We start from the raw sequence: 112814 nt of genomic DNA on the forward strand, positions 1-112814 counted from the left end.
CCCAATAACTGGACCAGAAGGCGCTACGCGAACCCGTGGCTTCCGGCAGGTAACGGGAGTAGTCGGACACGTAGGGCGCATAGGCCAGTTGCCAGAGCGCAGCCACCGACAGGGTGCCGAGGAATCCGGCCAGGGAGGTCTCATTGCGCTCAAGGAAGTCCGCCGGTAGGCCGTGGCCGAACACCAGCCAGGCGAAGGCAAGCAACAATACCGCGCCGGAAAGATAGGTCATGACGCGCGTGTAGGCGTGGATCAGGCGATAGCCCACCGACGCCGCCACCAGGCTGATGAAGCCCACCAGGAGGATGCCGACGTTGGTGTCGACGGCCGGGAAACGGCCGTGCAGCGACTGGCCGCCCAGCACCAGGTTCGAGGCGAAGAAGCCGAGGTACATCACGACGACGAGGGCCACCACCAGCAGGGAGCCGAAGGAGCCGAACTGGCCGCGGGTCTGCACCATCTGGGGCACGCCGAGTTGTGGCCCCTGGGCCGAGTGCAGGGCCATGAACACGCCCCCCACCAGGTTGCCCAGTACCAGCGCCGCCAGTGCGGAAAAGAAAGGCAGTTTGAACACGGTCACCGCGAGGGCGCCGGTGATTACGGTCAACAGGATCAGGTTGCAACCGAACCAGATGGTGAACAGGTCCCGTGGGCGCCCATGGCGCTCTTCGGCGGAGATCGGCTGGATCGTACTCAGTTCCAGCGCCGGAGCCTGCGGATTGTCATTGTTGTGCATGCCAGGTCTCGCACTCGTTTCTTGGGGATGAGCGCCGCCCCGGCAGTCCGGAGCAAACCGAAGCACCGCCGTCGTCAGCGCAGATCCGGGAATGGCTGCCCCGGTCCAGAACCGGACCGGGGCAGTCGACAGGGACTTAGAGGCGTCCCAGCTCTTGCGCGGTGCGATCCACCGCGATCTTGGTCTTGCTCACCAGCTCGTCGATCTCGGCACGGGTGGCCACCAGGGCCGGCGCCATGATCATGCGGCCCAGGGTGGAACGGATGATCAGCCCTTCCTCGAAGCCGATGGTGCGGCAGCGCCAGGCGATGTCGTTCTCGTTGGCGAAGCGCTTGCGGGTGGCCTTGTCTTCAGCGAACTGCAAGGCGGCGACCAGGCCGGCGCCCTGGATATCACCCACCAGCGGGTGGTTGCCGAAGACTTCGCGCAGGCACTGTTGCAGGTACGGGCCGGTATCGGTCTTCACCTGGGTGACCACGCCCTCATCGCGCAGCGCCTTGAGGTTGGCGATGGCCACGGCTGCCGCCACCGGGTGGCCGGAATAGGTCAGGCCGTGGGCGAACACACCGCCCTGCTCCACCAGGGCCTCGGCCATGCGCTTGCTGAGGATCAGGCCACCCATGGGGATGTAGCCGGAGGTCAGGCCCTTGGCGATGGACAGGGTGTCCGGCTCGAAGCCGAAGTGCTGGTGGGCGAACCATTCGCCGGTACGGCCGAAGCCGCCGATCACTTCGTCAGCGCACAGCAGCACGTCGTACTTGCGGCAGATGCGCTGGATTTCCGGCCAGTAGGTTTCCGGCGGGAAGATCATGCCGCCCGCACCCTGGAAGGGCTCGGCGACGAACGCGGCCACCTTGTCGGCGCCCAGTTCGAGGATCTTCTCCTCCAGCTGGCGGGCGGCGCGCAGGCCGAACTCTTCCGGCGTCAGGTCGCCGCCTTCGGCGAAGTAGTACGGCTCGTCGATGTGGGCGATATCCGGCAGCATGCCGCCCATTTCGTGCATGAACTTCATGCCGCCGAGGGCAGTGGCGCCCAGGGTGGAGCCGTGGTAGCCGTTCCAGCGGCCGATCATGATCTTCTTCTCAGGCTTGCCGAGGATCTGCCAGTAGCGGCGCACGGTGCGGATCAGCACCTCGTTCGCCTCGGAGCCGGAGTTGGTGTAGATGGCGTGGCTGTAGTGGCCCGGCAGCAGGCTGAACAGCAGTTCCGACAGCTCCACCACGGCCGGGTGGGTGGTGTGGAAGAACATGTTGTAGTACGGCAGCTGCTCCAGCTGGCGGGTAGCGGCAGCGGTGAGGTCCTTGCGGCCGTAGCCGAGGTTGGTGCACCACAGGCCGGACATGCCATCGAGGTAGCGCTTGCCGTCGTTGTCCCAGAGGTGGAGGCGCTCGCCGCCAACGATCACCCGCGGCCCTTCGGCGTTCAGCGCCTTCTGGTCGAGGAAGGCATGGATGTGGTGGGCCGCATCGGATGCCTGGTAGTCACGGGTTTCGCGTTGGGCTTGGAATTGAGCGTTCATTGTTAGGGGTCTCCTCGTCCCGGTATTCAGTGGTACCGATGCTGGCTGAAGCTGCCGGGCAGCGAAATTACTAAATTTGTCTTCGGGCTATACGAAAAAGCTGCCCTGCCCGCCAGACGCCCTGGCGCCCGGCACCTGGCGGGGTGCAAGGCCGGCGGGCAGAGGCACGGGCGACGAACTGCACGTCGCCCGGCCAGGGGCCTCAGTGAGGCTCTTCCAGTTCGTTGTGCAGCAGCCCGAGGATCTCCCGCTTCATCTCGATGAACTGGCGCTCCATCACCATGTCCATGTCCCGCGGGCGCGGCATGGGCACATCCATCTCGCGCTTGATCCGCCCCGGTCGCGCACCCATCACGTAGACGCGGTCGCCCAGGAGGATGGCTTCGTCGATGTCATGGGTGACGAACACCACGGTCTTTTTGCTGTGCTCCCACACCCGCAGCAGCAGTTGCTGCATCTGCATGCGGGTCTGGCTGTCGAGCGCGCCGAAAGGCTCGTCCATCAGCAGGATCTGCGGGTCGTTGGCCAGGGCGCGGGCGATGGCCACGCGCTGCATCATGCCGCCGGAGAGCTGCTTGGGATAACGGTCGGCGAACTGCGTCAGCCCCACCTCGTTGAGGTAGAAATTGACGATTTCCTCGCGCTCGGCGCTGGGCATGCCCTTGCGTTTGAGGCCGAACTCGATGTTCTGCCGCACGCTGAGCCAGGGGAACAGGGTGTAGCTCTGGAACACCATGCCGCGATCGGGACCCGGCCCTTCCACTCGCTTGCCACCGACGTAAATCTCGCCCGAGGTGGGTTCAGCCAGGCCGGCGGTGAGGTAGAGCAGGCTCGACTTGCCACAGCCGGAAGGCCCCACCAGCACGGCGAATTGCTGGTCCGGCACGCTGAGCGAAACGTTCTCCAGGGCGGTGAAGGTCTGCCCGTCCGGGGTGTTGTAGCGCAGGCAGACCTGCTCCACCCGCAGCCGGGCCTGCTGGTTGCCGGCTGCCGCCTGGTTGACGGCCGCGTCTCTGTGCATTGCGGTTACTGCGCCCATGAAGCCACCTTCAGTCGAAGCAGACGGAACAGTTGATCGGTCACCAGGCCGAGCAGGCCGATGATGGCGATGGCGAGGAAGATCACATCCACCTGGAAGCCGCGCATGGCCTTCAGGCTGATGTAGCCCAGGCCGCTGCTGGCGGCGACCAGTTCGGCCACCACCAGGTAGGTCCAGGCCCAGCCCATGGTCACCCGCAGGGTATCCAGCACGCCGGGCAGGGACGCCGGGCCGAGCACGTGGAAGATCACGTCGCGGCGGTTCGAGCCCAGGGTGTAGGAGGCGTTGATCAGGTCCTTCGATACGCCCTTGGAGACGTCGGCGATCATCACCAACTGCTGGAAGAACACGCCGAAGATGATCACCGTCACCCGCTGCTCCAGGCCGATGCCGATCCACAGGATGAACAGCGGCACGAAGGAGGTCACCGGCAGGTAGCGGATGAAGTTCACCAGGGGTTCGAGGAAGGCCTGGACGATGCGGAAGCTGCCCATCAAGAGCCCCAGCGGCACCGCCACCAGGGACGACAGGATGAAGCCGATCAGCACCACTTCGACGCTGGCCAGCACGTGCTTGCCGAGGGTGCCGTCGGCGGCCAGTCGCCCGGCCGCCTCCAGCACCGCGCCCGGTGTGGGCAGGAACATCGACGGCACCAGCCCGCCGTAGGACAGCCCGGCCCAGAGGCCGAGCACCAGTAGCCAGCCGAGGGTGCTGGCGCTGAGGATCAGCCGCGCCGGCAGGTCGACTTTCGGGGTCAGGCAGCGGCTGAGCCAATTCTGCTTGGAAGTCATGACGGTCTCCGCTTAGGGGGTGACGAACCGGGTATCGACCAGGTCGTCGTAGCTGACGGCAAAAGGCTTGCCTTGCAGGCTGCTCCAGGTTTCGTTGGCCAGGCGGATCACCTCCTGGATCTGCCCCGGCTTGCCGGGCGTGCCCAGCAGCGTCTCGCTCATGGCCTGGTCGTAGAAGCGCACGCCCTTGGCGGCGTTGGCCAGTTCGGCCGGGTCGGAGAGATAGCCGCCGACGCCCTTGGCCATGATCTCGTGGGCCTTCTCGGGGTTGTCGCGGGTGAACTGCACGGCCTTGTACAGGCCCTTGACCAGCGCCTTCACATCTTCCGGCTGCTTCTCGATCACATCGCAGGACAGGGCCACCACGTCGACGATCACGCCGGGTGTTTCGGTGCTGTCGATCAGCACCTTGCCCTGCCCTTTCTGGCGCACCATCGACAGGTGCGGCTCCCAGGTCACGGCGGCGGGCACGCGGCCGGCGATGAAGGCGGTCGCGGCGTCGTCGGCGGTCATGTTCTGCACGTCCAGGTCGGCCATGCTCATGCCGTTGTGCTTGAGCAGGTAGGACAGCCAGAACTGCGAGACGGAACCTTCGTTGACCGCCACCGACTGGCCCTTCAACTCCTTGAGGCTGGTGACCTTGTCGCCCACCAGCACGCCGTCGCCGCCGTAGCTGTCGTCGAGTGCGGCCACAGCCTTGAAGCAGAATTCGCCGGAGCGGTACTTGAGCACTTCGTCGATGGTCGAGGCCGAGCCGGAAAGCTGGCCGGAGGCCTGGGCGGCCATGTACATCGAGGCTTCTTCCATGGTGGTCAGCTCGACATCCAGGCCCTGCTCCTTGAAGAAGCCGAGATCGCGGGCCAGGTACAGGGTGCCGTAGCCGACCCAGGTGGTATGGCCGATGGACAGGGTGCCAGCCTGCGCGCCAGTGGCGACGCCTGCGGCCAGGGCGGTATAGCAAAGGGGTTTGGTGATGCGACGCAGCAAGGGTTTGAACATGGAACAGTCTCCCGCAGCCTGATGGCTTTGCTTGTTGTTGGATTGCAGGGCAGTTGCTGGCCAGAGGGCCAAGGTCGTTCCACTGCGCCGGCCTCTGGTGGGCCGGCGGCAGGCAGGGGCCCGGCATGCTGCCGGGCGGGATCGGGGCCGGACCGGCCCCGGGTGAATCGGTCACTGGGTCAGTGGGTGCCCTCCAGGGCTTCGGGGCGGAACAGGTCCTTGCGCATCACGACCTTGATCCACACCACCGCGATCACCGACACCAGCCCCAGCACCACGCCGGCGATGCCGAAGATCTTCCCGGTCATGTCCGGGCTCGGCGATGCGTACCAGATGGCGTAGAGCATCCCGGCGATGCCGAAGAGCTGCGGCAGCGGATAGAACGGCGTCTTGAACGGACGGGCGATGGCCGGGTAGCGGCGGCGCAGGGCGATCACATCCAGGTGGACGATGATGTAGGCCAGCAGCCAGGCCAGCGCGGCGGCCAACAGCAGCAGGTTGACCGAGGCGGCGTCCTGGCCAAGTACCAGGATCGGCAGGCCGGTGATGGCCGACACGAACAGCACCGATACCCAGGGGGTACGGGCACGCGGGCTGAGGCGCTTGAAGATCGGGAAGGCCTGGCCGTTCTGCGCCATGCCGTAGAGCATGCGCGGAATGGACGCGAGCGAGGAGTTCAGGGTGCTGAAGGTGGCAGTCACCGAGGCGATCACCAGGAACAGCTCACCGGCCTTGCCGAACACCTTGGTGGCGAACAGGTAGTGCGGCAGCGCGTCGGTGGTCAGCGCTTCCTGCGGCACCATGAACAGCGCACCCAGGCAATACAGGCCGATGGTGAGGAAGATCACCGTCAGGCCGATGATCATCGAGCGCGGGATGTTGCGTTCCGGCCGCTTGGTTTCCTCGACCAGAGGGCAGACGAACTCGGCGCCGACGAAGCCCCACACGGCCAGCGCGGTGAGGGTCAGTACACCGGCGCCCATGGGGTTCCAGTCGCCCTGGATCACGGTGCTGGCGGTTTCGCTCGGCGCACCTTCGACGATGGCGGCAATGCCCAGCAACAGCAGCACGAACACCATCACCGTCGCCAGTGCGGTCTGCAGCTTGGCGAAGATGTCGATACCCATCAGGTTGAGGACGGTGAACAGGCCGAGCACGCCGAAGGCGATGGTGAACGGCGGGAACACGCCCGGGTAGATCTTGCCGACGATCAGGTCGAGCAGCAGCAGCTCGGCCGACAGCGCGAACATGGCCACGACCACGTAGCCGGAGAAGGTGGAGAGGATGGCCGGGAAATGCCCCAGCGCCACTTCGGTGTAGCTGGAAAGGCCGCCAGCGCGGGGAATCATCAGCGACAGTTCGGAGAAGGAACACGCGTAACTCAGGGCCAGCAGGTAGGCCAACCCCAGCGGCACGATGAAGCCCAGGCCGGAGAATCCGGCGCCCTGCAACATCAGCACCATTACCCCCTGTGACACCACCAGGCCGATGGCGACGGACAGCAGCGCCCCCAGACCCAGCACCCGGCGGAAACCACCCGCCTCCGCCTGCCCATGGGCAGGAACGGACACACTTGCACTCATGACACTCTCCAATCTTGTATTTGTTATCCGCCCGCCTGGCCGTGGATGCCGGCGGGCTTGGTAGTACCAGGTACGGCTGCGCCGTCCCCGTCAGTCACGCCGCTCTCGGCCACCGTACTTGGCGGCCAAGGGGCGAGAATTTCAGCGTGCCGCCCAGGCGTTGAAGCGCTCTTCCAGCTCCTCGCCGTGGTTGACCCAGAACTCGGCGCTGACCAGCTGCGCCTCGGCCAGGTTGGCCGGTGCGGTGGGCAGTTGTGCCTGGGTTGCGGCGGGCAAGGCGGCCAGGGCGTCCTTGTGGACCGGGCCGTAGGGGATCTGGCTGGAGAAGGTCTTCTGGGTTTCCGCCTGGCTGGCGAAGGCGATGAAGCGCTCGGCCAATGCCTTGTTCGGGCTGTCGCGGACGATGGCCCAGTGGTCCGGGTCGTAGAGGTTGCCGTTCCAGACGATGGCGAGCTTCGAACCTTCCTTCTGCGCGGCGGCGATGCGGCCGTTGTAGGCAGCGGACATCACCACGTCGCCGGCCACCAGCCATTGCGGCGGCTGGGCGCCGGCTTCCCACCACTGGATGTGCGGCTTGATCTCATCCAGCTTGCGGAAGGCACGGGATACGCCTTCCGGGGTTTCCAGCACCTTGTAGAGGTCTTCGCGTTTCACCCCGTCGGCCAGCAGTGCCGCTTCCAGGGTGTACTTGGCGCCCTTGCGCAGGCCGCGCTTGCCGGGGAAGCGCTGGGTGTCCCAGAAGTCCGCCCAGGAGCTGGGCGCGCTGGCCAGTTTGTCGGCGTTGTAGGCCAGCACCATGGACCAGACGTAGCTGGCCACGCCGCACTCGCTGACGGTGCCGGGCATGTAGCTGGCGGACTGGCCGAGCACGGCCGGGTCCATGCGCTCGAACAGGCCCTCTTCGCAACCGCGCAGCAGTTCGGGACTCTCCACTTCCACCACGTCCCAGGTGACCTGGCCGATGTCGACCATGGCTTTGACCTTGGACAACTCGCCGTTGTACTCGCCGGCCACCACCTTGCCGGCGCCGCTCTGTTCGAAGGGTTTGAAATAGGCCGCTTCCTGCGCGGCCTTGGTGGCACCGCCGAAGGAGATCACGGTGAGGTTGGAGGACTCGGCCATGGCCGGCGCGCTGGCGGCGGCCAGCAGGGCGATACCGAGGGTGGCACGGATGCACGGGAAGGACTTGAGCATGGAAACTCCCTCACTACTTGTAAGTTGTGATCAGTTGCTGAGGCAGTCGTGGCCAGGAGGCCAGAGCCCATGCGTGCACCACGCACGGGATTGGATTTCTTGTTGTGGACGGCCGCGCACCGTAGGAGCACGCGGCCGGGTCGTCAGAGCGACCTCAGCGAAGCTGGAACCAGGTGGTTTTCAGTTGGCTGTACTTGTCGAAGGAATGCAGCGAGAGGTCGCGACCGAAGCCGGACTGCTTGCCGCCGCCGAAGGGCACGGTGACGTCCAGAGCGTCCACCGTGTTCACCGACACTGTTCCCGCCTTGAGCGCGCGGGCGACCCTGTGGGCGCGATGCAGGTCATCGCTCCACACCGAAGCGGCCAGGCCGTAGATGCTGTCGTTGGCCAGGCGCAGGGCCTCTTCTTCTGTATCGAAGGCGCTGATGGCCAGCACCGGGCCGAACACCTCTTCCCGCGCCAGCTGCATGTCGCTGCTCACATCGGCGAAGACGGTGGGTTCGACGAAATTGCTGGAGCCGTTGAAGGTCAGGCGGCGACCGCCGGCGAGCAGCCGTGCGCCCTCCCCTTGCGCGCCCTCGATGAAGGACATGACGCGGGCGGTCTGCCCGGCGTCGACGATAGCGCCAGCGCGGCTGGCCGGGTCCAGCGGATCGCCCGGCATCCAGTTGCGGGCCTTGGCCAGCAGGCGTTCGATGAATTCGTCCTGGATGGAGCGCTGCACATACAAGCGCGAGTTGGCCGAGCAGACTTCGCCCTGGTTGAAGAAGATCCCGAAGGCGGCCTTCTCGGCAGCCAGATCCAGGTCGCGGCAATCCTCGAAGATCAGGTTCGGGCTCTTGCCGCCGCATTCCAGCCAGACCTGCTTGAGGTTCGACTGCGCCGAGTACTGCATGAAGTATTTGCCCACCTGGGTGGAACCGGTGAACACCAGGCAATCCACATCCGGGTGCAGGCCGAGGGCCTTGCCGGCGCTTTCGCCCAGGCCCGGTACCACGTTGAGCACGCCTTCCGGCAGCCCGGCTTCCAGTGCCAGCTCGGCCAGGCGCAGGGCGGAGAACGGCGACTGCTCGGCGGGTTTCAGCACCACGCTGTTGCCGGCGGCCAGGGCCGGCGCCAGCTTCCAGGCAGCCATGTCGAGGGGAAAGTTCCAGGGCACCACGGCAGCGACCACGCCCAGCGCTTCGCGGGTGATGGTGGCCAGGGCGTTTGGCGCGGTGGGGGCGACCTGGTCGTAGAGTTTGTCCAGGGCCTCGCCGTACCAGGCGAACACGTGGGCAGCGCCGGGAACGTCAATGTTGTAGGCGTCCATCACCGGCTTGCCCATGTTCAGGGAATCCAGCAGGGCCAGTTCTTCACGGTGGGCCATCATCAGTTCGGAGAGACGCAGCAGCACCCTCTTGCGCTCCACCGGCGCCATGCGTGCCCAGGGGCCTTCGTTGAAGGCACGGCGCGCCGTGCGCACGGCCAGGTCAACTTCCGCCTCGCCGCAGGCGGCGACGCGGGCCAGCAATTGGTTGGTGGCCGGGTTGATCGAGTCGAAGGTTGCGCCAGAGGCGGCGGACACCTGGCGACCGCCGATCAGCGCCTTGTCAGTGAATGCTTGCCGGGCAGCTCGCTGCTGCCAATAGCCGAGATCTAACACGCTGCACTCCCAGAGCGACCGTCTGTGCGGTCACGTTGTTATTCGGGTTGAGGCAGATGGTGCGCCAGCTTCCGGCAGAGGAAAATTATTAAAAATATGCTCGAGTCATATGAAAAAACTCGGCAGCTCATGCGGCCTCGCAGGTGCCGCCTGGGGTAAGGTTCACCCCATAACGACAAGCACAGAGAGCCGCCTCGCGCGTGCGCAGGCGGCCAACAACAGAGGTGCCCGTGGCTACCTATACCTTGCGACAACTCAAGTATTTCGTGACGACCGTGGAGGCCGGCAGCGTGGCCGAAGCCTCACGCAAGCTGTACATCGCCCAGCCGTCCATCTCCACCGCCATCAAGGGCCTGGAAGAGAGCTTCGGCGTGCAGCTGTTCATCCGCCACCACGCCCAGGGCGTGTCGCTGACGCCCAGCGGCACACGCTTCTACGAGAAGGCCCAGGAGCTGCTGCGGGTAGCCCGCGAGTTCGAACAGAACGCGCTGGCCGACAACGACATCGTCGCCGGACAGATCGACATCGGTTGCTTCGAGACCGTTGCCCCGCTCTACCTGCCCCAGCTCATCGCCGGCTTCCGCGAGCAGTACCCCGGCGTGGACATCCGCATCCGCGATGGCGAGCAGCAGGAGCTGGTCCAGGGCCTGACTGCCGGCACGTTCGACCTCGCTTTCCTCTACGAACACGACCTGGACAGCACCATCGCCACCGAACCGCTGATGCCGCCGCAGCGACCCTACGCCCTGCTGCCGGAGAACCACCGCTTCGCCAGCCAGGCCCAGGTGTCCCTGCGCGACCTCTGCCTGGAGCCGATGATCCTGCTGGACGTGCAGCCAAGCCGGACCTACTTCGTCAGCCTGTTCCACGAACTGGGCCTGACGCCCAACATCGTGTTCAGCTCGCCGTCGATCGAGATGGTGCGCGGCATGGTCGGCCAGGGGTTCGGCTTCTCCCTGCTGGTCACCCGCCCCCATTCGGAGTGCACCTACGACGGCAAGAAAGTGGTCACCGTCGATATCGCCGAACCCGTCGCCACCTCCGGCCTGGTAGCCGCCCGCCTCAAGCGCGGCCAGCTCACCAAGCCCGCGCAGTTGTTCGTCGACTTCTGCCGCGAACGCCTGGCCCAGAAGACGCACGACGCCCCGTAGGTTGGTCTGAGCGCAGCGAAGCCCAACGAGCGGCGCTGCCCCCTCACTCTTGCAGGATGTGGTTGAGCAATGTGATCCCGATCAGCCTTGATCGATGGGTATCGCAAGCTCCACCCATCCTACGAGTGACCGCAAACGTCCGGCACAGAAGACGAACGATGCCCCGTAGGTTGGTCTGAGCGCAGCGAAGCCCAACGAGCGGCGCTGCCACCTCACTCTTGCAGGATGTGGTTGAGCAATGTGATCCCGGTCAGCCTTGATCGATGGGTATCGCAAGCTCCACCCGTCCTACGAGCTGCCCCACCCAATCCACCCACAGTTCAAGCCCGAGTGGGCATGAGGATGACTTGTGCCTCGCAGGCGCGAGTCACCCCTCTCCTCTTCAGGGAGAGGGGCCGGGGGTGAGGGGGGACGGCAGCACAGAATTCCAGGAAGCCTGCTGCCAGCGAGCACCATTCCTCTCAGCAGCAGCTAATACCGACATAGCCCCACGAGAAACACACAGGCTCAGCCATTGCGCAGCGGAATCCGCTGTGTACGCCTTTGCCGGGCGAGCTTGCGGGCGGTGTCCACGAAGGGCGTGACGATCAGGCCGTAGATCGTCAGGTAGCGCTCGAGGTCCTTTTCGCCGGTGCCGAAGCGGATCGCCTCGGGCTCCGGGGTGGTGACGTAGAGGGTGCCGAACATCCAGTCCCAGAGCGACAGGTTGGTGCCGAAGTTCTTGTTGAAGTGCCGGGGCGCGTCGCTGTGGTGAATCTGATGCTGGGCCGGACTGTTCAGCACATGCTCGACCACCGGCCCGAACGACAGCCAGACATGGCTATGACGCAGGTTCGCCGCCAGGCCATTGAAGATGAAGACCAGATAGGTCACGCCAAACAGGGTGTAGCGGCTGACTTCCCCGCCGCAGGCGTACCAGAAGCCCCCGGCATAGAGGCCGAGAAGAACGCCAACGGAAAGCTTCTCGACGACTTTTTCCAGGAAGTGCACGCGGCTTGCGGTCGCCGGCACCAGCACGGGCGCCGAATGATGGACCTTGTGAAACGCCCAGAGCCAGCGGGAATGAAAGGCCCGGTGAGCCCAGTAGTGCATGAAGTCCTTCAGCAGAAACACCCCCAGCCCGTAAAGCAGGGAAAGCGAAAGGTTCTCGCCGAGCTGTGGGCGCGCGCCCCACAGGTTGGTGAAGAAGGCGATGTAATCCCCGGACTTCAGGATGTAGGGGTCCACCAGGCCGACGATGGGCAGGACCAGCGCGACCTTCAGGATGGCGCGCACGAAGTAGTAGCGGTAATCCAGCCATGCCGAGCGGTGGAAATAGACCCGGCTCCCGCCGATGAACTGCCAGAACGAGCGAGCGTCTGTCAGCCCCCGATACTTCCGGTAGCGGTACAGTCCGTAGCCGATGCTGTAGGACAGGAGAAGAAACAGAACACCGAGACGGCCGTTCAGGTCGAAGATCCCGAGAAACTGCTTGGCGACCGGCTCGATGACCAGCTCGGTCAGGCGCTCATAGGCAAGCGAGAGAACATCCATGAACGGCTGACCTTCGGCAATGGGACTGGGTAATTGGAATCGTGTGCTAATTGCGAAGCATTTATACGCGATGCCGCCCACTGAGGTGGAGCTTTCGCAGACGAAATGGAGATAGGGCGAGTCAGGAGGTCGGATTGATCCCGCCGTCGGTGCGCACGGCGCACCCTACAGGGAATCCCAGCGATAGAGCTCTTCGCGGTGGAAATCCCACGCGGGGATTCCACCCTACCGCCAGTCGCTCACTCCTCCCGCACCACCGCCGCATCGCCGATGGCATAGAAATGCCCGCCGGCGATGTAGTGCAGACTGCGCCAGCGCTCGTCGGCCTGTTCGAAGTGCCAGTGGCCGTCCTTGAACACGCGGGTATCGGCCCAGGCGCCGACCACTTCACCGATGAACAGGTCGTAGGTCTGCTGGTTGTGCGGTTCGGGGATCAGTTTGCAGATCAGCCAGGCGGAGCTGCCGGCCACCAGGGGCACGTCGAAGCCGTCCATGCGGAACAACTCGACGCCGCTCTGCGCCAGCTTGTCCGGCGCCTCGTCCAGGCTGCGGGTGCCGACCTTGTAGGTGAGTTCCAGCTGGCCGAGGTTGGGCACCTGCAAGGCGAAGTAGCCGCTCTTTTCCACCAGCGCGCGGGTGCGGGTGGCCTTGTCCAGCACCACGGTCACCTTCGGTGGCGAGAAGTCCAGGGCGCAGGACCAGGCGGCGGCCATGACGTTATCGACGCCGTCGTGGCTGGCGGAGACCAGCACGGTGGGGCCGTGATTCAGCACGCGATAGGCACGGTCCAGCGCCACCGGCGCGATGTGTTCGTTCATGGGGAACCTCGTTCGGGAAGGAGCTGACTGCATGCTGCAGCCAGCTCGGGCAATGCGCGGATTATGCGGATTGCAGGGCGCGCTCACCACACGCGGCATCCATTCGAGTCCGACGCCCTGCCCCGCCTATCAGCCAGCGATACCACTGTCCCGCCAGTACGCCTTCAAGTGCTCGATGAACACCTTCACCTTGCGCGTGTTGCGCCGATGGGTGAGGTAGAGCACGTAGACCTGCGGGCCGAAGCCACTGGGCTCGCGCCAGTACTCGGGCATCACTTCCACCAGTTCGCCGCTCGCCAGGTAAGGGGCCGCGCTCCATTGCGGAATGAACTGCAGGCCCAGGCCATCCAGCAGGCAGGCCAGGAGGAAGTCGTAGTTGTCACTGGCCAGGCGCGGTACCGGCTGGCTGAGGCGGATGCGCTGGTCGCCCTTGGTCACCCACCAGAAATGCCGGTTGAGCAGTGGGTGGCGGAAGATCAGCCAGTCGTGCTGCAGGTAGTTTTCCAGGGTCACGTCCCCGCCTCGCTCCGCCAGATAGCGGGGGCTGGCGCAGAGGGTGATGCGGTTTTCCACCAGGGGTTGGGCGATCACGCTGGGCAGGTCGGTGGGCCCGTCACGCAGAGCAAGGTCGTAGCCGCCGTCAACCAGGTCCACATAGGTGTCGGAGAGGTCCACCTCCAGGTGCACATGCGGGTATTCGCGCAGGAAGCGGCAACACACGGCATTGAGGAAGGCCGGGCCGAAGGATGGCGGCGCGGTGATGCGCAGACTGCCGCGCAACTCGTGCTGCAACTGCTCGACGCCCTCGCCGGCCAGTTGCAATTGCATCAGGGCCTGGCGGGCTCCCTCCAGGTAGATGTGCCCGGCTTCGGTGAGGGACATCCGACGAGTGGTGCGCTCGAACAGCTTGGTGCCCAGCCCCTCTTCCAGTTGCGCCACGGCCTTGGTCAGGGATGACGGCGTGGTGCCGAGTTGCTCGGCGGCACGGCTGAAATTGCCCTGTTCGGCAGCGGCGACGAACATGGCCAGCGCGGTCAATCGGTCCATTTTTATTTCCACTTCAGAAAAGAAGTTATGCCGGCCTTGGCGTTATTCCCGGCACGGCGACTGGGTAGTCTTCGCCTCAGACCAACAAGAATCAAGGCCAACACCCCATGAAGCCGATTGTCTCCCTGACGCTCTCCGTCGCCCTCGCCTTTTCTTCCATGGAAACTATGGCAGCCGCCGATCTCATCCTGCACAACGCCAAGGTCTACACCGCCGAACCCGGCCAGCCCCTGCAACAGGCGGTCGCCATCGAGAACGGCAAGATCGTCGCCGTGGGTTCCGATGCCGAGGTGCTGCGACTCAAGCAGGCGGATACCCAATTGCTCGACCTGGGTGGCAAGGTGCTGATGCCCGGCTTCATCGACTCCCACGCCCACGTGGTCAAGGGCGGCCTGCAGATGCACCAGGCCAACCTCAATGGCGAGGAGGTTCCGCTGGACGAGCTGGAGAAGCGCCTGCGCCAGTGGCGTGAGGACGGCAAGGCCAAACGCGGCGACTTCCTGGTGGTCGGCGGCGTGCCCACCAGCTACTGGGACCAGCTCGACGCCTTCGAGCAGCGCTTCAATGCCGGCGAGTGGGCCGACACGCCCATCCTCTTCGCCGGCTGGGACTACCACACCGGCTGGGTCAACCGCGCCATGCTGAAACGCGCCGGTATCAACGCCGCCAAGGTGAAGTCGCTCAAGGGCGAAGAGCTGGCCACCATCGGCCACCATGAGAACGGCCAGCCCAACGGATTCCTGGTGGACGCTGGCCTCTACGCTGCCCAGGAGCTGATTCCCCTGCCCTCCCAGGCAGAGCTGCTGACCGGCGCCCGCGATGCCCTGCACTACTACAACAGCCTGGGGATCACCGCCTGGATGGACCCGCTGGCCAACGAGATTCCCGGCGGCCCCATCGACAACAGCTCTGTCGGCGTGCTGCCCACCTACAAGGCGATGGCCGACTCCGGCGAGCTCAGCGCCCATGTCGCCGCCCTGCTGATGGCCGACTCGAAGGCCACACCCAAGGACCTGGACGAACTGGACAAGGTGCGTCAGCAGTTCCAGGGCGTACCCAACCTCACCCTGCCGGGCATCAAGGTGTTCGCCGACGGCGTGGCGGAGCACCCGGCACAGAGCGCGGCGATGCTGGAGCCGTACAAGAACTCCAGCAAGCGCGGCGAGCTGCTGTTCGACCCGGCCCAGTTCGGCGAACTGGTGAACGCGGCGGACGCCCGCGGCTGGCTGGTGCATGTGCATGCCATTGGCGACCGCGCGGTGCGCGAATCCCTCAACGGCATCGAGCAGGCGCGCAAGGCCCGCAACAGCGGTATCCCCCACTCCATCACCCATCTGCAGATGGTCAACCCGAAGGAGTTCGCCCGCTTCAAGCCGCTGGATGTGATCGCCTCCATGCAGCTCTACTGGGCCACCGCCGACGAACTCAGCGTCGATCTGGTGCAGCCCTATGTCAGCGCCATGGCCTTCCAGTACCAGTACCCGGCGCGCTCGCTGTTGAAGAACGGCGCCACCATCGCGGGCGCCAGCGACTGGCCCATCACCACCCCGGAACCCTGGAAGGCGATCTACCAGGCGGTGAGCCGCAAAGGGCCGAAAGGTGTGCTGAACGCCGCCGAGGAGATCGACCGCGAGACGATGTTCCAGGCCTACACCCTGAACGCCGCTCGCGCCATTCGCCTGGACGACCGCATCGGTTCGCTCAAGCCCGGCAAGCAGGCTGACCTGATCCTGCTCGATCGCGATGTGTTCCAGGTCGAGCCCGAGGCTCTGCGCGACACCCAGGTATTGAAGACCTGGTTCGCTGGCCGCGACGTTTATACCCGCAACCGCTGACTGATTTCTCCAGGCCATGGGGCACCGCTTCGGTGTCCCGCGGCCGCTTCACGCCCGTAACAATCCAATGCTGAACAGGTAATTCGCAGTGAAAGTCCATACCTTCGTCACCGACACCCAGAACCCGCAGATTCGTGGCCGGCAGATCGGTGAACGGTGGTCGGAGCAGATCCGGCAGACCGTATCGCTCTACCTCGATTTCTTCTCCCAGGTGGATGTCGACCCGGCCACGGTGCGCAACATCGGCGAAGCCAGCCTCGCCGCCCTCGAAGCCTGGAGCCCGTCCCTGGCCCAGGAGGTGGTCGCCACCGCCGAAGCGGCCGGCCTGCCGCTGTGGCAACTGGCGGCGTTGAATGCCCGTACCGAAATCCTCGCGGTGATGCCCACGCCGCCCGAAGGCGAGTGCTCCACCGCCGTGTTCGCCCCGCACGGCGCAAACGCACCGCGCACGATCCAGACCTGGGACTGGCACGACGCCCTCGTTCCCCACGGGATGATGCTGCAGCTCACCGGCAGCGCCGGCCTGGGCGTCAAGCTGTTCACCGAGTTCGGCATGCTCGGCAAGATCGGCGTGAACAGCGCTGGCCTGGGCTTGCACTTCAACATCCTCCACCACGCGAGCGACAACGACAGCGCCGGCGTGCCGGTCCATGCCATCGCCCGCCGCCTGCTGGAAGAAGCCCGCAGCGTGGACGAAGCCATCGCCCTTGCCCGCTCTGCACGGGTCAGCGCCTCCACCGTACTGACCGTGTTCTCCCGTCACGACGCATCGCCCCGCGCCGCGAGCATCGAGCTGTCCCGCCACGCGACTGCCGTGGTGCTGCCGCGCGAAGACGGCTGGATCACCCACACCAACCACTTCCTCGCGCCTGAGCTGGTGCCCGGCGAACGCACGCTGGATGTCTCCACCACTTACGCCCGCCTGGACCATGTGAACGGCAACCTCGACGCCATGACCGGCAAGACCCTGGCCTCGCGCGCCAGCGCCATGTGCGGCGAGCCGGGCGAGCAGGCCCCCATCTGCTTCCACCCGGACCTGAGCCTGCCGCCGAAGGAGCGCTGGGAAACCCTGCTCACCATCGGCATCGACACCGAAGCGTTCGAGCTGGAGTACGCCGAGGGCAACCCGGTGGTGCTGGCCCGCTCGGGCAGCGTGCGCTTCTGACCGCAATGGCGGCAGGCAGCCACCTGCCGCCAGCAGCTCCCTCCAACAACGACAAGACGAGCAAAGGCAAATGGCAAATCAACCTTCCCCGGCAACGGGATCGCAATCGGCGCTCCGGACATTCTTCGTCTCGGGCATGGGCACCGCACTGGAGTTCTACGACTTCGTCATCTACGGCGTCGCCGCCGCCCTGGTCTTCCCCCAGGTGTTCTTCCCCGACCTTGACCCGCTCACCGCCACATTGGTGGCCTTCGGCGCCTTCGGCGTGGGTTTCTTCGCCCGTCCGCTGGGCGGCATGGTGTTCGGCCACTTCGGCGACAAGGCCGGCCGTCAGAAAGCACTGGTCGTCACCCTGCTGCTGATGGGTTTCAGCACCCTGGCCATCGGCTGCCTGCCTTCCCACGAGAGCATCGGAGCAGCAGCGCCTGTCCTGTTGGTACTGCTGCGCCTGGTACAAGGCTTCGCCGCAGGTGGCGAATGGGGTGGCGCTGCCCTCTTCGGCATCGAATCGGCCCCGGCCGGTAAACGCGGCCTATGGGGCAGCTTCACCAGCATGGGCATCGGCATCGGCGGCATTCTCGGTTCCGCCGTGTTCGCCATCGTCAGCGCCGCCTACGATGACAACCTGGCCGACTTCGCCTGGCGCATCCCCTTCTGGCTCGGCGGCGTCCTGGTGCTGATCGGCCTCTACGCACGCCTGTCGAATACGGCCGGCAAGCCGCTGCAACCGCGAGAGAACACCCGCCTGCCCCTGGTCGCCGCACTGCGCTCGCGCCCTCGCGAGATGCTGCTGTGCACCGGCATCGCCTTCGGCTACGTGACCATCGCCTATATCGGCAGCACCTTCTTCCTCGCCTACGCCACCCAACTGGGCTACGGCAGCACTGAAGCGTTGCTGTTCGACGTGTCCCTTTCCGTTGCCATCGTCATCAGCGCCCCGCTGTTCGCCAGCCTCTCCGACCGCCTGGGCCGGCGCGCCGTGATGATCCTCGGCGCCTTGCTAATGGCCGCCGGCTTCTTCGTCTTCTTCGCCCTGGTGGGCCGCCACAGCCTGCCCATCGCCTGCATGGCGTACATCATGGTCGGCGCCCTGATGGGTGCGACCCAGGGCCCGATTCCCGCCTTCCTCGCCGAACAGTTCCCGCGCCACATGCGCTACTCCGGCATGTCCGCCGCCTACCAGATGGGCGCGGCCTTCGGTGGCGGCACGGCGTCCAGCCTGGCGACAGCGATTCTCATCGCCACCGGCAGCCCGTTCGGCGTGGCCGCCTATGGCGCGGCTGCACTGGCGCTGGTAGCGGTGTGCTCGTTCCTGCTGAAGGAGACGGCGCATCTGGGGATGAAGGAGATCGATGCGGACACGGGAACCGAGACGGGTGCGGAAATTCTGCGCTCGGCGTGAGTGATCTGAAGGAAGCGATTCTTGTCCAAACGAAAACGGGCCCTCGGGGCCCGTTTTGCTTTTGAGGCCTGAACCGACCGTCTGTCGTTGGCTGCTACGCCAACGCGACCGCCCGGTCGAAGTCTGTCGCAATTGGATCGGCGGGCATCGTCCACGCACAAGAAGCGCTTCATCGGCCACGCGACCATTACGGGGCTCTGACTGTCGCCAGCCCGGCAGGTTTCGCACTTACAAGAAAAAGCACGCAATGCTTGAGGAGGCCTATGCACAAGACACCCAACTCACCCGTCGACAAGGTCGTTTTCTGGGGGGCTGTCGTGATATCGGCCTCACTGGTCGCTGGAGGAGCACTCTGGCCCAAGGCCCTGTCGACTGCGGCGCAGGCGGTGCTGGACAAGATCATCGACTGGTTCGGCTGGAGCTTCGTCCTCTCCACCGCATTCTTTCTGGGCTTCGCCCTGTTCCTGGCATTCAGCCGCTTCGGCCGGATCAAACTGGGCAAGGACGATGAAAAACCCGAGTTCAGCACGTCATCGTGGATCGCGATGATGTTCAGCGTCGGCATGGGCATCGGGCTCATGTTCTGGGGCGTGGCCGAGCCGATCACGCACTTTTCGACAATACCGCCCGACCTGGCGCCGCCGCACTCCAGGGAAGCGGCCAAGATCGCAATGGGCTACGCCTACTTCCATTGGGCATTCCACCCCTGGGCGATCTACGCCATCGTCGGCCTGGTCATCGCCTACTTCTCATTCCGCAAGGGACTGCCGAACCTGATCTCCAGCGCCTTTACACCGCTGATTGGCGAGAAGGGCGTGCGCGGGCCATTGGGCAAATCGATCGACATTCTGGCGGTCCTGGCCACCCTCTTCGGCACCGCCACCTCGCTCGGCCTGGGCGCTCAGCAGATCAACAGCGGCCTGAACTACCTCTGGAACACCGGCGAATCGAACAACATTGCGTTGGCGATCATCGTCGTGATGACGGTGTTCTTCATCCTTTCCGCCATCTCCGGTGTGGGTAAGGGGGTGCAGTTCCTGAGCAACCTGAACATGTGGGTCGCGGTGGTACTGCTGCTCTTCCTGGCCGCAGTGGGCCCCAGCGTGTTCATCGTCAACACTCTGGTGGCTTCGATAGGCGAATACCTTCAGGAACTGGTGCCGATGTCGTTCCGCACCGCTGCGTTCAGTGATGGGAAGTGGCTCGCGGGCTGGACCATCTTCTACTGGGCGTGGTGGATTTCCTGGGCGCCGTTCGTGGGCACCTTCATCGCGCGCATCTCGCGCGGCCGCACCATTCGCGAATTCGTGATCGGCGTGATCGTCATTCCCAGCGGAGTAACGATGGTGTGGTTCGCGATCATGGGCGGCTCGGCCCTGTACTCGGAACTGGCCGGCGCGGGCGGCATCGCCGCCGCCGTGAAGGACCAGGGACCTGCGGTGGCGCTGTTCATGCTGCTGGCCCAATACCCCGCCGCGGCGCTGACCTCATTTGCGGCCATTCTGCTGGTGGGCGTGTTCTTCATCTCCGGGGCCGATGCGGGCTCCATCGTCATGGGCATGCTCTGCGCCCGCGGCAACCTGAAGCCGCCGTGCTGGCTGGTGGCGCTGTGGGGCGTGCTGACCAGCGCGGCGGCCTCTGTGTTGCTGGTGATGGGTGGCCTGAACGCGCTGCAGACCGCCGCCATTATCTTCGCCGCGCCGTTCCTGCTGGTGATGGTGGGACTGTGCGTATCGCTGTGCAAAGCGCTGCTGGATGACCAGCCAGTGGATGCAACACACGACTCGCTTGCGGCCCTCCGTAATCCGGTGCGTGCCGCTGCGGATTGAGGTTCCAACATAGGATCAGGTGCCGCTTCAGGGCGGCGCCTGTTTCCTCGCTTTTGCTGAACAGCCGGTGCGCACGGCGCACCCTACCGGAAGCTCCGTCGCGCCGTTCGACCGACGTCCTTCGTAGGATGTGGCGGGCGGCGCTCCGCTGGAGCGAAGCGATACCCATCGATCAATCGCTACCTGTAGGAAATCCCAGCCCCACAAACAAAAACGCCGCAGTCAGTGACTGCGGCGTTTTCGTCGAGCCGGGACTTCAGTCGTCCAGGCCGAGGGCGGCGAAGGCTTCGAGGATCTTGTCCTGAACTTCGTCGATGCTGAGGCTGGTGGAGTCGAGGATGATCGCATCCTCGGCCGGCTTCAGCGGGGCTACGGAGCGCTGGCTGTCACGCTCGTCGCGTTCCTGGATTTCCGTCAGCAGGGCAGCCTGATCAGCTTCCATTCCCTTACCCTTGAGCTGCAGGTAGCGGCGACGGGCACGCTCTTCAGCGCTGGCGGTGAGGAAGATCTTCAGCTGCGCCTGCGGGAACACCACAGTGCCCATGTCGCGACCATCGGCCACCAGACCGGGGGCTTCGAGGAAGGCACGCTGGCGTTGCAGCAGGGCTTCACGCACGGCGGGCAGCGCGGCGACCTGGGAGGCGCCGGCACCGACCTGCTCGGAGCGGATCACGTCGGTAACGTCTTCACCTTCCAGCACGATGCTCTGGCCGCCACCGGCCTTGGCATTGAACTGCACGTCCAGGTGCGCCGCCAGGACCTTGAGGGATTCCTCGTTGGTCAGGTCGACGCCATGGTTGCGCGCAGCGAAGGCCAGCAGCCGGTACAGCGCGCCGGAGTCGAGCAGACGCCAGCCCAGGCGCTTGGCCAGCAGGCCGGCGACGGTGCCCTTGCCGGAACCGCTGGGTCCGTCGATGGCAATCACGGGCACGTTGGCGTTCATGCCTTGCCCTCTTCCGCTACACGAATGCCGGACTGGGCCGCGAGGCCGAGGAAGTTCGGGAACGAAGTGGCGACGTTGGCGCAGTCATGGATGCGGATCGGCGCGCTGGCGCGCAGCGAGGCCACGCTGAAGGACATGGCGATACGGTGGTCGCCGTGGCTCCAGACTTCGCCGCCGCCGATGGGGCCGCCTTCAATGACAATGCCGTCCGGAGTCGGCTCGGCCTTCACACCCAGGGCCAGCAGGCCGTCGGCCATGACCTGGATGCGGTCGGATTCCTTCACGCGCAGTTCTTCTGCGCCACGCAGCACGGTGCGGCCTTCGGCGCAGGCAGCGGCGACGAAGAGCACGGGGAACTCGTCGATGGCCAGCGGAACCAGGTCTTCGGGGATATCGATGCCCTTCAGCTTGGCCGCGCGCACGCGGATGTCTGCAACGGGTTCGCCACCCACTTCACGCTGGTTTTCCAGGGTGATGTCGCCGCCCATCAACTTGAGGATGTCGATGACGCCAGTACGGGTCGGGTTGATGCCGACGTGTTCCAGCACCAGTTCGGAGCCTTCGGCGATGCTCGCGGCCACCAGGAAGAAGGCAGCCGAGGAAATGTCGGCAGGCACTTCGATGCGAGAGGCGCTGAGCTTGTGGCCGCTTTCGACGGTGGCGGTGTTGCCGTCCACCTTCACCGGGTAACCGAAGCCTTGCAGCATGCGCTCGGTGTGGTCACGGGTAGGGGCCGGCTCGGTGACAGAGGTTTCACCGGCAGCGTAGAGGCCGGCGAGCAGCAGGCAGGATTTCACCTGCGCGCTGGCCATGGGCATGTCGTAGTTCATGCCGGACAGGCGCTGGCCACCGCGGATGGTCAGCGGCGGACGGCCTTCAGCGCCGGTCTCGATCACGGCGCCCATTTCGCGCAGGGGCTTGGCCACGCGGTTCATCGGGCGCTTGGACAGGGAGGCATCGCCGGTCAGGGTGGTGTCGAACGGCTGGGCCGCCAGCAGGCCACTGAGCAGGCGCATGGAGGTGCCGGAGTTGCCCAGGTACAGCGGGCCGGGCGGCGGCTTCAGGCCGTGCAGGCCAACGCCGTGAATGGTCACGCGGCCGTGGTGCGGCCCTTCGATGACCACGCCCATGTCGCGGAAGGCCTGCAGGGTCGCCAGGGCGTCTTCGCCCTCGAGGAAGCCTTCCACCTCGGTGGTGCCTTCGGCCAGGGAGCCGAGCATGATGGAACGGTGGGAAATGGACTTGTCGCCCGGAACGCGAACACGGCCGGCGAGTTTGCCACCCGGCTGTGCCAGGTAAATCAGATCGTTATTGTGCATGGCGTCCACATAGGCCCTGCGGGCCAGGATTTTGCTGAAATGCTCGCGGGCGAAGCGGGCGCGAGTGAACACGCCCAGCAATTCATGCCCGTCCCCTGCGTCGACCGCGCCGCGCAGGGCGTCGAGGTCATCGCGAAATGCGTCCAGGATGCGCAGCACGGCATCGCGGTTGGCGAGGAAGATGTCGTGCCACATCACCGGGTCGCTGCCGGCGATCCGCGTGAAGTCGCGGAATCCGCCAGCGGCATAGCGGAAGATTTCCAGATTCTCGCTGCGCTTGGCCAGCGAGTCGACCAGTCCGAATGCCAGCAGGTGCGGCAGGTGACTGGTTGCGGCGAGCACCTCATCGTGATGCTCGACCTCCATGTGTTCAACGTCCGCCCCCAGGGCACGCCAGAGTTGGTCGATGCGCTGCAGAGCCGACGGATCGGTGTTTTCCACCGGGGTGAGGATGACCTTATGGCGGCGGAACAGGCTGGCGTTGGCAGCCTCCACCCCGCTCTTTTCCGAGCCGGCGATGGGGTGGCCGGGCACGAAACGCGCCGGCACGCCGTCGAAAACCTTGCGCGCCGCGCGCACCACATTGCCCTTGGCGCTGCCGACATCGGTGAGGATGGCATTGCCGAGGTCCAGTCGGGCCAGTTCGGCGAGGAGCTTTTCCATGGCGAGAATGGGTACGGCCAGCTGGATCACATCGGCACCGCGGCAGGCCGCAGCGAGGTCACTCTCGCAACGGTCGACCACGCCGGTCTCGACGGCGATACGGCAGGACTCGTGATCCTTGTCCACGCCCACCACTTCGGCGAACAGGCCCTTCTCGCGCAGCCCCTTGGCAAAGGAGCCGCCGATCAGGCCGAGGCCGATCACCACCAGGCGCCCGAAGATAGGGGCGCCCTGTTGCACGGTCATGACATCAGCCACGGCCGAGCACCTTGGCCAGCGCTTCCAGGCAACGGGCATTCTCGGCCGGCAGGCCGATGGAGACGCGCAGGAAGGTCGGCATGCCGTAGCCGGCCACCGGGCGCAGGATCACGCCTTCGGCGAGCAGGCCCTGGTTGATCGGGGCGGCGTCGCGGCCGAAATCGACGGCGATGAAGTTGCCCTTGGAGGGAATCCAGCTCAGGCCCAGGGCGCGGAAACCCTCTTCCAGCTGGAGCATGCCGGCATCGTTGACACGACGGCTTTCAGCCAGGTACTCGGCGTCATCAAGGGCGGCGCAGGCGGCGGCCAGGGCCAGGCTGTTGACGTTGAAGGGCTGGCGCACGCGGTTCAGCACGTCGGCCACCTGGGCGCTGGACAGGCCGTAGCCCACACGCAGCGAAGCCAGGCCGTAGGCCTTGGAGAAGGTGCGCGACACCAGCAGGTTCGGATAACGGGCCAGATAGTTAAGGCCGTCGGGCAGTTCTTCGCCTTCGGCGTACTCGATGTAGGCCTCGTCCAGCACCACCAGGACGTTTTCCGGGACCTTGGCGAGGAAGTCTTCCAGCGCGGCCGGGCCGAACCAGGTGCCGGTGGGGTTGTTCGGGTTGGCGATGAACACGACGCGGGTATTGGCGTCGATGGCTGCCAGCATGGCCGGCAGGTCATGGCCGAAGTCCTTGGCCGGAACCACCTTGCCGGCGGCGCCCACGGCCTGGGTGGCGATGGGGTACACGGCGAAGGCGTGCTCGCTGAACACGGCATTCAGGCCCGGCGCAAGATAGGCACGGGCCACCAGATCGAGGATGTCGTTGGAACCGTTGCCCAGGGTGACCTGCGCCGGGGTCACGCCACAGCGCTCGGCCAGGCGGCGTTTGAGCTCGAAGCCATTGCCGTCGGGGTAGCGGGTCAGTTCGGCGAGCTCGTTGCGGATCGCTTCGAGGGCCTTGGGGCTCGGGCCGAGGGGATTCTCGTTGCTGGCCAGTTTGACGATGCCGGCCGGGTCGAGATCCAGCTCACGGGCCAGCTCATCCACCGGTTTGCCGGGTACGTAGGGCGAAAGTTTCTGCACGCCCGGTTGGGCAAGGGCGAGGAAGTCACAGCTCATGGGTTCAGCCTCAACTACGGGCTAGGGGCCGCCGTGGCGCGCCCCAACCCAGGCTGGAGCGCGACGGCCCGTCGCAAATTCAAAGCACCGCTTTGGGGTAGGAACCCAGCACCTTCAGGGCAACGGCTTCCTGGTTGATCTTCTCCAGCACGTCCTTGATCAGCGGGTCGCGGTGGTGACCTACGAAGTCGATGAAGAACACGTAGGTCCACTTGCCGCTGCGGGACGGGCGAGTCTCGATGCGAGTCAGGTCGATGCCATTGTTGTGGAACGGCACCAGGAGTTCGTGCAGGGCGCCCGGCTTGTTGCGCATGGAGACGATGATCGAAGTCTTGTCGTCGCCGGTGGGCGGCACTTCCTGGCTGCCGATGATGAGGAAGCGCGTGGAGTTGTCCGGACGGTCCTCGATCTTCTCGCAGAGCTTGGTCAGGCCGTAGAGGCTGGCCGCCATGTCACCGGCGATGGCCGCGGAGTTCCACTCGCTCTTCACCCGCTTGGCGGCGTCGGCGTTGCTGGACACCGCCACGCGCTCGACATTCGGGTAGTGGGCGTCCAGCCACTTGCGGCACTGTGCCAGGGACTGCGCATGGGAATAGATGCGGGTGATGTTGTCGGTCTTGGTGCTCTCGCCCACCAGCAGGTGATGGTGGATGCGCAGCTCGACCTCACCGCAGATCACCATGTCGTGCTCGAGGAAGCTGTCCAGGGTGTGGTTCACCGCGCCTTCGGTGGAATTCTCCACCGGCACCACGCCGAAGTTGACCGCACCGGCGGCGACTTCGCGGAAGACTTCGTCAATGGCGGCCATCGGCGAGCTGATCACCGCATGGCCGAAGTGCTTGAGCGCCGCAGCCTGGGTGAAGGTGCCCTCCGGGCCGAGGTAGGCAACCTTGAGCGGCTGCTCGAGGGCCAGGCAGGAGGACATGATTTCGCGGAACAACCGCGCCATCTCTTCGTTGTCCAGCGGGCCCTGGTTGCGGTCCATGATGTGTTTGAGGACCCAGGCCTCGCGCTCGGGACGGTAGAAGACCGGCTTCTCGCCTTCTGGCAGGGCAGCCATCTTCACGCGCGCCACGTCCTGGGCGCAGCGAGCGCGCTCGCTGATCAGATCGAGAATCTTCTCGTCGAGGCTATCGATGCGCAGGCGCAGCGCCTTGAGTTCTTGCTCGGACATCAGCCGTGCTCCTTCTCGAACTCCGCCATGTAGGCCACCAGGGCTTCGACGGCATCGAGGCCGACAGCGTTGTAGATGGAAGCGCGCATGCCGCCCACGGAGCGATGGCCCTTGAGGTTCAGCAGGCCACGAGCATCTGCGCCAGCCAGGAACGGCTTGTCCAGGCGCTCATCGGCGAGGCGGAACGGCACGTTCATCCAGGAGCGGGCATTGTGGGCGATGGGGTTGGTGTAGAGCTCGCTCTTGTCGATGTAGCCGTAGAGCAGTTCTTTCTTCGCCTTGTTGCGTTGCTCCATGGCCTCGACACCGCCCTGCTCTTTCAGCCACTCGAAGACGAGGCCGGAGAGGTACCAGGAGAAGGTTGCCGGGGTGTTGTACATGGAGCCGTTATCAGCGGCGATCTTGTAGTTCAGCATGGTCGGGCAGTTGGCGCGGGCGCGGCCGAGCAGGTCCTCGCGGACGATGACCACCACCAGGCCGCTCGGGCCGATGTTCTTCTGCGCGCCGGCGTAGATCATGCCGAAGCGGGAAACATCCAGCGAACGGGAGAGGATGTCCGAAGACATGTCCACCACCAGCGGTACGTCACCCACTTCCGGAATCCAGTCGAACTGCAGGCCGCCGATGGTTTCGTTGGAGGCGTAGTGCAGGTAGGCGGCGTCTTTCGACAGCTGCCACTCGTTCTGGCCGGGGATGGCGAAGTAGTCGTAGCCCTTGGCGCTGGCGGCGACATTGACGCGACCAAAGCGGCTGGCTTCGTCGATGCTCTTCTTCGACCAGATGCCGGTGTCGACGTAGTCGGCAACGCCGTTCTCGGGCAGCAGGTTCAGCGGAATCTCGGCGAACTGCTGGCTGGCACCGCCCTGGAGGAACAGCACCTTGTAGTTCGAGGGAATGGACATGAGGTCGCGCAGGTCCTGCTCGGCCTTTTCGGCGATGGCGACGTACTCATCGCTGCGATGGCTCATTTCCATGACGGACAGGCCTTTACCCTGCCAGTCAAGGAGTTCCGCCTGGGCACGTTGCAGAACAGCTTCCGGAAGCGCGGCCGGGCCGGCGCAGAAGTTAAAGGCTCGCTTGCTCACATCCATTCTCACTGGGTAGCGCGGGGACACCAGTGCCCCCGCCGATTGTCATCTACCGAATGGACAGGCCGGCGACGGCCTGCCCGTTTCTACAACTATTACTCTTCAGTCACCGGCTGGGCGTCGTCCTGCGCAACGTCGCTGGCATCGGCATCGGCATCAGCCACGGCGTCAACGCCTTGCTCTTCCCCTTCCAGCTCTTCGTCCTCGTCAACGCCGGACGGCTCCTGGACGCGTTCCAGGCCAACCAGGGTTTCATCCTTGGCCAGCTTGATCAGGGTAACGCCCTGGGTGTTACGGCTGGAGCTGGAGACTTCGTCCACGCGAGTACGCACCAGGGTGCCCTGGTCGGAAATCAGCATGATTTCCTCGCCGTCCTGCACCTGTACGGCGCCGACCAGCTTGCCGTTGCGCTCGTTGGTAACCATGGCGATCACGCCCTGGCCGCCACGACCGCGACGCGGATAGTCTTCCAGCGGGGTGCGCTTGCCATAGCCACGCTCGGAAGCGGAGAGGATCTGCGCGCCCGCTTCCGGGATCAGCATGGAGATCAGGCTCTGGCCTTCCGGCAGGCGCATACCGCGCACGCCACGGGCGGTACGGCCCATGGTGCGAACGTGTTTTTCCTTGAAGCGGATGACCTTGCCGCCGTCGGAGAAGAGCATGACTTCCTTCGCACCGTCGGTGATGGACGCGGCGATCAGGGTGTCACCCTCTTCCAGCTTCAGAGCGATCAGGCCGTTCGAACGCGGCTTGCTGAACTGCACCAGCGGGGTCTTCTTCACGGTACCGAAGGCGGTAGCCATGAAGATGTACGCGCCGGTCGGCTCGTCCTGCTCGTCGTCGAGGTCGGCGCCTTCATCGTCGCCGGCTTCAGCTTCGACGATTTCGCCTTCGATCACCACGCCTTCGTTCTCTTCCAGGTCCTCGTCGGCACCTGCGCTCTGCTGCAGGGCTTCCAGGTCGATCTGGAGCATGGCGGTGATGCGCTCGCCCTCATCCAGCGGCAGCAGGTTGACCAGCGGACGGCCACGTGCAGTGCGCGAGGCTTCCGGGATTTCGAAGGTGCGCAGCCAGTAGACCTTGCCCTTGCTGGAGAACAGCAGGAGCGTGGCGTGGCTGTTGGCAACCAGCAGGTGCTCGATGTAGTCCTCGTCCTTCACGCCGGTGGCCGACTTGCCCTTGCCGCCACGACGCTGTGCCTGGTAGGCAGCCAGCGGCTGGGACTTGGCGTAACCGCCGTGGGAGATGGTGACGACGCGCTCTTCTTCGGTGATCAGGTCGGCGATGGTCAGGTCCACCTGGGACGCGACGATCTCGGTGCGGCGGGCATCGCCGAACTCGGCCTTCACCTTTTCCAGCTCCTCGCGAATGACTTCCATCAGGCGCTCGGGGCTGGTGAGGATGCGGATCAGCTCACCGATCAGGGTGAGGATTTCCTGGTACTCGGCCAGCAGCTTCTCGTGCTCCAGGCCGGTCAGGCGGTGCAGGCGCAGCTCCAGGATGGCCTGGGCCTGTTCCGGGGACAGGTAGTACTTGCCTTCGCGCAGGCCGTACTGCGGGTCCAGGTCTTCCGGACGGCAGGAATCGGCGCCAGCGCGCTCGACCATGGCTTCCACAGCGCTGGATTCCCAGGCGGTGGCGATCAGGCGTTCCTTGGCCTCGGCCGGAGTCGGCGAAGACTTGATCAGCTCGATCACCGGGTCGATGTTCGACAGGGCGACGGCCTGGCCTTCGAGGATGTGGCCACGTTCACGGGCTTTGCGCAGCTCGTAGACGGTACGGCGGGTCACCACTTCGCGGCGGTGACGGATGAACACTTCGAGCATGTCCTTCAGGTTCAGCGTGCGCGGCTGGCCATCGACCAGGGCCACGACGTTGATACCGAAGACGCTCTGCATCTGGGTCTGGGAATAGAGGTTGTTCAGCACCACCTCGCCCACTTCGCCACGACGCAGCTCGATCACGACGCGCATGCCGTCCTTGTCGGACTCGTCGCGCAGTTCGGTGATGCCTTCGATCTTCTTCTCTTTCACCAGCTCGGCGATCTTCTCGATCAGACGCGCCTTGTTCAGCTGGTAGGGCAGCTCAGTGACGATGATCTGCTGGCGACCACCGCCCTTCTCCATGTCTTCGATTTCGGCGCGGGCGCGTATATAGATGCGACCACGACCGGTACGGTACGCCTCGATGATGCCGGCGCGACCGTTGATGATGCCCGCAGTCGGGAAGTCCGGACCGGGGATGTACTGCATCAGTTCGTCGACCGTGAGGTCGCCGTTGTCCATCAGCGCCAGGCAACCGTCGATGACTTCACTGAGGTTGTGCGGCGGGATGTTGGTGGCCATGCCCACGGCAATACCGCTGGAACCGTTGACCAGCAGGTTGGGGATCTTGGTCGGCATGACCGCGGGAATCTGTTCGGTGCCGTCGTAGTTGGGCACCCAGTCCACGGTTTCCTTGTCCAGGTCGGCCAGCAGCTCGTGGGCCAGCTTGGACATGCGCACTTCGGTGTATCGCATGGCCGCGGCGTTGTCGCCGTCCACCGAACCGAAGTTACCCTGGCCGTCCACCAGCATGTAGCGCAGCGAGAAAGGCTGGGCCATACGGACGATGGTGTCGTAGACCGCGGTATCACCGTGCGGGTGGTACTTACCGATCACGTCACCCACCACACGGGCGGACTTCTTGTAGGGTTTGTTCCAGTCGTTGCCCAGCTCGCTCATCGCGTAGAGAACGCGACGGTGCACCGGCTTCAGGCCGTCGCGCGCATCCGGCAAGGCGCGCCCGACGATCACGCTCATCGCGTAGTCGAGGTAGGACTGTTTCAGCTCGTCTTCGATATTGACCGGGAGGATTTCTTTGGCCAGTTCGCCCATGAGAAGCCTGGTTCCTTTTTCTGATGAAACTCCGCCCCTCTCATCCTGAGCGGCGCGAAGCTCGTCACTGCGGCCAGATGCTGCAGCGACTCACGACAAATCAACGAGTTAAGCCAAGGATCTGTGCAATTGGGCCGCTTCAACAGAGGGGCGGCAATAACTGCCGGAGCTTACCACAGTCACCGCCTTGCACCTACCCCGCCGGGCGCTCCACCGGCAGGGTGAAAATGCCGCACCAGCGCTATTAATGGAGGCGCTTGCGGCACATCAATTGCGCCATCTTGGCAGCATCAGGACGCTCGACTACACCTTTCTCGGTCACGATGGCATCGATGAGGTCTGCTGGAGTCACATCGAACACCGGATTGACCGCATGGACCTCGGCTGCAACACGACGACCACCCAGGTCCAGCAATTCGGAACCATCACGCTCTTCGATCGGAATGTCGTCACCGCTTTCCAGGGACATGTCGATGGTGGAACTGGGCGCTACCACCATGAAGCGCACGCCATGGTGCATGGCGTTGACCGCCAGCTGGTAGGTGCCGATCTTGTTGGCCACATCGCCATTGGCAGTGATGCGGTCGGCCCCAACGATCACCCAGGTGATACCGGCGGTTTTCATCAGGTGAGCCGCGGCAGCGTCGGCGTTGAGGCTCACCGGCACGCCTTCGTTGGCCAGTTCCCAGGCGGTCAGGCGGGCACCCTGCAGCCAGGGACGGGTTTCGTCGGCATAGACCCGCTCCACCAGGCCATCCAGATGGGCCGCTCGGATCACGCCGAGGGCGGTCCCGAAGCCGCCGGTGGCCAGGGCGCCGGTATTGCAGTGGGTCAGCAGGGCTTGCGGGCTGCCCTGATGCTTGCGGATCAGCTCCATGCCGAGCTGAGCCATGGTCAGGTTGGCTTCGCGGTCGCTCTCATGGATGGAAATGGCTTCTGCCTCCAGGGCCTGCAGCGGCGTCTCGCCATCACGCACCCGTTCCAGCCGCTCGCGCATGCGGTTCAGCGCCCAGAACAGGTTGACTGCCGTCGGCCGGGATTCGGACAGCACCTTGAAATCAGCCTCCAGCGCCGCGCGCCAGTCGCCACCGGCGGCGATACGCGCCCGAGCACCCAGCACCACGCCGTAGGCGGCACTGATGCCGATAGCTGGCGCACCGCGCACCACCATCTGGCGAATGGCCTGGGCCACACCTTCGGCGGAATCGTAGGACAGCCAGACTTCCTCGGCAGGCAGCACGCGCTGGTCGAGCAAATGAAGTACGCCGTCACGCCAGTCGATCGCCTTGACCTTCTCGGCTGCTAACAGTTGTTCACGCATCGACCACCTCGCCACCCGTAACTCGCGGAAAAACCGCAGATTATAGCGAGCCGGAGGTCTTCTGGCTCGGGTATACTGCCGCCACTTCGATTTGCGCCCAGGATGCGCCTCCATGCCCAGTGCCAATGCCCCGCTCGACCTGCTCCTGCTCCCATCCTGGATCGTCCCGGTAGAACCCGCCGGCGTGGTGCTGCGGGATCACGCGCTAGGCATCCGCGACGGTCGCATCGCCCTGCTCGCCCCTCGGGACGTGGCACTGCGCGCCGAGGCTCGCGAGCGCCGTGAACTGCCGGGCATGCTGTTGGCTCCCGGCCTGATCAATGCTCACGGCCACGCAGCAATGACCCTGTTCCGCGGACTGGCCGACGATCTGCCGCTGATGACCTGGCTACAGGAACACATCTGGCCTGCCGAGGCCAAGTGGGTCGATGAGACTTTCGTCCGCGACGGCACCGAATTGGCGGTAGCCGAGCAGATCAAGGGCGGCATCAGCTGCTTCTCCGACATGTATTTCTTCCCGGCCCAGTCCAGCGCTGTCATCCACACCGCTGGCATCAAGGCACAGCTGGCGATTCCGGTGCTGGATTTCCCGATTCCCGGCGCCGCCGACTCTGCCGAAGCCATTCGCCGTGGCGTCGAGCTGTTCAGCGACCTCAAGCACCATCCGCGCATCAAGGTCGCCTTCGGCCCCCACGCCCCGTACAGCGTCAGCGATGACAAGCTGGAAAACATCCGCGTGCTGGCCGAGGAGCTGGATGCCGGCATTCATATGCACGTCCAGGAAACCGCCTTCGAAGTCCAGCAGAGCCTGGAGCTGCGCGGCGAGCGCCCGATGGCGCGCCTCTCCCGCCTCGGCCTGCTGGGCCCGCGTTTCCAGGCCGTGCACATGACCCAGGTAGACGACGCCGACCTGGCCCTGCTGGTGGAAAGCAACAGCAACGTAATCCACTGCCCCGAGTCCAATCTCAAGCTGGCCAGCGGTTTCTGCCCGGTCGAGCGCCTGTGGCAGGCCGGCGTGAACGTCGCCGTCGGCACCGATGGCGCAGCCAGCAACAATGACCTGGACCTGCTCGGCGAAACCCGTACCGCCGCCCTCCTGGCCAAGGCCGTTTCCGGCTCGGCCAGCGCCCTGGATGCCCATCGCGCCCTGCGCATGGCCACCCTCAATGGCGCGCGAGCCCTCGGTATCGACCAGGACACCGGCTCCCTGGAACTGGGCAAGGCCGCCGACCTGGTAGCCTTCGACCTCTCCGGGCTGGCCCAGCAACCGGTCTACGACCCGGTTTCCCAACTTATCTATGCCACCGGGCGCGACGCGGTGCGGCACCTCTGGGTCGACGGCAGGCAACTGCTGGACGACGGCCGCCTGACGCGTCTGGACGAAGAGCGCCTGGGTGCCACTGCCCGCGCCTGGGGCGATCGCATCGCCGGCCGCTGAATTCTGTTTCGAGGACATTCCATGACCAACGTCGATCACGTCGAAATCGCCAAGTTCGAGGCCCTTGCCCACCGCTGGTGGGATCGCGAGAGCGAGTTCAAGCCCCTCCACGACATCAACCCCCTGCGGGTCAACTGGATTGACGAGCGAGTCAAGCTGGCCGGCAAGAAGGTGCTGGACGTCGGCTGCGGCGGCGGCATCCTCAGCGAGTCCATGGCTCAGCGTGGCGCCACCGTCACCGGCATCGACATGGGCGAGGCCCCGCTGGCGGTTGCCCAGCTGCACCAGCTGGAATCCGGCGTACCGGTGGAGTATCGCCGCATCACTGCCGAAGCCCTGGCCGCTGAAATGCCCGGTCAGTTCGACGTGGTGACCTGCATGGAGATGCTCGAACACGTGCCGGACCCAGCCTCGGTGATCCGCGCCTGCTACACCCTGGTCAAACCGGGCGGCCAGGTGTTCTTCTCCACCATCAACCGCAATCCCAAGGCTTACCTCTTCGCCATCGTCGGTGCCGAGTACGTCATGCGCCTGCTCCCGCGCGGCACCCACGACTTCAAGAAGTTCATCCGCCCCTCCGAGATGGGTGCCTGGAGCCGCGCTGCCGGCCTGCAGGTAAAGGACATCATCGGCCTGACCTACAACCCGCTGACCAAGCACTACAAGCTGGAAGCCGACGTAGACGTCAACTACATGATCCAGACCTTGCGCGAGGAGTGACCGACATGCGACTTCAAGCGGTACTTTTCGACATGGACGGCACCCTGCTCGACTCGGCGCCGGACTTCATCGCCATCTGCCAGGCCATGCGCGCCGACCGCGGCCTACCGCCGCAGGACGAGAAGGCGATCCGCGACGTGGTTTCCGGCGGCGCCCGCGCCATGGTCGCCACTGCCTTCGAGATGGACCCGGAAGCACCTGAATTCGAGCCGCTGCGCCTGGAGTTCCTGGAGCGCTACCAAAGCCATTGCGCCGTGCTCACTCGCCCCTTCGACGGCATCGACGAGCTGCTGGCGGACATCGAGCAGGCCAAGCTGATCTGGGGCGTGGTGACCAACAAGCCCGTCCGCTACGCCGAACCCATCATGGAGCAGCTCGGCCTTGCCGGCCGCTCCGCCGTACTGATCTGCCCCGACCATGTGAAGAACAGCAAGCCGGACCCGGAAATGCTCCTGCTGGCCTGCAGCAAGCTGAACCTGGACCCGGCCAGCGTGCTCTTCGTCGGTGACGACCTGCGTGACATCGAGTCCGGCCGCGCCGCCGGCACCCGTACCGCGGCAGTCAGCTACGGCTACATCCACCCCAGCGACAACCCCGCGCACTGGGGTGCCGACGTGGTGGTCCACCATCCGCTCGAACTGCGCGCCGTGCTCGACCGCGCGCTGTGCAGCTGCTGATACCGGCAGCGCCCCGTAGGAGACTCACATGTTCCAGTATTCCGCCCGCCCCGACCTGCTCAAGGACCGGGTGATCCTGATCACCGGCGCCGGCCGTGGCATCGGCGCCGCCGCCGCCAAGACCTTCGCCGCCCACGGTGCCACCGTGCTGCTGCTGGGCAAGACCGAAGCCAGCCTGAACGCCGTTTACGACGAGATCGAAGCCGCTGGCCATCCGCAGGCCGCAGTCATCCCCTTCAACCTGGAAACCGCCCAGCCTCACCAGTACGACGAACTGGCAGCAACTCTGGAAGCGGAATTCGGGCGCATTGACGGCGTACTGCACAACGCCTCCATTCTCGGACCGCGCACGCCCCTCGAGCAGCTTTCCGGCGAAAACTTCATGCGCGTCATGCAGGTCAACGTCAACGCCATGTTCATGCTGACCAGCACCCTGCTCCCGCTGCTGAAGTTGTCCAAGGACGCCTCGGTGGTGTTCACCTCCAGCAGCGTTGGTCGCAAGGGCCGCGCCTACTGGGGCGCCTATGCGGTGTCCAAGTTCGCCACCGAGGGCCTGATGCAGGTTCTGGCCGACGAAGTGGACGGCATCGCCAGCGTGCGCGCCAACAGCGTAAACCCCGGCGCGACTCGCACCAGCATGCGCGCGCAGGCCTATCCAGGTGAAAACCCCGAAAACAATCCGGAACCAGCGGCAATCATGCCTGTCTACCTCTATCTCATGGGGCCGGACAGCGCTGGTGTGAACGGCCAGGCTTTCGACGCGCAATGACCTCCCTCCGCGGCGGTCATCTGACCGCCGCAGCCTCCGCCAGATTTCCGGCGGCTTCTCCCTGTGACCGGCATCACATTGCCATTACTTCGCCATCAAACCGGCAAAGGCTTGCCACGGGAGCTGGCAACAGCGACCTAACTTATTGAAATTAAAGCGATTGCAAGGGATCGCGAACTCCTGGCACGAAAATAGCTCTATGCCTGGTGTCGTCGCATTTTGCGTCAGAGGTTCAACTCAATGGTTCCTCCCATCCAGACCAACACTATCGATTTCGACGCAGCCAAGCTGCAGCGCCTCGGCTTCTCCGGCAAGCGCCAGCCCAAGCTGCGTCCTATCAGCCTGGCGGAGCTGCGTCGTCAGCTGACCCTGCAACTGCAGACCAGTCTGGAGGTGGAGCGCATCGTCAACCTGTTCTTCAGCGAGGTTCAGCGCCTGGTACCCCTCGACGCCCTGGGCTACCAGCACCAGAGCAGCGACCTGCGCCTGGAGTACGGCAGCCGTTCGAGCCATTCGGCCGGCTATCGCCTGACCCACGAAGGCGAGTACCTGGGTGAACTGATTTTCCGCCGCAACCAGCGCTTCGACGAACACGAGCTGAACCAACTGGAATCCCTGCTCGCTACCCTGCTCTTCCCGCTGCGCAATGCCCTGCTTTACCGCGCTGCCGTCCAGAGCGCCCTGCGCGATCCGCTGACCGACACCGGCAACCGCATCGCCATGGAGCAGACCCTGCAGCGCGAAGTCGATCTCGCTCGACGCAACCTGCAACCACTGTCAGTACTGATGCTGGACATCGACCACTTCAAGCGCATCAACGACGAGTTCGGCCACAGCACCGGCGACGAAGTACTGAAGGCGGTGGCCAATACCCTCAAGACCCGTCTGCGCAACGTCGACATGGTGTTCCGCTTCGGCGGCGAGGAATTCCTCGTGCTGCTCTCCGGCACCTGCCGTGAAGCCGCCGCCCTGGTGGGCGAACGCCTGCGCATGGGCATCCTCGAGCTGCAGCACCTGGTGCAGGGCCGCCCGCTGGATCTGTCCATCAGCCTCGGTTGCGCCACCCTGCTGCCGGCAGAATCGGTGGAAAGCCTGCTGCGCCGGGCGGACAACGCCCTCTACGTGGCCAAGCGCGAAGGCCGCAACCGGCTGTCCATGGCGGGCTGATTTACGCTGGGGGCGATTTCGATCGCGAATGATTTCGCTCCCACAGCGCAAAAAAGAAGGGGCTCATCTGAGCCCCTTCTTCATTTCACCTGCTATCAGCGCTTGCGACCGAACCCCGGACGCTGGCCGTCGCCGCCGGGCGGGCCGCTGCGCTTGTGCTGCGGACGCTGGGGCTTGCGCGCCGGACGATCGGCCAGCTCAACAGCCGGACGCTCGCCCTGGGGCTTGGCCGGGCGCTTCTTGTTCACGTCGCGCGGACGATCGGCAACCGGCGTGCCACGCGGAGCACGGGCAGGACGCTCATCACCGTCACGGCGCTGACCGCGAGCCGGACGTTCATCGCCTTCGCGACGCGGGCCACGAGCCGGGCGTTCATCACCCTCACGACGCGGACCACGCGCCGGACGCTCATCACCATCACGGCGCTGGCCGCGAGCTGGACGCTCGTCACCTTCACGGCGCGGGCCGCGAGCCGGACGCTCGTCACCTTCACGGCGCGGGCCACGAGCCGGACGCTCATCGCCCTCACGACGCTGGCCACGAGCAGGACGCTCATCGCCCTCACGACGCTGGCCACGTGCGGGACGCTCATCACCCTCGTGACGCGGACCACGGGCGGGGCGCTCGTCACCTTCACGACGCGGAGCACGGGCGCCCGCCGGCTTCGGCGACTTGCGCTGCAGGCGGTCGAGCTTCTCGCGGAACTTGCCCTTCATGGCCGGCAGGGCCACAGGCTTGAGACCGACTTCGGCGCTGAGGATGTCCACCTCGGTCTGGCTCATTTCACGCCAGCGACCCATGGTCAGGTCGGAGGTGATGAACACCGGACCGAAGCGCACACGCTTCAGGCGGCTGACCACCAGTCCCTGAGACTCCCACAGACGGCGCACTTCACGGTTACGGCCTTCCATCACCACGCAGTGGTACCAATGGTTGAGGCCGTCGCCGCCGGGCGCTTCCTGGATGTCGGTGAACTTCGCCGGACCATCCTCCAGCATCACGCCGTGCTTGAGGTTCTCGAGCATTTCCTCGGTGACCTCGCCACGCACGCGCACCGCGTACTCGCGGTCCATCTCGAAAGACGGGTGCATCAGGCGGTTGGCCAGCTCACCGTCGGTGGTGAACAGCAGCAGGCCGGTGGTGTTGATGTCCAGTCGGCCAACGTTGATCCAGCGACCAACCTTCGCACGCGGCAGGCGCTCGAAGACGGTAGGACGGCCTTCCGGATCATCGCGGGTGCAGACTTCGCCTTCCGGCTTGTTGTAGATCAGCACGCGACGGACGCTTTCGGCTTCCTCTTCGCGCTTGAGCAGACGACCGTCGACGCTGATGGCGTCATGGCTGTCCACGCGTTGGCCGAGAGTGGCGGGTTCGCCATTGACCTTCACTCGGCCTTCAGTAATCCAGGCCTCGATATCGCGGCGAGAAGCCAGCCCCATGCGGGCCAGGACCTTCTGCAGCTTCTCCCCTGCGGGGCTGTATTCGACTTCACTCATCTGGGCACCTCCCGGTGTATCAGTAAAAAGGCCGCGCATCATACGCGGCCACTGGCACTCAGGCTAGTTGAGCAATGCCCCGACGTCAGCCTGACCGCTGACCGGCGGCGATCAATGCAGGGTTTCGTCCGACAGCGACTCGTCGTTTTCTTCAGCAGCGGCCTCGACTGCATCGTCATCCTCGGCGAGCAGCAGGTCGTCAAAGTCGGTCTTCAGGCCTTCTTCCATGACGTCCAGTTCGGCCAGCAGGCTGCGGAAGCTGGTTTCTTCACGTGGTTCGGCCGGCAGCTCGGCATCGGCTCGGGCCTGGAGCCCTTCGGGCACCGGCTCTTCGCCGTCTTCCAGGGCCAGCACCGGTTCCGGTTCAAGCTCGCGCAGAGCGGCCAGCGGCGGAAGTTCTTCCAGGCTCTTCAGGTTGAAGTGATCGAGGAAGGCGCGAGTGGTGGCGAACATAGCCGGCTTGCCGGGCACGTCACGGTAGCCAACGACGCGAATCCACTCGCGCTCCAGCAGCGTCTTGACGATCTGACTGTTGACCGCCACGCCACGGATGTCTTCGATCTCGCCACGGGTGATGGGCTGGCGGTAAGCCACCAGCGCCAGGGTTTCCAGCATGGCGCGGGAATAACGCTGCGGGCGCTCCTCCCAGAGCCGACCGACCCAGGGCGAAAACCGCTCGCGCACTTGCAGTCGATAGCCGGAAGCCACCTCTCGCAGCTCGAATGCGCGCTTTTCGCAACTTTTGCCCAGGATGGCCAAAGCGGAACGGATCACCGACAACTCGGGACGCTCGGCCTCTTCGAAGAGTTCGGCCAGACGCTCCAGCGACAGGGGTTTTCCGGATGCCAGGAGAAAGGCTTCCAGCAGCGAGGCGAGTTCCTTGGGATCGTTGAGGTTCATCTACTCGGCTCTGGCGCGCACGTGGATGGGGGCGAAGGGTTCATTCTGCACCAGTTCCACCAACTGTTCCTTGATCAGCTCAAGCACCGCCATGAAGGTGACGACCACGCCAAGGCGCCCCTCCTCCACCGTGAACAGCGCGACGAAGGGCACGAAAGCGCCACCCTTCAGCCTTTCCAGTACCTCACTCATGCGCTCGCGGGTGGACAGCGCCTCGCGGGTCACCTGGTGGCTCTCGAACATGTCGGCACGGCGCAGCACTTCGGCCATGGACAGCAGCACTTCTTCCAGTGCCACGTCCGGCAGCAACTTGCGCGCCCGCGCGTCCGGGGCATCCAGACGCGGCACGATCAGGTCGCGCCCAACCCGCGGCAGTTCGTCAATGCCTTCGGCGGCTGCCTTGAAGCGCTCGTACTCCTGCAGACGGCGGATCAGCTCGGCGCGCGGGTCCTCTTCCTCTTCTTCCGCCTCGTTCGAACGCGGCAGCAGCATGCGCGACTTGATCTCGGCCAGCATGGCGGCCATCACCAGGTATTCGGCGGCCAGCTCCAGGCGCACCGACTTCATCAGCTCGACATAGGCCATGTACTGGTGGGTGATGGCGGCCACGGGGATGTCGAGGATGTCGATGTTCTGCTTGCGGATCAGGTAGAGCAGCAGGTCGAGCGGGCCTTCGAAGGCTTCGAGAAAGACTTCCAGCGCATCCGGCGGGATATAGAGGTCCTGCGGCAACTCGGTCACCGCCTGGCCGTAGACCAGGGCGAAAGGCAGCTCCTGCTGGGCGCCCGCCTGGGGATCCGGCGACTCGGTTGGCGGTGTTTCGTGCATCAGGGTCTCTCGATCAGGCCTGCCGGCAAGGACCGGCCGGCGGGAAAGCGGGCAAATTAGCACCATGTGCCAGACTAAAAAAGTACGACGCAGCACCCCTGGTCAGGTTTGGAGCAAAGCGCTCATGGAGGTTCAAATGAAACTCTTCACCCTGATGTTCAGTGCCGTCCTCATGTTCCTCTGCCTCACCCTGGTGCCGATAACAACGGCGCAGGCAGGCATGATTGGCACCGACGAAGTGGTCTCCACCCAGCAGCAACCCGGCGATCGGGCCCGAATCGACGCCTTTCTGAGCAAATCCGAGGTTCAGGACCAGATGCGCGCGATGGGCGTGGATGTCGCCACGGCCCGCGCCAGGGTACAGGCACTGACCAATGAGGAAGCCGCCCAGCTGGCGCAGAAGATGAATGTCGTGCCCGCGGGCGGGAACATCAGCAGTACCGACTTCATCATCATCCTGCTGGTGATCATCCTGGTGGCGATCCTGCTTTAGGCGGCGCCGTCAGTCCTCGTCCAGGAAGGGCTGCGGGTCTCCGCAGCCCACCCGCACCACCTCGGGCTTGCCTTCGGAGAGATTGATCACGGTGGAAGCCGCCATTCCCCCGTGGCCGCCATCGATGATCAGGTCCACCTGGTGCTCGAGGATTTGCCGCATCTCGTACGGGTCGCTCATGGGCAGGTCTTCGCCCGGCAGGATCAGGCTGGTGCTCATCAGGGGCGCGCCCAGCTGCTCCAGTAGCGCCAGGGCGATGGGGTGATCCGGCACCCGCATGCCAATAGTGCGCCGCTTCGGGTGCATCAGCATGCGCGGGACTTCACGCGTGGCGCTGAGAATGAAGGTGTAAGGGCCGGGAGTGTGCGCCCTGATCAGGCGAAACGCGGCGGTATCCACCTTGGCGAACACACCGATCTCGGACAGATCCCGGCACACCAGGGTGAAATTGTGCTTCTCATCCAGCCGGCGCAGTCGGCGAATGCGTTCGACCGCGCCCTTGTCGCCGATCAGGCAACCCAGGGCGTAGGACGAATCGGTGGGATAGACGATCACCCCACCCGCCTTGACGATTTCCACGGCCTGTTTGATCAGGCGCGACTGTGGATTCTCCGGATGAATCTGGAAAAATTGACTCACGACATCTCCCTGTTCAGAGGGCAGCAGTAGGGCTGTGTGCATGGCGGAAGCGCCCCCAGATCGGCGGCAGGTCATCCGGCAAGGGTCGGTACATACCCAGATCCGACCAATCGCAGGGTGCATGGAAGTCACTACCGGCACTGACCAGCATGCCGAATTCTCGCGCCAGCACAGCCAGGCTTCCCACCTGGTCCGCAGGCTGCAGGCCGTTCACCACTTCCAGTGCGTGACCGCCAGCCTGAATGAAATCTGCTACCAGCCGGCGCCGCTTGGCCCCGGTGAAGTTGTACTGCCAGGGGTGCGCCAGGCTGATCCAGGCGCCCGCGGCGCGCAGGGTGCCCACGGCTTCGGCCAAGGTCGGCCAATGCTGCTTCACGTCCCCCAGCTTTCCAGCGCCCAGCCATTTGCGGAAGGCGTCGGCGCGATCGCTGACATAACCCGCGCGAACGAGGAACTCGGCGAAATGCGGGCGCGCCGGCGCGTTGCCGCTGTCCCCCAGCTCCTGCTGGACCGCCCGTGCGCCTTCCAGCGTACCCGGCATGCCCTTGGCGGCCAGGCGCCGATCGATCTCCTCGGCACGCGACCAGCGTCCGCGATGCAGGCTGGCGATGGCCTCGACCAGGGCCGGCGCGTCGGTGGCGAAGGCGTACCCCAGTACATGGATGGTGGCGCCGCCCCAGGTGCAGGACAGCTCGATGCCGTTGATCAGTTGCATGTCCAGCGCTTCGGCCGCTGCACGGGCCTCGTCGAGGCCTTCCAGGGTGTCGTGGTCGGTCAGCGCGAGCACGCGCACGCCGCGCTCATGGGCGCGGGCAACCAGCACCGCGGGGGCCAGGGCACCGTCTGAGGCCGTACTGTGGCAATGCAGGTCGATCTGCATGGGGTCTGCTTTCGCTAGGGGATTGGTTTGTTATTATGCCGCCACATCCCGCTTCTGGCTGCCGCCGTGAAACAATTCATCGACTTCATCCCGCTTATCCTTTTCTTCATCGTCTACAAACTGGAACCACGCGCCGTCGAGCTGGCCGGGCATACCTATATGCTAGGCGGTATTTTCAGCGCCACCGCAGTTCTGATCATCAGCTCGGTGATCGTCTACGGCGCCATCTTCCTGCTCCAGCGCCGTCTGGAAAAAGGCCAGTGGCTGACCCTCGTGGCCTGCCTGGTGTTCGGCGGCATGACCCTGGCCTTCCACAGCGAGACCTTCCTCAAATGGAAAGCGCCGGTGGTGAACTGGCTCTTCGCCCTGGCCTTCGCCGGCAGCCACTTCATCGGCGACAAGCCCCTGATCCAGCGCATGATGGGCCATGCCCTGAGCCTGCCGCAGGCCATCTGGGTACGCCTGAACCTGGCCTGGATCGTGTTCTTCCTGGTCTGCGGCTGCGCCAACCTCTTCGTGGCCTTCACCTTCCACGAGTTCTGGGTGGACTTCAAAGTCTTCGGCAGCCTCGGCATGACCGTGCTCTTCCTGGTCGGCCAGGGCGTCTACCTGGCTCGCCATATCCACGACGGCGAAACCGAAAAGCCCCAACAGTAAGGATTGCCATGCTCTACGCCATCATCGCCACCGACGTTGCCGGTTCCCTGGAAAACCGCCTCGCAGCCCGCCCCGCGCACCTAGCGCGCCTGGAGCAACTGAAAGCCGAAGGCCGTATCGTGCTGGCTGGTCCGCACCCTGCGGTGGACAGCAATGATCCGGGCAGCGCCGGCTTCACCGGCAGCCTGATCGTCGCCGAGTTTGAATCCCTGGAAGCCGCCAAGGCCTGGGCCGACGCCGACCCCTACCGCGCCGCCGGCGTCTACGCCGACGTAGTGGTCAAACCGTTCAAGCAGGTCCTCCCCTAAGGCACTACTCTCCAGCCGTCCCACGCCAGGAACAAGGAGTTCCCATGCACGTCGGTCGATTGCCCCTGCTGTTTACCGCCGCGCTGTTCTGCAGCCTGGCCCAGGCTGAAGAACCCCAACCCACTGCGCCGGAGTCGGAAATCGCTCCGGCGCTTGCGAATGCCTCCGTCGCGCTGGCGCCTGTGAACGATACCCTGGTCGCCCAGCTCGACCAGCTCAAGCGCCAACTCGAAGACAGCGAACGCCAGCGCAACGAGCTGAACACCCAGCTGGAAGCCGCCAGCGGCGAGCGGGAGAATGCCCAGCTCGCTCGCCTTCGCCAGGAAAACCAGCGCCTCAAGTTGCAGCTCAAGGAAGCCCAGGCGTCCCAGGCCCCGCGCCTGTTGAGCGAACAGCAGACCTGGTTCGCGGTGGGCGGTGGCGTCGCCCTGCTCTCCCTGTTTACCGGCCTGATCGCCCGTGGTGGGCGCCGTCAGCGCCGTCAATGGATCAACTGACCCGCACCATGAGTGAACTGCTGCTTATCGACGACGATCAGGAACTCTGCGAACTCCTGATCAGCTGGCTCAGCCAGGAAGGCTTCCACGTTCGCGCCTGCCATGACGGCCAGTCGGCGCGCGTCGCCCTGGCCGAGCACGCTCCGTCCGCAGTGGTGCTCGACGTGATGCTGCCCGACGGCAGCGGCCTGGAGCTACTCAAGCAACTGCGCGGCGACCATCCCGAGCTGCCGGTGCTCATGCTTTCTGCCCGTGGCGAGCCCCTGGACCGTATCCTCGGCCTGGAACTGGGTGCCGACGACTACCTGGCCAAGCCCTGCGATCCCCGTGAGCTCACCGCCCGGCTGCGCGCCGTGCTGCGCCGCAGCCAGCCGCCGCAGCCTTCCAGCCAGCTGGAGTTGGGCGACCTCTGCTATAGCCCGGTGCGTGGCATCGTCACAGTCGGCAGCCACGAAATCAGCCTGACCCTGTCTGAAGGCCGCCTGCTTGAAGCCCTGCTCCGCCAGCCCGGCGAACCGCTGGACAAGCAGCAGCTGGCGCAACTGGCGCTCGGTCGCAAGCTGACCCTTTACGATCGCAGCCTGGACATGCACGTCAGCAACCTGCGCAAGAAGCTCGGCCCACACGCCGACGGCCGCCCACGCATCCTGGCGCTGCGCAGCCGTGGCTATTACTACAGCGCCTAGGCTGACAGGTCTTTACCTAGCCTTTACCTACCTCTGACCGCCCTTGACCTTGCCATCCCTAGACTGGGCACATCCGGCAACCGGCCGGAATCGAGACTAGGAGAACCGCCATGCGCAAGACCCTCACCGCCCTGCTGCTCGCCGCTACCCTGCCGACCATGGCCATGGCCATGCCGGAAGGCGGCCCGCGCCACGAGCGCGGTTTCGGTGGCCACATGTTCAAGGAGCTGAACCTGACCGAGGAACAGCGCCACGAGATCGGCAAACTGATGCGCGACCAGATGAAGACCCGTCACGACATCACCGAGCGTTACCTGGACAAACTGCCGGCCGCCGAGAAGAAAGCCATGCAGGACGAACTCAAGGCCGCCGAAACCAAGAACCGCGACGCCATCCGCGCCAAGCTGAAACCCGAACAGCAGAAGACCTTCGACGACATCCAGAAGAAGATGGAAGAACGCCGCGCCGAACGCGCCGAGTTCGAAGCCTGGAAAGCCGAGAAGGACAAGAAGGCCCAGTAATCGCCGGGCGGCCGTGGCCGCTGGCATCGACCCCGACACCCACCAGGTCATCCCCTCCCGGCCTGGTGGGTTTTGCCGTTCAGGAGCTACCCCGTGCGTTCACTTTTCTGGCGAATCCTGGCCACCCTGTGGCTGGCCCTGGCCCTGGTGGCCGGCCTGTCCATCCTGCTGGGTCGCGCCCTGAACCAGGATGCCTGGATCCTCAGCCACCACCCTTCCCTCCAGGGCCTGGCCGAACGCCTGGTGCAACGCTTCGAGGAGCAGGGGCCGCGAGACACCCAGCGCTATCTGGAGCACTTCCGCCACCGCGCACGGATCGATGTGCAGATTCTCAACGACACCGGCCAACCCGTGGTCGAAGGTACTTTCCCGCCTCGCGCTGCGGCTTTCGAAGCACGCCAGCAGAACCCGCGCCGCCTGCCCTGGCGACGCCTGACCGAGGAATACACCAGCCCGGCCAGCGGTGAGTCCTACCTGCTCATCTACCGCATCCCCTACCCCGAACTGGACGCCTGGCATCGCGGCAGCCTGCTCTGGCCCATCAGCGCACTGGGTATCGCCCTGGTGGTGCTGACCCTGTTCAGTCTGGCCCTGACCCTGTCCATCACCCGCCCGCTGGACCGTCTACGGCGGGCCGTGCACGACCTCGGCCAGACCGCCTACCAGCAAGACAGCCTCGCGCGCCTGGCTCGGCGCCGGGATGAGCTGGGCGTCCTGGCCGGCGATTTCAACCGCATGGGCCAACGCCTGCAGGGCCTGATCGGTAGCCAACGCCAGCTGCTGCGCGACGTGTCCCACGAGCTGCGCTCGCCCCTGGCACGCCTGCGCATCGCCCTGGCCCTGGCGGAGCGGGCCGAACCGCAGCAGCGGGAAGCCCTCTGGCCGCGCCTGGGTCAGGAATGCGACCGCCTGGAAGCACTGATTGCCGAGATCCTCGCCCTGGCCCGGCTGGACGCGGAACCGGGCGCACGCCAGGCCATCGCCGTGCGGCCGCTGTTGGCAAAACTGAAGGAAGACGCCCGGCTGTTGGCGCCGGAACAGGAAGTGCGCATCGACTGCAGCGGCGAGCCGCAGCTTGAAGGCTGGCCCGACATGCTGGAACGGGCGCTGGACAACCTGCTGCGCAACGCCCTGCGCTTCAACCCGCAGGGGCAGCCGGTGGAGTTGACGGTGACGGAGCAGGACGCCGGCCTGACGATCAGGGTCCGCGACCACGGCCCTGGGGTTCTAGCAGAACACCTGGCACAGCTGGGAGAACCCTTCTTCCGCGCGCCCAACCAATCCGGTGCCGGCCACGGGCTGGGGCTGGCCATCGCCCGTCGTGCGGTAGAACGCCTCGGAGGCAACCTGCAGTTGGACAATCATCCCGAGGGCGGCTTCATCGCCACCCTGGAATTGCCTGCTGCACTTAAGGCCTGATCAGCCCCAGGTCTGGACGAAGTCCGCCGGAACCAGCTCCGGCGCGGCGCGGCGCTCACCTTCGACGCTGCCCAGATAGAGGAAGCCGACCACCCGCTCGTTCTCCGCAAGCCCGAGTCCCGCGGCGACGGTAAGGTCGTAAGCCATGTCGCCAGTGCGCCAGATGGCGCCCAGGCCCTGGGCATGGGCGGCCAGCAGGATGCTGTGGGCGGCACAGCCGGCCGAGAGCAGTTGCTCCACCTCCGGCACCTTGTGGCCGGCCTGCAATTTAGCGATCACCACCACCATCAGCGGCGCCCGCATCGGCATGTTGCGGGCTTTGGTCGTGGCGGCTTCCGGGGCTTGCGGGTCCTTGGCCAGCACGGCGGAAACGAACAGCTCGCCAAGCTTCTCGCGCGCCGCGCCCTCTATGCTGAGGAAACGCCAGGGGCGCAGGTAGCCGTGGTCCGGCGCACGCAGGGCGGCACGGAACAACACTTCGCGCTGGGCGGCGTCCGGCGCCGGCTCCTGCAAGCGAGCCAGGGATACGCGATTGAGCAGAGCGTCGAGAGCCTCCATCGGCCACCTCCAGAATTCAGGGAGCCGGCATTCTAGCCGATAACGCGACTCAGTCTTGAAACCCGATCAGGACGGGTCGAAGCGAGCCGAATGTCCCGCAAGGCGCGTGCGAAGTCAGATCCCCACTCAGGCGCCGGGTTTACAGGGCGCGGGGCGCGGTTAGAATTGCGCCTTTCGCCCATCATCCAGAAAAAGAACCCATGGCCCTGCCGACTCTCCGCATCATCGGCTTTCTCATCGGCATTTTCCTGATCACCCTCGCGGTCAGCATGGCCATTCCCGTGCTGACCCTGGTGTTCTACGACCGCACCGGCGACATCAATTCGTTCGTCTGGTCCAGCCTGATCACCTTTGTCGCGGGCCTGGCGCTGATCATCCCCGGACGTCCGGAACACGTGCACCTGCGTCCGCGCGACATGTACCTGCTGACGGTGTCGAGCTGGATCATCGTGGGTATCTTCGCGGCCCTGCCCTTCCTGTTCACCCAGCACATCAGCTACACGGACGCCTACTTCGAGAGCATGTCCGGCATTACCGCCACCGGCGCCACCGTGCTGAGCGGCCTGGACACCATGTCGCCGGGCATCCTCATCTGGCGCTCGCTGCTGCACTGGCTGGGGGGCATCGGCTTCATCGGCATGGCGGTGGCGATCCTGCCGCTGCTGCGCATCGGTGGTATGCGCCTGTTCCAGACCGAATCCTCCGACCGCTCGGAAAAGGTCATGCCGCGCTCGCACATGGTGGCCAAGTACATCGTCGCCATCTATGTGGGTTTCACCGTGCTTGGCAGCCTGGCCTTCTGGGGGGCGGGCATGGGGCTGTTCGATGCGGTCAACCACGCCATGTCAGCCATCTCCACAGGCGGTTTCTCCACCTCCGACCAATCCCTGGCCAAGTGGGACCTGCCGGCGGTGCACTGGGTGGCCGTGGTGGTGATGATCCTCGGCAGCCTGCCGTTCATGCTCTATGTGTCGGTGCTGCGTGGCCATCGCATGGCACTGTTCAAGGATGAGCAGGTTCAAGGTTTCCTCGTGCTGCTAGTGGTCATCTGGCTGGTGCTCGGCACCTGGTACTGGATGACGACCAAACTGCACTGGCTGGACGCGCTTCGCCACGTGGCGGTGAACACCACCTCGGTGCTTACCACCACCGGTTTCGCCCTGGGCGATTACAGCCTCTGGGGCAACTTCTCGCTGATGCTGTTCTTCTACCTGGGCTTCGTAGGCGGCTGCTCCGGCTCCACTGCCGGAGGCATCAAGATCTTCCGTTTCCAGGTGGCCTACATCCTGCTCAAGGCTAACCTCCAGCAGCTGGTGCACCCGCGTGCGGTGATCAAGCAGGTCTACAACGGCCATCGTCTGGACGACGATATCGTCCGCTCGATCCTGACCTTCTCGTTCTTCTTCACCATCATCATCTGCGCCATCGCCCTGGGCCTGTCGCTGCTGGGGCTGGACTGGATAACCGCTCTGACTGGCGCGGCCGCGACCGTTTCGGGTGTCGGCCCGGGCCTGGGCGAGATCATCGGCCCGGCCGGCAACTTCTCCAGCCTGCCAGACGCCGCCAAATGGCTGCTGACCCTGGGCATGCTGCTGGGCCGCCTGGAGATTCTCACCGTGCTGGTGCTGATGACGCCCTATTTCTGGCGGCATTGAGGCCCGCTGCGCGGGACGCTCAACTGTGGGAGCGATTCCATTCGCTCCCACCGGCTTTTGTAGGTTGGTGCGGGCGGCGTTCCGCCAGAGCGCAGCGAAACCCAACGATTCAGCGCCTGTAACTGGCCACGTTGGGCCTCGTAGACTCGGACCAACCTACGGGGCCGCTACTCGCCCACAGCGGGAGCGAATCAGACCTCTTCCAGCCGCGCGCGGTACTCGCCCGGGGTGCTGTCGAACCAGCGACGGAAGGCACGGAAGAAGTTGCTCGGATCGGCGAACCCCAACAGATAGGCAGTTTCCAGCAGGGTCAGGTTGGGTTGCGCCAGATACTGCTCGGCCAGCTCGCGGCGGGTGTCGTCCAGCAACTGCTGGAAGCTGACTCCCTCCTCCTGCAAGCGGCGCTGCAAGGTGCGCTGCGACAGATGCATCAGGCTCGCCACCACTTCGCGCTTGGGCTCGCCCTGGGGCAGCAGGCGGCAGAGCACCTGCCGCACCTGGTGGGTGACGCGGGTGCCGGAGAAGCGCGCCAGGTAGTCACCGGCGAAACGGTCATGCAACTGGGCCAGGGATTCATTGGCGGTGGGCAGCGGCGTATCCATGTCGGCACGGCTGAACAGCAGGGCGCAGTGCTCGGCGTTGAAGCGCAGCGGTGCCTGGAACACCTGGCGATAAGGCTCCAGATCTGCCGGCGCCGGCCCCTGGAAGCGTATCTCCAGCGGGTTGATCGGCCGCCCGGTCATCCAGCGGCAGAATGCCAGGCAATAAGCCATGGATGCCTCCACGCTCTGCCGCGCCGGTGGCAGGCGGTCGCCGTGGATGGACAGGCGCAGTTCATAACCTTCGGCGGTGCCGCAGAAACTGAGGTCAGCCCCTTCGGCGATGATCCGCTGGTAGCGCACCAACCGGGCGAAGCCCTCCTTGAGGGTCCGGCTGGACATCAGCGCGTAACCCACCACATGGAAGGATGCCGGGCGCACCACCTTGGCCATGTTGAGGCCGATGGCGGGATTACCGGACAGCTCGACCGCGCGGACCCAGAGACGGGTCATGCCGTCCTGGGGGAAACGGGCATCGGGATCGTTCAGTGCCTGGTAGTCGAGGCCGAGTTCGGGAAACAGGTTGCGGCAGTCCACTCCACCCATTTCCAGTGCCTGGACGATTCCCAGGGCCCAGCTCGAAGAAGTCGTGCGTTCGCTCATGGCGCCTTCTTGTTCTGAAGTTCAAGGCCGCCGCCGGCAGGGCGACGTGCCGGCAAGGATACTAAAGTGGCGCCCATTGTCACTGGCCCCCGGAGACACCCGTCCTAAACTGCTCCAGACAACAAGAACCTGGAGCCACCACCATGCCCGCCGAGTCCGTCCAACGCTTCCAAAGCTTCGCCGAGTTCTACCCCTACTATCTGCAGGAGCACAGCAACGACACCTGCCGCCGCCTCCACTACGTGGGCAGCCTGCTGGTGCTCTGCATCCTCGGCTACACCCTGGCGACCCAGCAGTGGCTGTGGCTGCTGGCCATCCCCTTCGCCGGCTACGGCTTCGCCTGGGTCGGGCACTTCGTCTTTGAGAAGAACAAGCCGGCCACCTTCAAGTATCCGCTCTACAGCTTCATGGGCGACTGGGTGATGCTGAAGGACGCCTTCACCGGTCGCATCCGCTTCTGACAACCTGCTCACGATCAGCTGCGCGCCGGCCCTGCTGCGTTAAAAGCCGGCTCGCAAGGCCGTGAACAGGTTCTGAGAACGAAGGGACTGGCGCCAGTCTGGCCGCCCGTCCCTCGCTTGGTTATGATCCCGCACCAGCCGAAGTCATGGCCCAGGACTTGCAGCGTTTCCCCAACGCTGCAACCCGGCGTCAAGAAAGCACCAGGGACAGATCCAAGCCATGAAGCCCACCTTGCTCGACCCTTCCACCGCGACGCCCGTGCTGCGTGAGTACTACTCCCGCGTGCTGGCCTATATGGCCGTCGCCGCCAGCATCGCCGCCGGCACCTACGTCCAGCATTTTGGCTTCGACATCCTCTGGATGGTCCCCTACGCCCTGCTCTATCCACATCTGGCCCACCACCTGAGCCTGCGCTTCCCCGGACAGCGCACCGACCGCATCCTCCTCGGCGTGGACACCTTCCATGCCGGCGCCTCCGTCGTCCTCCTGGGATTCTCGGTGGTCCCCACGCTGATGGTGGTGCTAACCATGTGCTTCAGCGCCATGATCCTCGGCGGCCTGCGCCAGATGACGCTGGTACTGGGCGGTGCGCTGATCAGCATGGCCGCCGTCGGCCTCGCCCTGCAGCCCGCATTCAAGGCGGGCACGCCGGCGCTGGTGGCCATCGTCAGCGTGCTCTTCACTACCTTCTACATCTGCATTACCGCCTTCTTCGTGCATCAGCAGGGCCTGCGTCTGGCCCAGGCCCGCAGCGAGATCAAGCGCGAGCAGGAAAAGGCCGCCCGGCTGGCCCGCAACCTCGCCAAATATCTGTCGCCCCAGGTCTGGGAAATGATCTTCAGCGGCAAGAAGAGCGTGCGCCTGGAAACCCAGCGCAAGAAGCTCAGCGTGTTCTTCTCCGACATCAAGGGCTTTACCGAGCTGTCCGAGGAACTGGAAGCCGAAGCCCTGACGGACCTGCTCAACAACTACCTCAACGACATGTCGAAGATCGCCCTGAAATACGGCGGCACCATCGACAAATTCGTTGGCGACAGCGTGATGGTGTTCTTCGGCGATCCCGCCACCCAGGGCGCCAAGAAGGACGCAGTGGCTGCCGTGTCCATGGCGGTGGCCATGCGTAAGCACATGAAGGTGCTGCGCCAGCAATGGCGCGCCCAAGGCATCACCAAGCCCCTGGAAATCCGCATGGGCATCAACACCGGCTACTGCACCGTGGGCAACTTCGGCGCGGACACGCGCATGGACTACACCATCATCGGCCGCGAAGTGAACCTGGCCAGCCGCCTGGAAAGCGCTTCGGACGCCGGCGAAATCCTCATCTCCCACGAGACCTATTCGCTGGTGAAGGACGTGATCATGTGCCGCGACAAGGGCCAGATAAACGTCAAGGGTTTCAGCCGGCCGGTACAGATTTACCAGGTGGTGGACTTCCGCCGCGACCTGGGCGCCGCCTCCAGCTACGTCGAGCACGAACTGCCCGGTTTCTCCATGTACCTGGATACCAACAGCATCCAGAACTACGACAAGACCAAGGTCATCCAGGCGCTGCAACAGGCCGCCGAGAAGCTGCGGGACAAGATCATTCCCTGATCCTGGCAAAGCACCAGATTTCTGTGGGGGCGAATTCATTCGCTAAACGGGTCGAAGACCCGCCCCAAAGGGGTTAGGACCGCTGCGCAGTCCTCAGCGAATGAATTCGCCCCCACAAGATTGTTCCCACCCCGGAGCAAGTGCTATGCAGGGCTCCCCATCCAGCAACGGCTGGCACGCCAGGAATTCCAGCGCCGAAGCCCGCCAGGACAACCGCCCTGCCCGCTCCGCACAACGCTCACGGTCCAGTTCCAGCGCTGCCAGGCAGGCACGCTGCAGGTCCTCGTCCAGGCAACCGGTGACGCCCAGCTCCAGCACATCCAGCGGTCCGGCCACGGGGAAGGCCGCCACCGGCGTACCGCAGGCCAGGGCCTCTAGCATCACCAGGCCGTAGGTATCGGTCAGCGAGGGGAACACCAGCACGCTGGCCTGGGCGTAGAAGCGCGCCAGTTCCTCGCCCTGGCGATAGCCGAAGAACTGCGCAGCGGGATAGCGTGCCTCCAGCTCGGCACGAAGCGGACCATCGCCCACCACCCACTTATCCCCCGGCAAGTCCAGGCCGAGGAAGGCTTCCAGGTTCTTCTCGGTGGCCAGGCGGCCGACACAGAGGAACACCGGCCGCTCCGGCCTTGGCAGCGCCAGCGGGCGGAACAGCGCCGTGTCCACCCCCTTGCGCCACAGGTTGAGCCAGACCAGTCCGTGGCTGGCGAAGGTCTCGCGCATGCGCTCGGTGGTCACCAGCACCGCCTGGCTGGGGCGGTGGAACAGGCGCAGGAAGGCATAGCCCCAGGACAGGGGCACCCAGGGCCAGCGGCCATGGATGTATTCGGGGAAACGGGTGTGAATGGCGCTGGAGAAGGCCAGCCCGCGCTTCACCAGCCAGCGCCGCGCGGCCCAACCGAGCGGACCTTCGGTCGCCAGGTGGACGCAGTCCGGCTGGAACGACTCGATCATCGGACCGACCCGCCACAGGTTCCAGGCCAGCGGTATTTCCGGGTAGCTTGGGCAAGGCCGGCAGCGGAAGCCCTGGGGCGACAGCAGCATGACCTGGTGACCCAGGGCCTCGAGTTCGGTCATCAGTGCCTGCAGGCTGGTGACCACGCCGTTTACCTGGGGCGACCAGGCATCGCTGACGATCAGTATCCTCATGCCGCCGGCTCGACCAGCTCCACGGCCCGGGCTTCCAGCTCGCGCGCCTGGGCATCGGCCAGGCGATAGAGCTCGATGCTGCCATCCCAGTGCTCGATCAGGGCCGTGCAGGATTCCACCCAGTCGCCGCAATTGAGGTATTCCACGCCGCCCACCTTGCGGATTTCCGCGTGGTGGATGTGGCCGCAGACCACGCCATCGAGGCCGCGCTTGACGCATTCGTGGGCGATGGCCTCCTCGAAGTCGCTGATGAAGTTCACCGCGCTCTTCACCTTGTGCTTGAGATAAGCCGACAGCGACCAGTAGCCGTAGCCCCAACGCTCACGCCAGTGGTTGAGCCAGCGATTGAGGGTCAGGGTGAATTCGTAGGCGGAGTCGCCGAGGAAGGCCAGCCACTTGTGGTAGCGGGTGATCACGTCGAACTGGTCGCCGTGGATGACCAGCATGCGGCGGCCATCCGCCGTCTCGTGGACCGCCTCGTCCACCAGTTGGATGTTGCCCAGCATCAGCGCCGAGTAGCGGCGCAGGAACTCGTCGTGGTTGCCGGTGACGTAGATCACCTCGGTGCCGCGCTTGCTCATGGTCAGCAGGCGACGGATCACATTGGTGTGCGCCTGCGGCCAGTAAATGCCGCCGCGAAGCTTCCAGCCATCGATGATGTCGCCCACCAGGTAGATGCGGTCGGCATGGTACTGCTTGAGGAAACGCGCCAGGTGCTCAGCCTGGCAGTCGCGGGTGCCCAGGTGGACGTCGGAAATCCACAGGGTACGCACGCGCTGCTTGCGGGGCTTGGTCTTGGTGACGGGTTCCAGGCGTTCGACGCTGCTCATGGGCGACCTCCGGCGGGGTTTATCCGATGGTGAGCCCTTGGGGTGAATCGAGAATGAACGCGAGGTTGCAGGCCTGTGACAGCCCACGGCGTGTCGCTGGGAGTAGAATGGCCCCCTGCCCCGAGGTGAGCGCCATGCATTCGATCCTGTCCCTGCGCCAGTACAACCACGACCTGCTGGTCCACAGCCACAGCCACGCCCAGTTGGTGTTCGGCCTGAGCGGCAGCCTGGACTTCGAGGTGGATGGCCGTGGCGCGCTGGTACAGCGTCAGACCCTGGCAGTGGTGCCGCCTGAAGCGCAGCACGCCTGCGGCAGTCCCGGCGGAAGCCTCTGCCTGGTGGTGGACGTACCTGACGACGACTGGTTGCGACTCACCCTTGGCCGACATTTCGACGCCGGCCGGCGCCTGCTGGAACGCCCCGGCGCGCTGAACCTGAACCCGGCGCAAAGCCAGTTGGTGAGCTGGATCGCCGCCAGTCCCCTGGCCGATGAGGTGATTGCCGGGCAATCCGCCGGACTGTTGCTGGCCAGCCTGGCCGCCCCCGGCTCCCAGGTAGAAGACAACGGCGCCCTGCCCCTCGCGGCGCTCGACGCCCATATCGACCAGCACGCCGCCCGCCCCCTGCAGGTGGCTGACCTGGCGCGCCTCAGCGGCCTCTCGGTGGCGCGTTTCCACGCCCGCTTCCTGGCCGAAACCGGGCAGACGCCCATGGACTACGTGCGCGCCCGGCGTTTGCACCTCGGCCGTCAGCTTCTCCTGGAAAGCCGCCTGGCCGTGGGCGAGATCGCCGCAAAGGTCGGCTACAGCTCCCAGAGCGCCTTCACCGCCGCGCTTTCCCGCGAGTTCGGGATCACCCCGCGCGCCCTGCGCAAGGGCCGCGAGTAACGCGACAAAGCCCGCGAGCCTGGCGACAGACAAGGCGGTTTGTCCTCACTAGACTGGTGGCGGTCGTTATCAGGGAGAACCTTATGTCCACCATCGAATGGGGCGACTTCGAGCGCGTCGAACTGCGCGTCGGCACCATCCTTTCCGCCGCCCCCAATGCCAAGGCAATCAAGCCGGCCTACGTGCTGGAAGTGGACCTGGGTGAACTCGGGGTGAAAACCTCCAGCGCACAGATCACCGCCCATTACCAGGCCGACGACCTGGTGGGCCGACAAGTGCTGTGCGTGTGCAACTTCGCCCCCAAGCGCATCGCCGGCATCCGCTCCGAAGTGCTGGTCACCGGCGTCCATGACGACGAGAACAAGGTAGTGCTGGCCAGCTTCGACAAGCCTCTGCCCAATGGGGCACGCCTGGCATGAAGGAACGCAACGCGCTGCTGGCGATCCACCTGGGCGCCCTGCTGTTCGGGCTTTCGGGCATCTTCGGCAAGCTCGCCAATACCGCGCCGATGATCATCACCTTCGGTCGTGGGCTGTTCGCGGTCATCGCCCTGGCACTCTTCGCCCAGCTCATCGCCCGTGGCCGCAGCGCCAACCCCAACCTGCGCCAGTTGGCCATGCTCGGCCTCGGCGGCCTGCTGTTGGGGGCTCACTGGATCACCTTCTTCCACGCGGTGCAGGTGGCTGGCGTGGCCATCGCCACCCTCGGTTTCGCCAGCTTCCCGGCCTTCACCCTGCTACTGGAGGGCCTGCTGTTCCGCGAGCGCATCCGCGCCCAGGAAATCCTGATCGTCGGGCTGGTCAGCTTCGGCCTGGTGCTGGTGACGCCCAGTTTCGACTGGGGCAGCGAGGCCACCCAGGGGCTGCTGTCGGCCATCCTGTCGGGCCTTCTGTTTTCCCTCCTGTCGCTGCTCAACCGCGTCAGCGTGAAGGGCCTGGACCCGGTGAAGGCGGCGCTATGCCAGAACCTCACCATCGTGCTCTGCCTGGCGCCGTTCAGTTGGCCGCTGCTGCACGAAGTGAAACCCATGGACTGGTTCTGGATCGCCCTGCTCGGGGTGTTCTGCACGGGCCTTGCCCACAGCCTGTTCGTCGCCAGTTTGAAGGTGCTGAAGGCCCGCACCACGGCGGTGATCTTCGCCCTGGAGCCGGTCTACGGCATCGCCTTCGCCTGGTGGCTGTTCGACGAGCAACCCGGTCTGCGCATGCTGGCGGGCGGCGCACTGATCATCTTCGCCATCGCCCTGTCGGCGCGCAAAGGCGCGGCTGTCGAGGCGAAGCCCGCAACAGCCTGAGGATCGCGAAACGGGGCAAGCGAGCGGCGCCCTCTGCCTGCCTTCATCGGAATCGCACTCCCTGCCCCGTTTCGCGAAACACGCTCAGGCAGCCTGGCCCATTTCCGGCAGTCGCCCGCCCGACTCCTGTTCCAGCAGCCAGTGGCAATAACGTTCCACGCCCTGCTGTACATCCAGCATCGGCTGACGGAAGCCGGCTTCGCGCAAACGGCTGATATCAGCCTGGGTGAAGCACTGGTACTTGCCGCGCAGGGCATCGGGGAACTCGCTGTAGGACAGCAGCCCTTGCTCGCGCATCGCCAGCAGGCTGAGCGGCGGCAGGCCTTCGTGGGCGCGCAGGGCATTGACCATGCTCCACGCCACATCGTTGAACGGCTGGGCGCGCCCCGTGCCGAGGTTGAAGATGCCAGAGCGCTGCGGCTGGTCGAAAAAATGCAGGTTGACCCGCGCCACGTCCTCCACCGAGACGAAATCCCGAAGGTGTTCACCGCCTGCGTAGCCGTCATAGCCCCCGAACAGGCTGACCTTGCCGTCGGCGCGGTACTGCCGGAAGCAATGGAACGCCACCGAGGCCATGCGCGCCTTGTGGCTCTCGCGCGGGCCGTAGACGTTGAAGTAGCGCAGCCCAACCACCTGGCTGCGCGCGCTGGGCAAGAGGCGACGCACGCGCTGGTCGAAGAGAAATTTGGAGTAGCCGTAGACGTTCAGCGGGCGTTCCGCCTCGCGCTCCTCGCGAAACACCCGGTTGCCGCCATAGACCGCCGCCGATGACGCATAGATGAAGGGCACGCCCTGGGCCAGGCAGGCGTCCAGCAACTCACAGCTGTAGCGGTAGTTGTTGTCCATCATGAAGCGCCCGTCGCCCTCCATGGTGCTGGAGCAGGCGCCCTGGTGAAACACCGCGCGCGGCCGTCCGAAGCGGCCTTCGCGCAGCAGCGGGAGCAGGTCGCGCTTGTCCAGGTAATCGGCGATTTCGCCGTCGGCGAGGTTGCGGAACTTGTCGCCTTCGGTCAGATCGTCCACGGCGATGATGTCGGTCTCGCCGCGGCGGTTGAGGGCCTGGACCAGGTTGCTACCGATGAAGCCGGCGGCACCGGTGACGATGATGCTCATGACGGACTTCCTCTGGGGAATGGAAATGCCGTCAGGCTATGCCTCGATCCCTGCTCGCCTGTTGATCTGTAGCAAAAGACGACGGATCAGGAGCGATCGTTGTGGCCCAGGTCCCGCGCCGGATCGATCTGGTCGCGGACGCGCTGCTTGAGCACCTTGGCCTCGGGGAAACCGCCATCGGCCTTGCGCTCCCAGATCTGCACGCCATTGCAGGTGATGCGGAACACCCCGCCGGTACCTGGCTCCAGGCTCACCTTGCCGAGGTCGTCGCTAAAGGTGCTGAGCAGCTCCTGGGCCAGCCAGGCGGCACGCAATAGCCACTGGCACTGGGTGCAATAGGTGATGACGATTTCGGGCTTGCTGGCTGACATGTTGGGCTCGGCGACAGGTTGGGCGCCCTATAATAGCCGGCTTCGGATCTTCGCCTGACCAGGGATGCGTTATGCGCCGCCTTCTGCTTTGCCTGCTGTTCCTCCCCCTCCTCTGTTTCGCGCAACCCGAACCCCGCATCGGCCTGGTGCTGTCCGGCGGTGCCGCGCGCGGCCTGGCCCATATCGGGGTGCTCAAGGCGCTGGAGGAACAGGGCATCAAGGTCGACGCCATTGCCGGCACCAGCATGGGCGCGGTGATCGGCGGGCTCTACGCGGCGGGCTACAAGGTGGATGAACTGGAGAAGATCGCCATCCACATGGACTGGCAGCAGGCGCTCTCCGACAACCCGCCACGGCAGGAAGTCCCCTTCCGCCGCAAACAGGACGACCGTGATTTCCTGGTCAAGCAGCGCCTGAGTTTTCGCGACGACGGCAGCCTCGGCCTGCCGCTGGGCGTGATCCAGGGGCAGAACCTCGCCCTGCTGCTGGAAAGCCTGTTGGTGCACACCAGCGACACCCGCGACTTCGACAAGCTGGCCATTCCCTTCCGCGCAGTGGCCACCGACGTCGCCACTGGCGAAAAGGTGGTGTTCCGCAAAGGCCACCTGCCCCAGGCGATCCGCGCCAGCATGTCGATTCCCGCCGTGTTCGCGCCGGTGGAAGTGAATGGCCGCCTGCTGGTGGACGGCGGCATGGTGGACAACATCCCGGTGGATGTGGCCCGCGAGATGGGTGTCGATCGGGTGATCGTGGTCGACATCGGCACGCCCCTGCGCTCGCGCAAGGAACTGGCAACAGTGGTCGATGTGCTCAACCAGTCGGTCACCCTGATGACCCGCACCAATTCCGAGGCCCAACTGGCCACCCTCAACCCCACCGACGTGCTGATCCAGCCGCCCCTGGCCGGCTACGGCGCCACCGACTTCGGCCACTCCCGCGAGATGATCGATGCCGGTTATCGCGCCGCGCAGATTCTCGCCCCTCGCCTGGCCGAACTGCGCCCGCTGTCCAGCAGCCGCGACCTGGCCCTGGACAGCGCGCGTCTGCCCAGTGAGCGCACGCCGGTGATCCGCAGCATCCTCATCGAGAACGACTCGAAGGTCAGCGACGCGGTCATCCGCCGCTACATCCGCCAACCCCTGGGCGCACCGCTGGACCTGGACCGCCTGCAGAGCGACATGAGCACCCTCTATGGCCTGGACTACTTCGAGCAGGTGCATTACCGCGTGGTCCGCCGTATGGATGGCAACGCCCTGGTGATCAACGCCCGAGGCAAGCGCGCCGGCACCGACTACCTGCGCCTGGGCCTGAACCTGTCCGACGACATGCGCGGCGACAGCGCCTTCAACCTGGGCGCGAGCTACCGCAAGAACGGCATCAACGAACTGGGCGCCGAATGGCTGACCCGCCTGCAACTGGGCGACCACCAGGAGCTCTACAGCGAGTTCTACCAGCCGCTGGACGCCGGCTCACGTTACTTCGTCGCCCCCTACCTGTTCGGCGAAGCGCAGAACATCGAGGCCATCCTCGACAACGACCCAATCGCCGAATACCGCCTGGAACGCTACGGCTATGGCCTCAATCTCGGCCGGCAGATCGCCAACAACGGCGAAATCCGCTTCGGCGTCGGCCAGGCCTGGGGCTCGGCCGACGTGCGGGTGGGCGAACGCGACCTGCCCAGCTTCGACTTCTCCGAGGGCTACTACGAGCTGAAGTACTCCTTCGACACGCTGGACAACGTCGACTTCCCCCATGAGGGCGAGGACATCGGCCTCACACTGCGCCAGTACGATCCGGGGCTCGGCTCGGACGAACGCTACCGGCAGTGGCAGCTGAGCCTGGACAAGGCCCTGAGTTCGGGGCCGGACACCTTTGTCCTCGGCGGTCGCTATGGGCGCACCATCGATGATGCCGAGGTGGTCACCTCGAGCTTCCTGCTGGGCGGAGCGCGCCAACTCTCGGGCTTCCGCCAGGATTCCATCAGCGGCCAGAACATCAGCCTGGCGCGGGCAATCTACTACCGCCGCCTGACCCAGCGCTCGTTCCTGCCGCTGGACTTCCCGGTGTACCTCGGCGGCAGCCTGGAACGTGGCCGCGCCTGGAACAACGACGACAGCTTCGACAGCGGCTACATCAATGCCGCCAGCGTCTTCATCAGCTTCGATACGCCCCTGGGGCCGCTGGACTTCAGCTACGGCCTGAACGACGAAGCGGAGCGCGCGCTCTACCTCAACCTGGGCCGCGTGTTCTGAACCTGTCTGCTTTTGTAGGTTCGGCCGGGCGGCGTTCCGCGAGCGCAGCGAAGCCCAACATTTGCGTGTTGGGCTTCGCATAGCTCAGCCACAACCTACAAGAGCTGGGTTAGCGAAATGGGAATAATCAAATGAATTTTCAGTATTAAAAGGACATATGCCATTCCGTTATAGTCGGCAACTCACACTGCCCAGAAGGAACGCCCTGTGAAACGACTGTTCTCCGCCTCCCTCCTCGCCGCCGGCCTCGCCCTGGCCAGCGCCGCCCAAGCCGCGCCCACGCTGCTGAACGTCTCCTACGACGTGATGCGCGACTTCTACAAGGACTACAACGCTGCCTTCCAGAAACACTGGAAAGCGGAAAAAGGCGAGAACATCACCCTGCAGATGTCCCACGGCGGCTCCAGCAAACAGGCCCGCGCGGTGATCGACGGCCTGCCCGCCGATGTCATCACCATGAACCAGGCCACCGACATCAACGCCCTGGCCGACAACGGCGGCCTGGTGCCGCAGGACTGGGCAACCCGCCTGCCGAACAACAGCGCCCCCTTCACCTCCGCCACCGTGTTCATCGTGCGCAAGGGCAACCCCAAGGGCCTGAAGGACTGGCCGGACCTGCTCAAGGACGGCGTGCAGGTGGTGGTGCCGAACCCCAAGACTTCCGGTAACGGCCGCTACACCTATCTCTCCGCCTGGGGCTACGTGCTGAAGAACGGCGGAGACGAGAACAAGGCCAAGGAATTCGTCGGCAAGCTGTTCAAGCAAGCGCCGGTGCTGGATACCGGTGGCCGCGCCGCGACCACCACCTTCATCCAGAACCAGATCGGTGATGTGCTGGTGACCTTCGAGAACGAAGCCGAAATGATCGCCCGCGAATTCGGCCGTGGCGGCTTCGAAGTGGTCTACCCCAGCGTTTCCGCCGAGGCCGAGCCGCCGGTGACTGTGGTCGACAAGGTGGTGAACAAGAAAGGCACCCGCGCCGCCGCCGAGGCTTACCTCAAGTACCTGTGGAGCGACGAGGGCCAGACCATCGCCGCCAACAACTACCTGCGCCCGCGTAACCCGGAAATCCTCGCCAAATACGCCGACCGCTTCCCCAAGGTTGAATTCCTCTCCGTGGAGAAGACCTTCGGCAACTGGCGCGACGTACAGAAGACCCACTTCAACGACGGTGGCATCTTCGATCAGGTCTACACCACGCAGTAATCGCCCCCCTGACCTGCCCGCATCAGCGGGCAGGTTTCCATCCCAGGCTTTTCAACGCCTCCAGCAGCACATCCCCGGTCATCGCCGGCACCTTTCTGCCATCGGCACAGGTCATCTCATACCCGGCCAGCAGCGCATTGATGATGGCTTCCTCCACCGCTTCCGCCGCTGCCGCGAACAACGGCGAGATGTGATCGTTGTTGACCATGGTGAGCGGCGTGCTGAAGGGCAGATCCTTGCGAGCGTAGTCCGCCGGCGGCAGATCCCGGTTGCCGGTGGCGAAGGCCAGGAAGATGTCGCCGCTGGCGTCTTCCGTACCGCCGCCAGTGCGGGCGATGCCGATGGAGGCTCGCTGGGCCAGGCGCTGGCACTGGTGTGGCAACAGGGGCGCATCGGTGGCGAGGATCACCACGATGGAGCCCATGCCGGGCGTGTCGCGTTCAGCGAAGGGCGATTCGATCCCCTGCAACAGCCGCCCCACCGGGTAGCCATCCACACGCAGCTCACGACGCACGCCGTGGTTGGCCTGGACCAGGGCCCCCACCGTCCAGCCACCCTGCTCCGCCGCCAGACGCCGCGATGCGGTGCCGATGCCGCCCTTGAATTCGTGGCAGATCATGCCGGTACCGCCTCCGACCGGTCCTTCGGCCACCTGGCCTGCACGAGCTTCCGCCAGCGCCTCCTGCACCTGGGCCGCACCGACATGCTGACCCCAGATGTCATTCAACAGGCCATCAAAGGTTTCCATCACTACCGGCATGCACCAGTAGACGGAATCCCCGACGGCGTCCCGTTCGGCGGCCACCAGTGCATCGCGCACCACGCCGACGCTGTGGGTATTGGTGATGGCGACGGGCGTGGTCAACAGGCCCGCCTCGCGAATCCATTCCAGTCCGGTGGCATCACCATTTCCATTGAGTACGTGACAGCCGGCGAAGCAGGGCTGCTCGGACGCAGAACCGTCCCGGGGCTGAACCACGGTCACGCCGGTGCGGACCTGCTTTCCCTCGCGCTCCTCGCAGATCGTGCTGTGCCCGACCCGTACGCCCGGAACATCCGTGATGGAGTTGAACTCTCCCGGCGTACCGAGACCGATGCTGATACCAAGTTGACGCGCGCGCATGGCGACTCCTGTGACTTAGAGTTTCTGGAAGGCCGGGCTGAGCTTGCCGTAGGTCCCGTAAAGAAGGATCGATACGGCCAGCAGCCCGAAGATGATCGAAAGGTCCTGCATGGAGGCTTCCAGCACGAGGTTGAGCAGCAGATAGCCCGCTCCGATGACCGCGAGCAGCGCCGGTACCGGCCACAGCGGCATGCGGTAGCTGTGCTCCACATCGCGCCGCAGTGCGCGGCTGAACAGCGCGCAGAGGGCGATGATCAGATACACCATGAGAATCAGCAGCACGGTGAAGGACGTCATTTCCGCCAGGTTGGAACTGAAGCTGAGAAGCGCCGAAGGGACCGCCAGGAACAGTGTGGCCAGCCACGGCGACTCCCAGCGAGGGTGGATACGGGTGAAGGCCCGGTTCAGGGCCGGCATCCACAGCTCGTCGCGGCCGCTGCTGAAGATCACACGGCCGATCTGGATGACGATGGCGATGATGGCGTTGAACACCGAGAGGAAAATGCCGGCGCTGACCAGTCGGGACAGCGTCTCGTTACCGTGGCTCGACAGCAGGTAACCGATGGGGTCGGGGCTGGCGATCATCTCCTGGAGCGAAGGTGCGCCGATGAGGAGGGCGGTCAGCGGAATCAGCTCGATGGCCACCACCAGCAGCAATGACCAGAACACTGCCCGGGGTACGCCACGACCGCCGCACTTCATGTCCTCGGCCATGAGCACCGCACCACCGAAACCGTTGTAGGAAAACAGCGCCATGCCGACGGCCCCCAGCACCAGCGCCATCGGGGCGGCCCCCATCACGCCGTTCTCCACGACCTGCGGATGCAGCAGCACGCTGGCGGGCTGCGTGGCATTGCCGAAGCCCAGCGCGACGATGACCAGCAAAGCCGCTACTTCCAGCAGCAAACAGGCACCGGTGACCCAGGCATTGAGCTTGATATTGAGGATGCCCAGCAGGTAGCTGGCCGCCACGACCACCAGGGCCACGAGTTGGGAGTCGAGCTCGGTTCCGAGGGCGACGTTCAGGTAGGTCGCCGCCCCGGTAGCCAGCACGGGCGGAATGAACAGCAGCATCGCCAGCACCATGAGGAAGGTCGCATAGCCCGCCATACCGCCGAATACCCGCTTGGCATAGACGTACTCGCCACCGGCGGACTTGTGGGCACGCCCCAGCTCCGCATAGCACCAGGCGAACATCAGGGCCAACACGGCAGCCAGTACGAACGACAGGAACGCACCACTGCCGGCCTGCTGAATGGCGAAGGGGGCGATGACGAAAACCGAACTGGCGGGGGTAACGCTGGAAACCGTGATGGCGACGACATCGGTGGTGCTCAGCCTGGGCTGGAGCACCCCGTTCTCCGGGGTGGACGCGGTCATATCCTGATCCTCTGATTGTTATTGGCAGTTGAGGCAGTAGGAAACGGCGACGTGTGTCGCCGAATTGGGACGCTGTGGTTGTGGGGCGATTCTCGACAGCGCGCCGCGCAGCGCCAATCACCCTATTGGAGTACGCCACTTGACGATGGCCGCCCCGGATCAGCCAAGCTTGTGTCCCCCTGCCCCACCACGAAATCGGAGAACCGGATGGACAGTCTGTTCAGGGAAGCGGCCCTGCACGCCAGCCTGGGTCGCACCATCGAGCAGATCGGCGGCGACCGCTTCTGGAAGCAACTGATCCTGCTGCTTCACCATTGCCTGCCGTTCGACAATGCCCTGGCCACCTTCTACCCCACCGGCGGCGCGCCACAGCCGCTGGAGGAGTACGACACCGAGCCCCAGGCCGGCCCGGCGTCCATGCCCATCTACCTGGATGGCCTCTACCTGCTCGATCCCTTCTACCAGGCCTGCCGCGAAGGCCTGCCCAGCGGCTTCTACCGCCTGGAAGAGATCGCCCCGGATCACTTCCGCCAGAGCGAGTACTACCTGAACTACTTCCACGACAATGTGCTGGGGGACGAAGTGCAGTTCATCCTCCAGTTACCGGGCCTGGGCAACCTGTCGCTGTCGTTGGGCATGCGCCGGCCCTTCGGCACCGAGGAATGCGGGATGCTGGGACTGCTGTCGAGCTGGGTACTGGCGCTGATGGGGCAGCACTGGCAGCAGTGCATGCAGGTGACGCAATCACCACGCCAGAACGACATGGCCTCGCAGGTGCGCGACGCCCTGAGTCATTTCGGCGCGGGGGTACTGTCGGAGCGGGAACTGGAGATCGCCCGGCTGATCCTGCGGGGTTATTCCTCCAAGGCGATGGCCGAGCGGCTGGCCATATCACCTGAAACGGTGAAGGTCCATCGCCGCCATCTCTACGCCAAGCTGGACATCTCGTCCCAACCGGAGCTGTTCTCGCTGTTCATCCAGGCCCTTGGCCACGATCCGCAGAATCCCTGATCCACTGGAGTTTTTCCGACGCTTCCCCAGGCCAACGCTCGCTCATCCCCGCAAGCACAAGTTGGAACGATCGTCATCCTATATTCATTTGACTCTAATAATTATTTACAAATAACATCGCCGCCCCTGCGGTAATGATTCTCGATTATGAACCGCAGCAACCCGCGTTTCTCCAGACGCGGGACGGGGATGGCGATTTCATAGAACAAGAGACAAAGCATGGAATTCTTTCACCTGGTCACTGCTCTGCTGAAGCAGGAGGCCAACCTCGAACTGGTTCGCCTGGCGGTCGTCTACATGCACCTGATCGCCTGCTGCGTGGCCGTTGGCCTGGTGGTCACCAGCGACCTCGCCATGGCAAGGCAACTGCTGCGAGGTGACGACTCCGCACATTGCCAGCCGTCCCACCTGGAATCCCTGCAACGCACCATTTCCCTGGCCCTGCTGGTGCTCTGGGTGACGGGCGCCGCCATCATCCTGCTGGACATGTCCGTGAAGGACTGGACCTACCTGCTCAATCCCAAGCTGCAGGCCAAGGTCCTGATCGTTGCACTGCTGACCGTCAATGGCATGTTGCTGCATCGCGCCGTACTGCCCGCCCTGGCACGCGCCGGCTCACTGCTGGCTCTGCAGCCCGCTGTACGCAGCCTGACGCTGTTCGCGGGCACGGTTTCGGCAGTGTCCTGGTTCTACGCGGCGTTGCTCGGTGTGGGGCGGCCACTGGCGTGGAAGTACAGTCTGGCCGAGCTGATGGCGGCCTATCCGCTGCTGATCATCGCCGGCTATGGAGTCATGCGTTTGCTGGTCGCCCTGGCCCGCAAGCGCAGCCGGACAGACGCCGTCAGCACCTCCCTCCCCGACCACCAGTGAGTCTCGCGTCGGGGCGCTCATGCGCCCCGGCAACTTATCGGAACGTCTCCGTCCACTCCGCAAACTGCATGCACTGACCGAAAGCGAGCACATCGGGCGTGTCGGCCAGGCAGTCGATGGACGTCCGGCTCTTCTCGCTGGCCACGTAGTCGTTCACGCACTCGCGCTCGTTACGCTTCAGGCCCTTGTAGAAGTCGTCCATCTTGTACATCGCGTTGTCGAGCTGGTTCTGGCTGATCTTCTGCTTGCGTACCGCATCGCGACCGAGCTTCTGCGTGTCGTTGATCAGCGTAGGCATGCGTGCGATGGCGGCGGAGCACTGCTGCGTGCCCTTGTCGTGGAGCTGGTTGGTATTGAACTCGGGCACTTGTGCGATGGCCTCGGGCTGCGCAAGCGGTGCGGCGTTCAGGCTCTCGACCCGCTGATGATCGCTCTCCACCGCGTGGCTCTGCGGCGGTGGCGTGTCGGTGAAATGCACCTTCCCATCGGCATCGCGCCATTGGTAGACCTGGGCGGCAAGGGACTGGGACAACAGCAACGCAAGAGCGGCAAACGCGAAACGGGGCAGCATCCGTGACCTCCGAGATAGCGGAATGCCAGCACGTTACAGAAGGTGAATTCGTGGAGCAACAGCAGTAGTCAGGTGATGTGGAGGGCGTCCCGCAAGCAACGACCTGCAGGAGCGCACAAAACCTGTGGGGGCGAATTCATTCGCGAAGCGGGCCGCAGGCCCGCCCCGTCATGGAAGGATCAGCGGAAATGCCGTCCCAGGCCGGCTGGAACGCCGCTGGAATCGGTAGGCTGCCAGGGCCCCTGGGGACTGTTGGAATAGCTCCAGCCGTTGTCCCAGCGGTAGTAGACGCGCTCGCGGTAGAAGACATTGCGCTGGCCCTCGAGCACATAGACACCGAGGCCCGTGTCCCAGTAGCAATTGCCACCCGGCGGCGGCGCGAATCGCGGGTGGGCCTTCATGCGCGGAGCCTGCTTCGGCGGTTGCGGCTCGGCCGGCGGCATCGGGCGATTCTGCGGCGGAGGGGTCTGGACCGCAGGCGGCTTCCGGGAAGGTTCCCAGTCGGGCTCGCCGGGTTCCTGGTACGGCCCCTGACCGGCGCAGCCGGCCAGGGTGAGAAGGAGGCAGATCAGGGGCAGGCCGAAGCGGGTGCTCGGCGCTGCCGGGAGTGCAGTGTGGGTGGTCATTTCTTGTCCGGGCTGTCGATGGTCAGTCGTTGGGTATCCGACGAACCAGTAGACAGCGGCGAACTGCTTCCTATCCATTCACCTGCGGTCGCATTGCCACTACGGGAGATCCGGGCGACCAGTTGCACCTGCGGGAAGTTGGAGAGCTTGAGCTGCGGCATCATGGCATCCGCATCGCTCAGGCTGACTTCCACCGGCAGGTCGGCGACGGTCATGCGCTTGACCGCCAGCGGCATGGGCGGGCCAGAGGTGGCGCGGGCGAAGATGAACACGCTGTCGCCGGGCTGCACCTTGTCCTTTAGGGAGGCCGCCAGATCGACATGGACCTTGAGCTGGGCACCGGTCGGCGCCGGGGCTGTGGCCGGTTCTTCAACCGCCACGCCGCTCTCCTTGAGTTTTTCGCGCGCTTTGTCGATCCCGCCCTGCAGGGCGCCACGGGACGGATCGTCGGCCGGCAGCTGGGTGATCAAGCGTCCCCAGTAGGTGATCGCATCCTGGTAGCGGCCTTCCTCGAAGCCGGCGATGCCCAGCAGACCAAGGCTGGTGATCTCGTTGGGATCGGCCTTCAGCGCTTCCTCGGTCAGCGCCTTGACCTCTGGGGTCAGCTTCTTCTGGCTGGCGAAGTACAGCGCCTGTGCCCACTGGCCCAGCAGCTCGGGTTCGCGGCCGCCACGCTTGACCGCCTGCTCGTAGGCGCGGGCGGCATCAGCAGCGCGATCCTGCGCCATGTAAGTACGCCCAAGGAAGTACCAGCCTTCGGCGGACTCTGGCTGCGCCTCGACCACACGCTCGAGGCGCGAGGTCATTTCTTCGATGCTGCGCGGTTGCTCGCGCAGCTCGCGGGCCAGCTCCACCTTGTCGCTGGCGCCCCAGTGCAGGTACAGGCCGAAACCCAGCGCCGGCACGATGGTGGCGGCCAGCAGCGGCAGGGCCTTGCCCAGTCGCGAGGTACGGCCATTGTCGGCGCCCTCGGTATCGGCCAGCAGTTCACGGGCAGCCTCGGCGCGGCCGGCATCGAACTGCTCGGCGGTGAGAGTGCCGGCGGCGCGCTGGGACTCCAGTTCGTCCAGGCGCTCCTGGTAGAGGGCGACGTTGAGGGAGGTGCGGTCTTCCTCGGTCTGGGCCTTGCGGCCGCGCAGCACGGGAATCAGCAGGAAGGCCAGGGCGACCAGCAGGAGCAGGCCGGCGGCGAGCCAGAAATCGATCATGAGTCTTTCTTGTCCTGGTTCTCGGAATTCAGCAGGGCGTCGAGGCGCGCCTGCTCATCGGCGGAAAGCAGTACCTGGGCCGGGCTGTTCTCTACCCGGCGACGGCGCACGACGATAATGCCCAGCACCACCAGGCCGCCTACCAGCAGGCCAGCGGGGCCGTACCAGAGCAGCAGCGTGTGGGTGTTGACCGGCGGCTTGTAGCGCACGAAATCGCCATAGCGGGCCACCAGGAAGTCGACGATCTCGTCGTTGCTCTTGCCCTCTTTCAGCATGCGGAAGATTTCCCGGCGCAGGTCAGTGGCAATGGGCGCGTTCGAGTCGGCGATGTTCTGGTTCTGGCACTTCGGGCAGCGCAGTTCCTCGGTCAGGACACGGAAGCGCTCGCGCTCGGCCTCATCCTTGAACTCGTAGGTATCGATGGCAGCCCGGGCAATGCCGGACAGGGTCAGGCCCAGCAGCGCGGCGGCGATCAGGCGCTTCATTTGCCGACCTCATCCACCAGGGATTGGTAGAGCGGCGCCAGCTGCTCGCGCCAGACGGTGTCGTCGATCACGCCGACGAACTTGTGGCGAATGATGCCGTCCTTGTCGATCAGGAAGGTCTCCGGTGCGCCGTAGACCCCCAGGTTCAAGCCGAGGCTGCCCTGCTCGTCGCGGATATCCAGCTGATAGGGGTTGTGGAACTCCTTCAGCCATTTCAGCGCGGCGGCGTTGTCGTCCTTGTAGTTGACGCCATAGATGGTCACGCCCATCTGCGACAGCTTGTTCAGCACCGGGTGCTCCACGCGGCAGGACACGCACCAGGTGCCCCAGACGTTGACCAGCGCCGGCTTGCCCTTGAGGTCAGCCTCGGTGAGGGTGCGCTCGCCGGTGACGCTGGGCAGCGAGAAGGCCGGGAACGGCTTGTCGATCAGCGCCGAGGGCAGCTCGGCCGGATCGAGGAACAGCCCGCGGTATAGGAACACCGCGATGGCGAGGAAGCCCACCAGGGGCAGGACGAGGATCAGACGCTTCATGCTTGGGCTCCAGCCATGCCCAGCGCCTCGCGGACGCGGGTCTTCACCTTCACCCGGTAGCGCCGGTCGAAGGCCGCCAGCAGGCCGCCAAGGCCCATCAGCAGGCCGCCCAGCCAGATCCAGCGGACGAAAGGTTTCACATGCACTCGCACCGCCCAGGCGCCATCGCCCAAGGGTTCGCCGAGGGCGACGTAGAGGTCGCGGGTGAAGCCGGCTTCGATGCCAGCCTCGGTCATGACCGATTGCTGCACGGTGTAGAGGCGCTTTTCCGGATGCAGCACGGTAATCTGCTTGTCACCGTCGAAGACGATCACCGTGCCCTTGTCGGAGGTGAAGTTCGGGCCTTCGTGGTGCTCCGCGCCTTCGAAGAGGAAGCGGTAGCCCCCCAGTTCCACCGCCTCGCCCGGCGCCAGGCGCAGGTCACGTTCGGCGCTGTACTGGCTGGAAAGCACGACGCCCAGGGCGCAGACGGCGATACCGGCGTGGGCCAGCTGCATGCCCCAGTAGCTGCGGGTCATGCCAGCGGCACCTTTGAGCATGCCCTTGTGGCGGGTCTTGTCGATGAAGTCGCGAACACCGGCCAGCACCACCCAGGCAGACAGCGCGCCCACGGCCAGCACCGCCCAGTGGAAGTCGCCGAAGAGGAAGGTGGCCAGCCCGCCGAGCAGCAGGCTGCCGATCAGGACCGGGCCGAGCATGCCCAGCAGCCACTTCAGCGGGGTGTCTTTCCAGCGCACCAGCACGCCAACGGCCAGGGCCAGCATGAGCACGGCCATCAGCGGCAGGAACAGGGCGTTGAAATACGGCGGGCCGACCGACAGCTTGGCGCCGGACAGGGCATCCAGCACCAGCGGGTAGAGGGTGCCCAGCAGGATCATCGAGGCCGCCACCACCAGCACCAGGTTATTCACCAGCAGCAGGGTCTCGCGAGACCAGAGGGCGAAGCCCACCTGGCTCTTGACCACCGGCGCACGCACGGCGAACAGCGCCAGGGAACCGCCCACCACCAGCAGCAGGAAGGCCAGGATGAACACGCCGCGCTCCGGATCGGATGCGAACGCGTGCACCGACGTCAGCACGCCGGAACGGACCAGGAAGGTACCCAGCAGGCTCAGGGAGAAGGCCGCGATGGCCAGCAGCACGGTCCAGCTCTTGAACACGCCGCGCTTCTCGGTCACCGCCAGGGAGTGGATCAGCGCGGTGCCGACCAGCCAGGGCATGAAGGACGCGTTTTCCACCGGGTCCCAGAACCACCAGCCGCCCCAGCCCAGTTCGTAGTAGGCCCACCACGAGCCAAGCACGATGCCGACGCTGAGGAAGGCCCAGGCGATGATGGTCCACGGCCGCGACCAGCGCGCCCAGGCAGCGTCAAGGCGGCCGCCGAGCAGTGCAGCGATGGCAAAGGCGAAGGCTACCGAGAAGCCCACGTAACCCATGTAGAGCATCGGCGGGTGAACGATCAGGCCGAAGTCCTGCAGCAGCGGGTTGAGGTCGTTGCCGTCGGCCGGCATGTTCGGCAGCAGGCGGTTGAACGGGTTGGAGGTGATGATCAGGAACAGCAGGAAGCCGATGCTGATCATGCCCATCACGGCCAGCACGCGGGCCAGCATCACTTCCGGCAACTGCCGGGAGAAGATCGACACAGCGAAGGTCCAGCCGCCGAGGATCAGCGCCCAGAGCAGCAGCGAACCCTCGTGGGCACCCCATACGGCGCTGAACTTGTAGTACCAGGGCAGCGCACTGTTGGAGTTGCTGGCCACGTAGGCGACGGAGAAGTCGTCCGCCATGAAGGCGTAGGTCAGGCAGCCGAAGGCGAAGGCCAGGAAGGCGAACTGCCCCCAGGCGGCCGGCTGGGCCAGGCTCATCCACTGGCGATCACCGCGCCAGGCGCCAATCAGCGGCAAGGTCGCCTGCACGACAGCCATGCACAAGGCAAGAATCAGGGCCAGGTGGCCGAGTTCGGGAATCATCGAATCAACCCTCTTTCTTGGGGAGCTGGCCGCTTTCCTTGAGGGCCTTGGTCACTTCCGGCGGCATGTAGTTCTCGTCGTGCTTGGCCAGCACTTCGTCAGCCACCAGTACGCCGTCGCCATTCAGCTTGCCGAGGGCGACGATACCCTGCCCTTCACGGAACAGGTCAGGAAGGATGCCGTGATAGCGGATGGTCACGCTCTTGGCGAAGTCGGTCACCACGAATTGCACGTCCAGGGAGTCACCACTGCGCTGCACCGAGCCCTTTTCCACCATGCCACCGGCGCGGATGCGGGTGTCCTGGGGGGCTTCGCCGTTGGCGATTTGGGTGGGGGTGTAGAACAGGTTGATGTTCTGCTGCAGCGCGGACAGCGCCAGCGCCACGGCGACTCCCACACCGGCCAGGATGGCCAGGATGATGTACAGGCGCTTCTTGCGAACCGGATTCACTTCGACTCCTCCCGGCGCAGACGGCGCGCCTCGTCTTGCAGGTAACGGCGCCGCGCGATCAGCGGCATGGCGACGTTGATGGCCAGAACCACCAGGCTGATGCCATAGGCGGTCCAGACATACAGGCCATGGTTGCCCATGGCGAGAAAATCGGTGAAGGAAGAAAAACTCATCAGACCTTACCCACTTGTGCCTGAATCTCAGCCTTGGCCCAGCTGGCGCGGGACTCGCGCTTGAGTACTTCCAGGCGCATGCGCATCAGCGTCACGGCGCCGAAGAAGCAGTAGAAGCCGAGCACCATGATCAGCAGCGGCACCCACATTTCCGCGGGCATGGCCGGTTTCTCGGTGATCTTGAAGGTGGCCGGCTGGTGCAGGGTGTTCCACCACTCCACCGAGTACTTGATGATCGGGATGTTGATCACGCCGACGATGGCCAGCACCGCACAGGCCTTGGCGGCACTGTCACGATTGCTGATCGCCTGGCCGAGGGCAATCACACCGAAGTACAGGAAAAGGAGGATGAGCATCGACGTCAGTCGGGCATCCCACACCCACCAGGCGCCCCAGGTCGGCTTGCCCCAGATGGCGCCGGTAACCAGCGCCACGAAGGTCATCCAGGCACCGATGGGTGCGGCGGCCTGCAGGGCGACGTCGGCGATTTTCATCTTCCAGACCAGGCCAACCACCCCGCACACGGCGAGCATGATGTAGCAGGACTGGGCGAGGAAGGCTGCAGGCACGTGGATATAGATGATGCGGAAGCTGTTGCCCTGCTGGTAGTCCGGCGGCGCGAAGGCCAGGCCCCAGACCAGGCCGACAGCGATCAGGATCACAGCCCCCCAGGCGAGCCAGGGCAGCCAGCGGCCGCTGATCTCGTAGAACCATTTCGGTGAGCCAAGCTTATGGAACCAGGTCCAGTTCATCGGGACCACCCGCTTGGCGCTTGAGCCTGTTCGGACATCGACAGCTTTCTCATGGTCAGGCAACTCTATTTCTTATTCACCGACGCTGATGGTCAGGCCGGCGGCAATGGCAAAGGGTGTCAGGGTCACCGCCAGGGCGGTGAGACTCGCCAGCCACAACAGGTGGCCGACGGTCGGCAGTCCTTGCAAGGCCGCCTGCAACGCCCCGCTGCCGAGAATCAGCACCGGGATGTACAGCGGCAGGATCAGCAGCGCCAGCAGCAGGCCACCACGCTTGAGCCCTACGGTCAGTGCGGCGCCGACGGCGCCCAGCAGGCTCAGCACCGGGGTACCGAGCAGCAGCGAGAGCAGCAGCACCGGCAGGCAACGCGCAGGCAAACCGAGCATCAGCGCCAGCAGCGGCGCCAGCAGTACGAGGGCCAATCCGGAAAAAAGCCAGTGTGCCAGCACCTTGGCCAGGACCAGAAGCGGCAGGGGGTGCGGCGAAACGACCCACTGTTCGAGGGAACCGTCCTCGAAATCACTGCGGAAAAGGCCGTCCAGCGAGAGCAGCACGGCCAACAGGGCAGCCACCCAGACCAGACCGGGAGAAAGGCTTTGCAACAATTGGGTCTCGGGACCAACGGCCAGCGGGAACAATGCGACCACTATGGCGAAGAACACCAGCGGGTTGGCCAATTCCGCCGGACGGCGTACCAGCAGGCGTGCTTCGCGGGCGACCAGCAGGGTGAAGACGTTACTCATGCGCGGCGCTGCCCCAGGTCAAGTTCACGATAACCGGCGGGCACCTGACCCATGGTGTGGTGGGTGGTGAAGACCACCAGACCGCCCTGCTCGCAGTGCGCCGCAAGATGCGCTTCGAGCTGGGCGACGCCCTGCTTGTCGAGGGCAGTGAAGGGTTCGTCGAGAATCCACAGGGGCGGCGCGTCCAGGTACAGGCGTGCCAGGGCAACACGACGCTGCTGGCCGGCGGACAGGGTGTGACAGGGCACATCTTCGAAACCGCGCAGCCCCACGGCCTCCAACGCCCGCCAGATGGCGTCGCGCTCGGCGGGCTGGTGCAGGGCACAGAGCCAGCGGAGGTTTTCCTCCGGGGTCAGCAATCCCTTGATGCCGGCGGCATGGCCAATCCACAGGAGATTGCGCGCCAGTTCGCTGCGCTGGCTGGCCAGCGGCTTGCCGTTCAGGCGGACTTCCCCGGCGGTAGGCTGCATCAGGCCGCAGAGCAGGCGCAGCAGACTGGTCTTGCCGCTGCCATTGGGGCCGGCGACCTGGAGCATCTCGCCCCGGGCCAATTGCAGGTCCAGCCGCTCGAACAGCAGACGCCAGTCCCGCTCGCAGGCGAGGGCCACGGTCTCGAGATAGGGACTGGTCACGGCATGGGTACCCGGGATGTATTCAAGTCAGGGAGGTGCCGGCCGCTATACTGGGGAACTCCAAGGCTCGCAGCCGGCCCGGACGGGGCGGCATTATACATGCCAACCCCCACCCCCGAAGCGAGCTTTTTCGACAGGTTGTAACCCCTTCTATGACCGAAATCAGCGGTACGCGTCCTCTCCCGCCGACCCAACCCGCCGTCCGCCCCGCGCAGAACCCCGTGGACATGGCGCTCAAGCTGCTGCAACCGCTCGACGGCCTGCTCTCTACCGGGGAAAGCGCCGACGCCGAAGTCATTGCGCTGAAGGAAACGGCGCAGAGCTTCCAGGTCCTGCTCAAGCTGACCCTGGGCAACGGTAGCCAGGCCACCCTGGAAGCCAGCAGCCCGCGCCCGCTGGTCCAGGGCAGCCTGCTCAACATCACCGCCCTGTCCGATACCCGCCTGGTCATGGCCCTCAAGGGCGGCGAGCGCGCCCTTGGCAGTCTCGACCTCGACCTGTTGCCGGTGGGAACCCTGGTTCAGGGCAAGGTGGTGTCCAGCGAGTTGGCCACCCAGGGCAAGGCCCAGGCGGCGGTCTACAAGGTGCTGGTCAATGTGCTCAACACCCCGCTGGCCGGGAGCCTGCTCAACATCGAAAGCCCTCGCCCGCTGGCCATCGGCAGCCTGCTCAGCGCCCAGGTGCAGGGCAGCCAGATGCTGCAATTCCTGCCCCTGGCGACGCAGCTCGACCAGCTCGAACTCACCCAGCAACTGGCCGGACAACAGAACCGCCAGGGCTCCCTCGAAGCCCTGATGGGTGCATTGCAGTCCACCGGCCGCGAGAACCTGCCGGACAGCCTGCGCGCCGCCATGGACAAGCTGCTCGGCGCCCTGCCCGACATCCGCCAGCTCGGCGATCCCAAGGCCCTGGCCGCCGCCCTGGAAAACAGCGGCGCGCTGCTGGAATCACGTCTGCTGGCGGGCCAGGCCAGCGCCCTGCCCCAGGACTTCAAGGCCAACCTGCTGCGCCTGATCGCCCAGCTGCTACCCGCCCTGCCTACGCCCACCAGTCTGCCCACCACCGGCACCAGCAACGCCATGGCCCAGGCCCTGCCGGCCTTCATCCGTAGCGCCCTGGGCGCCCTCGGCCAGGCCAATGCACGCCAGCAGGCACTCAGCTTCCCACTGCCCTCGCGCCTGGCGCAGACGGCCGAAGAAGAAGGCGACCTGGAAACCCTGCTCAAGCTGGCCGCAGCCGCCGTCTCCCGGCTGCAGACCCATCAGCTCTCCAGCCTCGCCCAGACCCAGGTGACGCCCGAAGGCAACCTGCTGACCACCTGGCAGCTCGAAGTGCCGATGCGCAATCAACAGGAGATCGTGCCGCTACAGATCAAGCTGCAGCAGGAGCAGGAGGGAAAGCAGGAAAAGAGCGAGCGCAAGGAAAGCCTCTGGCGCATCGAACTGGCCTTCGACCTGGAGCCACTGGGGCCGCTGCAGGTCCAGGCGCAACTGGTCCAGGGCAGCCTGTCCAGCCAGCTTTGGGCGGAGCGCGCCGTCACCGCCGGACTGATCGATCGCGAACTGCCGAACCTGCGCGATCGCCTGCTGGCGGCCGGCCTGACCGTCGGCGAGCTGGCCTGCAACCAGGGCAAGCCGCCACGAGGACAAAGAACTCAACTAGAGCAGCGCTGGGTAGACGAAACCGCATGAGCAAGAAACCCCGCCAGGCCATCGCCCTCTCCTACGACGGTGCCAGTGCCCCCAACCTGACCGCCAAGGGTGACGACGAACTGGCCGAAGCCATCCTCGCCATCGCCCGCGAGTACGAAGTGCCCATCTACGAAAACGCCGAGCTGGTGCGCCTGCTGGCGCGCCTGGAACTGGGCGATGCCATTCCCGAGGCGCTTTACCGCACCATCGCGGAGATCATCGCCTTCGCCTGGTACCTCAAGGGCAAATGCCCCGCGGACTTCGACCCGGACGCCGAGCGCGACATCTCCCCCGCCCCGCCGCTACTCACTGGACCGGCCGGCTGAACACCAGCCGCTCGCCCTCCAGGCCCTTGCCTTGCGGGAAATCCAGCAACTGCCAGGCGAAATAGCCTTCGCGGAAGTAGAAGACCTGCCGGTAACCCCAACTCACGGCCATCTTCACCGCGTGGGCGCCGTGGGGGCAGACCTCGCTGTCGCAATAGATCACCAATGGCATCTGCCTCGGCCATTGCGGCTGGGCCAGGTCGTTGAAACGATCGAGCAGGTCGAGGTGCAGGGCACCGTGGATGTGGCCCCAGGTCCATTCGCGCGTGGGTCGCACATCGATAAAAATCGCCCCGCGTTCATACAGGTAACGTGCCTGCAGCACATTCACCGTCATTGCGCCCTCTACTTCCATGGGGGCCTCCTGGGCTTGCAGATACGACACCAGGCAGAAAAACAGAATCGGAAGTAGACGCATCGCCGGACCTCCCCGGAGAGAAGCCCCGGAATTTCAGCTTAGGTCAGTCCGCATGCCCCGACCCGATGCATCCAATGTGGCCCGACGACAGGCTAAGAACACTCCGCGCTAACCCGCTTCCTGCCAACTCCGAAATAGCTGGAACCCGCGTCCCAAGCGGCTTCCAGCCGATGAGCGGTGTTTTACAGGAGCCACTGCGGACCCATAATTTTTGACGTCATGCGATTGTCGCCGTGCATGACCCAACCTCATCGAAGGAGACAAATTCAAGGGCACCGTACCGGATGTGCAGTCGCTCGCGTGCAAGCTGGATTCCACGGGCAGGGTGCGCCCCTTGTTGAATAGGAGTGTTCGACGTGTCCAACCTGCCAGAACAAAACAGCGTCCCCCCCATGCCCGACCTGATCCTGCCGACCCAGGAAGACGGTCCCGCCCCCGTCACCACCGCGCTCAATCCCAATCTGCCGCTACCGGTGCCGGGACGCATCACCCTTCCGCCTATCCGCAGCGTGCGCGCCGGCTGCTGGCTGCTGAACTACAAGCCGAGCGGCGCCCCGCTGGTGTCCTACGACGGGACCCTGCGCGTGGAAAGCCACAGCGACGGGCGCACCGCCAGCGGCGACCTCTACCAGCGACCGGTGATCTTCCTGCCGATCCCCATCCCTATGCCCTTCCCGGTGCTCCAGGGGCAGCCGGTGGCCACCCACGACCTGCCGCTCAAGCCGATCCTCCTCGCCGGGCCCAATCCGGCATCGGGCATCCCGATCCTGGCGCGCTCGCGCTACCGCTATTACATCCGGGTGACCGCATTGCCGGAGTACTTCTACCTCGGCAACAGCTTCGGCCTCAGCTTCCAGCTCTACCGCTTCACCGCGCCGAACAGCTGGGTGCTGGAGTCCACCCTCACCGCGCAGATGACACGAATGACCGCGCCGGCCGGCTATCCCTCGCCATCCGACTACGCCGAGGGCGACGTGAAGAACGCCGCCAACACGGTGGTCGGACGCCTGACCATGGGCTGGCTGTCGAGCTACTTCCGCCGCTGCAGCATCGAGATCGACACGGTGTCCGGTTCCGAACGGCCCACCAATAGCGGCATCGGCCACACCTGGGCGACGGTGATGGACGCAATCGGCTGGCAGACCGCAGTGAACCTCAGCGACACCAACGTCGCCGAACCCTCCGGCAACTCCTGGTCCGACGCCGAGATGCACGCTGCGATGCTGGCGCGCCGCGCGGTGGTGAACCTCGACAGCGAATGGCGCTACCACATCCTCGCGGTGAAGAACATCGACTCCACGCCGCGCGGGATCATGTACGACGCCAGCGGCACCGACTCCAACAATGTGCCCCGTGAAGGGCTCGGCATCGCCTCGCACTGGATCATCGACCCCGGCTGGGGCACGGTCAGCGGCCAGCGTTTCGGTACAGCGGCGGCGCCATACTTCCGCACCGCGGTGCATGAACTGGGGCATGCCATGGGGCTCTATCACAACTTCGCCGACCACGGCTTCATGTGCACCAGCGACGTGATCGCCAGCGCCGGCACACCGGCCACCCCCTTCCCCAGCAACATCCAGTGGTCCTTCCACCCGGACAACCTCAAGCAGCTGCGCCACTACCCCGACCCATTCGTGCGTCCCGGTTCAGTGGCCTTCGGCAGTGCGTCCACCAGCACCCCGAGCATCACCCCGACCGACCTCGAAGCCGAAGTCTTCGGCCTGGCGGTGGAGGTCACTCCGCTGCTCGGCGAAGTGCCATTGGGTGCCCCCGTACGTGTCGGCGTGGCCCTGGTCAATCGAGGGGACCAACCCGTCCGGGTACCCGCGACCCTGAGCCTGAAGAGCGACTTCGTCAGCGGCAGCGTCGCAGACCCGGCAGGCAGCGTGCGCAGCTTCCGCACCATGGTGCACTGCATCGAAGACCGTCCGTTCCGCGTACTGCAATCCGGCGAGCGCCTGGAAGGCTCCATGACGCTCCTGCGCGGAGCCGAAGGCGCACTCTTCGGCGTGCCGGGCATCCATGACGTCCGGGTCGAAGTGCACTGGGAGATCGACGGCATGGTCGCCCATGCGGCCGGCAGCACGACCGTGATGGTCACCGCTGCTGTGGACGCCCGCCACGCAGAAGCCGCGCACAAGGTGCTCGCCACGCCTGACCTGCACCTGGTGCTCGCACTGGGTGGGGATCACCTCGACGAAGGCCTGGCGGCACTGGACGCGGCACTCGACTCGGCAGTGCTGAGACCCCACTTTGCCGCCGTCGCCGCCAAACGACTGGCGCGCCGCTTCCTCAAGCGCAAGCCCGACGCCAAGGCTGCCGCGGCACTGCTTGAGCACGACGTTGTGATGAGCGATGCCGAGCGCGACAAGCTGGTCTCACTGATCGATGACGCGGGCGGCGCCGCCACCAAGGACCTGGCAAAAGCGCTCAAGGGCAAAGCCAAGCCAGCCGCACTGGCACGCGCCAAGTAACGCGTAGCGAAAACCTGGCGCGCCGGCCTGGGCCGGCGCGCCAGCCTTTACGGAGACACACGAATGACAGAGCTGGATACGCGACTGGTAGGCCAATGGCGAAGGAGCACGGAGGCCGCCGCTGCGAAAGGCTATGCGGGCCACCTTCACTTCCAGGCCAACGGACTCTATTTCGGGCAGGCCTCCCCTCCCGACACCTTCACCTGGTGGGACGGCGGCACCTGGGCCATCCACGCACCGGGCAGGCTCGCGCTCTCCACCGCCAATGACGCCGTGGTCGCCTACAGCTACCAGGTGGACCACGACACCCTCACCATCACCGATGCCTCGGGTTGCCGCATCACCTATCGCCGCGATGCCTGAGACGCCGGCCTGAATCATTGCCAGGAGGGCGATATGCCAGGCCCCTACCCCACCACGATCTTCTTCGATCTGGGCGACACGCTGGTCACCACCGTGGGCGGCGTGCGCCAGCGCTACGCCGACACCCTCGACTGCCTGCAGATCCTCAAGGCGCGCGGCTACCGCCTGGGCCTTTTGAGCAACCAGACGGCCGGCACCACAGTCGCGGCCGTCCAGGCACAACTCGACCAATTGCACCTGGGCCGATACATCGAACCCGGCCTCATCACCCTGTCCACCGAAATCCCCGGTAATGTCGGCAAACCGGCACAACCCGTCTTCGACCTGGCCCGGCAAAAGGCGAAGCATGACGCTGCCAGTGAGCGCGCGATCTTCATCAGTGAATCTGCGCCAGACGTGCTCGCCGCACGTGGCTATGGATGGCGCGCGATACTCAAGCGCAATGGCAGCGCCTGTGTGCCTGGCGACGGCGAATGTGCCACCGGCCTCGCCGGACTGCTGCACCTGCTGCCGTCCCTGGCTGATACCTCAGGCACCAACCTCGACCTGGCGCCACCGCCCCGCCTCGTGGATGGGCTCTGGGCCGTGCCGGTGGACATCGCCCGAATCGAGGCTGCGCTCACTTTTGTCGCGGCGACTCAACAGGCCAGTGGCGACGCCACCTTCGAATTCCGCTTGGGCGTCAATGCCGGCTGCCCCATCTTCGACCTGCGCCAGACGCCCACAGGCGCTTGGCTGGACGGCGCCCCCATTCCACTCGCCGACGTGGCCGCACACGATTTCGGCGGCGGCGCCAACGCCAGCCTGCGCGTGCTCGCCCGCGTGCTGGAGGCCGGCAGCACCCACAGCCTGCGCCTGACCTACACGGTCGGCATGCCGCAAGCATCGACTGCGGGTTCCTACGCGCCGCAGATCACCTGGAGCGCAGGTCCCCGGCTGGTGTTCAACTTCGGCTTCACCGACCTCGGCGCAGGACGCTACCTCGAAGCATTCGTCCCGGCGAACCTGATCTACGACCAATTCGAACTGCTGCTCGACCTGCAGCTCCTGAACACGCCAGTCGCCCACACGCCCATCAGCAACGGTACGGTCAGCGCCCTCGGCAGCAATCACTGGAGCATCGCCTTTCCGGCACGCAGCACGGCCTTCTCGCCATTGCTGGAACTGCGCCCGAGCGACAGCCTGCAGAGCGCCACGGTCAATACCGTGCTGCCAGTCTCGGGCGGCGCCGTGGCGGTGACGGCCTGGAAGCTCGCCAGCAGCGCGGTGAACGTCGCCACCCAGGCCAGTTCCATTGCCGGATTCCTCGCGGACAACGAGAACAGCTCCGGGCGCTACGTCCATGGCGGGCGCTTCACCGCCTTCATCCACCAGGGCGGCATGGAGTACGACGGCGGCACCACCAGCGGTACCGGTCCGCTGCGCCACGAGGCGTACCACAGCTGGTGGGCACGCGGCCTGAAGCCGGCAAGCCAGCCCGACGCCTGGTTCGACGAAGCCTGGACGGTCTACAACGACAACGGCGCCGGGGGCGTGCAGCCTCTCGACTTCACAGCCCCTGCCCTGGCTCTTTGCCCTCGCAACCCTTGGGTCAGGGTTACCCACCTCGACGCTTATGGCGCCGGTGAACGCCTCTGGAAAGGCATCGCCGCATTGACCGGGGCAGCCGCCTTGCGCGACCAGATGCGCGCCTTCTACCAGGCTCGCCACGCGCGCCCGGTCCGCAGCGAAGACATCGAATGCCACCTCCTGGCGCGCACCGGACAGCCGGACTGCGTGGACGCCTTTCACCGTTTCGTCTACGGTTTTGCCGATCCAGCGCCGCTGCCCGATCTCTGGCTGCGCGATGACGCAGCCGATCCTGGCGCCAATGATTGGCCCGGCCGTTTCTGGGACTCGCCCGACCTCTGGGTGCGCAACCAGGACGACGACGGACTGGAGCACCAGAACCCGGAATACGGCCAGGACAACTGGATCCACGCACGCGTGCGCAATCGCAGTGCCACCGCCACTGCGCGCCACCTGGTGGTCAGCTTCAACATCAAGCAATACGCCGGCAGCCAGTTCACTTATCCGTCCGACTTCCTGCCCGCCGTGACGGCAGCCGCCGCCTTCGACCTCGGTCCCGGCGAAAGCCGCATCCTCAAGGCGCGCCTGCCGCGCTCGGCAATCCCCCCCACCGGCAGCCATCCCTGCCTGCTGGCCAGTGTCTTCACCCGTTTCGACCGCCCGCAGGCGGGGCGCCATGTCTGGGAACAGAACAACCTGGCGCAGAAGAACCTGACGGTGGTCGACCTGGCACCGAACGCCTGGATCGTACTGCCCCTGTTGGCGATCAACCTGCGACCGCGACTCTCGCGCACCGTCCAGCTTGAGCTGGTGCGGCCGAAGGGACTCGAAGCACTGGCGGCGGGACTGTTGCTGGAGAAACGCGCGCTGCCAGCCTCAGTCCGGGGCAGTGCCCGTGTGCTGCCGGTAGCACCGCCGCACCAGGACGCCTCACGGCTGGATTGCTCCTGCAGCCATCAGGACAACGGGACGGCCTTCGCCGCGACGATGCTCACCAGCCACGCGCCGGAACGTCTCGCCGAACAATTTCCGGGGGCACTGGAGCTCGCCTTCGCCCACGGAGAGCACACGCGACTGCCGGTACTCCTGCGACCATCGGAAGCGCTTCGGGTCGGATTGCGGGTCCAGGTTCCGGGCAATGCCAAGCGCGGCTCACGTTTCACCGTCGATCTGGTGCAGCGGGAAAACGGCAGGATCGTCGGCGGCGTGGCGATGGAGGTGCGGGTGATCCAGGGATAGATTGGCGCCCCGCGAATGGAGCGCCCGGACGAGACGAACGCAACGCGTCCGGGGATGGCTCAGTCGTAATCTTTCCGGGCCTGGTGCAGCTTGCTCACCAGTTCGGCTTCGGCCTTGGTCAGGCCGCAAGATTGGGTGAGGTCGTCGACGCTGGCGCCGAGCCCCACCAGACGCGCGGCCTGGGAGAAGGAAAGGTTGCTGGGGTCGCGTTGTTCGAGCTGGCTCAGCTTGTCCGGCAGGGGCGCAACCACGCGGCGCAGTTCGTGGAGCTCTTCGCCCATGCGCACGGTGCCTTCCAGGTAGGCCTCCAGGCGACGCGTCAGCTCCTTGAACTTCTGGTCACGCACCGCATCGCGCGCGGCCTGCGCCTCGACCTCCTGGCGCAGGCGCTGGGCCAGCCGGTGGCAGGTCCAGCCCAGAACCACACAGGCCAGGGCGAGGGCAAACGCGAGCAGTGCAATCCAGATCAACTCAGATGCTCTCCAGCTCGGACCACTCTTCCTCGCTCATCATCTTGTCCAGTTCGACGAGGATCAGCAGTTCGCCGTTCTTGTTGCAGACGCCCTGGATGAACTTGGCGGACTCGTCGTTGCCGACGTTGGGCGCGGTCTCGATCTCGGACTGACGCAGGTAAACCACCTCGGCCACGCTGTCGACCAGGATGCCTACCACCTGCTTGTCCGCCTCGATGATGACGATGCGGGTGTTATCGGTCACCGGAGCCGGGCCGAGGCCGAAGCGCTGGCGGGTGTCGATCACGGTCACCACGTTGCCGCGCAGGTTGATGATGCCGAGCACGTAGCTCGGCGCCCCCGGCACCGGCGCGATTTCGGTGTAGCGCAGGACTTCCTGCACCTGCATCACGTTGATGCCGTAGGTTTCGTTGTCCAGGCGGAAAGTCACCCATTGCAGGATGGGATCTTCGGCACCTTGAGCGGACGATTTCTTCATGTTCCCTAGCCTCTCTTGAGCCACCCAGGGCGGCGTTCGCGGGTTGACCCGCTGTCTTATTCACAGGGCCCCGCAGCCTGCAGGACCTCTCCCCTCAATTCAGCGACATGCGCTTGATGGCGCCGCTGGCGATCAGCTCGGCAAGGGCCGAGACATCCAGCAGCGCGCACATATGTTCGATCACGGTACCGGCCAGCCAGGGTCTCTGGCTACGCTGGCTGCGCCATTTGATTTCATTCGGGTCCAGGCGGATGGAGCGACTGACCTGATGCACCGCCAGGCCCCACTCGTAGCCCTGTACCGAAATGACGTACTGCAGGCCCTCGCGGAAGTCGTCGCGATAGCGCTCGGGCATCACCCAACGCGCGGTATCCAGCACCTTCAGGTTGCCCGCCTGGCACGGCAGTATGCCGAGGAACCAGTCCGGCTGGCCGAATAGCGGCGTCAGTTCCTGGCCAGCCAGGGCGTAGATGGACCCGAGGGACACCAGGGGCACGGCCAGGGTCAGGCCGGCGACGTCGAACAGCAGGCACTCGAAGGGCTCCTCGCCCCAGGCCGGCCGGCCCTCGGCAATGAGCAGCGGCACATCGGCCTGGGATGCATTGGAAACAGCAAGTTCCACCAGCGGTTCGACGCGCGCCTGCACCGGTAGCGCTTCGGGCTCGGCCACGACAGGCGCCGGCGCCAGGAGTTCGGGCTCCAGCACCAGCAGCGGTTCCACTTCCGGCTCGATGGCCAGCGCCACCGGCGCGGGCGCCAGCAGAGGCGCCTCGGCCAGTACGCGGGTCAGGCGAGCATCACGAACCTGCTCTTCCAGCACCGCGGCTTCGAATTCGTCCCGGCTGATGCTTTCGGCCAACTCGACCGAGGCCTCGTGCAACAGCGCATCCAGGTAAGACTGCAGGGCCAGTTGCGGGCGGGTGGCGGTGGCGACGGGACGACTCATGTTGGGAACCCACGGGATTGATCTGTAGAGCCTATCGGCAGGCGGCGCCCTTCACTTGAGCCCCGGCGATCGATGACACACGGCATCTCAGGCCACCTGGGCAGCCAGTTGTTGGCTGAGCAGGTGCTTGAGCAAGGCGCGGTAGGCAATCACGCCACGGCTGTTGGCATCGTACTGGGACGGCGTGACGCCGGCGCGACTGGCATCCCGCAGGCGGGTGTCCACCGGGATATAGGCCTGCCAGAGGTTCTCCGGGTAGTTGTTGCGCAGCACCTTGAGGGTGTTGAGCGACGCCTGGGTCCGGCGGTCGAACAGGGTCGGCACGATGGTGTAGGGCAGTGCCTGCTTGCGCGAGCGGTTGACCATGGCGAGGGTGCTGACCATGCGCTCCAGGCCCTTCACCGCGAGGAATTCGGTCTGTACCGGGATCACCAACTGCTGGCTGGCCGCCAGGGCGTTGACCATCAGCACACCGAGCAGCGGCGGGCTGTCGATGATGGCGTGGTCGAACTGCTGCCAGAGCTGCGCCAGGCTCTTGGCGATCACCAGGCCGAGGCCATTCTGCCCCGGCGACTGACGTTCCAGGGTGGCCAGTGCAGTGCTGGAAGGCAGCAGGGAAATGCGTTCGTGGCTGGTCTGCAGCAGCAGTTCGCGCGACAGGCCATCGGGCACGCCGCCCTGGTGCAGGAACAGGTCGAAGCAGCTGTGTTCCAGCGTGTCCGGGTCATGCCCGAAATAGCTGGTCATCGACCCGTGGGGGTCGAGGTCCACCACCACGACACGCTTGCCGGCATCGGCCAGCAGGCCCGCGAGGGCGATGGATGTGGTGGTCTTGCCGACTCCACCTTTTTGGTTGGCTACTGCCCAGACTCTCATCTTCTTCATCCTCCCGGCTGCGCTGGCACCGAGACTCTTCACCGGCCCTACGGGGCAGGCGACGGGGAATTGACGGCACCCGTTTCAGGGGCCTGTGCTGGCGCTGCTGGTGCAGGTTGCGTGCCAGCCCGCTTCAACGCGGCATCCGGTTTCGCATTGGCACTGCCGACACCGCTCACGGCGCGGCGCACATCGAGGTTGCGGGAAATCACCAGCACCACACGGCGGTTGCGCGAACGTCCTTCGGCGGTGGCATTGTCCGCCACCGGCTGGAATTCACCGTAGCCCACTGCCGCCAGGCGTCCTGGTGCCACACCATCCATCGCTAGCATCCGCACGATGCTGGCGGCCCGGGCCGTGGACAGCTCCCAGTTGGATGGGAACTGCGAAGTGGCGATCGGCATGTTGTCGGTGAAGCCTTCCACATGCACCGGGTTGTCGTAGGGCGACAGAATCCTGGCGACCTTCTCGATCAGGCTGAACGCGGTGTCATTGGGGATGGCATCGCCGCTGGGGAACAGCAGGCTGGAGTTCATTTCGATCTCCACCCAGAGCTCATTGCCGCGCACGTTCACCTGGTCGGAATTGATCAGCTCGCCAAAGGCGTCACGCATGCTCTGGGCGATCTCCTGCAACGGATCGGCGCCCGGATCGTCGATCGACGTCTGGGTGCGCTCGCTCTCCTCCACCATGGAACGGTCCGGCTCGGTGGTGCGCGGTTTCTCCTCGCCCACGGGGATCGGCTTGATCGAACGGTCCGGCTGGTTGAACACGCCCACCAGGGTTTCGGAAAGGATCTTGTACTTGCCTTCGTTGATCGAGGAGATGGAGTACATCACCACGAAGAAGGCGAACAGCAGGGTGATGAAGTCCGCGTAGGACACCAGCCAGCGTTCGTGATTCTCGTGTTCTTCCTGATGCCGCCTGCGCGCCATGCTCCGTTCCTCAATCCATGAAGCCTTGCAGCTTGAGTTCGATGGAGCGCGGGTTCTCGCCTTCGGCGATGGACAGGATGCCCTCCAGCAGCATCTCGCGATAACGCGACTGGCGTATGGCGATGGATTTGAGCTTGTTACCGATGGGCAGCAGCAGCAGGTTGGCGAAGCCGACGCCGTAGATGGTGGCGACGAAGGCCACGGCGATGCCGCCGCCGAGCTGACTGGGATCGGCCAGATTGCCCATGACGTGGATCAGCCCCATGACGGCGCCGATGATGCCGATGGTAGGCGCGTAGCCGCCCATGCTCTCGAATACCTTGGCGGCCTGCAGGTCGCGGCCTTCCTGGGTGAAGAGGTCGACTTCGAGGATGCTGCGGATGGACTCCGGCTCGGCGCCATCCACCAGCAGTTGCAGGCCTTTGCGAGCGAAGGGATCGGGCTCGCCGTCAGCCACGGGCTCCAGGCCCAGCAGGCCTTCCTTGCGCGCGGTCATGCTCCAGTTCACCACGCGGGTGATGCCACCGGCGAGGTCCACCTGGGGCGGGAAGAGAATCCAGCGAATGATGGCCAGGGCGCGCTTGAAGATGCTCATGGGCGTCTGCAGGAATGCCGCGCCCAGGGTGCCGCCCAGAACGATGAGCGCCGCGGGTCCATTGAGCAGGGCCGCGGCGTGGCCGCCTTCGAGGTAATTGCCGCCGATGATGGCGACGAAGGCCAGGATTACCCCGATGAGGCTCAGTACATCCATTACCTGGGTTTCTCCATCACATGCACGCCTCGACCAGGTGGCGACCGATATCGTCCAGGCCATACACGGCGTCGGCCAGGTTGGCCTTCACCACCGCCATGGGCATGCCGTAGATCACGCAGCTGGCTTCGTCCTGGGCCCAGACCTGGCTGCCGCCCTGCTTCAGCAGGCGCGCGCCTTCACGTCCATCGGCGCCCATGCCGGTCAGCACCACGGCCAGGACCTTGTCATTGTAGGACTTGGCCGCCGAGCCGAAGGTGATGTCCACGCAGGGCTTGTAGTTGAGGCGCTCGTCACCGGGCAGGATGCGGACCACACCACGGGCGTCGACCATCATCTGCTTGCCACCGGGCGCCAACAGGGCCAGGCCCGGGCGCAGCACGTCGCCATCCTCGGCTTCCTTGACGGAAATCCGGCAGAGCTTGTCCAGGCGCTCGGCGAAGGCCTTGGTGAAGGCCGCCGGCATGTGCTGGATCAGCACCAGGGGCGCCGGGAAATTGGCCGGCAGTTGGGTAAGCACGCGTTGCAGGGCAACCGGCCCGCCGGTAGAGGTGCCGATGGCGACCAGCCGGTAGGCCTTACGCTTTGGGGCGGCGGAGCTGGCCGGGGCAGCTGGCGCGGCGTGGCTCGGCTGTGCCGGGACATGGGCCGGACGCGCCGGGGCGCTGCTGGCCGGAGCCGGACTCGGATGGGCCGAGTGCGCCGGCGCGCTGAAACTGCTGTAGCGGCGGTTGCTGCGGGCGATGCTGTGCACCTTCTCGCAGAGCAGCTGCTTGACCTTCTCGGGGGTGCGCGAGATGTCCTCGAAGTTCTTCGGCAGGAAGTCCACCGCACCGGCATCCAGGGCGTCGAGGGTGACGCGGGCGCCTTCGTGGGTCAGCGAGGAGAACATCAGGACCGGCGTCGGGCAGCGCTGCATGATGTGCCGCACTGCGGTGATGCCGTCCATCATCGGCATCTCGTAGTCCATGGTGATGACGTCGGGCTTGAGCGCCAGCGCCTGGTCAATGGCTTCGCGCCCGTTGGTAGCGGTACCCACCACCTGGATATTGGGGTCGGAAGAAAGGATTTCCGAAACACGGCGGCGGAAGAACCCGGAGTCATCCACCACCAGAACCTTGACTGCCATAAGAAAAAAGCTCCTAGCGGGCGGCCAGTCCTGGCCGCCCCAGATCAACCACGGCGTGCGTAATGCTTGAGCATGCTCGGCACGTCGAGGATCAGCGCGATTCGGCCATCGCCGGTGATGGTGGCGCCGGACATGCCCGGCGTGCCCTGGAGCATCTTGCCCAGCGGCTTGATCACCACCTCCTCCTGGCCCACCAGTTGATCGACCACGAAGCCGATGCGCTGGGTGCCCACGGAGAGGATCACCACATGGCCCTCGCCCTGCTCTTCCACCGCTGCGTCACGTACCAGCCAGCGCTTGAGGTAGAACAGCGGCAGTGCCTTGTCGCGGACGATCACCACTTCCTGGCCGTCCACCACGTTGGTGCGGGACAGGTCGAGGTGGAAGATCTCGTTGACGTTGACCAGCGGGAAGGCGAAGGCCTGGTTGCCCAGCATCACCATCAGGGTCGGCATGATCGCCAGGGTCAGCGGGACCTTGATGACGATCTTCGAACCCGAGCCCTTCTGCGAGTACACGTTCACCGTGCCGTTGAGCTGGGAGATCTTGGTCTTCACCACGTCCATGCCGACGCCACGGCCGGACACGTCGGAAATCTCGGTCTTGGTCGAGAATCCCGGGGCGAAGATCAGGTTGTAGCACTCCAGCTCGGTCAGGCGCTCGGCGGCGTCCTTGTCCAGCAGGCCCTTCTCCACCGCCTTGGCACGCAGCACGGCTGCATCCATGCCCTTGCCGTCGTCGGTGATCATCAGGAGGATGTGGTCGCCTTCCTGCTCGGCGGACAGCACCACGCGGCCAGTACGCGGCTTGCCGGCGGCCTCGCGTTCATCCGGGGATTCGATGCCGTGGTCGACGGCGTTACGCACCAGGTGCACCAGCGGATCGGCCAGGGCCTCGACCAGGTTCTTGTCGAGGTCCGTGTCCTCGCCCACCAGTTCGAGGTTGATTTCCTTCTTCAGGTTGCGCGCCAGGTCGCGGACCAGGCGCGGGAAACGACCGAAGACTTTCTTGATCGGCTGCATCCGCGTCTTCATCACCGCGGTCTGCAGGTCGGCGGTGACCACGTCCAGGTTGGACACGGCCTTGGCCATGGATTCATCGCCGCTGTTGGCACCCAGGCGCACCAGGCGGTTACGCACCAGCACCAGCTCGCCGACCATGTTCATGATCTCGTCCAGGCGCGCGGTATCCACCCGTACGGTGGTTTCCGCCTCGCTGGCCACGGCCGGACCGGCCGCGCCGTTACCGGCAGCGGGCGCTGCAGCCTGGCGCGGCGCGGGGGCGGGTTCCGCCTTGGGCGCCGGCTTGGGTGCAGGTGCGGGTGCCGGACGGCTCACAGCAGGCGCAGGGACAGGCTCCTCGCTGGCACCGTTGAACTTGCCCTTGCCATGCAGCTGGTCGAGCAGTGCTTCAAATTCGTCGTCGGTGATGTTTTCGCCACCGGCAGCGGGAACGGCCGGGGCGGCGGGAGCTGCGGGCGCAGTTGGAGCACTGGCGGTCGCTTCCACGGCACCGTTGAACTTGCCCTTGCCGTGCAACTGGTCGAGCAGGTCTTCGAACTCGTCATCGGAGATATCGTCACCCGCACCGGCAGTGGCCAGCGCCGGCGCCGAGGCGGACGCGTGGGCGGCGACAACGGCTTCCGGCTCAGCGGCACCGACGAACTTGCCTTTGCCGTGCAGCTGGTCGAGCAGCGCTTCGAATTCGTCGTCGGTGATTTCATCGGTGGCAGCGGCGACCGGTTCGGCGGCCTTGCCAGCACTGTCACCCAGCGCATCGAGCAACTGCTCGAACTCGCTGTCGGTGATATCGGCGGTAGCTTCGACGGGAGCCGGTGCTTCGACGGGCGCAGCGGTCACCGGAGCGGCAGCTACGGGGGCAGGCTCGGCGCCGGCCGGCTCGGCCAGGCGCGACAGGGCTGCCAGCAGCTCCGGAGTGGCGGGCGTCGGTTCACTGCGCTCGCGCACTTCGCTGAACATCTCATTGACCGTGTCCAGGGCCTGCAGCACCACGTCCATCAGCTCGGCATCCACGCGGCGTTCGCCCTTGCGCAGGATGTCGAAGACGTTCTCGGCGATGTGACAGCACTCCACCAGGGCATTGAGCTGGAGGAAGCCGGCACCACCTTTCACGGTGTGGAAACCACGGAAAATCGCGTTGAGCAGGTCCATGTCGTCCGGGCGGCTTTCCAGCTCGACCAGCTGCTCGGACAGTTGCTCCAAAATCTCGCCGGCCTCTACCAGGAAGTCCTGGAGGATTTCTTCATCGGCGTCGAAGCTCATATGAGCGCTCCCTAAAAGCCAAGGCTGGATAGCAGATCGTCGACGTCGTCCTGTCCGGACACCACGTCTTCACGTATATCGGCATGGATCTGCGGACCTTCACCCCTGGAAGGACTTTTTTGTTGTTCCAGCTCGGCGCGCAGTGCGGCATGGTCGTGCTCGATGCCGGCGTAGCGATCGACCTGGCTGGCCATCATCACCAGCTTGACCAGGTTGCTTTCCACCTCGGTGACCAGTTGGGTCACGCGCTTGATGACCTGACCGGTGAGGTCCTGGTAGTCCTGGGCCAGCAGGATGTCATTCAGCTTGCTCGACAGGGCGTCGGTATCGCGCTGGCTGCGGGCGAGGAACTGCTCGATGCGGCGAGCCAGGTCGCGGAACCCGTCCGCGCCGATTTCCCGGCGCATGAAGCGGCCCCACTCCTCGCCCAGCTGCTGGGCTTCGTCGCTCAGGCCGTTGAGCAGCGGCGCGCTTTCCTCAACCAAGTCCATGGTGCGGTTGGCGGCCTTCTCGGTCATGTGCACCACGTAGGAAAGGCGGTCGGTCGCGTCGGCGATCTGCGACATTTCCTGGGCGTGGGGCAGATGCGGGTCGATCTGGAAGTTGACGATGGCGTTGTGCAGCTCACGGGTGAGCTTGCCGACTTCCTGGTAGAGGCCGCGATCACGGACGTGATTGAGTTCGTGGATGAGTTGCACGGCGTCTGTGAAGTTGCCTTTCTCGAGGCTTTCCACCAGTTCCCGCGCACGGTCTTTCAGGGTCGACTCGAAGTCTCCCAGCAGGTGTTCATTCTGGTCCATGGTGCCCTCGCGGCTGACATCAGCCGTTGACCCGCTCGAAGATCTTCTCGATTTTTTCTTTCAGCACCTGAGCGGTGAAAGGCTTGACCACATAGCCGTTCACACCGGCCTGGGCCGCTTCGATGATCTGGTCACGCTTGGCTTCGGCGGTCACCATCAGGACCGGCAGGTGCTTCAGACGCTCGTCGGCACGCACGGCGCGCAGCAGATCGATGCCGGTCATGCCGGGCATGTTCCAGTCGGTCACGAGGAAATCGAAGTTACCGCTGTGCAGCATCGGCAGGGCCGTGGTGCCGTCGTCGGCTTCAGCGGTATTGGTGAAACCCAAGTCGCGCAAGAGGTTCTTGATGATGCGTCTCATCGTCGAGAAATCGTCAACGATGAGGATTTTCATGTTCTTGTCCAAGTCGACCTCCGTACAGTCTCAAACGCCCCTCTTGCCGGGTGCGCCATTCAAATCTGAAAGCGGTATGCCGTTCAGCGCGCGCGCCATTCGCCGAGCCGTGCGCGCAAACGTGCCGCGCACTGGCTATGCAACTGGCTGACCCGCGATTCGCTGACCCCCAGCACTTCACCGATTTCCTTCAAGTTCAGTTCTTCGTCGTAATACAGCGCCAGCACCAGGCGCTCACGCTCCGGCAGGTTCGCGATGGCATCGGCCAGCGCAGCCTGGAAGCGTTCGTCTTCCAAATCATGGGAAGGTGAAAATTGGGTGACACCGGCGTCCTCGCGCAGACCGCCGTGCTCGCCTTCCTGCAACAGGTCGTCGAAGCTGAACAGGCGGCTGCCCAAGGTGTCGCTCAGGATGCCGTAGTAGTCTTCGAGACTCAATCCAAGTTCGGCAGCAACTTCCTGATCTTTAGCGTCGCGTCCTGTTCTTGCCTCGATGGTGCGAATGGCGTCGCTCACCATCCGGGTATTGCGGTGCACCGAACGCGGTGCCCAATCGCCCTTGCGGACCTCGTCGAGCATGGCTCCGCGAATGCGGATACCGGCGTAGGTTTCGAAGCTGGCGCCCTTGGTGCCGTCGTATTTCTTCGAGGCTTCGAGCAAGCCGATCATCCCGGACTGCATCAGGTCTTCCACCTGTACGCTGGCTGGCAGGCGCGCGAGCAGGTGATAGGCGATGCGCTTGACCAGGGGGGCATAGCGCTCGATCAACTGATGCTGCGAATCCCTTGCCTGAGCCTTGCCGTACATACGCAGTCCAGTGGCGGGTGTCATACAGGGCTTTCCGTGGAGGGCTGCTTGACCAGCCGCTCGACGAAGAACTCCAGGTGGCCTCGCGGATTGGCCGGCAGCGGCCAGCTGTCGACCTTCTGCGCGATGGCCTTGAAGGCCAGCGAGCACTTCGAGCGCGGGAAGGCTTCATAGACCGCGCGTTGCTTCTGCACGGCCTTGCGCACCGACTCGTCGTACGGAACGGCGCCCACGTACTGCAGCGCGACGTCGAGGAAACGGTCGGTGACCTTGGTCAATTTGGCGAACAGGTTGCGCCCTTCCTGCGGGCTATGGGCCATGTTGGCCAGCACGCGGAAGCGGCTCATGCCGTAGTCGCGGTTGAGCAGCTTGATCAGCGCGTAGGCGTCGGTGATGGAGGTCGGTTCGTCGCAGACCACCACAATCACTTCCTGCGCCGCACGGACGAAGCTGACCACCGAATCGCCGATACCGGCGGCGGTGTCGATCACCAGTACGTCGAGGTTGTCGCTGATTTCGCTGAATGCCTGGATCAGGCCGGCGTGCTGCATGGGCGAAAGCTGCACCATGCTCTGGGTGCCGGAGGCGGCCGGGACGATACGGATGCCCCCCGGTCCCTGCAACAGCACGTCGCGCAGGTCGCATTCGCCATTGATCACATCAGCCAGTGTGCGCTTGGCGGTGAGGCCGAGCAGAACGTCGACGTTGGCCAGACCGAGGTCGGCGTCCAACAACATGACGCGGCGGCCGAGATCGGCCAGTGCCAGCGAGAGGTTCACCGACACGTTGGTCTTGCCGACGCCACCCTTGCCGCCGGTCACCGCGATCACCTGTACGGGATGCATACTACCCATTTCAAATACCTTGCCTTAGGTCGACTGGGCCATTTGGCTGTCCAGCACCGCCACACTGGGCGGCTTACACATTCTTCAACCGGCGCGCCGCGCCGGATTCTGATAAAGCCCGGCGAACAGGTCGGCCATGGCTTCTTCACTCGGGTCTTCCGGAGCCTGAAGGCTGACCGCGCGGCTCACCAGCTGGTGGCTGCGGGGAACCTGCAGATCATCCGGAATTCGCGGGCCGTCGGCCAGATAGGCTACCGGGAGATGCTGGCCGATAGCCAGCCCCAAAACCTCGCCCAGGCTGGCCGCTTCGTCCGCCTTGGTAATGATGCAACCGACCAGGCCGCAACGCTTGTAGCTGTGATAGGCCGCCTTGAGCACCTGGCTCTGGCTGGTAGCCGCCATCACCAGGTAATTCTTCGCGTTTATCGCCCGGCTGGCCAGCGCTTCGAGCTGCATGGTCAGGGCCGGATCGTTGGTTGGCAGACCAGCGGTATCGATCAGCACCACGCGCTTGCGCGTCAAGGGAGCCACGGCCTGGGTCAGGGACTGGCCCGGATCGACCAGGGTCACCGGCACATTGAGAATGCGGCCAAGGGTCTTGATCTGCTCCTGGGCGCCGATGCGGAAACTGTCCATGCTCACCAGGGCGACGTTCTGCGCGCCGTACTTGAGCACGTAGCGGGCAGCCAGCTTGGCCAGGGTGGTGGTCTTGCCCATGCCGGCCGGGCCGACCAGGGCGATCACACCGCCCTCTTCCATCGGCTCGATCTGCGGGGTGCGGATGGCGTGTGCGAGGTGCGCCAGCAACATGCGCCAGGCCTGGCGCGGATCGCTGACCTTGGCCACCTTGTCCAGCAGGGCGCGCGCCAGTTCGGCCGGCAGACCCATGCGCTGCAGGCGGCGCCAGAGGCTGGCCTGCTGCGGACGGCGGCTCTGCATCTGGCCCCAGGCGATGGAGCCCAGCTGCACTTCGATCAGTTCGCGCAGGCCGCTCAGCTCGAAACGCATCGCGTCCAGGGCAGCCTGGTCCACGCCGGCAGATTTCGGCGCGCTGACCGGCTCCACCGGACGCGGCACGGCGCGCGGGCGCTCGATGGCGGCGGCCAGGGCGGATTCCGGCAGTTCCGGCTCGATGGCGGTCAGCGGCTGGCCGGCGAACAATTGACGGTCCTTGCCGGCATCGGCAATCGCACGGGTCGTCAGTTCGGCCTGGGCCTGGGCGATGCGCGCCTGGGTCTTGCGCAGTTCGGCTTCGAGGGCCGGGTTCGGCTTGCTCGGGGCCGGCGCGGGCAGCGGGTAGTCCAGCGCCGCGGTCAGCTCGACACCGCCGGCAACCCGACGATTACCGATGATGGCGGCATCCGCGCCCAGTTCATCACGCACCAACTTCATGGCTTGACGCATATCGGCGGCGAAGAAACGTTTGACCTGCATGGTCCTTGACCTCGGTTAGTTCTGCCCCACAGTCGCGACTATGGTGACCTGCTTGTTGTCCGGTATTTCCTGGTAGGCCAGTACGTGCATGGTTGGCACGGCGAGCCTTGCGAAGCGCGACATCATCGCCCGGATCGGCCCGGCCACCAGCAGGATCGCCTGCTTGCCGAGCATTTCCTGGCGCTGCGCCGCTTCCACCAGGGAACGTTGCAGCTTCTCGGCCATTCCGGGTTCGAGGAGAACGCCATCTTCCGAACCTTGTCCGGCCTTCTGCAGGCTATTCAGCAATATCTGTTCCAACCTGGGTTCCAGAGTGATCACAGGCAGCTCCGGCTCTAGTCCCACAATGCTTTGCACGATTGCACGGGACAGCGAGACACGAGCCGCCGCCACCAGCGCGGCGGGATCTTGACTCTTGGGTGCCACGTTGGCGATGGCTTCGGCGATGGTGCGGATGTCGCGTACCGGCACCTGCTCCTGCAGCAGCGCCTGGAGCACCTTGAGCAGCGTGGACAGCGACACCATGCCGGGCACCAGCTCTTCGGCCAGGCGCGGCGAACTCTTGGCGAGGTTCTGCATCAGTTGCTGGACTTCTTCGTGGCCCAGCAGCTCATGGGCGTGCTTGTGCAGTACCTGGTTGAGGTGGGTAGCGACCACGGTGCTGGCATCCACCACTGTGTAACCGAGGGACTGCGCCTGGTCGCGCTGGCTGGCGTCGATCCACACCGCTTCCAGGCCGAACGCCGGATCCTTGGCGGCGACGCCGTTGAGGGTGCCAAAGACCTGGCCGGGGTTGATCGCCAGTTCGCGGTCCGGGTAGACCTCCGCCTCGGCCACGCTGACGCCCATCAGCGTCAGGCGATAGGCGTTGGGCAGCAGGTCGAGGTTGTCGCGGATATGCACCGAGGGCATCAGGAAGCCCATCTCCTGGGACAGCTTCTTGCGCACGCCCTTGATTCGCGCCAGCAACTGGCCGCCCTGGTTGCGATCCACCAGCGGAATCAGCCGGTATCCCACTTCCAGGCCGACGAGGTCTACCGGAGTCACATCGTCCCAGCCAAGCTCCTTGGTTTCCTGCGCACGCTGGGCCGGTAGCAATTCCTGCTGACGCTGCTCCTCCTGCACCGCCTGCTCCTTGACCTGCTTCTGCCGGTGCCAGATCCAGTAGGCACCACCGGCGGCCACGAGGCCCAGGCCGATAAAGGAAACATGCGGCATGCCCGGCACCAGGCCCATGGCGATTAGGATGGTCGCGGATACCGCCAGCGCCTTGGGCGAGGCGAACATCTGGCGGTTGACCTGCTGACCCATGTCTTCGGAGGAAGACACGCGGGTCACCATGATCGCGGCCGCGGTGGACAGCAGCAGCGAGGGAATCTGCGCTACCAGGCCGTCACCGATGGTCAGCAGCGAGTAGATGCGACCGGCGTCGCCGAAGCTCAGGCCGTGCTGCAGCATGCCGATGGCCATGCCACCGAGCAGGTTGATGAAGAGGATCAGCAGGCCGGCGATGGCGTCGCCACGAACGAATTTGCTGGCACCGTCCATGGAGCCGTAGAAGTCGGCCTCCTGGGAGACCTCGGAGCGGCGCTTCTTGGCTTCGGCCTGATCGATCAGACCGGCATTGAGGTCGGCGTCGATCGCCATCTGCTTGCCGGGCATGGCGTCCAGGGTGAAACGCGCGCTCACCTCGGAGATACGGCCCGCACCCTTGGTGACCACCACGAAGTTGATGATCATCAAAATCGCGAAGACCACGGCACCGACCACGTAGTTGCCACCGACCACCACGTCGCCGAAGGCCTGGATCACTTTGCCCGCGGCGTCATGGCCGTCCTGGCCGTGGAGCAGCACCACACGGGTTGAGGCGACGTTCAGCGCCAGGCGCAGCAGGGTGGCGACCAGCAGGATGGTCGGGAAGACGGCGAAGTCCAGTGGACGCATGGCGTACACGCACACCAGCAGGACGACGATGGACAGGGCGATGTTGAAGGTGAAGAAGACGTCCAGCAGGAAGGGCGGCACGGGCAGGGTCATCATGCCCAGCATCACCAGCACCAGCAGCGGCACCCCGAGGTTGCCGCGACCGATGCCCAGCAGGTTGTTGCGGACATTGCCGATCAGTTGCGTACGATCCACTGCTACTCCCCTACCCCTTTCACGGAGCCCCGCTCCGCTCATCCAATCTTTTGACGCGTCGATGCGTCCTGATCCCCCTTGTGCAAGAAGCTTTCCAACTTCGTTAAGGGGTTGATCGAAAAGGATTAATTCGGGAAGGCCATGTAGGGGCGAATTCATTCGCCAAGGGCGGCGAAGCTGCCCCTGTTGGGGCTATAGGGCAGACCTGCGGCCTGCCTGGCGAATGAATTCGCCCCTACAGAAAAGCATCGCCCCTGCGGTGAATCACTCGTCGCGCCGCAAATCCGGCGGAATCGGCAGGTCGTTCAGCGGTGCCGGGCGTTTGCCACGGCCGGCGCGGAACTGTTTGAGCTGGTAGACGTAGGCCAGCACCTGGGCCACGGCCAGGTAGAGGCCGGCGGGGATTTCCTGGTCCAGTTCGGTGGAGTAGTACACCGCCCGCGCCAGTGCCGGAGACTCCATGACCGTCACCTTGTTGTCCTGGGCGATCTCGCGGATCTTCAACGCGGTGAAGTCGTTACCCTTGGCCAGCAGCACCGGCGCGCCGCCCTTTTCGGCGTCGTACTTCAGCGCCACGGCGAAGTGGGTCGGGTTGGTGATGACCACGTCGGCCTGGGGCACGGCGGCCATCATGCGGCGCTCGGCCATTTCCCGCTGCAGGCGGCGGATGCGCGACTTGACCTCGGGCTTGCCCTCGGAGTCCTTGTACTCGTCGCGCACTTCCTGCTTGGTCATCATCAGCTTCTGCTTGTTGTCCCAGAGCTGGAAAGGCACGTCCACGGCGGCGATCAGGATCAAGCCACAGGCCAGCCAGACCGCACTCCAACCCACCACCTGGACGCTATGCAGGATGGCCATGTCCAGTGGCTCATGGGCAATCGCCAACAGGTCGTCACGGTCGGAGTTGAGCACCGCCAGCGCCACCAGCAGGATCAATGCGAACTTCGCCAAGGCCTTGAGCAGCTCCGCCAGAGCGTGCAGCGAGAACATCCGCTTGAGCCCGGACAAGGGGTTCATCCGGCTGAACTTGGGCATCAGGGCTTCGGTGGAGAACAGCCAGCCGCCGAGGGAAATCGGGCCGACAATCGACACCACCAGCAGGGTAATCAGCAGCGGCAGCAGCGCATCGAGCGCCATCTTGCCCGAGGCCAGCAGGAACAGTCCCATGCTGCGCTCGTCCATCAGCACCGCCCGTGGCAGGTCGAAGTTGGACTGCATCAGCTTCATCAGCATGTCCGCCATGCCGCCGCCGGTGGCCAGCACGCCGCCAGCTCCTGCCAGGGTCACGGCAAGGGTGTTGAGCTCCCGCGAACGGGCGATCTGGCCCTTCTCGCGGGCCTCCTGCAACCGTTTACCTGTGGGCTCTTCGCTCTTGTCCGCCCCACTCTCACTCTCTGCCATGGCTCACCTCAGCAGTAGGCCCGGGTAACCGCCGGGACGGGTAAGAGGTTATTCATCGCGCCCTCGCCAGCTCACGCATGAGCTGCAGGGCATCGCTGGCCAGCACCTGGTACTGGGCGAGGGCGTCGGCCATGCCGATCCAGACGATCACCAGGCCAAGGGCCAGGGTCAGCGGGAAACCGATGGAGAAGATGTTCAGTTGCGGCGCGGCGCGGGTCATGACGCCGAAGGCCAGGTTGACCACCAGCAGCGCGGTGATCGCCGGCAGCGACAGCAGCAACCCCGCCCCCATCACCCAGCCGAGCTTGCCGGCCACTTCCCAGTAATGGTTGGTCAACAGCCCGCCACCTACCGGCAGGGTGACGAAGCTTTCAGCGAGGATCTCGAACACCACCAGATGCCCGTTCATGGCCAGGAACAGCAGGGTCACCAGCATCAGGTAGAACTGGCCGAGCACCGGCACCGAAACGCCGTTGGTGGGATCGACCATGGACGCGAAGCCCAGGCCCATCTGCATCGAGATGATCTGCCCCGCCACCACGAAGGCATGGAAGAACAGCTGCAGCACGAAACCGAACAAGGCGCCGACCAGAATCTGCTCACCGATCAGCAGGATGTTGCCGAGGTTGATCGCATCCACCTGCGGCATGGGCGGAAGGGTCGGCACCAGCACCACGGAGATCGCCAACGCGAGATACAGGCGGACCCGCGTCGGCACAAGCTGGGTGCCGATGATCGGCATGGTCATCAGCAGCGCGGCAATGCGGAACAGTGGCAGCACGAAGCTGCCGACCCAGCCACCGATCTGCGCGTCGCTGAGTTCGAGCATGGTCAGCCGATCAGCATCGGGATGTTCTGATAGAGCGTCTGGATGTACTCCATCAGTTGGCGGGTGAGCCAGGGGCCGGCCCAGATCAGGGTGAGCAGCATCACCAGCAGGCGCGGCAGGAAACTCAGGGTCTGTTCGTTGATCTGGGTGGCCGCCTGGAACATGGCGACGATCAGGCCCACCACCAGGCTCGGCACCACCAGGATGCCGACGATCAGGCAGGTCAGCCAGAGCGCGTCACGGAACAGGTCGACAGCAACTTCCGGGGTCATCGCAAGCCTCCTAGACGCCGCCGAAGCTGCCGGCGAGCGTACCGATGATCAGGGCCCAGCCATCCACCAGGACGAAGAGCATGATCTTGAACGGCAGGGAGATGATCAGCGGCGAGAGCATCATCATGCCCATCGCCATCAGCACGCTGGCCACCACCAGGTCGATGATCAGGAAGGGGATGAAGATCATGAAGCCGATCTGGAACGCCGTCTTCAGCTCGGAGGTGACAAAGGCCGGGACCAGGATGGTCAGCGGCGCCGCATCCGGGCTGGGAATGTCGGTGCGCTTGGACAGGCGCATGAACAGGTCCAGGTCGCTGGAACGGGTCTGCGCCAGCATGAAGTTCTTGATCGGCACTTCAGCCTTGGTTATCGCATCCTGGGCCGTCATCTGCTCGTTGAGATAAGGCTGCAGGGCCTCGCGATTCACCTGGTCGAACACCGGCGCCATGATGAACATCGTCAGGAACAGCGCCAGGCCGATGAGGATCTGGTTCGACGGCGTCTGCTGCAGGCCCAGCGCCTGACGCAGGATGGAGAAGACGATGATGATTCGGGTGAAGCTGGTCATCAGCATGACGAACGCTGGAATGAAGCTCAGCGCCGTCATGATCAGCAGGATCTGCAGGCTTACCGAGTATTCCTGCTGGCCTTCCGGATTGGTGGACAGGGTAATGGCAGGCACCGACAGCGGATTGTCGGCGCCAAGTGCCAGGGGCGCGGCCAGCACCAGCAGCAGCGCGATGAGGAGGCGGTGCAGGGGCATCAGTGCTTGTCCTTGCCGAGCAGTTCCATCAGGCGTTGGGCGAATTCCGGGGGCGCAGCCTCGGTGCCGGCCTGATGCACGGGTTCCTTCAGTACATGCAGCGGCGTGATGCGCCCGGCACTGATGCCGAGCAGGATCTGTTCCCCACCCACTTGCACCAGCACCAGTCGATCACGCGGGCCGAGGGCCTGGCTGGCCACCAGCCTGATCACCTGGCCACCGCGCGGACCGAGCTGTTGTACCCGGCGCAGCAGCCAGGCCAGCAGGAAGATCAGCCCCACCACCAGCAGCAGACCGATGGCCAGTTGACCGAGTTGCGCGGCCATGCCGCTACCGGCCTGCGTCACGGTGGCGGCCGCAGCAGGCGCCGGAACGGTCGCAGCGGGCTCGGCGGCGAAGCCGCTCAGGGGCAGCAGCATCAGCCCCGCGGAGAAGAGTCGACGCATGGTTTCAGCGCAGCTTCTTGATGCGTTCGCTCGGGCTGATCACATCGGTCAGCCGGATACCGAACTTCTCGTTGACCACCACCACCTCGCCGTGGGCGATGAGGGTGCCGTTGACCAGCACGTCCAGCGGCTCGCCGGCCAGGCGATCGAGTTCGATCACCGAACCCTGGTTGAGCTGCAGCAGGTTGCGGATGGTGATATCGGTGTTGCCCACTTCCATGGAAATGGACACCGGGATGTCCAGGATCACGTCCAGGTTCGGGCCGTCCAGACTGACCGGACCGCTGGCCTTCGGCACGCTGCCGAACTCTTCCATGGGCGCGCGTGGAGAACTGGGCGCGGAGGAGCCCTGGTTCATCAGTGCGTCGATATCGTCCTGGGACGCATCGCCGGCCTCGGCCAGCGCCGCAGCCCACTCATCGGCCAGGGCCTGTTCTTCTGGGGTAGTGTCCATGTCGTTTGCCATCGCTTGACCTCGGCTGGCTCTGAATTCGTGGGAAACGCGCAATCAGCGCTGGCGTTCGATCGGTTCGAGGATCTGCAGGGACAGGTTGCCCTTGTGCGACCCCAGCTTGGCCTTGAAGGCCGGCACGCCATTGGCGCGCATGATCATGTGTTCGGGCATTTCCACCGGGATCACGTCGCCCGGCTGCATGTGCAGGATGTCCCGCAGCTTGAGCTGGCGGCGCACCACGGTGGCGCCCACAGGAACGCTGACGTCGAGGATGTCCTCGCGCAGCGCCTTGATCCAGCGCTCGTCCTGGTCGTCGACGTCGGACTGGAAGCCGGCGTCGAGCATCTCGCGGATCGGCTCGATCATCGAATAGGGCATGGTGATGTGCAGGTCACCGCCACCGCCGTCCAGCTCGATGTGGAAGGTAGACACCACCACCACTTCGCTGGGGCTGACGATGTTGGCCAGCGCCGGGTTCACTTCCGAGTTGATGTACTCGAAGTTCACATCCATCACCGCATGCCAGGCCTCGGCCAGGTCGACGAAGGCCTGGTCCAGCACCATACGCACCACGCGCAATTCGGTGGGGGTGAACTCGCGGCCTTCGATCTTGGCGTGACGACCGTCGCCACCGAAGAAGTTGTCCACCAGCTTGAACACCAGCTTGGCGTCGAGGATGAAGAGCGAGGTACCGCGCAGCGGTTTCATCTTCACCAGGTTGAGGCTGGTGGGCACGTAGAGCGAATGCACGTACTCGCCGAACTTCATCACCTGCACGCCGCCCACGGCTACGTCGGCGGAGCGACGCAGCAGGTTGAACATGCTGATGCGGGTGTAGCGGGCGAAGCGCTCGTTGATCATTTCCAGGGTCGGCATGCGTCCCCGGACGATGCGGTCCTGGCTGGTCAGGTCGTAGCTCTTGACACTCGTCGGGTCCGCATCGGTTTCGGTTTCAACCAGGCCGTCATCGACGCCGTGCAGCAGCGCGTCGATCTCGTCCTGGGACAGCAGGTCTTGAACAGCCATGGTCGTACCTTGCCTACTGCAATACGAAGTTGGTGAAGAGCACTTGTTCGACGGTCGTCGCGCCAGTTTCCTGCTTGGCCAGTTCCTGCACGGTGGCGGTGGCCTGCTGACGCAGCATTTCCTTGCCGACGGGAGTGACCAGCGTGTCGAAATTCTGCCCGGAGAAGAGCATGACCAGCTTGTTGCGCAACACCGGCATGTGCACCTTGAGTGCGTCCATCTGGGCCTGGTCACGGGCCATCAGCGAAACGCTTACCTGCATGTAGCGCTGGCGACCGTTCTGGCTGAAGTTGACGACGAAGGCGGGTGCCAGGTCCTGGTAGATGGCCGGCTGCTTGGTAGGGGCGGCAGCGGCAGCGTCCTCCTTGGCGGGCTCGGCGGCCTTGTCGCCGCGGCTGAGGAAGTACCAGGTGGCCCCCACCGAAAGGCCGATCGCCAGCAACAGCGCGACAACGCCCAGAATGATGAGCTTCAGCTTGCTCTTGCCGCCTGCCACAGCAGCGCCCTCTGCCGGGGCCTTCGCTTCTTTCTTCGCCATGCCAATAATCCGTCGCTGAGCGGGACAAACCCGCCTTTTCCTGGGGAATGAGCAAGTGTTATGCCAGCTCGCCGGCCAGCCGGCGGTTCAGGCAATTGCTTCAGGGCTGCGGATATACCAGTGTCGGGGGGCGGCTGTCACGAGGGGTTGCGGGAAATCTTGGCGCGGGGGGAATGCCCTCTCCCCCGCCCCTCTCACTTGAGCGCAGAGGGGTTGGGGGAGAGGGAAAGCGCAGTCAGGCGTAGAAATCCACCAACCCGCGCCCACCCGCCGTCGAGGCCGGGCGGATTTCGCTGTGGCTCACGCTGATCTCTTCGTCGCCACCACTGCCGAAATCAGCGCGACCGCCAGCGGAACGACGCTCGCCGTCACTGCCCTGCCCTTGCCAGCCACGGCTGAGGGACTGGTCGGAGACGTTCACGTCGAGCTGGTTCATGCCCTGCTGGGCGAACATGTCGCGCAGGCGGTGCATTTGCCCTTCCAGGGCGTCACGTACGTTGGCGTTGGGGCTGGCGAAGGTCACCTGGGTCTGGTCCTGGGTCATGTGCACCCGGACTTCGAGCCGGCCAAGCTCCTGCGGATCGAGCTGGATCTCGGCGGACTTGAGGTTCTGGCTGGACAGCCACATCACCCTATCCACCACGGCTTCACTCCAACCGCCCTGCTGCATGTTCACCGGCTGCCCCGGTACCAGGGCTGGGGCCCGCTGGGTTTGCGCAGTCTGCTGGCTGATGGCCTGGCTCAGGGCGTTCAAACGGTTCGCCAGCAGTTCGTTGCGCACCTCACCCTTGTTCTCGCCCACACCCTCGGTCAGTTCCACCGAGAGTTCGGCCGACGACAGCGCCTTGTCCAGCTTGCCCTCGCCCGCCTCCAGTGGCTTGTCGGACAACGCGGCCATGGCATCGGCGAAGTCCTGGTCTGCCGTGGGCGCGGTTTGCGCCGCCTGGGTAGCGTTTTGCACCTGCTGGGCGGCCTGAGCCCCCTGATCCAGCGCCATCTTCACCGCTGGCATACCGTTGAGCTGATCCAGATCCGGATCGAGGCTGGCTTCAGTCAGGGTCGCTGGTGCACCGCTGTTCACCGGCGGTGTGACGGGCAAGGCAGCGGCCGCGGCGTCCGCCTCGACAGGCGCATCGGCCGGCAGTTGCCCGGTCATGGCCATGAGCAACAGCGGGTCCATCACCGGCTCGCCTGAGGACTCCTTGGTATCGCCTTCTTCAGCCGGCAAGGGCTTGCCGCTTTCGGCAACGGCCGACTGGCCAGCGGCAGGATCGGCCGCCGGCTTGTCCTGGCTTGCTGCCTCGTCCGCCTTGGTCTTGGCCTGTTTGGCAGCTGCCTCGTTACGCTCGGCAGCCTTGGCCTGACGTTCTTTTGCGTACATCTGGGCGAAGCTGGAAGCCTCGCCCTTGCTGGTTTCCGCCGGTTTCTCCGGGGCTTTTGCGGCCGGTGCTTTCGGCTTCACTTCAGGCCTGGCCTGAAGAAGCAGATCGGGGGCAACGGGCATGGGCACTCTCCGCTCGGGTTGGTTCGTGCCGGGATGAGTGCAAGGGATGGGCCAACATTCTGGCCAAGGGGACAAGACGTCGATCAGTGCGCCAGGCCGCGACGCTCTTCCAGCAGCAGATCATGGACGATCAGAAACTCCTGCTCGATCTGCAGGATGATGCCAAGCGCATCGGCAAGCTGCTCGCGCCGGGCAATGTCTTCCAGTTGCTTGCACAGGCCCGCCAGCACGGGGGCGCCCATGTTGCTGCAGCTGCCCTTGAAACTGTGGGCGGCCAGGCGCAGGGCCTGGCAGTCGGACACTGCGTTGGCCTGCTGGATCTGCCGCAAGCGCTCGGTCGAATCCGTCAGGAAGGTATCCAGAAGCACCGGAAACTCGTCCTCCATGACGTCCCGCAGGGCAGACAGCACAGAATGGTCGAGATGGATATCAGACAAACCCTTCGCTCCCTGTACTGAACCTCGGAAAATTATGCCCTAACGGGCCAGTGGAATTCGACGTGGATTCCCTTGCCGTTTTCGGCGGGCTCACAGCGCGCCGTGAGTTGTTTCACCAGACTCAGGCCTCGGCCACAGAAGCTTTCCATCGACGGTTGACTGGCCAGCGCCGCGCCCAGGTCGAAGCCCTCGCCGCTGTCCTCCACATGAATCAGCAACCGCCCTCCCCGGCCCTCGGGAACCAGCTGCAGGTTGAAGCGCACGTACCCCGCCTCCAGCTTGGCGAGGCGTTCGCTGCGCTCGCGGTAGTAGCGGGCGAACCCTTCGGCGTTGCCCTTGAGGGAGGAGTCCAGCCCCAGCACGCCGTGCTCCAGGGCGTTGGAGTACAGCTCGGCAAGCACCGTATAGAGCGCGCCCCCCTGATCGCGCAGCCCCTGGACCTCCAACAGCAGCTGCAGGAGGAACGGCAGCGGATTGAAGCGTTTCAAGGTCTGCGCACGGAATTCGAAGGAGGCGGACCAGTCCAGCGGACTGGCCTGGCCGCTGTCGGTGAAAGCCAGTTTCGCGCGCTCGGTGGACTCATCGAGCATGCGAATCTCGATCATGCTCACGTCGTCCTGGGCATGGCCGCGGAAGGCGCTCAAAGCCAGCTGGATTTCGTCGAACAGCCGATTGCCGTCGCTATTGGCGTCGAACACGGCGCGCAGACGTTCATCGCCGAAGGTCTCGTCGCTGTCATTGCGCGTTTCCAGCACGCCATCGGACACCAGCAGGATGCGGTCGCCGGTCTCGATGGGGTAGGACTCGAAGTGCGCGTTGAAGCTGCCCTGGTCAAGCACCCCCAGCGGCAGGTGGCGCGACACCAGCGGCAGCAGCTCTCCGGTCTCGGCGCGGCGCAGGTAGCCTTCGGGCAGGCCGCCGTTCCACACCTCAACCATGCGCCGCTGGAAGCTCAGATTGAGGAAGGTGGCGCAGCAGAACACCCCGACCGGCAGGATGCGTTTCAGCTTGGCGTTCATCTCCCGCAGGATGTCCGCCATGGCATAGCCCTTGGCGGTCATGCCGTAGAACACCTCGGCCAGGGGCATGGCACCGATGGCGGCTGGCAGGCCGTGGCCGGTGAAATCGCCGAGCAGCACGTGCATGCCGCCAGAGGGCTTGTAGGCAGCCAGCAGCAGGTCGCCGTTGAACAGCGCGTAAGGCGATTGCAGGTAGCGGATATTCGGGGCGCTCAGGCAGCCGGAGTGCGCCACCTTGTCGAACACGGCCTTGGCCACCCGCTGTTCGGTGACCAGGTGCTCGTTGTGCCGGGCGATCAGGTCGCGTTGTTGCAGCACGGTGTCCTGCAGGCGGCGCAGGCGGTCCAGGGCCTTGATCTTGGCTTCCAGGATGACCCGGTTGTAGGGCTTGGCGAGGAAATCGTCGCCGCCCGCTTCCAGGCAGCGCACCAGGGCTTCGTTTTCTGTCAGCGAGGTGAGGAAGATGATCGGCACCAGCGACTCGCCCGCCAGTTGCTTGATCCGGCGGGCGGCTTCGAAGCCGTCCATCTCCGGCATCAGGGCATCCATCAGCACCAGTTGCGGCTGTTCCTGCCGGAACAGCGCCACGGCCTCGCGGCCATTGGCGGCGGTCAGCGCGCGATGGCCCTGGCGGCTGACGATGGTGGACAGCAGCAGCCGGTCTGCCGCGTTGTCCTCGGCAATCAGGATCGTCAGCGGCGACGGCATGGCAACGGGCCTCAGGCGATCTGGAACAGTTGTTCGAAGTTGGAAATGGCGAGGATCTTGCGAACGTCGGGATTGCAGTTGGCCAGGCGGATCTGCGCACGCTCGCCACCGGCGTGGTCGCGCAACAGCAGCAGCATGCCCAGGGCGGAGCTGTCGAGGTAGGTGGTGCCCTTGAGGTCCACGACATAGCGCTTGGGCGTGGTGTTGACGCGCTCGTATGCGTCGCGGAATTCCTGATGGGCGCCAAAATCGAAACGTCCCTGGATGTAGATGGTCAGCTCCTGCCCATCATCGGAGGGCATCGAGGTGATGGCCATGCAAAGCTCCTTGTTCAAGTTCGGAATGCGCGTGGTGAAGATTTAGCACCCACCTTCAGGCACGGCAACTGGAAAGCCGCGTCGCGGGAGAATTTATGGTTCTGAGATGACGCGCTGAAGAACAGCATGAAGTGAACGGTGTCGTAGGTTGGCGCTGAGCGAAGCGAAGCCCAACGAACGGGCACGCGGCTTGGCAAGCCTTCGGCCTGCCTGGCGAATGAATTCGCCCCTACAAGGTCAGGGCCCTAGTCCTCGCGACCAACGGGCAGGCGCTGCACCAGTTCGTCCAGGAGCTTCTGCTCGCGCTTGTCTTCGGCGGCACGGGCTTCGTCGAGGTAGCGCTGCACCAGCTTGCGCAGCCCTTCGAGACGCGCGTAGCGCTGCTGCCAGGCGGCGCGGGCCTTGTCGAGGTTGTCGCGGTGCCAGTTGACGCTCTGCAACTGCTGACCGATGGCGGATTCGAGCTGCGACAGGAAGCGCTGGTAGTTCATCAGCCATTGGCCGGAAACGCCGCGCCGCCCTTCCTCTATCCATTGCTGCTGGTAGTCGGAGCGATAGCGCTCCAGCTCGCCCAGCTTCATTTCCGCCTGGGTGGCCTGAGCCTGGCAGCGACCGAGCATGCGCGCCGCTTCTCGCTCGGCGCGCGCGGCCATCTCGACCACCGGCGCCAGACGCGCCGCACGATTGTGCGACATGCCCTATCAGCCCTTGACACCCAGGCTCGCGGCCAGGCGCTCGGCGCTCTGGGCGAGGCGCTCGCTTTCATCCAGGCCCTGGCGCAGGAAGGCGCTCATGGCCGGTTGGCGGGCGATGGCCAAGTCAGTATCAGGATCGCCACCGGCGACATAGGCACCGACGCTGATCAGGTCGCGACTCTGCTGGTAGCGCGACCAGAGCTGCTTGAAGCGCTGGGCCATCTTCATGTGTTCGGGGCTGACCACCTGGGGCATCACCCGGCTGATGGAAGCTTCGATGTCGATGGCCGGGTAATGGCCTTCTTCGGCCAGGCGACGGGACAGCACGAAGTGCCCGTCGAGCACGCCGCGCGCGGAGTCGGCGATGGGGTCCTGCTGGTCGTCGCCTTCGGACAGCACGGTGTAGAAGGCCGTGATGGAACCGCCGCCCTGCTCGGCATTACCGGCCCGTTCCACCAGTTTCGGCAGCTTGGCGAACACCGACGGCGGATAACCCTTGGTGGCCGGCGGCTCGCCAATGGCCAGGGCGATTTCGCGCTGGGCCTGGGCGAAGCGGGTCAGGGAGTCCATCAGCAGCAGGACGTTCTTGCCCTTGTCGCGGAAGTATTCGGCGATGCGGGTGCAATACATGGCGGCGCGCAGGCGCATCAGCGGCGCATCGTCCGCCGGCGACGCCACTACCACCGAGCGCTTGAGGCCCTCTTCACCGAGGATGTGCTCGATGAACTCCTTCACCTCGCGGCCCCGTTCGCCGATCAGGCCGACGACGATGATTTCCGCTTCGGTGAAGCGGGTCATCATGCCCAGCAGCACCGACTTACCCACACCGGTACCGGCGAACAGGCCGAGACGCTGGCCGCGGCCAACTGTCAGCAGCGAGTTGATCGAGCGGATGCCCACATCCAGTGGTTCGCTGATGGGGTGGCGCTTGAGCGGGTTGATGGTGGGGCCGTCCATCGGCACCCAGTCTTCGGCCTTCATGCCGCCCTTGCCGTCCAGCGCACGACCGGCGCCATCGAGCACGCGGCCCAGCATGGACATCCCCATCGGCAGGCGGCCGGTATCCGGCAGCGGCACGACACGGGCGCCCGGGGCAATGCCGGAGAGGCTGCCCACCGGCATCAGATAGATCTTGCTCCCGGAGAAGCCCATCACTTCGGCTTCCACCTGCACCGGGTGGTAGCTGTCGTCGTTGATCACCAGGCAACGGCTGCCTACCGGCGCGCGCAGCCCTTCGGCTTCCAGGGTGAGGCCCACCATACGCAGCAGGCGGCCCTCCACCAGGGGTTGCGTGGGCAGATCGATGACGTCGTTGTATCCCGCCAGGCGCTTGGCGAAGCTGGCGCGCTCAATACGCATGGTCGAGGCTGTCCGGGGCGTCCAGGTCCAGCACCAGGTCGGCCGACGGCGGGTGGACCTTCTGTTCGCGCTGTTGCTCGAAGAGCTGCTTCATGGCCTGGTTCAGGCGCGTCTCGATGCTGGCATCGATGCGCGAGTGCTCGGTCTCGACCCGGCAACCGCCCGGTTCCAGGGATTCGTCTTCGAGAATGCGCCAGGTTTCTTCATGGCGCTCCCGCAGGGCTTTCACCTGTTCAAAGTCCTGGGGGTTGATGTGAATGCGCACGTTGCTGGCGCCCATGGGCAGCAGCTTCAGCGCCTCGCGCAGCACATGGCGGATCTGGCCGGAATCCATGCGCAGCTCGCGCTGGATCACCTGGCGGGTGATCAGGCTGGTGAGGTGAACCAGGGATTCCTCGATCTGCCGGTCTTGCTCGGCGATGGGGTCCAGCAAATGCCCCATCAGCGTGTCGAACTGGGCCAGGCGGGCGCCCAGCGCGGCTTCCGCTTCCTGCTTGGCCTTGAGCTGACCGGCGTGGAAGCCGTCACGCTCGCCGGTGGCGAAACCTTCGTTGTAGGCGTCTTGGCGGATGGCCTCGAGTTCGTCCAGCGTCAGCGGCTTGACGTCCTCGACCGGCACTTCCTCGATCTGCGGCTCAGGCTCGGGCTCGGGCGACGCCTCGGCTTGTGGTTCTTCCGGTTCTTCGGGCTCCGGGGCGTCCGGGTCGAAGCTGGGCAGCGACCAGCGATCGAAGACGTTGACGTCCTTGGCGCGGATCAGTTCGCTTGCCGAATCCTTGTTTGCCATGGGCGCCGCCTCAGATCATTTCTTCGCCGCCCTTGCCACCGAGGACGATTTCCCCGGCTTCGGCCATGCGGCGGGCGATGGTGAGGATTTCCTTCTGCGCCGACTCCACGTCGCTGACGCGTACCGGCCCCTTGGCCTCCAGGTCGTCGCGCAGCAGTTCGGCGGCGCGCTTGGACATATTCTTGAAGACCTTTTCCTTGATGGCGTCGTCCGAACCCTTGAGGGCCAGCACCAGCACGTCCGACGACACTTCGCGCAGCAGCGCCTGGATGCCACGGTCGTCGACGTCGGCCAGGTTGTCGAAGACGAACATGAGGTCTTCGATCTGGGTGGAGAGGTCTTCGTCCACCTCGCGGATGGAGTCCATGAGCTGGCCTTCGACCGAGCTGTCGAGGAAGTTCATGATGTCTGCCGCGCGTTTCACGCCGCCCATGGTGGTACGGGTGGTGCTGGCATTGCCGGCGAACTGCTTCTCGAGGATCAGGTTGAGTTCCTTGAGCGCGGACGGCTGTACGGTGTTGAGCGAGGACACGCGCAAGACGATGTCCAGGCGCACCTTGTGGTCGAAGTGGCTGAGCACTTCGGCAGCCTGGTCCGGGTCGAGGTAGGCAACGACGATGGCCTGGATCTGCGGGTGTTCGTAGCGGATGACGTCGGCCACGGCGCGCGGTTCCATCCACTTCAGGCTGTCCAGGCCGCTGGTGCTGCCGCCCAGCAGGATGCGATCGATCAGGTTGTTGGCCTTGTCCTCACCCAGGGCCTGGGTGAGCATCTTGCGGATGTAGCCGTCAGCACCAACGCCCAGGCTGGTCTGGTCGCCGACGATCTCGACGAACTCGCTCATCACCTGCTCCACCTGTTCACGGTGGACATTGCGCATCTGCGCCATGGCAACGCCGACCCGCTGCACTTCCTTCGGGCCCATGTGCCGGAGCACCTGGGCAGCGTCGGTCTCGCCCAGGGACAGCAGCAGGATGGCTGCCTTGTCGACCTTGTTCAGTTTGGCGGGGGCGCGGTTATCACTCATCGGCGTTGATCCACTCTTTGACTACCAGGGCCACGCGGCCGGGATCTTCAGCCACCAGGTTCTTGATGGCATTGAGCTGCGCATCATACCCGTCGCTCGGGCTCGGCAGGAGGATGCTTTGCGGTCCACCGAGGCTGACGCGGTCATCCGACAGCTCGCCGGACAGGCCCATCTCGCCCAGGTCGACGTCGCCATCGCGGCCGCCTTCCAGTTCCCTGGACTTGCCGCCGCTGATGTTGCTCAGCACCGGACGCAGCACACCGAACACCAGCACCAGGATGAAGAGCACGCCAAGAACCTGCTTCACCACATCCCAGAACCAGGGCTGGGTGTAGAACGGAATGTCGATGACTTCTTCGCTGTTATCCGCCAGGAATGCGGTATTGATCACGCTGACACTGTCACCACGGCTGGCGTCATAGCCCACCGAATCCTGCACCAGGCGGGTGAAGCGGGCGATCTCGTCGGCGCTCCAGGGCACCCGGCTGGTTTCGCCGGTTTGCGGGTCCACCTTGACCTGGTCATCCAGCACCACCGCGACGGAAAGCCGGCGCAGGCGGCCCTGCTGCTGCTTGGTGTAGCTGATGGAGCGGTCCAGTTCGAAATTGCGGGTGGTCTGGTCGCGCTTGTCGGTGGGATACGGCGCGAGCATGGGCTTGCCCGTGGCCGGGTCGATGATCTGCTGGCCGTTATCGTCCAGGAGCGGCTGGCCCGGCTGCACGCTTGCAGTCGTGGTGCTCGTGGCCTGTTGCGGCGCGGCACCGGGTGCCGGCGGCTGGTTGGACAGCGCACCGGGTACGCCCTGCGGGCCGCCGTTGTTCTGGCGTTCCTCGGCGAGCTTCTGTTCGCTGCGCAGGGCCGGCTGGTCCGGGTTGTACATTTCAGAGGTGGATTCGACGGCGCTGAAATCCACGTCCGCAGACACTTCCGCCTTGTAGCGGCCACTGCCCAGCACCGGCTGCAGGATGCTGTGCACGCGCTGGGTGTAGAGCGTCTCCATGCGGCGGGTGTAGTCGAACTGCTTGCCCGCCATGGTCAGCTCGGACAGTTCCTGCTGGTCAGACAGCAGGTTGCCTTTCTGGTCGACGACGGTGACCTGGGACTTTTCCAGTTCCGGCACGCTGGTCGCCACCAGGTTGACGATCGCCATCACCTGGCTCGGCTCAAGGGAACGCCCCGGATAGAGCTCGACCAGCACCGAAGCGGTCGGCTTGCGCTCGTCGCGGACGAACACCGAGCTCTTCGGAATGGCCAGGTGCACGCGCGCACCCTTGACGTTGTTCAGGCTGGAAATAGTGCGCGCCAGCTCACCTTCCAGGCCACGGCGGTAGCGGGTGGCTTCCATGAACTGGCTGGTACCGAGACCCTGATCCTTGTCGAGGATCTCGAAGCCGACGGTGTTATCGCTGGGCGCCACGCCGGCGGCAGCCAGCTTCATGCGGGCCCGGGCGAGGTCATCGGACTTCACCAGCAGAGCGCCGGAGTTGGGCTCGATCTTGTAGGGGATGTCGGCAGCGCCAAGGGTTTCCACCACCTGGTTGGCGTCCATCCCGGACAGGCTGCCATACAGCGGGCGATAGTCCGGCTGTTGCGACCAGAGCACCACGGCAAAGCCGATGGCGACGCTGGCGGCCAGGCCGACCAGCAGGCCGACCTGGCGCAGCATGGTCATCTGCGAGAGGTTTTCCAGGAAGGACAGGCCGAACAGCGGCTTCTTCTCTTCCGACGCCCCGGAGGCATCCGCCTTGGCGGGAACCTTTGCAACAGCCGCTTCAGCCATTTCTCAACCCGTCCTCAAACCGGCATCTGCATGATGTCTTGGTAGGCCTGGACCAGCTTGTTCCGCACCTGGGTCATGGCCTCGAAGGAAACGCTGGCTTTCTGCGACGCGATCATCACGTCGGTGAGGTCCACGCCCTTCTGCCCAACCTCGAATGCGGTGGCCATGTCTGTGGAAATCTTCTGGGTTTCAGCCACCTTGTTCACCGCCTTGCCGAGCATGTCGGCGAAGCTCGGCACACTGGCTTCAGGCGCCGCCACGGGGGCGGGTTTGGCACGGGCCATCGCATCCATCTGCATGGCCCGCATTTCCAACATCAGGCGATTGAACTCAACACCCTGGCTCATCACATTCCTCCAACTGCCGCGATTTTTTGACGCTACGCGGTCCGATGAAAGGGTATCTGCAACAAGGGTGCCAAGATGTCAGGAATGGGTGTTACGGGGAGAAATTTGAATTTGTAGGAGCGAGCTCTGCTCGCGAAAAAACCGAGCTCGGGCTGTTCGCGAGCAGAGCTCGCTCCTACGGGAAGAGGGCCGGCGTCCAGCTTCAACTGGCGTAGAGATACGCCTCCACGTCCATGCCGGCGTCGCGCATCTGGGCCAGCTTGTAGCGCAGGGTGCGCGGGCTGATGCCCAGGCGCTCGGCGGCTTCCTTGCGGCGGCCACGCTCCGAACGCAGGGTGTCGATGATCATCTGGAACTCGTGGCGGCGCAGATCATCGCCCAGGGCACCGGGTGCTTCAGCCGGCGCAGCGGCCGTCGGCAGCGGCACCACCGGAGCGGACACAGGCATGGCAGCGAATACCGGCGCGACGGGCGCGATGGCCATGCCGATCGGCACGGTCAGGCACAGGTCGTGGGGCTGGATCACCCCGCCCTGCTGCAGGATCAGCGCGCGCTGCACAGCGTTGTCCAGTTCGCGCACGTTGCCTGGCCAGGCGTGGGCCAGCAGCGCCGCCAGTGCTTCAGCGGAGAAACGCACGGCGGCGTGATTCATTTTTTTGACGTGCTTGGCGAGCAGGCGCTCGGCCAGGGGCTGGATGTCCGCCGGACGATCCCGCAGCGGGCGCCAGGCCAGGGGGAAAACCGAGAGACGGTAATAGAGGTCTTCACGGAAACGCCCCGCTGCCACTTCACCGGCCAGGTCGCGGTTGGTGGTAGCGAGCACACGTATGTCCAGGCTGATGGGACGACGCGCGCCCACTCGCTCCACTTCACGCTCCTGCAACACGCGCAGCAGCTTGGCCTGCAGGCCCAGGGGCATTTCGGAGATTTCGTCGAGCAGGATGGTGCCACCGTCAGCCAGCTCGAACTTGCCCGGCGCGCTGGCGATGGCACCGGTGAAAGCACCCTTCTCGTGGCCGAACAAGGTGGCCTCCAGCATGTTGTCCGGAATGGCCGCGCAGTTGATGGCGATGAAGGGGCCATTGGCGCGAGTCGATTGCTGGTGGATGTACTGGGCCAGCACTTCCTTGCCGGTGCCGGACTCGCCGGAGATCAGCACGGTGGAATCGCTGCGCGCAACCCGCGCGGCCAACTCCAGCAGTTGCCGGCTGGCCGGCTCCAGTGCCACGGGACCATCACCGACGGGCTGGCTCACGCGGCCCAGCGCATGGCGCGCCACCAGATCCAAAAGGGTATTGGGCTCGAAGGGTTTGACCAGGTAATCGGCGGCACCCTGCCGAATGGCATCCACCGCACGCTCGACAGCGCCGAACGCCGTCATCAGCAGCACCGGGAGCTGCGGGTAGCGCTGGCGGACGATGGCCAGCAACTGGTGGCCGTCCATGCCCGGCATGTTGACGTCGCTCACCATCAGGCCGAAGGACTCCTCCCCCAGCGCGACCAGGGCAGCTTCCGCACAATCCACGGCACGGTAGTCATAGCCGCCGATCATCAGGGTGTCCGCCAGGGCTTCACGCAGGGCGCGGTCATCTTCGACCAGCAGAATTTTGGCAGTCATCGTCCTTTACTCCTGTGTAACCGACTGTGCCGCGGGAATCAGCGGCAGGACCAGGGTGGCGCACGTGCCGCGGCCGGGACGCGAGCGCAGCTGCAGCTCGCCCCGGTGGGCGCGCGCCACCGCCTTGACCACGGCCAGCCCCAGGCCGGTACCGGTGGTCTTGGTGGTGAAGAAGGGTTCGCCCAGGCGCGCCAGAGTGGCGGCGTCTATGCCCGGGCCGTTGTCACTGATGGTCAGGCGCAGGTCGCCCCCTCGCCTGTAGAGATGGACCTTGAGGAGCAGGTCGCGGCCGGCGGCCTGGTTGGCGTTCTCGATCAGGTTGAGCATCGCCCCTACGAGCGTGTCGCGATTGCACAGCAGCTCGCCCCCGCTCAGGTCGCACTGCCAGCGCACCTGCTTGCCTTCGAGGTGGGAGTCAGCCGAGGCGCGCAGTGCGGAGAACAGCGCGGACGGCGCCAGGCGATCCGGCAACGGCAGCTCGCCACGGGCGAACACCAGCATGTCACGCACCTGGTGCTCCAGCTCGTGCAGGCGCTCCTTGAGGCGGCTGGCAAAGCGTTGCTGCTGCTCGGTGGGCAACACCTGCTCGGCCAGGTGGCTGGCATAGAGCAAGGCGGCGGACAGCGGTGTGCGGATCTGGTGGGCGAGGGAAGCGACCATGCGCCCAAGGGAAGAAAGGCGTTCGTGACGGGCCAGTTGATCCTGCAGGCGACGGGTTTCCGTCAGGTCATTGAGCAGTATCAGTTGGCCGGGTTCGCCATTGAGGGAGCGAGTGGCGATGGAAACGCGACGGCCATCCTTGAGGGAAATTTCATGGCCATCGTCTTCACGCGGGGCGAAATTGCGGGCGATCACTTCGCGCCAGAGCATGCCCACCAGGGGCTGGC

General features: G+C 65.0%; 109 protein-coding genes (2 of these 109 cut by a window edge). 32 read left to right on the plus strand and 77 right to left on the minus strand.

The annotated features are described in order from the left end of the window. The 8 genes from E8F06_RS16585 to E8F06_RS16620 form a co-directional block, all read right to left on the minus strand. A protein-coding gene (locus E8F06_RS16585; RefSeq protein WP_280369222.1) for a cytosine permease crosses the window boundary here: on the minus strand, positions 1–736 show its 5' portion. Its footprint begins 674 nt before the window's first position; only the first 736 of its 1410 coding nucleotides appear in the window; the start codon lies at positions 734–736; the stop codon falls past the left edge of the window. Between the two features lie 136 nt (positions 737–872). After that, positions 873–2255 carry an aspartate aminotransferase family protein gene (locus E8F06_RS16590; protein WP_280369225.1) on the minus strand — a complete coding sequence of 461 codons (1383 nt, stop codon included), beginning with the start codon at positions 2253–2255 and terminating at the stop codon, positions 873–875. Between the two features lie 202 nt (positions 2256–2457). Next, on the minus strand, positions 2458–3294 hold the full coding sequence (locus E8F06_RS16595; RefSeq protein WP_280369227.1) for an ABC transporter ATP-binding protein: 837 nt from the start codon (positions 3292–3294) through the stop codon (positions 2458–2460). Then, the gene (locus E8F06_RS16600) at positions 3282–4085 is read right to left on the minus strand and encodes an ABC transporter permease (protein WP_151132719.1); all 804 of its coding nucleotides are present in this window, start codon (positions 4083–4085) and stop codon (positions 3282–3284) included. Before E8F06_RS16600 ends, E8F06_RS16595 begins: the two co-directional genes overlap by 13 nt. Before the next feature lie 12 nt (positions 4086–4097). After that, complete coding sequence (locus E8F06_RS16605) at positions 4098–5084, minus strand: ABC transporter substrate-binding protein (protein WP_280369229.1); 987 nt, start codon at positions 5082–5084, stop codon at positions 4098–4100. 179 nt (positions 5085–5263) lie between these two features. Then, entirely contained in the window at positions 5264–6667 is a 1404-nt protein-coding gene (locus tag E8F06_RS16610; RefSeq protein WP_280369231.1) for an APC family permease, read from the minus strand. A 141-nt stretch (positions 6668–6808) separates the two neighbouring features. Further along, positions 6809–7861 carry an ABC transporter substrate-binding protein gene (locus tag E8F06_RS16615; RefSeq protein WP_280369233.1) on the minus strand — a complete coding sequence of 351 codons (1053 nt, stop codon included), beginning with the start codon at positions 7859–7861 and terminating at the stop codon, positions 6809–6811. A 154-nt stretch (positions 7862–8015) separates the two neighbouring features. Next, on the minus strand, positions 8016–9506 hold the full coding sequence (locus tag E8F06_RS16620) for an aldehyde dehydrogenase (RefSeq protein ID WP_280369235.1): 1491 nt from the start codon (positions 9504–9506) through the stop codon (positions 8016–8018). Between the two features lie 230 nt (positions 9507–9736). Here E8F06_RS16620 and E8F06_RS16625 point away from each other — a divergent pair, with 230 nt between their 5' ends. Continuing rightward, on the plus strand, positions 9737–10657 hold the full coding sequence (locus E8F06_RS16625; protein ID WP_280369238.1) for a LysR family transcriptional regulator: 921 nt from the start codon (positions 9737–9739) through the stop codon (positions 10655–10657). A gap of 507 nt (positions 10658–11164) precedes the next feature. On the opposite strand, the gene E8F06_RS16630 is transcribed toward E8F06_RS16625, so the two are convergent. From E8F06_RS16630 to E8F06_RS16640, 3 genes are all read right to left on the minus strand, one after another. After that, positions 11165–12190 (minus strand): sterol desaturase family protein, encoded by a 1026-nt coding sequence (locus tag E8F06_RS16630; protein ID WP_280369240.1) that lies wholly within the window; start codon positions 12188–12190, stop codon positions 11165–11167. A 239-nt stretch (positions 12191–12429) separates the two neighbouring features. Next, positions 12430–13008, minus strand: coding sequence for a flavin reductase family protein (locus tag E8F06_RS16635; protein WP_280369242.1), 579 nt, complete (start codon positions 13006–13008; stop codon positions 12430–12432). 129 nt (positions 13009–13137) lie between these two features. After that, complete coding sequence (locus tag E8F06_RS16640; RefSeq protein WP_280369244.1) at positions 13138–14055, minus strand: LysR family transcriptional regulator; 918 nt, start codon at positions 14053–14055, stop codon at positions 13138–13140. Positions 14056–14162: 107 nt separating this feature from the next. Between E8F06_RS16640 and E8F06_RS16645 the strand changes: the two genes are divergently transcribed. From E8F06_RS16645 to E8F06_RS16660, 4 genes are all read left to right on the plus strand, one after another. Next, positions 14163–15890, plus strand: coding sequence for an amidohydrolase (locus E8F06_RS16645; RefSeq protein WP_280369246.1), 1728 nt, complete (start codon positions 14163–14165; stop codon positions 15888–15890). A gap of 88 nt (positions 15891–15978) precedes the next feature. Next, entirely contained in the window at positions 15979–17055 is a 1077-nt protein-coding gene (locus E8F06_RS16650; RefSeq protein ID WP_280369249.1) for a C45 family autoproteolytic acyltransferase/hydolase, read from the plus strand. A gap of 136 nt (positions 17056–17191) precedes the next feature. Next, positions 17192–18457, plus strand: a complete 1266-nt coding sequence (locus E8F06_RS16655; RefSeq protein WP_280369252.1) for an MFS transporter — start codon at positions 17192–17194, stop codon at positions 18455–18457. A 263-nt stretch (positions 18458–18720) separates the two neighbouring features. Further along, the gene (locus E8F06_RS16660) at positions 18721–20286 is read left to right on the plus strand and encodes a BCCT family transporter (protein WP_280369254.1); all 1566 of its coding nucleotides are present in this window, start codon (positions 18721–18723) and stop codon (positions 20284–20286) included. A gap of 256 nt (positions 20287–20542) precedes the next feature. Here the strand turns inward: E8F06_RS16660 and cmk are convergent, their stop codons facing one another. The 7 genes from cmk to mtnA form a co-directional block, all read right to left on the minus strand. Then, positions 20543–21229: a (d)CMP kinase gene (gene cmk, locus E8F06_RS16665; RefSeq protein ID WP_271470744.1), complete on the minus strand. Its 687-nt coding sequence runs from the start codon at positions 21227–21229 to the stop codon at positions 20543–20545. Next, entirely contained in the window at positions 21226–23469 is a 2244-nt protein-coding gene (locus tag E8F06_RS16670; protein WP_280369258.1) for a bifunctional prephenate dehydrogenase/3-phosphoshikimate 1-carboxyvinyltransferase, read from the minus strand. Before E8F06_RS16670 ends, cmk begins: the two co-directional genes overlap by 4 nt. Next, positions 23462–24574 carry a histidinol-phosphate transaminase gene (gene hisC / locus E8F06_RS16675; RefSeq protein ID WP_280369260.1) on the minus strand — a complete coding sequence of 371 codons (1113 nt, stop codon included), beginning with the start codon at positions 24572–24574 and terminating at the stop codon, positions 23462–23464. The genes E8F06_RS16670 and hisC overlap by 8 nt, the downstream gene beginning before the upstream one ends. A 79-nt stretch (positions 24575–24653) precedes the next feature. Then, positions 24654–25751 (minus strand): prephenate dehydratase, encoded by a 1098-nt coding sequence (gene pheA, locus E8F06_RS16680; RefSeq protein WP_280369545.1) that lies wholly within the window; start codon positions 25749–25751, stop codon positions 24654–24656. Continuing rightward, positions 25748–26833: a 3-phosphoserine/phosphohydroxythreonine transaminase gene (serC, locus tag E8F06_RS16685; protein WP_280369262.1), complete on the minus strand. Its 1086-nt coding sequence runs from the start codon at positions 26831–26833 to the stop codon at positions 25748–25750. The genes pheA and serC overlap by 4 nt, the downstream gene beginning before the upstream one ends. A gap of 98 nt (positions 26834–26931) precedes the next feature. After that, a complete protein-coding gene (gene gyrA / locus E8F06_RS16690; RefSeq protein WP_280369264.1) occupies positions 26932–29712 on the minus strand; it encodes a DNA gyrase subunit A in 2781 nt (926 codons plus the stop codon). Between the two features lie 244 nt (positions 29713–29956). Then, positions 29957–31033: an S-methyl-5-thioribose-1-phosphate isomerase gene (gene mtnA, locus E8F06_RS16695; RefSeq protein WP_280369266.1), complete on the minus strand. Its 1077-nt coding sequence runs from the start codon at positions 31031–31033 to the stop codon at positions 29957–29959. A 112-nt stretch (positions 31034–31145) separates the two neighbouring features. On the opposite strand from mtnA, the gene E8F06_RS16700 reads away from it, so the two are divergent. The 5 genes from E8F06_RS16700 to E8F06_RS16720 all read left to right on the plus strand — a co-directional run bounded on the left by E8F06_RS16700 (position 31146) and on the right by E8F06_RS16720 (position 35804). Continuing rightward, the gene (locus E8F06_RS16700) at positions 31146–32471 is read left to right on the plus strand and encodes a TRZ/ATZ family hydrolase (RefSeq protein WP_280369268.1); all 1326 of its coding nucleotides are present in this window, start codon (positions 31146–31148) and stop codon (positions 32469–32471) included. A 21-nt stretch (positions 32472–32492) separates the two neighbouring features. Then, on the plus strand, positions 32493–33191 hold the full coding sequence (gene ubiG / locus E8F06_RS16705; protein WP_280369269.1) for a bifunctional 2-polyprenyl-6-hydroxyphenol methylase/3-demethylubiquinol 3-O-methyltransferase UbiG: 699 nt from the start codon (positions 32493–32495) through the stop codon (positions 33189–33191). Then, positions 33188–33868: an N-acetylmuramic acid 6-phosphate phosphatase MupP gene (gene mupP, locus E8F06_RS16710; protein ID WP_280369271.1), complete on the plus strand. Its 681-nt coding sequence runs from the start codon at positions 33188–33190 to the stop codon at positions 33866–33868. The genes ubiG and mupP overlap by 4 nt, the downstream gene beginning before the upstream one ends. A 28-nt stretch (positions 33869–33896) precedes the next feature. Beyond that, complete coding sequence (locus E8F06_RS16715; RefSeq protein ID WP_190830027.1) at positions 33897–34637, plus strand: YciK family oxidoreductase; 741 nt, start codon at positions 33897–33899, stop codon at positions 34635–34637. Between the two features lie 240 nt (positions 34638–34877). Beyond that, entirely contained in the window at positions 34878–35804 is a 927-nt protein-coding gene (locus tag E8F06_RS16720; RefSeq protein ID WP_190830031.1) for a GGDEF domain-containing protein, read from the plus strand. A 95-nt stretch (positions 35805–35899) separates the two neighbouring features. Here the strand turns inward: E8F06_RS16720 and rluB are convergent, their stop codons facing one another. The 3 genes from rluB to E8F06_RS16735 form a co-directional block, all read right to left on the minus strand. After that, the gene (rluB, locus tag E8F06_RS16725; protein ID WP_280369275.1) at positions 35900–37300 is read right to left on the minus strand and encodes a 23S rRNA pseudouridine(2605) synthase RluB; all 1401 of its coding nucleotides are present in this window, start codon (positions 37298–37300) and stop codon (positions 35900–35902) included. A gap of 111 nt (positions 37301–37411) precedes the next feature. Then, entirely contained in the window at positions 37412–38200 is a 789-nt protein-coding gene (scpB, locus tag E8F06_RS16730; protein WP_190830035.1) for an SMC-Scp complex subunit ScpB, read from the minus strand. Continuing rightward, a complete protein-coding gene (locus tag E8F06_RS16735; protein ID WP_280369547.1) occupies positions 38201–38899 on the minus strand; it encodes a ScpA family protein in 699 nt (232 codons plus the stop codon). It lies immediately after the preceding gene. A 265-nt stretch (positions 38900–39164) separates the two neighbouring features. Here E8F06_RS16735 and E8F06_RS16740 point away from each other — a divergent pair, with 265 nt between their 5' ends. Next, a complete protein-coding gene (locus tag E8F06_RS16740; protein ID WP_280369278.1) occupies positions 39165–39521 on the plus strand; it encodes a PA2779 family protein in 357 nt (118 codons plus the stop codon). 9 nt (positions 39522–39530) lie between these two features. Here E8F06_RS16740 and E8F06_RS16745 read toward each other — a convergent pair whose 3' ends face one another. Together E8F06_RS16745 and E8F06_RS16750 are read right to left on the minus strand one after the other, a co-directional pair. Continuing rightward, positions 39531–40160 carry an L-threonylcarbamoyladenylate synthase gene (locus tag E8F06_RS16745; RefSeq protein WP_280369280.1) on the minus strand — a complete coding sequence of 210 codons (630 nt, stop codon included), beginning with the start codon at positions 40158–40160 and terminating at the stop codon, positions 39531–39533. Between the two features lie 13 nt (positions 40161–40173). Further along, on the minus strand, positions 40174–41040 hold the full coding sequence (locus E8F06_RS16750) for a PHP domain-containing protein (RefSeq protein ID WP_280369282.1): 867 nt from the start codon (positions 41038–41040) through the stop codon (positions 40174–40176). Positions 41041–41106: 66 nt separating this feature from the next. Between E8F06_RS16750 and E8F06_RS16755 the strand changes: the two genes are divergently transcribed. The 6 genes from E8F06_RS16755 (at position 41107) to E8F06_RS16780 (ending at position 45128) form a co-directional block, all read left to right on the plus strand. Further along, the gene (locus tag E8F06_RS16755; RefSeq protein WP_280369284.1) at positions 41107–41697 is read left to right on the plus strand and encodes a septation protein A; all 591 of its coding nucleotides are present in this window, start codon (positions 41107–41109) and stop codon (positions 41695–41697) included. 8 nt (positions 41698–41705) lie between these two features. Beyond that, complete coding sequence (locus E8F06_RS16760) at positions 41706–42005, plus strand: YciI family protein (protein ID WP_190830040.1); 300 nt, start codon at positions 41706–41708, stop codon at positions 42003–42005. 44 nt (positions 42006–42049) lie between these two features. Continuing rightward, the gene (locus tag E8F06_RS16765; RefSeq protein WP_280369286.1) at positions 42050–42502 is read left to right on the plus strand and encodes a hypothetical protein; all 453 of its coding nucleotides are present in this window, start codon (positions 42050–42052) and stop codon (positions 42500–42502) included. Positions 42503–42510: 8 nt separating this feature from the next. Further along, entirely contained in the window at positions 42511–43188 is a 678-nt protein-coding gene (locus E8F06_RS16770) for a response regulator transcription factor (RefSeq protein WP_280369288.1), read from the plus strand. Positions 43189–43298: 110 nt separating this feature from the next. Continuing rightward, positions 43299–43709: a Spy/CpxP family protein refolding chaperone gene (locus E8F06_RS16775; protein WP_190830044.1), complete on the plus strand. Its 411-nt coding sequence runs from the start codon at positions 43299–43301 to the stop codon at positions 43707–43709. A 93-nt stretch (positions 43710–43802) separates the two neighbouring features. Beyond that, positions 43803–45128, plus strand: a complete 1326-nt coding sequence (locus E8F06_RS16780) for a HAMP domain-containing sensor histidine kinase (protein ID WP_280369290.1) — start codon at positions 43803–43805, stop codon at positions 45126–45128. On the opposite strand, the gene E8F06_RS16785 is transcribed toward E8F06_RS16780, so the two are convergent. Continuing rightward, the gene (locus E8F06_RS16785) at positions 45129–45686 is read right to left on the minus strand and encodes a nitroreductase family protein (protein WP_280369293.1); all 558 of its coding nucleotides are present in this window, start codon (positions 45684–45686) and stop codon (positions 45129–45131) included. 200 nt (positions 45687–45886) lie between these two features. Here E8F06_RS16785 and E8F06_RS16790 point away from each other — a divergent pair, with 200 nt between their 5' ends. After that, positions 45887–47341: a TrkH family potassium uptake protein gene (locus tag E8F06_RS16790; protein ID WP_280369295.1), complete on the plus strand. Its 1455-nt coding sequence runs from the start codon at positions 45887–45889 to the stop codon at positions 47339–47341. 191 nt (positions 47342–47532) lie between these two features. Here E8F06_RS16790 and E8F06_RS16795 read toward each other — a convergent pair whose 3' ends face one another. Next, positions 47533–48543 carry an AraC family transcriptional regulator gene (locus tag E8F06_RS16795; RefSeq protein WP_280369298.1) on the minus strand — a complete coding sequence of 337 codons (1011 nt, stop codon included), beginning with the start codon at positions 48541–48543 and terminating at the stop codon, positions 47533–47535. Positions 48544–48686: 143 nt separating this feature from the next. Here E8F06_RS16795 and E8F06_RS16800 point away from each other — a divergent pair, with 143 nt between their 5' ends. Together E8F06_RS16800 and E8F06_RS16805 are read left to right on the plus strand one after the other, a co-directional pair. Continuing rightward, the gene (locus tag E8F06_RS16800) at positions 48687–49004 is read left to right on the plus strand and encodes an Mpo1-like protein (protein ID WP_280369300.1); all 318 of its coding nucleotides are present in this window, start codon (positions 48687–48689) and stop codon (positions 49002–49004) included. A 220-nt stretch (positions 49005–49224) separates the two neighbouring features. After that, entirely contained in the window at positions 49225–50598 is a 1374-nt protein-coding gene (locus E8F06_RS16805; RefSeq protein ID WP_280369302.1) for an adenylate/guanylate cyclase domain-containing protein, read from the plus strand. Positions 50599–50691: 93 nt separating this feature from the next. Here E8F06_RS16805 and E8F06_RS16810 read toward each other — a convergent pair whose 3' ends face one another. Both E8F06_RS16810 and E8F06_RS16815 read right to left on the minus strand, forming a co-directional pair. Continuing rightward, entirely contained in the window at positions 50692–51747 is a 1056-nt protein-coding gene (locus E8F06_RS16810) for a glycosyltransferase family 1 protein (RefSeq protein ID WP_280369304.1), read from the minus strand. Next, positions 51744–52577, minus strand: coding sequence for a UDP-2,3-diacylglucosamine diphosphatase (locus E8F06_RS16815; protein WP_190830062.1), 834 nt, complete (start codon positions 52575–52577; stop codon positions 51744–51746). The genes E8F06_RS16810 and E8F06_RS16815 overlap by 4 nt, the downstream gene beginning before the upstream one ends. A 134-nt stretch (positions 52578–52711) precedes the next feature. Between E8F06_RS16815 and E8F06_RS16820 the strand changes: the two genes are divergently transcribed. The 3 genes from E8F06_RS16820 to E8F06_RS16830 all read left to right on the plus strand — a co-directional run bounded on the left by E8F06_RS16820 (position 52712) and on the right by E8F06_RS16830 (position 54758). Beyond that, positions 52712–53464, plus strand: coding sequence for an AraC family transcriptional regulator (locus E8F06_RS16820; RefSeq protein WP_280369306.1), 753 nt, complete (start codon positions 52712–52714; stop codon positions 53462–53464). An 83-nt stretch (positions 53465–53547) separates the two neighbouring features. After that, the gene (locus E8F06_RS16825; protein WP_190830066.1) at positions 53548–53883 is read left to right on the plus strand and encodes a tRNA-binding protein; all 336 of its coding nucleotides are present in this window, start codon (positions 53548–53550) and stop codon (positions 53881–53883) included. Continuing rightward, a complete protein-coding gene (locus tag E8F06_RS16830) occupies positions 53880–54758 on the plus strand; it encodes a DMT family transporter (protein WP_280369309.1) in 879 nt (292 codons plus the stop codon). Before E8F06_RS16825 ends, E8F06_RS16830 begins: the two co-directional genes overlap by 4 nt. A gap of 84 nt (positions 54759–54842) precedes the next feature. Here E8F06_RS16830 and rfaD read toward each other — a convergent pair whose 3' ends face one another. Beyond that, positions 54843–55871: an ADP-glyceromanno-heptose 6-epimerase gene (gene rfaD, locus E8F06_RS16835; protein WP_280369311.1), complete on the minus strand. Its 1029-nt coding sequence runs from the start codon at positions 55869–55871 to the stop codon at positions 54843–54845. An 86-nt stretch (positions 55872–55957) separates the two neighbouring features. Then, on the minus strand, positions 55958–56242 hold the full coding sequence (locus E8F06_RS16840; RefSeq protein ID WP_280369314.1) for a SelT/SelW/SelH family protein: 285 nt from the start codon (positions 56240–56242) through the stop codon (positions 55958–55960). Between the two features lie 71 nt (positions 56243–56313). On the opposite strand from E8F06_RS16840, the gene E8F06_RS16845 reads away from it, so the two are divergent. Beyond that, positions 56314–58494, plus strand: a complete 2181-nt coding sequence (locus E8F06_RS16845; protein WP_280369317.1) for a patatin-like phospholipase family protein — start codon at positions 56314–56316, stop codon at positions 58492–58494. Between the two features lie 207 nt (positions 58495–58701). Then, positions 58702–59700 (plus strand): sulfate ABC transporter substrate-binding protein, encoded by a 999-nt coding sequence (locus E8F06_RS16850; protein ID WP_280369319.1) that lies wholly within the window; start codon positions 58702–58704, stop codon positions 59698–59700. A 22-nt stretch (positions 59701–59722) separates the two neighbouring features. Here the strand turns inward: E8F06_RS16850 and E8F06_RS16855 are convergent, their stop codons facing one another. Together E8F06_RS16855 and E8F06_RS16860 are read right to left on the minus strand one after the other, a co-directional pair. Continuing rightward, positions 59723–60823, minus strand: coding sequence for a P1 family peptidase (locus E8F06_RS16855; protein ID WP_280369320.1), 1101 nt, complete (start codon positions 60821–60823; stop codon positions 59723–59725). 15 nt (positions 60824–60838) lie between these two features. Then, positions 60839–62203, minus strand: a complete 1365-nt coding sequence (locus E8F06_RS16860; RefSeq protein WP_280369322.1) for an APC family permease — start codon at positions 62201–62203, stop codon at positions 60839–60841. A gap of 207 nt (positions 62204–62410) precedes the next feature. On the opposite strand from E8F06_RS16860, the gene E8F06_RS16865 reads away from it, so the two are divergent. Both E8F06_RS16865 and E8F06_RS16870 read left to right on the plus strand, forming a co-directional pair. Beyond that, complete coding sequence (locus tag E8F06_RS16865; RefSeq protein ID WP_280369324.1) at positions 62411–63214, plus strand: helix-turn-helix transcriptional regulator; 804 nt, start codon at positions 62411–62413, stop codon at positions 63212–63214. A 219-nt stretch (positions 63215–63433) separates the two neighbouring features. Further along, positions 63434–64084: a hypothetical protein gene (locus tag E8F06_RS16870; protein ID WP_280369327.1), complete on the plus strand. Its 651-nt coding sequence runs from the start codon at positions 63434–63436 to the stop codon at positions 64082–64084. A gap of 34 nt (positions 64085–64118) precedes the next feature. On the opposite strand, the gene E8F06_RS16875 is transcribed toward E8F06_RS16870, so the two are convergent. From E8F06_RS16875 to ccmA, 11 genes are all read right to left on the minus strand, one after another. After that, the gene (locus tag E8F06_RS16875; protein ID WP_280369329.1) at positions 64119–64655 is read right to left on the minus strand and encodes a DUF4124 domain-containing protein; all 537 of its coding nucleotides are present in this window, start codon (positions 64653–64655) and stop codon (positions 64119–64121) included. Positions 64656–64834: 179 nt separating this feature from the next. Continuing rightward, positions 64835–65281, minus strand: a complete 447-nt coding sequence (locus tag E8F06_RS16880; RefSeq protein ID WP_226283855.1) for a hypothetical protein — start codon at positions 65279–65281, stop codon at positions 64835–64837. Then, complete coding sequence (ccmI, locus tag E8F06_RS16885) at positions 65278–66489, minus strand: c-type cytochrome biogenesis protein CcmI (RefSeq protein WP_280369333.1); 1212 nt, start codon at positions 66487–66489, stop codon at positions 65278–65280. The genes E8F06_RS16880 and ccmI overlap by 4 nt, the downstream gene beginning before the upstream one ends. Beyond that, the gene (locus E8F06_RS16890) at positions 66486–66974 is read right to left on the minus strand and encodes a cytochrome c-type biogenesis protein CcmH (RefSeq protein WP_280369336.1); all 489 of its coding nucleotides are present in this window, start codon (positions 66972–66974) and stop codon (positions 66486–66488) included. The genes ccmI and E8F06_RS16890 overlap by 4 nt, the downstream gene beginning before the upstream one ends. Then, complete coding sequence (locus E8F06_RS16895; protein ID WP_280369339.1) at positions 66971–67507, minus strand: DsbE family thiol:disulfide interchange protein; 537 nt, start codon at positions 67505–67507, stop codon at positions 66971–66973. The genes E8F06_RS16890 and E8F06_RS16895 overlap by 4 nt, the downstream gene beginning before the upstream one ends. Continuing rightward, positions 67504–69477, minus strand: a complete 1974-nt coding sequence (locus E8F06_RS16900) for a heme lyase CcmF/NrfE family subunit (protein WP_280369341.1) — start codon at positions 69475–69477, stop codon at positions 67504–67506. Before E8F06_RS16900 ends, E8F06_RS16895 begins: the two co-directional genes overlap by 4 nt. Before the next feature lie 4 nt (positions 69478–69481). After that, a complete protein-coding gene (gene ccmE / locus E8F06_RS16905; RefSeq protein WP_190830097.1) occupies positions 69482–69928 on the minus strand; it encodes a cytochrome c maturation protein CcmE in 447 nt (148 codons plus the stop codon). Further along, positions 69925–70101: a heme exporter protein CcmD gene (gene ccmD, locus E8F06_RS16910; RefSeq protein ID WP_151132657.1), complete on the minus strand. Its 177-nt coding sequence runs from the start codon at positions 70099–70101 to the stop codon at positions 69925–69927. Before ccmD ends, ccmE begins: the two co-directional genes overlap by 4 nt. After that, positions 70101–70853, minus strand: coding sequence for a heme ABC transporter permease (locus E8F06_RS16915; protein WP_280369344.1), 753 nt, complete (start codon positions 70851–70853; stop codon positions 70101–70103). The genes ccmD and E8F06_RS16915 overlap by 1 nt, the downstream gene beginning before the upstream one ends. A 72-nt stretch (positions 70854–70925) precedes the next feature. Beyond that, complete coding sequence (ccmB, locus tag E8F06_RS16920; RefSeq protein WP_028626578.1) at positions 70926–71597, minus strand: heme exporter protein CcmB; 672 nt, start codon at positions 71595–71597, stop codon at positions 70926–70928. Beyond that, positions 71594–72247 (minus strand): cytochrome c biogenesis heme-transporting ATPase CcmA, encoded by a 654-nt coding sequence (ccmA, locus tag E8F06_RS16925; protein WP_190830549.1) that lies wholly within the window; start codon positions 72245–72247, stop codon positions 71594–71596. Before ccmA ends, ccmB begins: the two co-directional genes overlap by 4 nt. 134 nt (positions 72248–72381) lie before the next feature. On the opposite strand from ccmA, the gene E8F06_RS16930 reads away from it, so the two are divergent. Further along, entirely contained in the window at positions 72382–73920 is a 1539-nt protein-coding gene (locus E8F06_RS16930; protein ID WP_280369346.1) for a flagellar hook-length control protein FliK, read from the plus strand. Further along, the gene (locus E8F06_RS16935; protein ID WP_280369348.1) at positions 73917–74246 is read left to right on the plus strand and encodes an EscU/YscU/HrcU family type III secretion system export apparatus switch protein; all 330 of its coding nucleotides are present in this window, start codon (positions 73917–73919) and stop codon (positions 74244–74246) included. Before E8F06_RS16930 ends, E8F06_RS16935 begins: the two co-directional genes overlap by 4 nt. Here the strand turns inward: E8F06_RS16935 and E8F06_RS16940 are convergent. After that, positions 74227–74664 carry a rhodanese-like domain-containing protein gene (locus E8F06_RS16940; protein ID WP_280369351.1) on the minus strand — a complete coding sequence of 146 codons (438 nt, stop codon included), beginning with the start codon at positions 74662–74664 and terminating at the stop codon, positions 74227–74229. The two genes, E8F06_RS16935 and E8F06_RS16940, sit on opposite strands and share 20 nt — an antisense overlap. A gap of 392 nt (positions 74665–75056) precedes the next feature. On the opposite strand from E8F06_RS16940, the gene E8F06_RS16945 reads away from it, so the two are divergent. The 3 genes from E8F06_RS16945 (at position 75057) to E8F06_RS16955 (ending at position 80309) form a co-directional block, all read left to right on the plus strand. Further along, positions 75057–77138 carry a hypothetical protein gene (locus E8F06_RS16945; protein ID WP_280369353.1) on the plus strand — a complete coding sequence of 694 codons (2082 nt, stop codon included), beginning with the start codon at positions 75057–75059 and terminating at the stop codon, positions 77136–77138. Positions 77139–77201: 63 nt separating this feature from the next. Further along, entirely contained in the window at positions 77202–77501 is a 300-nt protein-coding gene (locus E8F06_RS16950; protein WP_280369356.1) for a hypothetical protein, read from the plus strand. Between the two features lie 33 nt (positions 77502–77534). Then, positions 77535–80309, plus strand: a complete 2775-nt coding sequence (locus E8F06_RS16955) for an HAD family hydrolase (protein ID WP_280369359.1) — start codon at positions 77535–77537, stop codon at positions 80307–80309. A gap of 59 nt (positions 80310–80368) precedes the next feature. Here E8F06_RS16955 and E8F06_RS16960 read toward each other — a convergent pair whose 3' ends face one another. The 34 genes from E8F06_RS16960 to E8F06_RS17125 all read right to left on the minus strand — a co-directional run. Continuing rightward, positions 80369–80779 (minus strand): DUF2802 domain-containing protein, encoded by a 411-nt coding sequence (locus E8F06_RS16960; RefSeq protein WP_280369361.1) that lies wholly within the window; start codon positions 80777–80779, stop codon positions 80369–80371. A gap of 1 nt (position 80780) precedes the next feature. Beyond that, the gene (locus E8F06_RS16965) at positions 80781–81260 is read right to left on the minus strand and encodes a chemotaxis protein CheW (protein ID WP_016493839.1); all 480 of its coding nucleotides are present in this window, start codon (positions 81258–81260) and stop codon (positions 80781–80783) included. Positions 81261–81354: 94 nt separating this feature from the next. Then, complete coding sequence (locus E8F06_RS16970) at positions 81355–82206, minus strand: CheW domain-containing protein (RefSeq protein WP_280369364.1); 852 nt, start codon at positions 82204–82206, stop codon at positions 81355–81357. Between the two features lie 87 nt (positions 82207–82293). Beyond that, a complete protein-coding gene (locus E8F06_RS16975) occupies positions 82294–83082 on the minus strand; it encodes a ParA family protein (protein WP_280369367.1) in 789 nt (262 codons plus the stop codon). A gap of 47 nt (positions 83083–83129) precedes the next feature. Next, on the minus strand, positions 83130–84017 hold the full coding sequence (gene motD / locus E8F06_RS16980) for a flagellar motor protein MotD (protein ID WP_280369370.1): 888 nt from the start codon (positions 84015–84017) through the stop codon (positions 83130–83132). Positions 84018–84027: 10 nt separating this feature from the next. Beyond that, positions 84028–84768, minus strand: coding sequence for a flagellar motor protein (locus E8F06_RS16985; RefSeq protein ID WP_190830117.1), 741 nt, complete (start codon positions 84766–84768; stop codon positions 84028–84030). 16 nt (positions 84769–84784) lie between these two features. Beyond that, positions 84785–85897, minus strand: a complete 1113-nt coding sequence (locus tag E8F06_RS16990; protein WP_271470710.1) for a chemotaxis response regulator protein-glutamate methylesterase — start codon at positions 85895–85897, stop codon at positions 84785–84787. Positions 85898–85941: 44 nt separating this feature from the next. Beyond that, positions 85942–88179 (minus strand): chemotaxis protein CheA, encoded by a 2238-nt coding sequence (locus E8F06_RS16995; RefSeq protein ID WP_280369377.1) that lies wholly within the window; start codon positions 88177–88179, stop codon positions 85942–85944. Positions 88180–88190: 11 nt separating this feature from the next. Beyond that, complete coding sequence (locus E8F06_RS17000; RefSeq protein WP_280369378.1) at positions 88191–88979, minus strand: protein phosphatase CheZ; 789 nt, start codon at positions 88977–88979, stop codon at positions 88191–88193. A gap of 19 nt (positions 88980–88998) precedes the next feature. Continuing rightward, on the minus strand, positions 88999–89373 hold the full coding sequence (locus E8F06_RS17005) for a chemotaxis response regulator CheY (protein ID WP_003083073.1): 375 nt from the start codon (positions 89371–89373) through the stop codon (positions 88999–89001). An 83-nt stretch (positions 89374–89456) separates the two neighbouring features. Beyond that, the gene (gene fliA / locus E8F06_RS17010) at positions 89457–90203 is read right to left on the minus strand and encodes an RNA polymerase sigma factor FliA (RefSeq protein WP_280369381.1); all 747 of its coding nucleotides are present in this window, start codon (positions 90201–90203) and stop codon (positions 89457–89459) included. Beyond that, the gene (gene fleN, locus E8F06_RS17015; protein WP_280369383.1) at positions 90200–91033 is read right to left on the minus strand and encodes a flagellar synthesis regulator FleN; all 834 of its coding nucleotides are present in this window, start codon (positions 91031–91033) and stop codon (positions 90200–90202) included. The genes fliA and fleN overlap by 4 nt, the downstream gene beginning before the upstream one ends. Before the next feature lie 75 nt (positions 91034–91108). Beyond that, positions 91109–92458 (minus strand): flagellar biosynthesis protein FlhF, encoded by a 1350-nt coding sequence (gene flhF / locus E8F06_RS17020; protein WP_280369385.1) that lies wholly within the window; start codon positions 92456–92458, stop codon positions 91109–91111. A 15-nt stretch (positions 92459–92473) separates the two neighbouring features. After that, a complete protein-coding gene (gene flhA, locus E8F06_RS17025; protein WP_280369387.1) occupies positions 92474–94597 on the minus strand; it encodes a flagellar biosynthesis protein FlhA in 2124 nt (707 codons plus the stop codon). Positions 94598–94861: 264 nt separating this feature from the next. Further along, positions 94862–95998, minus strand: coding sequence for a flagellar biosynthesis protein FlhB (gene flhB / locus E8F06_RS17030; RefSeq protein WP_280369389.1), 1137 nt, complete (start codon positions 95996–95998; stop codon positions 94862–94864). A gap of 52 nt (positions 95999–96050) precedes the next feature. Continuing rightward, on the minus strand, positions 96051–96827 hold the full coding sequence (fliR, locus tag E8F06_RS17035) for a flagellar biosynthetic protein FliR (protein ID WP_280369391.1): 777 nt from the start codon (positions 96825–96827) through the stop codon (positions 96051–96053). A 2-nt stretch (positions 96828–96829) separates the two neighbouring features. Then, on the minus strand, positions 96830–97099 hold the full coding sequence (gene fliQ / locus E8F06_RS17040; protein WP_151132636.1) for a flagellar biosynthesis protein FliQ: 270 nt from the start codon (positions 97097–97099) through the stop codon (positions 96830–96832). A 10-nt stretch (positions 97100–97109) separates the two neighbouring features. Continuing rightward, the gene (gene fliP / locus E8F06_RS17045; protein WP_280369395.1) at positions 97110–97865 is read right to left on the minus strand and encodes a flagellar type III secretion system pore protein FliP; all 756 of its coding nucleotides are present in this window, start codon (positions 97863–97865) and stop codon (positions 97110–97112) included. Next, entirely contained in the window at positions 97865–98311 is a 447-nt protein-coding gene (gene fliO, locus E8F06_RS17050) for a flagellar biosynthetic protein FliO (protein ID WP_280369397.1), read from the minus strand. Before fliO ends, fliP begins: the two co-directional genes overlap by 1 nt. Positions 98312–98315: 4 nt before the next feature. Then, positions 98316–98777 carry a flagellar motor switch protein FliN gene (gene fliN / locus E8F06_RS17055; protein ID WP_280352775.1) on the minus strand — a complete coding sequence of 154 codons (462 nt, stop codon included), beginning with the start codon at positions 98775–98777 and terminating at the stop codon, positions 98316–98318. Between the two features lie 42 nt (positions 98778–98819). Next, a complete protein-coding gene (gene fliM / locus E8F06_RS17060; RefSeq protein ID WP_280369399.1) occupies positions 98820–99791 on the minus strand; it encodes a flagellar motor switch protein FliM in 972 nt (323 codons plus the stop codon). 13 nt (positions 99792–99804) lie between these two features. Continuing rightward, a complete protein-coding gene (fliL, locus tag E8F06_RS17065) occupies positions 99805–100329 on the minus strand; it encodes a flagellar basal body-associated protein FliL (protein ID WP_280369402.1) in 525 nt (174 codons plus the stop codon). A 235-nt stretch (positions 100330–100564) separates the two neighbouring features. Further along, complete coding sequence (locus E8F06_RS17070) at positions 100565–101833, minus strand: flagellar hook-length control protein FliK (protein ID WP_280369404.1); 1269 nt, start codon at positions 101831–101833, stop codon at positions 100565–100567. An 83-nt stretch (positions 101834–101916) separates the two neighbouring features. After that, positions 101917–102270, minus strand: a complete 354-nt coding sequence (locus E8F06_RS17075) for an Hpt domain-containing protein (RefSeq protein WP_280369406.1) — start codon at positions 102268–102270, stop codon at positions 101917–101919. A 32-nt stretch (positions 102271–102302) separates the two neighbouring features. Further along, complete coding sequence (locus tag E8F06_RS17080) at positions 102303–103997, minus strand: fused response regulator/phosphatase (protein ID WP_280369407.1); 1695 nt, start codon at positions 103995–103997, stop codon at positions 102303–102305. Between the two features lie 11 nt (positions 103998–104008). After that, positions 104009–104314 (minus strand): STAS domain-containing protein, encoded by a 306-nt coding sequence (locus E8F06_RS17085; protein ID WP_151132628.1) that lies wholly within the window; start codon positions 104312–104314, stop codon positions 104009–104011. Between the two features lie 245 nt (positions 104315–104559). Continuing rightward, positions 104560–105009: a flagellar export protein FliJ gene (gene fliJ / locus E8F06_RS17090; protein WP_280369409.1), complete on the minus strand. Its 450-nt coding sequence runs from the start codon at positions 105007–105009 to the stop codon at positions 104560–104562. Between the two features lie 6 nt (positions 105010–105015). After that, entirely contained in the window at positions 105016–106368 is a 1353-nt protein-coding gene (gene fliI / locus E8F06_RS17095) for a flagellar protein export ATPase FliI (protein ID WP_190830150.1), read from the minus strand. Beyond that, entirely contained in the window at positions 106358–107155 is a 798-nt protein-coding gene (fliH, locus tag E8F06_RS17100; RefSeq protein WP_280369414.1) for a flagellar assembly protein FliH, read from the minus strand. Before fliH ends, fliI begins: the two co-directional genes overlap by 11 nt. A gap of 10 nt (positions 107156–107165) precedes the next feature. After that, positions 107166–108182 (minus strand): flagellar motor switch protein FliG, encoded by a 1017-nt coding sequence (gene fliG / locus E8F06_RS17105; protein ID WP_151132624.1) that lies wholly within the window; start codon positions 108180–108182, stop codon positions 107166–107168. Then, positions 108175–109962 (minus strand): flagellar basal-body MS-ring/collar protein FliF, encoded by a 1788-nt coding sequence (gene fliF, locus E8F06_RS17110; RefSeq protein WP_280369417.1) that lies wholly within the window; start codon positions 109960–109962, stop codon positions 108175–108177. Before fliF ends, fliG begins: the two co-directional genes overlap by 8 nt. 14 nt (positions 109963–109976) lie before the next feature. Further along, a complete protein-coding gene (gene fliE, locus E8F06_RS17115; protein WP_151132622.1) occupies positions 109977–110309 on the minus strand; it encodes a flagellar hook-basal body complex protein FliE in 333 nt (110 codons plus the stop codon). Between the two features lie 202 nt (positions 110310–110511). Continuing rightward, entirely contained in the window at positions 110512–111927 is a 1416-nt protein-coding gene (fleR, locus tag E8F06_RS17120; RefSeq protein WP_280369419.1) for a sigma-54-dependent response regulator transcription factor FleR, read from the minus strand. A 6-nt stretch (positions 111928–111933) separates the two neighbouring features. After that, a protein-coding gene (locus E8F06_RS17125; protein ID WP_280369421.1) for an ATP-binding protein crosses the window boundary here: on the minus strand, positions 111934–112814 show its 3' portion. 325 nt of this gene lie beyond the right edge of the window; only the last 881 of its 1206 coding nucleotides appear in the window; the start codon falls outside the window, past its right edge; it ends in the stop codon at positions 111934–111936.

The organism is Pseudomonas sp. BN411 (assembly GCF_029871235.1).
GTDB lineage: Bacteria > Pseudomonadota > Gammaproteobacteria > Pseudomonadales > Pseudomonadaceae > Metapseudomonas.

Coding starts and splice junctions, on each gene's coding strand:
- E8F06_RS16590 (WP_280369225.1), bottom strand. CDS start 2,255: ATGAACGCTCAATTCCAAGCCCAACGCGAAACCCGTGACTACCAGGCA.
- E8F06_RS16595 (WP_280369227.1), bottom strand. CDS start 3,294: ATGGGCGCAGTAACCGCAATGCACAGAGACGCGGCCGTCAACCAGGCG.
- E8F06_RS16600 (WP_151132719.1), bottom strand. CDS start 4,085: ATGACTTCCAAGCAGAATTGGCTCAGCCGCTGCCTGACCCCGAAAGTC.
- E8F06_RS16605 (WP_280369229.1), bottom strand. CDS start 5,084: ATGTTCAAACCCTTGCTGCGTCGCATCACCAAACCCCTTTGCTATACC.
- E8F06_RS16610 (WP_280369231.1), bottom strand. CDS start 6,667: ATGAGTGCAAGTGTGTCCGTTCCTGCCCATGGGCAGGCGGAGGCGGGT.
- E8F06_RS16615 (WP_280369233.1), bottom strand. CDS start 7,861: ATGCTCAAGTCCTTCCCGTGCATCCGTGCCACCCTCGGTATCGCCCTG.
- E8F06_RS16630 (WP_280369240.1), bottom strand. CDS start 12,190: ATGGATGTTCTCTCGCTTGCCTATGAGCGCCTGACCGAGCTGGTCATC.
- E8F06_RS16635 (WP_280369242.1), bottom strand. CDS start 13,008: ATGAACGAACACATCGCGCCGGTGGCGCTGGACCGTGCCTATCGCGTG.
- E8F06_RS16640 (WP_280369244.1), bottom strand. CDS start 14,055: ATGGACCGATTGACCGCGCTGGCCATGTTCGTCGCCGCTGCCGAACAG.
- E8F06_RS16645 (WP_280369246.1), top strand. CDS start 14,163: ATGAAGCCGATTGTCTCCCTGACGCTCTCCGTCGCCCTCGCCTTTTCT.
- E8F06_RS16655 (WP_280369252.1), top strand. CDS start 17,192: ATGGGCACCGCACTGGAGTTCTACGACTTCGTCATCTACGGCGTCGCC.
- E8F06_RS16660 (WP_280369254.1), top strand. CDS start 18,721: ATGCACAAGACACCCAACTCACCCGTCGACAAGGTCGTTTTCTGGGGG.
- cmk (WP_271470744.1), bottom strand. CDS start 21,229: ATGAACGCCAACGTGCCCGTGATTGCCATCGACGGACCCAGCGGTTCC.
- hisC (WP_280369260.1), bottom strand. CDS start 24,574: ATGAGCTGTGACTTCCTCGCCCTTGCCCAACCGGGCGTGCAGAAACTT.
- gyrA (WP_280369264.1), bottom strand. CDS start 29,712: ATGGGCGAACTGGCCAAAGAAATCCTCCCGGTCAATATCGAAGACGAG.
- mtnA (WP_280369266.1), bottom strand. CDS start 31,033: ATGCGTGAACAACTGTTAGCAGCCGAGAAGGTCAAGGCGATCGACTGG.
- E8F06_RS16700 (WP_280369268.1), top strand. CDS start 31,146: ATGCCCAGTGCCAATGCCCCGCTCGACCTGCTCCTGCTCCCATCCTGG.
- ubiG (WP_280369269.1), top strand. CDS start 32,493: ATGACCAACGTCGATCACGTCGAAATCGCCAAGTTCGAGGCCCTTGCC.
- E8F06_RS16715 (WP_190830027.1), top strand. CDS start 33,897: ATGTTCCAGTATTCCGCCCGCCCCGACCTGCTCAAGGACCGGGTGATC.
- E8F06_RS16720 (WP_190830031.1), top strand. CDS start 34,878: ATGGTTCCTCCCATCCAGACCAACACTATCGATTTCGACGCAGCCAAG.
- rluB (WP_280369275.1), bottom strand. CDS start 37,300: ATGAGTGAAGTCGAATACAGCCCCGCAGGGGAGAAGCTGCAGAAGGTC.
- scpB (WP_190830035.1), bottom strand. CDS start 38,200: ATGAACCTCAACGATCCCAAGGAACTCGCCTCGCTGCTGGAAGCCTTT.
- E8F06_RS16740 (WP_280369278.1), top strand. CDS start 39,165: ATGAAACTCTTCACCCTGATGTTCAGTGCCGTCCTCATGTTCCTCTGC.
- E8F06_RS16750 (WP_280369282.1), bottom strand. CDS start 41,040: ATGCAGATCGACCTGCATTGCCACAGTACGGCCTCAGACGGTGCCCTG.
- E8F06_RS16760 (WP_190830040.1), top strand. CDS start 41,706: ATGCTCTACGCCATCATCGCCACCGACGTTGCCGGTTCCCTGGAAAAC.
- E8F06_RS16765 (WP_280369286.1), top strand. CDS start 42,050: ATGCACGTCGGTCGATTGCCCCTGCTGTTTACCGCCGCGCTGTTCTGC.
- E8F06_RS16770 (WP_280369288.1), top strand. CDS start 42,511: ATGAGTGAACTGCTGCTTATCGACGACGATCAGGAACTCTGCGAACTC.
- E8F06_RS16775 (WP_190830044.1), top strand. CDS start 43,299: ATGCGCAAGACCCTCACCGCCCTGCTGCTCGCCGCTACCCTGCCGACC.
- E8F06_RS16785 (WP_280369293.1), bottom strand. CDS start 45,686: ATGGAGGCTCTCGACGCTCTGCTCAATCGCGTATCCCTGGCTCGCTTG.
- E8F06_RS16790 (WP_280369295.1), top strand. CDS start 45,887: ATGGCCCTGCCGACTCTCCGCATCATCGGCTTTCTCATCGGCATTTTC.
- E8F06_RS16795 (WP_280369298.1), bottom strand. CDS start 48,543: ATGAGCGAACGCACGACTTCTTCGAGCTGGGCCCTGGGAATCGTCCAG.
- E8F06_RS16800 (WP_280369300.1), top strand. CDS start 48,687: ATGCCCGCCGAGTCCGTCCAACGCTTCCAAAGCTTCGCCGAGTTCTAC.
- E8F06_RS16805 (WP_280369302.1), top strand. CDS start 49,225: ATGAAGCCCACCTTGCTCGACCCTTCCACCGCGACGCCCGTGCTGCGT.
- E8F06_RS16810 (WP_280369304.1), bottom strand. CDS start 51,747: ATGAGGATACTGATCGTCAGCGATGCCTGGTCGCCCCAGGTAAACGGC.
- E8F06_RS16815 (WP_190830062.1), bottom strand. CDS start 52,577: ATGAGCAGCGTCGAACGCCTGGAACCCGTCACCAAGACCAAGCCCCGC.
- E8F06_RS16820 (WP_280369306.1), top strand. CDS start 52,712: ATGCATTCGATCCTGTCCCTGCGCCAGTACAACCACGACCTGCTGGTC.
- E8F06_RS16825 (WP_190830066.1), top strand. CDS start 53,548: ATGTCCACCATCGAATGGGGCGACTTCGAGCGCGTCGAACTGCGCGTC.
- E8F06_RS16830 (WP_280369309.1), top strand. CDS start 53,880: ATGAAGGAACGCAACGCGCTGCTGGCGATCCACCTGGGCGCCCTGCTG.
- rfaD (WP_280369311.1), bottom strand. CDS start 55,871: ATGAGCATCATCGTCACCGGTGCCGCCGGCTTCATCGGTAGCAACCTG.
- E8F06_RS16840 (WP_280369314.1), bottom strand. CDS start 56,242: ATGTCAGCCAGCAAGCCCGAAATCGTCATCACCTATTGCACCCAGTGC.
- E8F06_RS16845 (WP_280369317.1), top strand. CDS start 56,314: ATGCGCCGCCTTCTGCTTTGCCTGCTGTTCCTCCCCCTCCTCTGTTTC.
- E8F06_RS16855 (WP_280369320.1), bottom strand. CDS start 60,823: ATGCGCGCGCGTCAACTTGGTATCAGCATCGGTCTCGGTACGCCGGGA.
- E8F06_RS16860 (WP_280369322.1), bottom strand. CDS start 62,203: ATGACCGCGTCCACCCCGGAGAACGGGGTGCTCCAGCCCAGGCTGAGC.
- E8F06_RS16865 (WP_280369324.1), top strand. CDS start 62,411: ATGGACAGTCTGTTCAGGGAAGCGGCCCTGCACGCCAGCCTGGGTCGC.
- E8F06_RS16870 (WP_280369327.1), top strand. CDS start 63,434: ATGGAATTCTTTCACCTGGTCACTGCTCTGCTGAAGCAGGAGGCCAAC.
- E8F06_RS16875 (WP_280369329.1), bottom strand. CDS start 64,655: ATGCTGCCCCGTTTCGCGTTTGCCGCTCTTGCGTTGCTGTTGTCCCAG.
- E8F06_RS16880 (WP_226283855.1), bottom strand. CDS start 65,281: ATGACCACCCACACTGCACTCCCGGCAGCGCCGAGCACCCGCTTCGGC.
- ccmI (WP_280369333.1), bottom strand. CDS start 66,489: ATGATCGATTTCTGGCTCGCCGCCGGCCTGCTCCTGCTGGTCGCCCTG.
- E8F06_RS16890 (WP_280369336.1), bottom strand. CDS start 66,974: ATGAAGCGCCTGATCGCCGCCGCGCTGCTGGGCCTGACCCTGTCCGGC.
- E8F06_RS16895 (WP_280369339.1), bottom strand. CDS start 67,507: ATGAAGCGTCTGATCCTCGTCCTGCCCCTGGTGGGCTTCCTCGCCATC.
- E8F06_RS16900 (WP_280369341.1), bottom strand. CDS start 69,477: ATGATTCCCGAACTCGGCCACCTGGCCCTGATTCTTGCCTTGTGCATG.
- ccmD (WP_151132657.1), bottom strand. CDS start 70,101: ATGAGTTTTTCTTCCTTCACCGATTTTCTCGCCATGGGCAACCATGGC.
- E8F06_RS16915 (WP_280369344.1), bottom strand. CDS start 70,853: ATGAACTGGACCTGGTTCCATAAGCTTGGCTCACCGAAATGGTTCTAC.
- ccmB (WP_028626578.1), bottom strand. CDS start 71,597: ATGAGTAACGTCTTCACCCTGCTGGTCGCCCGCGAAGCACGCCTGCTG.
- E8F06_RS16930 (WP_280369346.1), top strand. CDS start 72,382: ATGACCGAAATCAGCGGTACGCGTCCTCTCCCGCCGACCCAACCCGCC.
- E8F06_RS16935 (WP_280369348.1), top strand. CDS start 73,917: ATGAGCAAGAAACCCCGCCAGGCCATCGCCCTCTCCTACGACGGTGCC.
- E8F06_RS16940 (WP_280369351.1), bottom strand. CDS start 74,664: ATGCGTCTACTTCCGATTCTGTTTTTCTGCCTGGTGTCGTATCTGCAA.
- E8F06_RS16945 (WP_280369353.1), top strand. CDS start 75,057: ATGCCCGACCTGATCCTGCCGACCCAGGAAGACGGTCCCGCCCCCGTC.
- E8F06_RS16950 (WP_280369356.1), top strand. CDS start 77,202: ATGACAGAGCTGGATACGCGACTGGTAGGCCAATGGCGAAGGAGCACG.
- E8F06_RS16955 (WP_280369359.1), top strand. CDS start 77,535: ATGCCAGGCCCCTACCCCACCACGATCTTCTTCGATCTGGGCGACACG.
- E8F06_RS16965 (WP_016493839.1), bottom strand. CDS start 81,260: ATGAAGAAATCGTCCGCTCAAGGTGCCGAAGATCCCATCCTGCAATGG.
- E8F06_RS16970 (WP_280369364.1), bottom strand. CDS start 82,206: ATGAGTCGTCCCGTCGCCACCGCCACCCGCCCGCAACTGGCCCTGCAG.
- E8F06_RS16975 (WP_280369367.1), bottom strand. CDS start 83,082: ATGAGAGTCTGGGCAGTAGCCAACCAAAAAGGTGGAGTCGGCAAGACC.
- motD (WP_280369370.1), bottom strand. CDS start 84,017: ATGGCGCGCAGGCGGCATCAGGAAGAACACGAGAATCACGAACGCTGG.
- E8F06_RS16985 (WP_190830117.1), bottom strand. CDS start 84,768: ATGGATGTACTGAGCCTCATCGGGGTAATCCTGGCCTTCGTCGCCATC.
- E8F06_RS16990 (WP_271470710.1), bottom strand. CDS start 85,897: ATGGCAGTCAAGGTTCTGGTGGTGGATGACTCCGGGTTCTTCCGCCGC.
- E8F06_RS16995 (WP_280369377.1), bottom strand. CDS start 88,179: ATGAGCTTCGACGCCGATGAAGAAATCCTCCAGGACTTCCTGGTAGAG.
- E8F06_RS17000 (WP_280369378.1), bottom strand. CDS start 88,979: ATGGACCAGAATGAACACCTGCTGGGAGACTTCGAGTCGACCCTGAAA.
- E8F06_RS17005 (WP_003083073.1), bottom strand. CDS start 89,373: ATGAAAATCCTCATCGTTGACGATTTCTCGACGATGAGACGCATCATC.
- fliA (WP_280369381.1), bottom strand. CDS start 90,203: ATGACACCCGCCACTGGACTGCGTATGTACGGCAAGGCTCAGGCAAGG.
- fleN (WP_280369383.1), bottom strand. CDS start 91,033: ATGGGTAGTATGCATCCCGTACAGGTGATCGCGGTGACCGGCGGCAAG.
- flhF (WP_280369385.1), bottom strand. CDS start 92,458: ATGCAGGTCAAACGTTTCTTCGCCGCCGATATGCGTCAAGCCATGAAG.
- flhB (WP_280369389.1), bottom strand. CDS start 95,998: ATGGCAGAGAGTGAGAGTGGGGCGGACAAGAGCGAAGAGCCCACAGGT.
- fliR (WP_280369391.1), bottom strand. CDS start 96,827: ATGCTCGAACTCAGCGACGCGCAGATCGGTGGCTGGGTCGGCAGCTTC.
- fliQ (WP_151132636.1), bottom strand. CDS start 97,099: ATGACCCCGGAAGTTGCTGTCGACCTGTTCCGTGACGCGCTCTGGCTG.
- fliP (WP_280369395.1), bottom strand. CDS start 97,865: ATGCCCCTGCACCGCCTCCTCATCGCGCTGCTGCTGGTGCTGGCCGCG.
- fliO (WP_280369397.1), bottom strand. CDS start 98,311: ATGCGTCGACTCTTCTCCGCGGGGCTGATGCTGCTGCCCCTGAGCGGC.
- fliN (WP_280352775.1), bottom strand. CDS start 98,777: ATGGCAAACGACATGGACACTACCCCAGAAGAACAGGCCCTGGCCGAT.
- fliM (WP_280369399.1), bottom strand. CDS start 99,791: ATGGCTGTTCAAGACCTGCTGTCCCAGGACGAGATCGACGCGCTGCTG.
- fliL (WP_280369402.1), bottom strand. CDS start 100,329: ATGGCGAAGAAAGAAGCGAAGGCCCCGGCAGAGGGCGCTGCTGTGGCA.
- E8F06_RS17070 (WP_280369404.1), bottom strand. CDS start 101,833: ATGCCCGTTGCCCCCGATCTGCTTCTTCAGGCCAGGCCTGAAGTGAAG.
- E8F06_RS17080 (WP_280369407.1), bottom strand. CDS start 103,997: ATGCCGTCGCCGCTGACGATCCTGATTGCCGAGGACAACGCGGCAGAC.
- E8F06_RS17085 (WP_151132628.1), bottom strand. CDS start 104,314: ATGGCCATCACCTCGATGCCCTCCGATGATGGGCAGGAGCTGACCATC.
- fliJ (WP_280369409.1), bottom strand. CDS start 105,009: ATGTCGCACAATCGTGCGGCGCGTCTGGCGCCGGTGGTCGAGATGGCC.
- fliI (WP_190830150.1), bottom strand. CDS start 106,368: ATGCGTATTGAGCGCGCCAGCTTCGCCAAGCGCCTGGCGGGATACAAC.
- fliH (WP_280369414.1), bottom strand. CDS start 107,155: ATGGCAAACAAGGATTCGGCAAGCGAACTGATCCGCGCCAAGGACGTC.
- fliG (WP_151132624.1), bottom strand. CDS start 108,182: ATGAGTGATAACCGCGCCCCCGCCAAACTGAACAAGGTCGACAAGGCA.
- fliF (WP_280369417.1), bottom strand. CDS start 109,962: ATGGCTGAAGCGGCTGTTGCAAAGGTTCCCGCCAAGGCGGATGCCTCC.
- fliE (WP_151132622.1), bottom strand. CDS start 110,309: ATGAGCCAGGGTGTTGAGTTCAATCGCCTGATGTTGGAAATGCGGGCC.
- fleR (WP_280369419.1), bottom strand. CDS start 111,927: ATGACTGCCAAAATTCTGCTGGTCGAAGATGACCGCGCCCTGCGTGAA.